This window comes from Sphingobium psychrophilum, from assembly GCF_012927105.1.
GTDB lineage: Bacteria > Pseudomonadota > Alphaproteobacteria > Sphingomonadales > Sphingomonadaceae > Sphingobium > Sphingobium psychrophilum.
Map to the genome: position 1 here is coordinate 1 of NZ_JABBFV010000013.1, position 112819 is coordinate 112819.

General features: G+C 63.5%; 105 protein-coding genes and 1 pseudogene (1 of these 106 cut by a window edge). 42 read left to right on the forward strand and 64 right to left on the reverse strand.

Features of this window, described 5'->3' with window-relative positions:
* Positions 1 to 629 precede the first annotated feature (629 nt).
* The 3 genes from HHL08_RS16495 to HHL08_RS16505 are packed head-to-tail and all read right to left on the reverse strand — an operon-like array spanning position 630 to position 4204.
* Positions 630 to 1811, reverse strand: a complete 1182-nt coding sequence (locus HHL08_RS16495) for a ThuA domain-containing protein (RefSeq protein WP_169574164.1) — start codon at positions 1809 to 1811, stop codon at positions 630 to 632.
* Between the two features lie 55 nt (positions 1812 to 1866).
* The gene (locus HHL08_RS16500) at positions 1867 to 3552 is read right to left on the reverse strand and encodes a GMC oxidoreductase (RefSeq protein WP_169574165.1); all 1686 of its coding nucleotides are present in this window, start codon (positions 3550 to 3552) and stop codon (positions 1867 to 1869) included.
* Between the two features lie 13 nt (positions 3553 to 3565).
* On the reverse strand, positions 3566 to 4204 hold the full coding sequence (locus tag HHL08_RS16505) for a gluconate 2-dehydrogenase subunit 3 family protein (protein ID WP_169574166.1): 639 nt from the start codon (positions 4202 to 4204) through the stop codon (positions 3566 to 3568).
* A gap of 422 nt (positions 4205 to 4626) precedes the next feature.
* Here HHL08_RS16505 and HHL08_RS16510 point away from each other — a divergent pair, with 422 nt between their 5' ends.
* Positions 4627 to 5532 carry a LysR family transcriptional regulator gene (locus tag HHL08_RS16510; RefSeq protein ID WP_169574167.1) on the forward strand — a complete coding sequence of 302 codons (906 nt, stop codon included), beginning with the start codon at positions 4627 to 4629 and terminating at the stop codon, positions 5530 to 5532.
* A 101-nt stretch (positions 5533 to 5633) separates the two neighbouring features.
* Here the strand turns inward: HHL08_RS16510 and HHL08_RS16515 are convergent, their stop codons facing one another.
* The 7 genes from HHL08_RS16515 to HHL08_RS16545 form a co-directional block, all read right to left on the reverse strand.
* Positions 5634 to 6578: an N-carbamoyl-D-amino-acid hydrolase gene (locus HHL08_RS16515; RefSeq protein WP_169574168.1), complete on the reverse strand. Its 945-nt coding sequence runs from the start codon at positions 6576 to 6578 to the stop codon at positions 5634 to 5636.
* Between the two features lie 32 nt (positions 6579 to 6610).
* The gene (hydA, locus tag HHL08_RS16520; protein ID WP_206377930.1) at positions 6611 to 8071 is read right to left on the reverse strand and encodes a dihydropyrimidinase; all 1461 of its coding nucleotides are present in this window, start codon (positions 8069 to 8071) and stop codon (positions 6611 to 6613) included.
* On the reverse strand, positions 8072 to 8824 hold the full coding sequence (gene cuyB, locus HHL08_RS16525; RefSeq protein ID WP_169574169.1) for a cysteate racemase: 753 nt from the start codon (positions 8822 to 8824) through the stop codon (positions 8072 to 8074).
* Complete coding sequence (locus tag HHL08_RS16530; protein WP_169574170.1) at positions 8817 to 9476, reverse strand: aspartate/glutamate racemase family protein; 660 nt, start codon at positions 9474 to 9476, stop codon at positions 8817 to 8819. The genes cuyB and HHL08_RS16530 overlap by 8 nt, the downstream gene beginning before the upstream one ends.
* 64 nt (positions 9477 to 9540) lie before the next feature.
* Positions 9541 to 10803, reverse strand: a complete 1263-nt coding sequence (locus tag HHL08_RS16535) for an MFS transporter (RefSeq protein WP_169574171.1) — start codon at positions 10801 to 10803, stop codon at positions 9541 to 9543.
* A gap of 78 nt (positions 10804 to 10881) precedes the next feature.
* Positions 10882 to 13593 (reverse strand): TonB-dependent receptor plug domain-containing protein, encoded by a 2712-nt coding sequence (locus HHL08_RS16540; protein WP_169574172.1) that lies wholly within the window; start codon positions 13591 to 13593, stop codon positions 10882 to 10884.
* A gap of 252 nt (positions 13594 to 13845) precedes the next feature.
* On the reverse strand, positions 13846 to 14574 hold the full coding sequence (locus HHL08_RS16545) for a class II aldolase/adducin family protein (RefSeq protein WP_169574173.1): 729 nt from the start codon (positions 14572 to 14574) through the stop codon (positions 13846 to 13848).
* A 527-nt stretch (positions 14575 to 15101) separates the two neighbouring features.
* On the opposite strand from HHL08_RS16545, the pseudogene HHL08_RS16550 reads away from it, so the two are divergent.
* Positions 15102 to 15516, forward strand: a pseudogene (locus tag HHL08_RS16550) (transposase); the annotation flags it as partial.
* A 244-nt stretch (positions 15517 to 15760) separates the two neighbouring features.
* Here HHL08_RS16550 and HHL08_RS25665 read toward each other — a convergent pair.
* From HHL08_RS25665 to HHL08_RS16565, 3 genes are all read right to left on the reverse strand, one after another.
* Positions 15761 to 16582 carry a prenyltransferase/squalene oxidase repeat-containing protein gene (locus HHL08_RS25665; protein WP_235955099.1) on the reverse strand — a complete coding sequence of 274 codons (822 nt, stop codon included), beginning with the start codon at positions 16580 to 16582 and terminating at the stop codon, positions 15761 to 15763.
* Between the two features lie 109 nt (positions 16583 to 16691).
* Positions 16692 to 17585, reverse strand: a complete 894-nt coding sequence (locus HHL08_RS16560; RefSeq protein WP_169574174.1) for an FMN-binding negative transcriptional regulator — start codon at positions 17583 to 17585, stop codon at positions 16692 to 16694.
* Between the two features lie 11 nt (positions 17586 to 17596).
* Positions 17597 to 18217 (reverse strand): LysE/ArgO family amino acid transporter, encoded by a 621-nt coding sequence (locus HHL08_RS16565; protein ID WP_169574175.1) that lies wholly within the window; start codon positions 18215 to 18217, stop codon positions 17597 to 17599.
* Between the two features lie 54 nt (positions 18218 to 18271).
* Here HHL08_RS16565 and HHL08_RS16570 point away from each other — a divergent pair, with 54 nt between their 5' ends.
* From HHL08_RS16570 to HHL08_RS16585, 4 genes are all read left to right on the forward strand, one after another.
* Entirely contained in the window at positions 18272 to 19180 is a 909-nt protein-coding gene (locus HHL08_RS16570; RefSeq protein ID WP_235955100.1) for a LysR family transcriptional regulator ArgP, read from the forward strand.
* A 236-nt stretch (positions 19181 to 19416) separates the two neighbouring features.
* Entirely contained in the window at positions 19417 to 19992 is a 576-nt protein-coding gene (locus HHL08_RS16575) for a TetR/AcrR family transcriptional regulator (protein ID WP_169574176.1), read from the forward strand.
* Between the two features lie 66 nt (positions 19993 to 20058).
* Positions 20059 to 20853, forward strand: a complete 795-nt coding sequence (locus tag HHL08_RS16580; protein WP_169574177.1) for an SDR family NAD(P)-dependent oxidoreductase — start codon at positions 20059 to 20061, stop codon at positions 20851 to 20853.
* A 38-nt stretch (positions 20854 to 20891) separates the two neighbouring features.
* Positions 20892 to 21431: a GNAT family N-acetyltransferase gene (locus HHL08_RS16585; RefSeq protein WP_169574178.1), complete on the forward strand. Its 540-nt coding sequence runs from the start codon at positions 20892 to 20894 to the stop codon at positions 21429 to 21431.
* 76 nt (positions 21432 to 21507) lie between these two features.
* Here the strand turns inward: HHL08_RS16585 and HHL08_RS16590 are convergent, their stop codons facing one another.
* Positions 21508 to 22401: an AraC family transcriptional regulator gene (locus HHL08_RS16590; protein ID WP_169574179.1), complete on the reverse strand. Its 894-nt coding sequence runs from the start codon at positions 22399 to 22401 to the stop codon at positions 21508 to 21510.
* 83 nt (positions 22402 to 22484) lie between these two features.
* Here HHL08_RS16590 and HHL08_RS16595 point away from each other — a divergent pair, with 83 nt between their 5' ends.
* Entirely contained in the window at positions 22485 to 23276 is a 792-nt protein-coding gene (locus tag HHL08_RS16595; protein ID WP_328804671.1) for an SDR family oxidoreductase, read from the forward strand.
* Positions 23277 to 23757: 481 nt separating this feature from the next.
* Positions 23758 to 24309 carry an arsenate reductase/protein-tyrosine-phosphatase family protein gene (locus tag HHL08_RS16600; protein WP_169574180.1) on the forward strand — a complete coding sequence of 184 codons (552 nt, stop codon included), beginning with the start codon at positions 23758 to 23760 and terminating at the stop codon, positions 24307 to 24309.
* Here the strand turns inward: HHL08_RS16600 and HHL08_RS16605 are convergent.
* From HHL08_RS16605 to HHL08_RS16620, 4 genes are all read right to left on the reverse strand, one after another.
* Complete coding sequence (locus HHL08_RS16605; RefSeq protein WP_169574181.1) at positions 24278 to 25492, reverse strand: carboxylate--amine ligase; 1215 nt, start codon at positions 25490 to 25492, stop codon at positions 24278 to 24280. The genes HHL08_RS16600 and HHL08_RS16605 overlap by 32 nt on opposite strands.
* Entirely contained in the window at positions 25489 to 26469 is a 981-nt protein-coding gene (locus HHL08_RS16610) for a polysaccharide deacetylase family protein (protein WP_169574182.1), read from the reverse strand. The genes HHL08_RS16605 and HHL08_RS16610 overlap by 4 nt, the downstream gene beginning before the upstream one ends.
* Positions 26470 to 26616: 147 nt before the next feature.
* Complete coding sequence (locus HHL08_RS16615) at positions 26617 to 27111, reverse strand: flavin reductase family protein (protein WP_169574183.1); 495 nt, start codon at positions 27109 to 27111, stop codon at positions 26617 to 26619.
* A 109-nt stretch (positions 27112 to 27220) separates the two neighbouring features.
* On the reverse strand, positions 27221 to 29482 hold the full coding sequence (locus HHL08_RS16620; RefSeq protein ID WP_169574184.1) for an NADP-dependent malic enzyme: 2262 nt from the start codon (positions 29480 to 29482) through the stop codon (positions 27221 to 27223).
* A 136-nt stretch (positions 29483 to 29618) separates the two neighbouring features.
* On the opposite strand from HHL08_RS16620, the gene mutS reads away from it, so the two are divergent.
* Entirely contained in the window at positions 29619 to 32264 is a 2646-nt protein-coding gene (gene mutS / locus HHL08_RS16625) for a DNA mismatch repair protein MutS (protein WP_169574185.1), read from the forward strand.
* Between the two features lie 9 nt (positions 32265 to 32273).
* A complete protein-coding gene (locus tag HHL08_RS16630; RefSeq protein ID WP_169574186.1) occupies positions 32274 to 35036 on the forward strand; it encodes a [protein-PII] uridylyltransferase in 2763 nt (920 codons plus the stop codon).
* A 136-nt stretch (positions 35037 to 35172) separates the two neighbouring features.
* On the opposite strand, the gene HHL08_RS16635 is transcribed toward HHL08_RS16630, so the two are convergent.
* From HHL08_RS16635 to HHL08_RS16690, 12 genes are all read right to left on the reverse strand, one after another.
* Positions 35173 to 35676, reverse strand: a complete 504-nt coding sequence (locus HHL08_RS16635; RefSeq protein ID WP_169574187.1) for a L,D-transpeptidase family protein — start codon at positions 35674 to 35676, stop codon at positions 35173 to 35175.
* 10 nt (positions 35677 to 35686) lie between these two features.
* Entirely contained in the window at positions 35687 to 36772 is a 1086-nt protein-coding gene (gene ribA, locus HHL08_RS16640; RefSeq protein WP_169574188.1) for a GTP cyclohydrolase II, read from the reverse strand.
* Positions 36772 to 37569, reverse strand: a complete 798-nt coding sequence (xth, locus tag HHL08_RS16645; protein WP_169574189.1) for an exodeoxyribonuclease III — start codon at positions 37567 to 37569, stop codon at positions 36772 to 36774. Before xth ends, ribA begins: the two co-directional genes overlap by 1 nt.
* Positions 37570 to 37847: 278 nt before the next feature.
* Positions 37848 to 38498, reverse strand: a complete 651-nt coding sequence (locus tag HHL08_RS16650; protein WP_169574190.1) for a LolA family protein — start codon at positions 38496 to 38498, stop codon at positions 37848 to 37850.
* Positions 38499 to 38907: 409 nt separating this feature from the next.
* Positions 38908 to 41235, reverse strand: a complete 2328-nt coding sequence (locus HHL08_RS16655; protein ID WP_169574191.1) for an FtsK/SpoIIIE family DNA translocase — start codon at positions 41233 to 41235, stop codon at positions 38908 to 38910.
* Positions 41236 to 41333: 98 nt separating this feature from the next.
* On the reverse strand, positions 41334 to 41816 hold the full coding sequence (locus HHL08_RS16660) for a GNAT family N-acetyltransferase (protein WP_169574192.1): 483 nt from the start codon (positions 41814 to 41816) through the stop codon (positions 41334 to 41336).
* Positions 41813 to 42706, reverse strand: a complete 894-nt coding sequence (locus HHL08_RS16665) for a DMT family transporter (RefSeq protein ID WP_169574267.1) — start codon at positions 42704 to 42706, stop codon at positions 41813 to 41815. The genes HHL08_RS16660 and HHL08_RS16665 overlap by 4 nt, the downstream gene beginning before the upstream one ends.
* A gap of 23 nt (positions 42707 to 42729) precedes the next feature.
* Entirely contained in the window at positions 42730 to 43890 is a 1161-nt protein-coding gene (ispG, locus tag HHL08_RS16670; protein ID WP_169574193.1) for a flavodoxin-dependent (E)-4-hydroxy-3-methylbut-2-enyl-diphosphate synthase, read from the reverse strand.
* Between the two features lie 51 nt (positions 43891 to 43941).
* On the reverse strand, positions 43942 to 45246 hold the full coding sequence (locus tag HHL08_RS16675) for an OmpP1/FadL family transporter (protein ID WP_169574194.1): 1305 nt from the start codon (positions 45244 to 45246) through the stop codon (positions 43942 to 43944).
* 425 nt (positions 45247 to 45671) lie between these two features.
* The gene (gene pgmG / locus HHL08_RS16680; protein WP_169574195.1) at positions 45672 to 47048 is read right to left on the reverse strand and encodes a phosphoglucomutase/phosphomannomutase PgmG; all 1377 of its coding nucleotides are present in this window, start codon (positions 47046 to 47048) and stop codon (positions 45672 to 45674) included.
* Entirely contained in the window at positions 47045 to 47479 is a 435-nt protein-coding gene (locus tag HHL08_RS16685) for a J domain-containing protein (protein ID WP_169574196.1), read from the reverse strand. Before HHL08_RS16685 ends, pgmG begins: the two co-directional genes overlap by 4 nt.
* Positions 47479 to 48285 (reverse strand): division plane positioning ATPase MipZ, encoded by an 807-nt coding sequence (locus HHL08_RS16690; protein ID WP_169574197.1) that lies wholly within the window; start codon positions 48283 to 48285, stop codon positions 47479 to 47481. The genes HHL08_RS16685 and HHL08_RS16690 overlap by 1 nt, the downstream gene beginning before the upstream one ends.
* Before the next feature lie 108 nt (positions 48286 to 48393).
* On the opposite strand from HHL08_RS16690, the gene panC reads away from it, so the two are divergent.
* On the forward strand, positions 48394 to 49242 hold the full coding sequence (panC, locus tag HHL08_RS16695) for a pantoate--beta-alanine ligase (protein ID WP_169574198.1): 849 nt from the start codon (positions 48394 to 48396) through the stop codon (positions 49240 to 49242).
* Here the strand turns inward: panC and HHL08_RS25970 are convergent, their stop codons facing one another.
* The 3 genes from HHL08_RS25970 to hemE are packed head-to-tail and all read right to left on the reverse strand — an operon-like array spanning position 49243 to position 50911.
* Positions 49243 to 49371, reverse strand: a complete 129-nt coding sequence (locus HHL08_RS25970; RefSeq protein WP_268932724.1) for a hypothetical protein — start codon at positions 49369 to 49371, stop codon at positions 49243 to 49245.
* A gap of 15 nt (positions 49372 to 49386) precedes the next feature.
* Positions 49387 to 49827, reverse strand: coding sequence for a CopD family protein (locus HHL08_RS16700; RefSeq protein WP_169574199.1), 441 nt, complete (start codon positions 49825 to 49827; stop codon positions 49387 to 49389).
* Between the two features lie 25 nt (positions 49828 to 49852).
* Positions 49853 to 50911, reverse strand: a complete 1059-nt coding sequence (gene hemE / locus HHL08_RS16705) for a uroporphyrinogen decarboxylase (RefSeq protein WP_169574200.1) — start codon at positions 50909 to 50911, stop codon at positions 49853 to 49855.
* Between the two features lie 291 nt (positions 50912 to 51202).
* On the opposite strand from hemE, the gene HHL08_RS16710 reads away from it, so the two are divergent.
* From HHL08_RS16710 to HHL08_RS16760, 11 genes are all read left to right on the forward strand, one after another.
* Entirely contained in the window at positions 51203 to 52030 is an 828-nt protein-coding gene (locus HHL08_RS16710; protein WP_169574201.1) for a pyruvate, water dikinase regulatory protein, read from the forward strand.
* 10 nt (positions 52031 to 52040) lie between these two features.
* A complete protein-coding gene (locus HHL08_RS16715; RefSeq protein ID WP_169574202.1) occupies positions 52041 to 52646 on the forward strand; it encodes a Maf family protein in 606 nt (201 codons plus the stop codon).
* On the forward strand, positions 52643 to 53467 hold the full coding sequence (gene aroE / locus HHL08_RS16720) for a shikimate dehydrogenase (RefSeq protein WP_169574203.1): 825 nt from the start codon (positions 52643 to 52645) through the stop codon (positions 53465 to 53467). Before HHL08_RS16715 ends, aroE begins: the two co-directional genes overlap by 4 nt.
* Positions 53467 to 54060: a dephospho-CoA kinase gene (gene coaE / locus HHL08_RS16725; RefSeq protein WP_169574204.1), complete on the forward strand. Its 594-nt coding sequence runs from the start codon at positions 53467 to 53469 to the stop codon at positions 54058 to 54060. Before aroE ends, coaE begins: the two co-directional genes overlap by 1 nt.
* Positions 54061 to 54093: 33 nt before the next feature.
* On the forward strand, positions 54094 to 54786 hold the full coding sequence (dnaQ, locus tag HHL08_RS16730) for a DNA polymerase III subunit epsilon (protein ID WP_169574205.1): 693 nt from the start codon (positions 54094 to 54096) through the stop codon (positions 54784 to 54786).
* A gap of 86 nt (positions 54787 to 54872) precedes the next feature.
* Positions 54873 to 55469 (forward strand): ribosome hibernation-promoting factor, HPF/YfiA family, encoded by a 597-nt coding sequence (gene hpf, locus HHL08_RS16735; RefSeq protein ID WP_169574206.1) that lies wholly within the window; start codon positions 54873 to 54875, stop codon positions 55467 to 55469.
* A gap of 196 nt (positions 55470 to 55665) precedes the next feature.
* On the forward strand, positions 55666 to 56133 hold the full coding sequence (locus HHL08_RS16740; protein WP_169574207.1) for a PTS sugar transporter subunit IIA: 468 nt from the start codon (positions 55666 to 55668) through the stop codon (positions 56131 to 56133).
* On the forward strand, positions 56093 to 56596 hold the full coding sequence (locus HHL08_RS16745) for a PaaI family thioesterase (protein WP_169574208.1): 504 nt from the start codon (positions 56093 to 56095) through the stop codon (positions 56594 to 56596). Before HHL08_RS16740 ends, HHL08_RS16745 begins: the two co-directional genes overlap by 41 nt.
* Complete coding sequence (locus tag HHL08_RS16750; RefSeq protein WP_169574209.1) at positions 56586 to 56933, forward strand: DUF1491 family protein; 348 nt, start codon at positions 56586 to 56588, stop codon at positions 56931 to 56933. Before HHL08_RS16745 ends, HHL08_RS16750 begins: the two co-directional genes overlap by 11 nt.
* A 168-nt stretch (positions 56934 to 57101) precedes the next feature.
* The gene (locus HHL08_RS16755; RefSeq protein ID WP_169574210.1) at positions 57102 to 57767 is read left to right on the forward strand and encodes a cell wall hydrolase; all 666 of its coding nucleotides are present in this window, start codon (positions 57102 to 57104) and stop codon (positions 57765 to 57767) included.
* 108 nt (positions 57768 to 57875) lie between these two features.
* Positions 57876 to 58370 (forward strand): MmcB family DNA repair protein, encoded by a 495-nt coding sequence (locus HHL08_RS16760; RefSeq protein WP_169574211.1) that lies wholly within the window; start codon positions 57876 to 57878, stop codon positions 58368 to 58370.
* An 18-nt stretch (positions 58371 to 58388) separates the two neighbouring features.
* Here HHL08_RS16760 and HHL08_RS16765 read toward each other — a convergent pair whose 3' ends face one another.
* Complete coding sequence (locus tag HHL08_RS16765; protein WP_169574212.1) at positions 58389 to 59000, reverse strand: ankyrin repeat domain-containing protein; 612 nt, start codon at positions 58998 to 59000, stop codon at positions 58389 to 58391.
* A gap of 42 nt (positions 59001 to 59042) precedes the next feature.
* Between HHL08_RS16765 and HHL08_RS16770 the strand changes: the two genes are divergently transcribed.
* Genes HHL08_RS16770 through HHL08_RS16785 form a run of 4 tightly spaced genes read left to right on the forward strand, consistent with a single transcriptional unit; the run spans position 59043 to position 61108 of the window.
* Positions 59043 to 59723: an SCO family protein gene (locus tag HHL08_RS16770; RefSeq protein ID WP_169574213.1), complete on the forward strand. Its 681-nt coding sequence runs from the start codon at positions 59043 to 59045 to the stop codon at positions 59721 to 59723.
* Complete coding sequence (locus HHL08_RS16775) at positions 59711 to 60148, forward strand: YcgN family cysteine cluster protein (RefSeq protein WP_169574214.1); 438 nt, start codon at positions 59711 to 59713, stop codon at positions 60146 to 60148. The genes HHL08_RS16770 and HHL08_RS16775 overlap by 13 nt, the downstream gene beginning before the upstream one ends.
* The gene (locus HHL08_RS16780; protein WP_206377933.1) at positions 60105 to 60845 is read left to right on the forward strand and encodes a M48 family metallopeptidase; all 741 of its coding nucleotides are present in this window, start codon (positions 60105 to 60107) and stop codon (positions 60843 to 60845) included. Before HHL08_RS16775 ends, HHL08_RS16780 begins: the two co-directional genes overlap by 44 nt.
* Positions 60846 to 60847: 2 nt before the next feature.
* Positions 60848 to 61108: a hypothetical protein gene (locus HHL08_RS16785; RefSeq protein WP_169574216.1), complete on the forward strand. Its 261-nt coding sequence runs from the start codon at positions 60848 to 60850 to the stop codon at positions 61106 to 61108.
* An 89-nt stretch (positions 61109 to 61197) separates the two neighbouring features.
* Here HHL08_RS16785 and trhO read toward each other — a convergent pair whose 3' ends face one another.
* Positions 61198 to 62037 (reverse strand): oxygen-dependent tRNA uridine(34) hydroxylase TrhO, encoded by an 840-nt coding sequence (trhO, locus tag HHL08_RS16790; RefSeq protein ID WP_169574217.1) that lies wholly within the window; start codon positions 62035 to 62037, stop codon positions 61198 to 61200.
* A gap of 66 nt (positions 62038 to 62103) precedes the next feature.
* Here trhO and pdeM point away from each other — a divergent pair, with 66 nt between their 5' ends.
* Both pdeM and HHL08_RS16800 read left to right on the forward strand, forming a co-directional pair.
* A complete protein-coding gene (gene pdeM, locus HHL08_RS16795; RefSeq protein ID WP_169574218.1) occupies positions 62104 to 62763 on the forward strand; it encodes a ligase-associated DNA damage response endonuclease PdeM in 660 nt (219 codons plus the stop codon).
* Between the two features lie 189 nt (positions 62764 to 62952).
* On the forward strand, positions 62953 to 65775 hold the full coding sequence (locus HHL08_RS16800) for a TonB-dependent receptor (protein ID WP_169574219.1): 2823 nt from the start codon (positions 62953 to 62955) through the stop codon (positions 65773 to 65775).
* On the opposite strand, the gene HHL08_RS16805 is transcribed toward HHL08_RS16800, so the two are convergent.
* Positions 65772 to 66506 (reverse strand): YggS family pyridoxal phosphate-dependent enzyme, encoded by a 735-nt coding sequence (locus tag HHL08_RS16805; protein ID WP_169574220.1) that lies wholly within the window; start codon positions 66504 to 66506, stop codon positions 65772 to 65774. The genes HHL08_RS16800 and HHL08_RS16805 overlap by 4 nt on opposite strands.
* A 23-nt stretch (positions 66507 to 66529) precedes the next feature.
* On the opposite strand from HHL08_RS16805, the gene HHL08_RS16810 reads away from it, so the two are divergent.
* Positions 66530 to 67084, forward strand: coding sequence for a thiamine phosphate synthase (locus tag HHL08_RS16810; RefSeq protein WP_169574221.1), 555 nt, complete (start codon positions 66530 to 66532; stop codon positions 67082 to 67084).
* Between the two features lie 103 nt (positions 67085 to 67187).
* Here the strand turns inward: HHL08_RS16810 and HHL08_RS16815 are convergent, their stop codons facing one another.
* Positions 67188 to 67865 (reverse strand): HAD family hydrolase, encoded by a 678-nt coding sequence (locus HHL08_RS16815; protein WP_268932725.1) that lies wholly within the window; start codon positions 67863 to 67865, stop codon positions 67188 to 67190.
* Positions 67866 to 67963: 98 nt separating this feature from the next.
* Between HHL08_RS16815 and HHL08_RS16820 the strand changes: the two genes are divergently transcribed.
* The 4 genes from HHL08_RS16820 to HHL08_RS16835 are packed head-to-tail and all read left to right on the forward strand — an operon-like array spanning position 67964 to position 71570.
* Positions 67964 to 69073 carry an ABC transporter permease gene (locus HHL08_RS16820; protein WP_169574222.1) on the forward strand — a complete coding sequence of 370 codons (1110 nt, stop codon included), beginning with the start codon at positions 67964 to 67966 and terminating at the stop codon, positions 69071 to 69073.
* Complete coding sequence (locus HHL08_RS16825) at positions 69073 to 69957, forward strand: ABC transporter ATP-binding protein (RefSeq protein WP_169574223.1); 885 nt, start codon at positions 69073 to 69075, stop codon at positions 69955 to 69957. Before HHL08_RS16820 ends, HHL08_RS16825 begins: the two co-directional genes overlap by 1 nt.
* 3 nt (positions 69958 to 69960) lie before the next feature.
* Entirely contained in the window at positions 69961 to 70923 is a 963-nt protein-coding gene (locus tag HHL08_RS16830; protein ID WP_169574224.1) for an MlaD family protein, read from the forward strand.
* Between the two features lie 20 nt (positions 70924 to 70943).
* Positions 70944 to 71570, forward strand: a complete 627-nt coding sequence (locus tag HHL08_RS16835) for an ABC-type transport auxiliary lipoprotein family protein (RefSeq protein WP_169574269.1) — start codon at positions 70944 to 70946, stop codon at positions 71568 to 71570.
* A 48-nt stretch (positions 71571 to 71618) separates the two neighbouring features.
* Here HHL08_RS16835 and pepN read toward each other — a convergent pair whose 3' ends face one another.
* From pepN to HHL08_RS16870, 7 genes are all read right to left on the reverse strand, one after another.
* The gene (gene pepN, locus HHL08_RS16840) at positions 71619 to 74219 is read right to left on the reverse strand and encodes an aminopeptidase N (RefSeq protein WP_169574225.1); all 2601 of its coding nucleotides are present in this window, start codon (positions 74217 to 74219) and stop codon (positions 71619 to 71621) included.
* A gap of 117 nt (positions 74220 to 74336) precedes the next feature.
* Positions 74337 to 75263, reverse strand: a complete 927-nt coding sequence (locus HHL08_RS16845) for a ParB/RepB/Spo0J family partition protein (RefSeq protein ID WP_169574226.1) — start codon at positions 75261 to 75263, stop codon at positions 74337 to 74339.
* Positions 75260 to 76042, reverse strand: a complete 783-nt coding sequence (locus HHL08_RS16850) for a ParA family protein (RefSeq protein ID WP_169574227.1) — start codon at positions 76040 to 76042, stop codon at positions 75260 to 75262. The genes HHL08_RS16845 and HHL08_RS16850 overlap by 4 nt, the downstream gene beginning before the upstream one ends.
* Positions 76039 to 76680 (reverse strand): 16S rRNA (guanine(527)-N(7))-methyltransferase RsmG, encoded by a 642-nt coding sequence (gene rsmG / locus HHL08_RS16855; RefSeq protein WP_169574228.1) that lies wholly within the window; start codon positions 76678 to 76680, stop codon positions 76039 to 76041. Before rsmG ends, HHL08_RS16850 begins: the two co-directional genes overlap by 4 nt.
* Positions 76677 to 78527 carry a tRNA uridine-5-carboxymethylaminomethyl(34) synthesis enzyme MnmG gene (gene mnmG, locus HHL08_RS16860; protein WP_169574229.1) on the reverse strand — a complete coding sequence of 617 codons (1851 nt, stop codon included), beginning with the start codon at positions 78525 to 78527 and terminating at the stop codon, positions 76677 to 76679. The genes rsmG and mnmG overlap by 4 nt, the downstream gene beginning before the upstream one ends.
* A 59-nt stretch (positions 78528 to 78586) precedes the next feature.
* Positions 78587 to 79879, reverse strand: coding sequence for a tRNA uridine-5-carboxymethylaminomethyl(34) synthesis GTPase MnmE (mnmE, locus tag HHL08_RS16865; protein WP_169574230.1), 1293 nt, complete (start codon positions 79877 to 79879; stop codon positions 78587 to 78589).
* Positions 79880 to 79883: 4 nt separating this feature from the next.
* Complete coding sequence (locus tag HHL08_RS16870) at positions 79884 to 80132, reverse strand: DUF6489 family protein (protein WP_169574231.1); 249 nt, start codon at positions 80130 to 80132, stop codon at positions 79884 to 79886.
* 153 nt (positions 80133 to 80285) lie between these two features.
* Between HHL08_RS16870 and HHL08_RS16875 the strand changes: the two genes are divergently transcribed.
* Positions 80286 to 80984 carry a dienelactone hydrolase family protein gene (locus HHL08_RS16875; protein ID WP_169574270.1) on the forward strand — a complete coding sequence of 233 codons (699 nt, stop codon included), beginning with the start codon at positions 80286 to 80288 and terminating at the stop codon, positions 80982 to 80984.
* A 17-nt stretch (positions 80985 to 81001) separates the two neighbouring features.
* A complete protein-coding gene (locus HHL08_RS16880; protein ID WP_169574232.1) occupies positions 81002 to 81952 on the forward strand; it encodes a quinone oxidoreductase family protein in 951 nt (316 codons plus the stop codon).
* Positions 81953 to 82028: 76 nt separating this feature from the next.
* On the opposite strand, the gene HHL08_RS16885 is transcribed toward HHL08_RS16880, so the two are convergent.
* Both HHL08_RS16885 and rho read right to left on the reverse strand, forming a co-directional pair.
* Positions 82029 to 82751, reverse strand: a complete 723-nt coding sequence (locus HHL08_RS16885; RefSeq protein WP_169574233.1) for a YjbE family putative metal transport protein — start codon at positions 82749 to 82751, stop codon at positions 82029 to 82031.
* A gap of 22 nt (positions 82752 to 82773) precedes the next feature.
* Positions 82774 to 84030 (reverse strand): transcription termination factor Rho, encoded by a 1257-nt coding sequence (gene rho, locus HHL08_RS16890; protein ID WP_169574234.1) that lies wholly within the window; start codon positions 84028 to 84030, stop codon positions 82774 to 82776.
* A gap of 267 nt (positions 84031 to 84297) precedes the next feature.
* Here rho and HHL08_RS16895 point away from each other — a divergent pair, with 267 nt between their 5' ends.
* On the forward strand, positions 84298 to 85290 hold the full coding sequence (locus HHL08_RS16895; protein WP_169574235.1) for a retroviral-like aspartic protease family protein: 993 nt from the start codon (positions 84298 to 84300) through the stop codon (positions 85288 to 85290).
* A gap of 5 nt (positions 85291 to 85295) precedes the next feature.
* On the opposite strand, the gene HHL08_RS16900 is transcribed toward HHL08_RS16895, so the two are convergent.
* From HHL08_RS16900 to HHL08_RS16925, 6 genes are all read right to left on the reverse strand, one after another.
* On the reverse strand, positions 85296 to 87431 hold the full coding sequence (locus tag HHL08_RS16900; protein WP_169574236.1) for a transglycosylase domain-containing protein: 2136 nt from the start codon (positions 87429 to 87431) through the stop codon (positions 85296 to 85298).
* Positions 87432 to 87641: 210 nt separating this feature from the next.
* A complete protein-coding gene (gene msrB / locus HHL08_RS16905) occupies positions 87642 to 88046 on the reverse strand; it encodes a peptide-methionine (R)-S-oxide reductase MsrB (protein ID WP_169574237.1) in 405 nt (134 codons plus the stop codon).
* 31 nt (positions 88047 to 88077) lie between these two features.
* Entirely contained in the window at positions 88078 to 89106 is a 1029-nt protein-coding gene (gene holA / locus HHL08_RS16910) for a DNA polymerase III subunit delta (RefSeq protein ID WP_169574238.1), read from the reverse strand.
* Positions 89103 to 89603, reverse strand: coding sequence for an LPS assembly lipoprotein LptE (lptE, locus tag HHL08_RS16915; RefSeq protein WP_169574239.1), 501 nt, complete (start codon positions 89601 to 89603; stop codon positions 89103 to 89105). The genes holA and lptE overlap by 4 nt, the downstream gene beginning before the upstream one ends.
* A 100-nt stretch (positions 89604 to 89703) precedes the next feature.
* Positions 89704 to 92232: a leucine--tRNA ligase gene (leuS, locus tag HHL08_RS16920; RefSeq protein WP_169574240.1), complete on the reverse strand. Its 2529-nt coding sequence runs from the start codon at positions 92230 to 92232 to the stop codon at positions 89704 to 89706.
* 100 nt (positions 92233 to 92332) lie between these two features.
* Positions 92333 to 92779: a DUF3576 domain-containing protein gene (locus tag HHL08_RS16925; RefSeq protein ID WP_169574241.1), complete on the reverse strand. Its 447-nt coding sequence runs from the start codon at positions 92777 to 92779 to the stop codon at positions 92333 to 92335.
* A gap of 256 nt (positions 92780 to 93035) precedes the next feature.
* Between HHL08_RS16925 and HHL08_RS16930 the strand changes: the two genes are divergently transcribed.
* Positions 93036 to 93776, forward strand: a complete 741-nt coding sequence (locus tag HHL08_RS16930) for a hypothetical protein (RefSeq protein WP_169574242.1) — start codon at positions 93036 to 93038, stop codon at positions 93774 to 93776.
* 179 nt (positions 93777 to 93955) lie between these two features.
* Here HHL08_RS16930 and HHL08_RS16935 read toward each other — a convergent pair whose 3' ends face one another.
* From HHL08_RS16935 to HHL08_RS16945, 3 genes are all read right to left on the reverse strand, one after another.
* Positions 93956 to 94897, reverse strand: a complete 942-nt coding sequence (locus tag HHL08_RS16935; protein ID WP_169574243.1) for a 2-hydroxyacid dehydrogenase — start codon at positions 94895 to 94897, stop codon at positions 93956 to 93958.
* Positions 94894 to 96234, reverse strand: coding sequence for a cystathionine gamma-synthase family protein (locus tag HHL08_RS16940; RefSeq protein WP_169574244.1), 1341 nt, complete (start codon positions 96232 to 96234; stop codon positions 94894 to 94896). The genes HHL08_RS16935 and HHL08_RS16940 overlap by 4 nt, the downstream gene beginning before the upstream one ends.
* A 141-nt stretch (positions 96235 to 96375) precedes the next feature.
* Positions 96376 to 96573: a hypothetical protein gene (locus HHL08_RS16945; RefSeq protein ID WP_169574245.1), complete on the reverse strand. Its 198-nt coding sequence runs from the start codon at positions 96571 to 96573 to the stop codon at positions 96376 to 96378.
* A gap of 158 nt (positions 96574 to 96731) precedes the next feature.
* Here HHL08_RS16945 and HHL08_RS16950 point away from each other — a divergent pair, with 158 nt between their 5' ends.
* The gene (locus HHL08_RS16950; protein WP_169574271.1) at positions 96732 to 99155 is read left to right on the forward strand and encodes a ligase-associated DNA damage response DEXH box helicase; all 2424 of its coding nucleotides are present in this window, start codon (positions 96732 to 96734) and stop codon (positions 99153 to 99155) included.
* Positions 99156 to 99158: 3 nt separating this feature from the next.
* Here HHL08_RS16950 and HHL08_RS16955 read toward each other — a convergent pair whose 3' ends face one another.
* Genes HHL08_RS16955 through gyrB form a run of 4 tightly spaced genes read right to left on the reverse strand, consistent with a single transcriptional unit; the run spans position 99159 to position 103509 of the window.
* Positions 99159 to 99893, reverse strand: coding sequence for a DJ-1/PfpI family protein (locus tag HHL08_RS16955; RefSeq protein ID WP_169574246.1), 735 nt, complete (start codon positions 99891 to 99893; stop codon positions 99159 to 99161).
* A gap of 40 nt (positions 99894 to 99933) precedes the next feature.
* Positions 99934 to 100437, reverse strand: coding sequence for a membrane-like protein (locus tag HHL08_RS16960; protein WP_328804672.1), 504 nt, complete (start codon positions 100435 to 100437; stop codon positions 99934 to 99936).
* A 5-nt stretch (positions 100438 to 100442) separates the two neighbouring features.
* On the reverse strand, positions 100443 to 101015 hold the full coding sequence (locus HHL08_RS16965) for a DNA-3-methyladenine glycosylase I (RefSeq protein WP_169574247.1): 573 nt from the start codon (positions 101013 to 101015) through the stop codon (positions 100443 to 100445).
* Positions 101008 to 103509: a DNA topoisomerase (ATP-hydrolyzing) subunit B gene (gene gyrB, locus HHL08_RS16970; RefSeq protein ID WP_169574248.1), complete on the reverse strand. Its 2502-nt coding sequence runs from the start codon at positions 103507 to 103509 to the stop codon at positions 101008 to 101010. Before gyrB ends, HHL08_RS16965 begins: the two co-directional genes overlap by 8 nt.
* Before the next feature lie 86 nt (positions 103510 to 103595).
* Between gyrB and HHL08_RS16975 the strand changes: the two genes are divergently transcribed.
* A complete protein-coding gene (locus HHL08_RS16975; protein WP_169574249.1) occupies positions 103596 to 104090 on the forward strand; it encodes a hypothetical protein in 495 nt (164 codons plus the stop codon).
* A gap of 176 nt (positions 104091 to 104266) precedes the next feature.
* Here HHL08_RS16975 and HHL08_RS16980 read toward each other — a convergent pair whose 3' ends face one another.
* The 3 genes from HHL08_RS16980 to yczE form a co-directional block, all read right to left on the reverse strand.
* The gene (locus HHL08_RS16980; RefSeq protein ID WP_169574250.1) at positions 104267 to 104773 is read right to left on the reverse strand and encodes a DUF1993 domain-containing protein; all 507 of its coding nucleotides are present in this window, start codon (positions 104771 to 104773) and stop codon (positions 104267 to 104269) included.
* Positions 104774 to 104787: 14 nt separating this feature from the next.
* Entirely contained in the window at positions 104788 to 105984 is a 1197-nt protein-coding gene (locus HHL08_RS16985; RefSeq protein WP_169574251.1) for an NHL repeat-containing protein, read from the reverse strand.
* 140 nt (positions 105985 to 106124) lie between these two features.
* The gene (gene yczE / locus HHL08_RS16990) at positions 106125 to 106736 is read right to left on the reverse strand and encodes a membrane protein YczE (protein ID WP_169574252.1); all 612 of its coding nucleotides are present in this window, start codon (positions 106734 to 106736) and stop codon (positions 106125 to 106127) included.
* Positions 106737 to 106825: 89 nt separating this feature from the next.
* Between yczE and yczR the strand changes: the two genes are divergently transcribed.
* Positions 106826 to 108289, forward strand: coding sequence for a MocR-like transcription factor YczR (yczR, locus tag HHL08_RS16995; RefSeq protein WP_169574253.1), 1464 nt, complete (start codon positions 106826 to 106828; stop codon positions 108287 to 108289).
* A 70-nt stretch (positions 108290 to 108359) separates the two neighbouring features.
* Here the strand turns inward: yczR and ppa are convergent, their stop codons facing one another.
* Together ppa and HHL08_RS17005 are read right to left on the reverse strand one after the other, a co-directional pair.
* Positions 108360 to 108902 carry an inorganic diphosphatase gene (gene ppa, locus HHL08_RS17000; RefSeq protein ID WP_088181713.1) on the reverse strand — a complete coding sequence of 181 codons (543 nt, stop codon included), beginning with the start codon at positions 108900 to 108902 and terminating at the stop codon, positions 108360 to 108362.
* Between the two features lie 36 nt (positions 108903 to 108938).
* Positions 108939 to 110882, reverse strand: a complete 1944-nt coding sequence (locus HHL08_RS17005; RefSeq protein WP_169574254.1) for a M61 family metallopeptidase — start codon at positions 110880 to 110882, stop codon at positions 108939 to 108941.
* 140 nt (positions 110883 to 111022) lie between these two features.
* Between HHL08_RS17005 and hisS the strand changes: the two genes are divergently transcribed.
* Positions 111023 to 112372, forward strand: a complete 1350-nt coding sequence (hisS, locus tag HHL08_RS17010) for a histidine--tRNA ligase (protein WP_235955101.1) — start codon at positions 111023 to 111025, stop codon at positions 112370 to 112372.
* A protein-coding gene (gene prfA, locus HHL08_RS17015) for a peptide chain release factor 1 (RefSeq protein ID WP_169574255.1) crosses the window boundary here: on the forward strand, positions 112372 to 112819 show its 5' portion. It continues 644 nt past the right edge of the window; the window shows 448 of its 1092 coding nt (coding positions 1-448); it begins with the start codon at positions 112372 to 112374; the stop codon falls past the right edge of the window. The genes hisS and prfA overlap by 1 nt, the downstream gene beginning before the upstream one ends.

The window sequence follows — 112819 nt, forward strand, 5'->3', positions numbered from 1 at the left end:
ATCAATGACGACAACGATATGAAGAGGGCCCCGATCGGGGCCCTCTTCATATCGTCAGGCCCGCATCACAGTGGCCTACTTTTACTCCGCCCCGATGGCCTGGAATCTGACCGCCGTTGACAATCAACACACATTGAGGTCTAAATCACGTTTTGCATTTGCGACTAATGGGACATTTGCGACGGTCAGCTTCAGACGAGGCTGCCGCAGATAGAAGTCGTTGACGGGCTAATAAAGTTCCTTCCAGGGAACGCGATCCGATCAAAATCGGCTGCACTTGCTCGCTGCGATAATTTTTATCCGAGGGGCCGAGCGCTGGTCCGGCTCAGGCCATTGCGTTCTCGATATTTGCCAAGTCGAGCAGCCAGGTTCGCTGGGCGTGCCAACAATCAAACCGCTATTGCCGGTCCGGACCGGCAGATTCTGCCTATAATCCTTGTCAAACAGTTTGCAGGCGAAGAGAGCCACATTCCCAATCTGGGGCGCGATATCAGCCGCCTGAATATGCGGGCGGTTCGCAACATAAAGCGTATAGCTGCATGAAGGCAGCGCCAGGATTGCTATGCTGGAACCGCCAGATCATAGTATTTGGATTGAAAAAGCGAATGACAGCCCAATCATGAACGCAGCTATTTGCCCGCCGTCCGGCTAGCGGTTTGCCGGGGGCGTTCTTTGCCGTGGCGGCACAGGCTGGGTTCCAGCCCCATAGCCCAGCTCATACCATTTTCCATCAGGGTCAGGTTGCTGGCATTGCTGTACGCTTCCAGATGATGGCCAGTAGCGGAATAGAAGACCCGTCCATTCCCGATGCAGCGGCTCCACGCGATGGGATGGTCACCCATTCTGAGGTCGGTGCCCTGATAGCCCACGGGATTATAGCTGCTTTCGTCCAATCGAGCGATGATGCGGGCACCGGATGCGCGCGGGCTGCGGTCAAAGGAATACCATTCCTCCTTCATGGTCCAGCCGTCACCAAGCCCCCGCGCAATAACGCTGGACTTGTCATCGATGATGACCCGCGCTTCCTGAAATTGGGGCGTCATCGGATGGCCGATGAAGCGCGCGCCAAGCAGCTTGTCTGCGTACCAATCCCAAATGTAGGTCGGATCACCGCCCGCCCCATGGATGCCCGCATAACCGCCACCCTTTGCCAGATAGGCCTGGAAAGCCTTTTCCTGCGGCACAGTCAGCACATCGCCGCTAACATTATTCCAAACCACAGCATCGAAGCGTGCCAGATCGCGCCGGTTGAACACCGCGCCTTTATCGCTGAAAATGATCGTCCATTTCTTACGCTGCGCAATCGCTTTCAAGGCGGCGGTCGCGGCATCGACGGACGGACCATCGCGGAACCCGTCAATCTTGTCGAACACCAACAGGGCCGGACGGCTGATTTCGGCCGGCAGGACCGGCGGATCGCGATCATAGCGCGCGCATCGAGCCCGCGCATCGGCATCCGTCACCGGGATCGTCTTCAACCGATTATCCAGCCACGCCTTCGTCGCCGCAACATCGCCACCGCCGATCCGCAGCATAAGCTGATCGATGTTCATGATAGTGGCGAAGGATGGGGTCTGCGTCGACGTGAGGCGGGCCGGCACCTGATCTAGCCGGCCCCCAATCGCCTCGTTCAGGATCGCACGGGTTCTGAGATTGAGCAGCAGGTCAAAGATCGGCGTCTTTGACGAGTATGGCGCATAGGCGAGACGGCAGTCCGCCAGCGGATCAGCCGTCTTTGCGTTCACGCCAGATGCACTAGCCATTGCACCGCCAATGGCGAGCATCGCCAGACTGAATTTGCGAGTCTTCATAAATGATGTCTCATGATGCTGGCTGAAGCGATGTGGAGGGTGAAAATAGCAACGATCAGATCGTGCCTTGCTTCATGAGCTGGGTCGCGTGGTCGGCCGCCCGCGCGCTGAGTGCCATATAGGTCAGCGACGGGTTCTGACAGCCGCCCGACGCCATTGCCGCCCCGTCCGTGATGAACAGATTGGGAATGTCGTGCGCCTGATTGAAACCGTTGAGGACCGACTTTGCCGGATCCTTGCCCATGCAGGCTGTCCCCATTTCATGAATGCCAAGCCCCGGAGGTGCCGGTTCGGAAAATGTCGTCATGATGCGGCCACCAACCGCTTCGACCATCTCCTTGGCATCGGCCATGATATGCGACACCATCTTCTTCTCATTCTGCCCATGGGCGCAGTCGATATGGACGACCGGCATCCCCCACTGATCTTTGCGGGTCGAACTTAGCGTGACGCGATTGTCGGGATTGGGCAGCATTTCGCCAAAGCCCGAAAGGGTGATGACCCACGGGCCTGGTTCGCCCGTGCGATCCTTGAGGGTGGTGCCAATGCCTGGGGTACCGAGCGCCTCCGCCTTCCACCCCATGCGCAATACCGATCCCTGAAAAGCATAGCCGCGCAGGAAGTCGCCCGGTTCCGACACGTTGCGGAAGCGCGGAATGTAGAAACCCGTCGGTCGGCGCCCATGATAGGTGGTGTCGGGACCATCGGTCAGTACGCCCGCGACCCGCAGCGAATAGAGATGGTCGAGCAGATTGCGCCCGACCATGTCGGATGAATTGGCCAAGCCCCGTGGGAAAGCGTCCGATGTCGAGTTCAGCAGGATCTGCGCGGTGGCGATGGCCGATGCACAGACGAAGATCGTCTTTGCCTCATAGGTTCGCTGCTCCTTCGTCACCGAATCGATGACGCGCACTCCTGTTACCCGCCCGGTTTGGGGATCATGGACGATGCTATCGACGATGGCGTCGGTCACGATCGTCAGGTTTCCAGTCAGTTCAGCGGCCGGGAGCGACGAGCTGAGGCTGGAATGATAGGCACCAAAACTGCACCCCCTCTCGCAAAAGGAGCGGTTCTGGCAGCTCATCCGGCCAAGCGCTTCCTGCGCTGGTCCGGCCTTTGACAGGTTGGACGTCCGACCGGGAATGACCTTGCGTCCGGCAAAGCGCTCTTCGATCTCGCGCTTCACATCCAGTTCGGCATCGTTTAGCGCAAACGGTGGCAGGAATTCGCCATCAGGCAACTGCGGCAGATTCTCCGACGATCCCGACACGCCGATAAAGCGTTCGACATGGCTGTACCATGGCGCGATGTCAGCGTAGCGGATCGGCCAGTCCGACCCATGTCCGTCCCTTGCATTGGCGGAGAAATCCATTTCCGACAGGCGATAGGTCTGCCGCCCCCACATGACCGAACGGCCGCCCAGATGATTGCCGCGAATCCAGGAAAAGGGCTTGTCGCCCGGCGTCTCATAAGGATGCTCATGATCCTTGACCCAATATTGCTTGGTTGCTTCATTGATGGCGTAACAGCGGCCCTGAACCGGATAGTCGCGCGCCAGTTCCTCTTCGGGGATCATATTGGCGTTGGGCAAGTCCCATGGCTGCATCCAGTCGGTATAAGATTCCCCGTGGGTGATCTTGCGCCCACGCTCCACCACAAGGGTTTTGAGGCCGCGCTCGCACAATTCCTTGGCGGCGATGCCCCCGCTCATCCCCGAACCGATTACGATAGCGTCAAACATGGATCGGCGTCCTTCAGAATAGACCGGCGCCGCCAGTCTGGCGGGTCGTGGGTGTAAGGGGGATGGAGGGCACCCATTCGCCGGGCACCTGTTCGTAGGTGAGTTCCTGAGTCAGCGCAGGCTCAGAATAATAATAGAGAATGACGATCAACTCCTTGAGCTTGGCATAGGCCGGTTCGGCAACCGGCCCCGCATTCATCAGCGCGCCGAGCGATTTGACCTGCGGCGCGCTATCGATTGCGGTCAATGGAGCGGCGGGCGCCAGGGCCCGGCTGTCGTGAGCCGAGAGAATGTCGTGACGCTGGGCAGAAGACAGGGCGGTGAAGGATCGCCCCGCCACATCCATCGCGCTCTTGTCGATCGCCGCCAGCGCACTGGTTAAAGCCAGCGCCCGTGCGGGCGATGCCCAATTCTTTATCAGCGCATCGAACAGCGCGGGAACGCCGACATCGACAGCACCGGGCGTATCGGTCTGCGGGACGATCGTATCAGCCACGGCGCCGAGCAGCGCGAACATGGGGGCGCTCAAGGCCGTCGGTTCCGCAGTCGCGGCCAGAACCGTCTTGGACGACATGGGCAGCGCCATCGCGCCAGCAAGCAGCAAGGCGCGGCGAAGCAGCACCCGTCTGTTAATTTCTGGAAAAGTCTTCACGATATACCTTCAGAGCGACTGGCAAACGGCCGGAAAATCAGGATCGAACCCGCAAACCTCATATGATCTTTTATGACGCAGCAATGCGGGCCTCTTATCTTCACCACGGGACAATTGGTTCCACCTTGCCCGTGGCCACAAACCTTATCAGCCTGCCAATCCAAGGATAGATCGCACGCTATGATAAAAAGCCTCGGCGCTATTCGATCAGGTAATAGGCTGCAATCGGCGCTTAAGCCCGTCAACGGCGATGCAGAACCACCACGGGAGTGATCCGCAATCATTCGCACAAACGAGGCGGGGGCAAGTTGCAATTGTTCTAAGAGAGTGCGAAAATCCTATTTCTGCTTAGGCTTCGAAAGTCGCAAAGCCATCGATACAAGCGGCCGGATACTGATGCTTGCCAACTGACGGAAAATTAAATGAACCTGCGGCAGTTGGAAATCCTCCACGCGATCATAACCTATAATACCACGGTGGCGGCGGCGAAGGCGCTGGGCATGTCGCAGCCCGCGATCAGCAACGCGCTGCGTCGTATCGAGGATATGGTGGGTTTCCAGCTTTTCCTGCGCGAGAATAACCGGATTTTCCCCACTGCCGAAGCGAAGATGCTGATTGCGGATTCCCGGCCCATTTTCGAAATACACAAGAAAATCGAAACCCGAGTCAAGGACATCCGTAACAATCGGTCGGGGCAGTTGCGGATCGCCGCGACGCCGCCGCTGGCATATAGCGTTGTGACGCGCGCGCTGGAACGCTTTCAAATCCCACGACCGCAGGTTCGCGCCTATTTCGAAGTGCAATATTTCGAGGAGGTCATCGAGAGCGTCGAGATGAACCATTCTGAGCTGGGGTTTCTCGTCAACTATACCGATCATCCCGGCATGATGTCGAAAACCATCTATCGTGGGGCAATGGTGTGCATCATGCCGGCCGCCAACCCGTTGTCGGAAAAGGCGGTCATTACCCCGCAGGACATTCACGATCAGCGCTTGATCGGACTGTTGGCTGATACGCGGATGGGTCAGGCCATTCGTGATGCCTTTGCCAGTGCGGGTGTCCAATATTCAGCCAGTATCGAAGTGCGCTATGCGATGACCGCTTGCCGGATCGTTCAGGAGGGAATGTCGCTGGCGGTTGTCGATCTGATGACCGCGATCCCTTCACTACGTGACGGGCTCGTATTCAGGCCATTCGCGCCGGAGATCAAGGTGTCAGCGTCGGCTATATGGGCGGCCAACCGGGGGCTGACGCGGCTCGGCGATGCCTTTGTCAATGATGTACAACGGGAAGCTGACGCCATGTTCGGGAACATGAACCAAGCCTGAGATGTGAAATCCCGGGACCGGGCGTAAGGGTACCAGTCCCAGGATCGCAATTCTTGCAAAAATCACGACGCCACCGAACAAGCGACGGCGTCAGTCTTGTGTCAGGCCGCAGGCTTCAGCGGTTCGCCTGCGCCGGTGCGCTCGGTGATTAGGCGATAATTTTCCGGGCGGCGATGCTTGGCGAAGTTGAAGACATGGTTGCGGATATTTTCGCCCCAGCTCAGGTTGATGTTGGCGAAGATCACCTCGTCTGCCTCGGTCAGGCTCTGCGCCACGATCTCGGCCGAAGGCGCGACGATCACTGATCCTCCGATCATATGAAAACCATCCTCGAACCCGCATTTGGCGGCAGCGCCGATCCACATGCCGTTCTGATAGGCGGCCGCCTGAAGCGAGACGAGATGGGTGTGCATGCGCAGGTGCGGCGGTTCGTTCCAGTGGATGTTCCATGACGGGGTGTTGTAACCCAAAATACCCAGTTCAGCGCTTTGCAACGCCATGACGCGCCATGTTTCGGGCCAGCGGCGATCATTGCATAGGCACATGCCCACGCGCGTATTGAACGCTTCGAACACCGGAATGCCGAGGTCGCCAACCTCGAAATATTTCTTTTCCAGATGCTGGAAGGGGGCCTCGACCTTGTGATCAGAATGACCGGGCAGATGGATCTTGCGATATTTGCCGACAATCTTACCCGATCGATCGACCAGGATGGCGGTGTTGAAGCGGCGGCCCTCGGGCGTTGCTTCGGCATAGCCAAGATAGAAGCCGACGCTGAGTTGCCGCGCAACATCGAACAAGGGCTGGGTGGCCGCGCTAGGCATCGAGGTTTCGAAGAAGCGCTCGGTCGCTTCCTCGTCGCTCATCCAGTAGCGGGGGAAGAAAGTGGTCAGCGCGGTTTCCGGAAACACAACCAGCTCGGCGCCGCGTGAAGCCCCTTCGCGCAGCATTTCCACCAGCCTTGCCACTACGCTCTTGCGCGTATCGGCTAGATTTACCGGCCCCATTTGGGCGACGGCCAGGCCCAGTCGGCGGTCATTTGTCATGTCATTCTCACACTTGTTATGCGTTGTTGTTGTCAGATTTTGGTGATGGTGCGCAGGAACTGCGCCTGTTCGCTCACGGCGCACTCTTCGGTGCAGGGGCCCGGCGTGCCGCGCGCGATGAAGCGGCCGCGACCAGCCTGTGCGTACATCGTGCCATTTTCGATGATTATGTCGCCCGCGCTGATGACGGTCTGGGGCCAGCCCTTTACCACCATCCCCTCATAAGGAGTGTAGCCGACCCGATCGTGCAGCATGTCGGTCGACAGCACGACCTCCACATCAGGATTCCAGATCGCGATGTCTGCGTCCGATCCTTCGGCTATCACGCCTTTGCGCGGGTACATGCCGTACAATCGGGCATGGTTAGTGATACCTAGTGCGACAAATTCCGGCAGGCTCAGTCGCCCCTTGCCCACACCTTCGGAAAAGAGCAGCGGCAGGCGTGCTTCGATACCCGGAACGCCATTGGCGACCTTTGCAAATGTGGTCTTGTCGCCATGGGGCAGCTTGCCTTTGGCATCGAAAGTATAGGGCGCATGGTCGGAAGAGACGACCTGCAACACACCGTCAGAGAGAGCCGACCACAGCGCTTCCTGCGCCTGACCATCGCGCAGCGGCGGGCTACAGCAATATTTGGCGCCCTCCATATCGGGCTTTTCCATCTTGTCGCCGGTCAGCGTCAGATAATGTGGGCAGGTTTCCGCATAGATGGGGGCGCCACGCCGGCGCGCAGCCGCGATGGTGGTCAGCGCATCCTGCGCCGACACATGTACGATCAGGATAGGGACATCGAGAACACGCGACAGAGCGATGGCGCGGTTTGTCGCCTCACTTTCGGCGAGATGGCTGTGCGACACGCCATGAAAATGCGGCGCGACATGGCCAGACGAGAGTAGCTTTTCGCTGATCCAGCGGATGACGTCGTTATTTTCGGCATGAACCATGACCAGCGCCTGTTCGCGCGCGGCGACCGACAAGACGTCCAATATTTGATAGTCGTCGAGCTTGAGCTGCTCATAGGTCATGTAGATTTTGAAGGAGGTGATGCCCTCCTTGATCAACTGGGGCAGATCCTGCTCCAGCGTCTTGCTATCGGTGCCAGTCACGATCAGGTGATAGCTGTAATCGATGACGGATTTGGCCGCAGCCAGAGCGGCATAATCATCGGCCACCTGGCGCAGATCCGCGCCCTTATGTTGCGCGGCGAAGGGAACGATCGTGGTCGTGCCGCCGAACGCCGCGGAGACGCTGGCGGAATACCAATCGTCGGCCGACATGCGGCCCATGCCCGACAATTGTTCGACATGGCAGTGAGTGTCGACGCCGCCGGGCATGACCAGTTGGCCACTCGCATCAATCTCCCGCTTGCCGGCGGGCAGGTTTGGGCCGACCGCCACGATGCGCCCATCGGAAACCGCGACATCGGCCTCGAACACATCCGTATCGCTGACGACCCGGCCGCCACGGATCACCAGATCATTGATCGACATCATTCACACTCCTTCACATTCACGCTGCCGAACCGGCGCATATCGATTGGCCCACCAGTCGACGCAGCTTTGTGCCAGCTCCGCCGTCGGATCGATCGCCGCGGCGTCGAAGCAGACCCCCTCCAGCGCGATGGGGATCTCCGTGCAGGCCATGACGACGGCATCGGCACCCTGCGCGATCAGTCCCCTGGCCGCCGCCGTCAGCCGGTCGCGTGCGGCGGCGATCTGCCCGGCTTTCACCAGACGGATGCCGGTCATGACATCGGTTTCCTGCATTTCCGGCTGCGGCTCGACGACAGTCATGCCGGCCCATTCCAGTTCATTATGATAGATGCGCGCGCGCAAGGTGGCATCGGTCGCCAGCACGCCCACGCGAGCGCCCATGCCTGTTGCTGCCAGGACAGCCGTCGTCGTCACTCTGCCAATATGCGCGACCTCGACATCGGCCTTGGCCGAAAGGCGCGCATGCCAGACATGGGCGGTGTTGCACGGAATGGCGATCAGCCGTGCGCCGGCGCTCTGAAGCGTGTAAAGGCCCGAAAGCAGATAAGACCATGGCGCATCGGACGCATTCAGGAACGCGGTGGAGCGATCGGGTATCTGCGGCACGCTATGCACCATCACCGGGATATGATCCTGATCGACTTGTCCTGGTGTGCGTTCGATGATCTTGCGCAGAAAATCGACGGTCGCGAGCGGCCCCATGCCGCCCAATATACCGAGCTTCTCGCCGGCCTGACGGCTGGGATCAAACATGGGCGGCATTGGTGAGGCGCTCCGCCGCCACCGCGAGGCCCGCCGCGACGGGATCGACGACCGGCAGGCCGACCGACGACTCGATCTCAGCGCGCAGGGCGGACATCCCCGCGCATCCCAGAATGATGACTTCGGCCCCGTCACGGTCGCGCAAGGCAGTCGCGACCTCTATCACCCGTGCGCGGGCGACGTCATTGCCGGACTGATCGACAGCCAAATCGATCGCGCGTTCGCCGACCACTAGCGACCGCAGACCAACGGCGGCATAATGACGGAAATGGCGGGCGATGGCATGGCGGCTGATGGCGACCACGCCGACGCGCGATCCGAAGGCTGCTGCCGCGGCCAGCGACGCCTGACCGATGCCGATGACCGGGCTGGAGGTGATCTCCCGCGCAGCATATAGGCCCGGATCGCTAAAACAGGCGATCAGAAAAGCGCCAGCATAGGCATCCGCATGACGGACATGATCGGCCAGCAGCACGGCGGCGCGGTCGCTATGTCCCTGATTGACGATGCCGGCGGGTGCATCCGCCAGCGTCGCGAACACCATCCGATCAGCAAGATCAGGCAACAGGCCGACCGCGGTTGCGCGGATGGTGTCCGTCACCGGCTGCGACGAGTTGGGATTGATGATGTGGAGCTTCTTCATAAGTGTTCTCACGCCTTTTCGACGTTGTTGTGCGACCTGAAGGCCCGCTGGTCCTGATGATGGATCATGCGGCCGTTGCTTCCTCCACATCGAAGGTGGAGGCAGACGGCAGCATCCAGGCGGTGACAGCCATGTCGATGAGGTAGGTCAGAGACAAAAGCGCCAGCGCTATCTGGAACGAGCCATGGGCGACGATGGCACCGATGACGACAGGGCCAAGTCCCCCCAGCGCGCGCCCTACGCTCCACAGCACATTCTGCGCGGTGGAACGGGCATGGGTGGGGTAGAGCGATGTGATCAGCACACCATAGCCGCCCATCATGCCGTTAACGAAGATGCCGGCCAGGAACCCGACGATCAGCAGCATCGCCGAAGTCTCCGTGAACGCATAGAGCATCACCATCACGCAGGCGAGCAACTGATAGACGATGAAGGTGCGCTTGAGGCCCAGCTTTTCCGACAGGCGGCCGAACATGAAGACGCCTAGGATCATCCCCATCACCGACGCTGCGGTCCACAGGCCCGATGCGGGTGCAGACATGCCATGTTTCGACATAAGGTACGACGGTAGCCAGATGATCAGGCCGTAATAGCCGAAATTCTGGATGGTCGCCATGACCAGCACCGCGATGCTGCGGATCAAGGTCGCTCGGTCGGCGAACAGGGTGCGTAACGGAAACTCCGGCATGCCGGCCTTTCTTACAGCCTCGAAATCATCGGATTCCTTGACGCCGCGACGGATGAAATAGGAGGCGAGAGCAGGCAGGCCGCCGATCAGGAACATGCCGCGCCAGCCCACGTAGGGCAGCAGCAGCGGGGTCAGCAGCGCCGCGCCCAGTACGCCCAACTGCCAGCTCATGCCGACATAGGCCGATATGCGCTTGCGCATCGCCTTGGGGAAGGCTTCCGTTGCGAGCGTGACACCGACCCCGAACTCGCAACCCAGGCCGATGCCAGCGAGGATGCGGTAGATGAACAGGTCGGTATAGCTGGTCGCGAATGCGCACAGGAAGGTGAAACCTGAGAAGATGAGGATGGAAATGCTCAGGATGCGGGCACGACCGAAATAATCGGCAAGAATGCCGAACACTGACCCGCCGATGGCCCCGCCCACCAATGTCCATGTGACAAGACCGCCAGCTTGGGTCTGCGACAATTGAAGATCCGCCGCAAGCGGCACCATCATGAAACCGAGGATGAGTAGATCGAAACCGTCGAGCGCATAGCCCGACATCGCGGCGAACAATGCGCGGCGTGCCCCCTTACGGTCATAGGAAGCTTCATCAAGCTCGGTCTGAACAACCCGATCGTCAATGGCAATCTGCATGGTTCTGGCCCTGGATAAACATGAGGATGTAGATGGTGTCGGCGGCATGGCGCGCCGCCGACATCCGTGTCGTCCAGATCAGAAGTTCACGCCGGCCTGGATCCACATATAACGGCCAACCATCTGTGCGCCGTACAGACCGCCGGCTGTATTGAAGACACCGGTAGGAATGTAAGGCGGCTGGCGGTCGAACAGGTTGGTAACCCCGGCCTGAAACTTAATGCGATCAAGGTTCAGTTCCACCTGAATATCGTGCGACACCACCGAGCCGGTCTTATAATATTGGTTGGTGGCCGCCGTCAGTTCGCGGGTGCCGTTATTGTAATTCAGGCTGGACGTGTAATTCAGCATATAGGTGATGCCGAAATTATTATGAGTCCAAGTAACGGTCGCGTAATCCTTCACATCAGGATAGCCAAAGCCCGACGAGTAGAGGACGTCGCCCGTGTAATCGAGCCACGGTCCATTGGGGCGGTTCTGCTGCCGATAGGCCATCTGCCACTGAAGCGTGTTGTCCAAGGTTATGCGGTCGCTGCTGGTCAGGTCGATCGAATATTTCAGATCGAAGTCGATGCCCCGCGCCTTTACGGTGCCCAAATTCTGGTAACGGGCCGCAATCTGGGTCAACTGCCCCGAAGAGCTACGCGGTGACACATAGCTGCAGGAGCTGGTATTCGCGCCCGTATAGCACTGGTCCAGAATATATTGTGTTGGCAGCGTGCCGATCGTGTTGCTGATCTTGTAGTTCCAATATTCAACCGAGAAGCTGAGGTTCGGAATCCAGTGCGGGGTCAGGACCGTGCCGAGCGTGAAGGTACGGCCGCTTTCGGGGCGCAGATCGCTGTTGCCACCCGATAGGGTAGGCAACTGACCCGAATAGGCCGAAGTAAAGGTGGCTGTATTGACACCATTGTTGGCGCAGGTCGCCGCAACGGTTGCCGCTGAAGCGCCATAGGTCGCCGCCTGTGCGCAGGGATCGATCGCCGACACCAACGACAGGGTGCTGCCGCCATATAGCTCAAAGATGCTGGGCTGGCGGTAGGAGGTGCCATAGGTGCCGCGGAAGCGGATGTCGCGGACAGGTGCCCAGTTCGCGCCGACTTTCCAGTTTTCGTTACTACCCGACGTGCTGTAGTGCGACCAGCGGCCCTGAAGGTCGACTGAAAGGTCGCGGGCGAAGGTAACATTTTCAAGGAAAGGTACGCGCACTTCGCCATAGGCTTCGGTTACGGAGAAGCCGCCGGACGTGGCGGCCGTGCTGATGCCGGCGACATCGCCGTTTACCACTCGGCTATCCGGGGTATAGCGGCCATGTTCCCAGCGATGTTCGACGCCGAACGCGATGCCTACATCGCCACCGCCCGCATAAGGCATGGAAAAGAGGCGATCATTGTTCACCCGCAGGTTGAGGTCGACCATCTCATATTTGGAGCGGTCGGTCGTATCGATCGCGATATAGTCGGCGGCAGCGCCGCTCCAGGGCAGGAATGGATTGACCAGTACGCAACCGGCCTGGCTAGTGCAGACGGTTGGGTCATACACCACAGCGCTGGACGAGCTGCTCGGATCGAGCTGACGCACGCCCAGTTGCTGTAACAGGTGGCGATAGTTGACATTGTTGCCGGTGACGAGCTTCGACTTGCTGGTTGCATAAGTGGCCGACGCATCATAATTCCAGTCGCCAAGGATATTGCCCTTGAAACCGGCCATCCCCTGCAGGCTGTTGATGGTGTTGTCGAGCGGGTGATCGCCCAGATCGGCGAACCGTTTGTACAAGTTAACGTTGCGGCCCCAGATGTTATAGGGATTGTTGGCCGGCAGGATCAATGTGCTGGGGAGGGTCGACGTGGTGACGCCGCTGCCCTGAACGCCGACGCCGCCCGAATTATTGTGGAACTCGCGATGGGCATAGGAGCCGCTGGCGTAGAAGGTCGCGGCATCCGACAGGTCGTAATGAGCATCGAACGACAGGGACAGGTCGCGCGTCCGACCGGTGATCATCTGATCCTTGCCAAAGTTGTAATTGTCGGCGGTAGTGTAGCGCGAGAAGGTGCCGTCATTATTGCTGATGAGGTTCAGCCCAGACGTGTCGACGCGAGTGCGGTCGGTCAGGCCCGAACCAAAGACATAGCTGCCGCCCGGTGCCGGATTGTTGCTGGACGCGAGGCGCGAGAAGGCGCGATCACGCTGATAAATGCCTTCCTGCGCGCGATACTGGCCGAAGACGGTGATGTTGCCGCGGCCTTCGTCGAAGTTGAAGCCCTTGTAACCCGACACCATCAGCGTGCCATTGTCGCCACGCGATGTCACGCCGCTGCGGAAGGTCAGGTTGCCATCGTCAATATCGTGACGCAGCTTCAGGTTGATGACGCCGGATACGGCGTCGGCACCGTATAGTTCTGAGCCGCCGTCCTTTAGGATTTCAACCGACGCAATCTGTCCGACCGGAATCTGATTGAGGTCGACGCACATTAGGCCGGGCGCCATCGTCTGGACCTGACGCTTGCCATCGACCAGAACCAGAACGCGCGCCTGACCAAGGTTACGGATGTCGGCGCAGTTCAGGCCGGCGCCGCTATTGGCGCGGGTGTTGTTGGATGCGGTCGAGCCGATCGAAGGCAGGCGCTGAAGATAGTCGCCGATATTGGTCGCCGATGTCTTTGAAATGGCTTCGGCCGTCACCGTTTGAACAGGATTGGCGTCATTGTTGCGCGAACGCAGAAACGAGCCGGTGACGACGATTTCGGCTGGCGGCTGCGCCTCATCGGCCGCCGATCTCTGCTGAGCCAATGCCAGATGCGGAATGCACAAAGCAGCTATCGCCGTAGAAAATGAGACGCCGCACTTCAGTCCCAGCTTGATTTTATTGCCGTAAATCATCGATCACCCCTAGAAAAATGTCGCCTCGTTCCTGCTGCTGATTTTATCTTTTGGTTGCATTTTTATTCTTGTTGACGAGATCACGGACAGGGCACGCCAAGCGTCGCACGACGCTGACCCTTCCACGACCTCAATTTTGTTTTTATGGTTCCCGACCGGACCTTATGTCCGGTAGTCGGCTCCCTGGCCTTCGATCAGTCGAAGGCTGGCATTCCATGCCATTTTCTCAATCTGCAGCTGGCGTTCTGATTGCGCCTGTTGCCCCATCAATTCCTGTACTTCCTTGGCAGGCAGGACGAGTTCGGCCCCGCCAGACATCGCCGCGATCTGGATTTCGCAGGCGCGTTCCAGGTTCCACAGGCGGTTATAGGTTTCATAGGCGTTGGCACCGACCACGATCAGGCCGTGGTTACGCAGGATCAATGCCTTGTTGCCCGCAAGGTCGCGTGCCAGCGAAACACGCTCTTCCTTGCTCAGCACGAAACCTTCAAAATCATGGTAACCGATCGCGCCACCGAACATCAGCGCTTGCTGGCTAATGGGCAGCAGACCATTGGCTTGCGCTGATACGGCGGCACCCGCGCGCGTGTGGGTATGAACGACGAAACCGATCTCCGGAAAGGCTTCGTGGATCGCGCTATGGATGTTGCAACCGGCGTTGTTGACCTCCGCATCTTCATAGCCCGGCATCAGGGCACCGGACTCATCGATCTCAACGAGGCTAGATGCAGTGATTTCCTCAAACATAAGATCGTAACGGTTTATAAGAAGCGTGTGGTCGGATTGACGTGCGGAAGCATGCGTGTGGATCAGGTCGGTCATTCTGTAATGAGCAAGAAGCCGAAATATTGCCGCCAATTCTTGCCTGACAGAAATTTCATTAGAAGACATGATATGCAGCCTCGATAATTATAATACTCATTTATGGAAATATACTTATATTTATCTTTTTAACTGTGCCGTCACATTTCATAGCCAATTCGCATGGCCAGCGACAGGTGACGGTTCCATGATAAAACGAACAGCCCTATAATTTCCCGTGATAGGGTAGGACTGCCAAAAATGCAGAAAGGATACCGCGCGCATCAGTATCTCTGAAGTATCTCAGACTGTTGTCCAGCAGCGGGGCTATTCCGCACCGATGGGTTGCGGTTCGCACACGCCTCCCGCTCACGGACTTCGACTTGGTGTCGGGACAAAGTTGCACGGATGGTCGACATTTGGCGTCAGATGCATTGACCAGGGTGTTGCCCCAGACCCGCAAGCTGCGCTGCTCGGTGTCGACCATGGATCCGACCCGTCGTCATCGGGTGCCTTAGTGTCTGATCTGAAATTAAGGTGATTGGTATGAGCAGGTTAGCTTGACGGCTATGCCTGTCGTTGATTCAGGGGTTTTGCGAAACTACCAAGGATCAACGATGTGGACCGATTCCACTCGCGAGCTTCATGCGCGACGCGGGCTGATTTTGCCAAGCAATGTGACGGATGCCGTGGTCGGTGCTCGAACCGCTGTTGCCACCGGCATCGCATGTGGGACGCCCCCGCAATTGGCCGATGCGGCGCATTGTCGAAGCGATGTTATACCTGCTGCATGGCTGCTTGCCATGGGGGATGTTGCCCCCATGCTTTCCGCCGGTCTCGACGGTGCGGCGCTGGTTTTACCTCTGGCGCGACAACGGCCTGTGGCTGACGATGAACCACATTCTGCTTATGGCGTCGCGCGAGATGGCTGGCCGCGAGGCCTCGCCATCGGCGGGAGTGATCGACAGTCAGAGCGTCAAAACCACGGAAAGCGGCGGTCCGTGTGACTATGACGCTGGCAAGCCACTCAAAACCTGATGAACGACGGATTTTTTGTGCCCTGTTAGCAGGCGAGGATGTCGGGAAAGAGCGCTCCGTCCTGCCGTCTAACTGCAAACTGGAGAATAGCCGGCTCTGGTGCAAGCTTACATTCCTCGCACCACATCGGAGCAACCTAACTTGATCGGCAGCGCCCGAGATAACTGACAGTCCGCACCTGGGGAGCTTAAATTGGCCGCCGGGTGCCCGGAAAGGGTCGACCTATGCCTGCCGATCTCTAACGGCGCATGGCAAGCGCAGCCATGCCGGTCGCCTCGTCTGTCATGAAAAGATAGGCGCCCGTCCCAGGCTTGCGATCTTTGTTGATCGACTTTGCCGTGACGGAGCCGTCCTTGTCCTGATGAGCAGCCAGCCAAGTCTGCGCCTTCATGAGCGCGGCCGCGCTGGTCACGCCTCCTGCTTCACGCAGAATGACCGCAACAATGGCGGTAGCATATCCATCGCTCTCCTGCGGCAGGGCGGAGCCGTCGATCCTCTGCCAGGTCGACAGGCTTGGTAAATTCCATCCGCCGTCTGCTTGCTGGGATGCGACAAGTTCCGATACGATCTTGTCCCGTTGATCTGGTGCTAATACGCCGCCAAGCTGGCTGTCAGCCCACAGGATGAGGGCGCGGGAATACAGCGAGCCGCCGATGCCGGTTCGTAGATAGGCACGCAGCGCTGCAATCTGCGGAGCAATTACCGGATCGGCGGCGTACCCGTCCGGCGCACGCGCGACAGCCAGCGCGGCCAAAGTAGCTCCCCAATAGGTCGCAGTCGGAGATTCGAAGGGTTCCAGCCGGAAATTGAGCCAGGTAAAGCCGCCCTTCTGATCGCCCGTTTTCATCTGCACGCCCCACATATTGGCGAAGGCCTGTTGCGTGTCGGGTCCAAGATGGCCGCGTTCCTGATCCCGCGTCGCCAGTATCAGCGCGTTGAGAACGGCTTCGACGCCGCGCGATTCCGCCGACTTGGGGACGCCGCGTGTCTGGTCGGGGTAGAATGGCTCCACCTCATCCCAGAGATAGACGCGCTTCACCACATCATCAAACATTGCCATCTCGTCGACGCTTCGCCGTTGCTTGCCTGACTGGCTGCGGAGCGATGGCATGGCAAGGACATGGGGCAGGGATGTGTGGCAGGATACACAGCGTGTGCCATGATCCCGCTCAGCCTTGGGCCATTGACGCCACCAGGTGAGGCGATTGTCCAGATAGGCTGCTGCTGCGGCGCCATTCCAGGCCGACTTCTTTGTTGGCACGGCGTCTCCGCGCGCGACCATCACCACAGCGAGTAGAACGGCGGAAGAAATGAGCGGCCAGCGGATCATGCAGCATTCCTGACAATGAGAGGAAAAGGATAGCGATGAGGTGCATTGGCACCATGGGTCGTTCGACGTAATTCGCCTGAAAGGGTGAGGATTTCCATGCCCTGCTATCGGCAAGGCTGTGCATGATCAAAGCCATCGGAGAGAGCGGGTTTTGAGCCATCAATCCATCAACCACACCGGCTTTGTTGGCGGATGGGTGGTTTTGGCTTGCCTTCCACTTGCCCTCGATCCGTTCGATCGCGATTTCGATGCCGGTGATGCCTTTAAGCTGGCCATCGATATAGGCTGCCGGCGCATCAGCGACGAACCATGGCTCGGGTTGATATCGCTCCTGCTGCCTGGTGAGAGCGTCGATCTGCCTCCTGAGCCAGTCGGGATCGTCGATGACGATCGGCCGCCCCCTCGCCTGCACCATGACATAGTTCCAGGTAGGAACGACTTTGCCATCCAGCCGCTTGGTGGGATACCAGGACAGCGAAACATAGGCCTGTGGTCCCTGAAAGATCACTAGCGCCTCGGCGCCCGCGCGAAGGTCCGCAAGCTGCGAATTTGCCTTCGCCAGATGTGCATGTAGTATCCCTCTTTCGCCAGCGTCGGACTGCAGCGTGAAAGGAACGAGGTTGGCGCTTATGCCGCAGGCTCCCGATGTCACGAGCATAGCGAGCGGATAGGCGACGATCGCTTGATGGAGGATTTCGATGCGATCTTCGCGGGAAGCGGGAGGCCGATACATGGCGCGACCCGTCAGGCGAAGCTGCGCATCAGCAACGATGCCGCAAGGGAAAGCATGGTGATCCCGACGATGGCATCCAGCACGCGCCAGGCCATGGGACGGGCGAACAGCGGTACAAGCAGACGGGCACCGTAGCCCAGCGCAGCGAACCATGTGAAACTGGCTGAAACGGCCCCTGCGACAAAGATCGGTCGCAAGGCAGCGGGCTGAGCCGACCCCGCCGCGCCCATCAGCAAGACCGTATCGAGATAGACATGCGGATTGAGAAAGGTGAAGCCAGCCGTCGCAGCAATCGCCCCGCCAAGGCTGATGCTGCCGTTTGAGGCTACTGCCATAGCCTCGGGTGCGGCCATGCGTCGTAATGCCTTGACGCCGTACCAGCCCAGAAAGGCTGCGCCGCCGATCGTTAAAAAGAGCGTCAATTGCGGGACAGCTGTAAGGAAGGCGCCGACGCCTACAACGCCCGCCGCTATCAGCAAAGCGTCTGCGCTGCCGCAGAACAGGACGACCGGCCCGACATGCCCGCGCTTGAGTCCCTGTCGGAGCACAAAGAGATTCTGGGCACCGATCGCCATGATCAATGCGGCGGACAGCAGGAAGCCAGAGAGAAAGGGAGCGAATATGTCGGTCATTCTCTCCATATTCAGCACGTTCATGATTTAGCATAACTTGTTATTCTAATCCTGATGAAGCAATACTTCATCATGCTAGATTACCCCTCCCTTGCGGCCATCTCCGCCGTTGTGCGCGAAGGCAGCTTCGAAAAAGCCGCCGCTCTGCTCAAGATCACGCCCTCGGCGGTTTCGCAGCGGGTCAGAGGATTTGAAGAACGGCTGGGGGTCGCCCTCGTCATTCGCGGCCAACCTTGCATCGCGACAGAGCAAGGCCGCGAGTTATGCGCGCATTTCGACAAGGTGCGGCTGCTTGAAGCAGACCTGACGGTGATTTCCGCCAGTGGAGGCTCTCGTCCGTCTCTGAGCATTGCGGTCAATGCCGACAGCCTTGCGACATGGTTCCCACACGCAGTCGCTGACTTTGCCCGAACGACAGGCATGCTCGTCGAATTGACGTTGGAGGATGAAGGCCACACGGCAGATCGGCTGCGGACCGGCGAAGTGCTGGCTGTTGTCACATCCGACCCGGAACCCGTCGCAGGATGCAGGACGATTGCGCTCGGGCCACTGAGCTATGTGGCTTGCGCCAGCCCTGATTTCGTCAACCGATACTTCCCGACCGGGGTCGACAGGCACAGTCTGAACACAGCGCCCGTCATGCGCTTCAACAGAAAAGACCAGCTACAGGGAAGGTGGGCCAAGGCTACTTTCGAGGCGGACCTGAACGCACCAACGCACTGGATTCCATCGACGCAGGGATTTCTCGATCTCGCATGCGCCGGGCTTGCATGGGGGCTTCAACCGAAGACATTGGCAAAACCACATATCAATGCGGGTACTCTGGTCGAATTGGTGCCGGGAGACACAATGGATGTGCCCCTATTCTGGACCGTATCCCGTCTCCATGCACAAGCCCTTCAGGTCATGACCGACGCTGTGAAGAATGTAGCGCGGCAGCACCTCCAACCCGTGCCAATGTGAAGAAGCGGACTGACTGGAATCGGGATCGAGAAATTCGGTCATGAATGTCTCAGAAGGGTCGACATCGGTAGGCGGCAGCTGGGACATTCCGGTCCTTCATGCCGGCCTAAAGGCGGCTTCGTCGAGAAACTGTCATTCAAGGCGAAGCCCATGTCTGCCCGTTCCCGCCAACCTGACCGTTGACTTCCTTGGGAAGTAAACTAATAAATGCGTATGCACTCACTCAAGATTCTTTGATGGCTCGCCCCCTGAGCGATGAGAAGCGCGATTCGCTGCTCGATTCTACAGCCGCCGCCGTCGCATCCTCGGGCATAGCCGCCTCTACCCTGAGCATCGCGACGGCCGCTGGCGTCGCGGAGGGCACGCTCTTTCGATATTTCCCAACCAAGGACGATCTGCTGAATGCGTTGTACGTAGAGCTGAAGTCAGACCTAATTAGCTTCCTAATCGAAGATTTGCCGAGGGCACATACGCAGACGCAATTTCGTCATCTATGGGACCGTTATATAGATTGGGGAACGAATTTCCCTAAAAAACATGAGGCGCTGCGACAGCTCGAGGTGTCGCACAAGATTTCCGATGCGGCGCTGAATGCGAGCCAAGCCATGTCGCGCGAACTCCAAAGCCTGGTCGAGGCAGGCTTTGCGTCTGGGACGCTCCGTATCCAACCAGTACTATTCCTCTGGGGGGTCATCCAAAGCATTGCCAGTCTTGTTCTCGAAACGTTCGCGCGCGACGAGAGCACGATCGGCGAATGTAAGGACTTGGGTTGGGAAACCCTTTGGGGTGCCATTGCGGTTCACAAACCGTGATCGCGCTCTGCTCGCATAATGAGTGAGCACTCAGGTGTTTTAACCCAATGAGAAGGGTCAAATTTTATGCCGAACCAAGGTCACGATACCTCTGTTGGCTGGGCGATTATAACCGGGGCATCCAGCGGACTGGGCGTATCATTCGCGACGGCGTTGGCGCGGCGGGGGTACGATCTAATTCTGATCGCTCGGCGCGAAAGCCCCATGCGCGAACTCGCCGACAAGCTCCAACGGGAGCACCGGATCAAGGTAATCGTGCAATCGCTGGATTTGGGCAAACCAAACGCCACCGCAAGATTGAAGCAGATGCTCGACGTCGACGGGATCGCCGTCGACATTCTGGTCAATAATGCAGCCTTCGCTATCAGCGGTCCGTTCCTTGACCAAGACCCGGAGCGCTTGCGGGCAATGCTCCAGCTGAACATCATGGCGTTGACAGAGCTGACGCAGGCGTTTGGACGATCGATGGCGCAGCGTGGGAGAGGTCTCATCCTTCTTGTGGCAAGCGTCGGTGCCTATACGCCATCTCCACTCGCCGCCGCCTATAGTGCCGCTAAATCCTATGTGCTCTCGTTAGGCGTAGCCCTGAACGTCGAGCTGGGTCCGAACGTGGGCGTGACGGTCATGTCGCCCGGCTTGATGGAAACGGAGTTTCACGACGTTGCGGGTTTCACGATGAAGGCCTCGATGCGACGCTCGGTTCTATCGACAGGCAAGGTCGCGGCAATCGGACTCGATGCGATGTTCGCCCATCGGTCAAGCGTGATAGCCGGACGCATCAACACACTGGGCGCCTTCGTCAGTCGTCTGTTGCCGCGCTCGCTCCTAGCGCGCATGGCTTACCAGGTATCCCGGACCTGACGATCGCTCCGGCGAGACATCGGACGCATCGAGGCAACATGAACCGAGAAATTTCAATCCGATCGGAGAGACCAGATGACGGTCCGGCGATCACAAACGCCGTGCGTCGCGCTTACGCCAATGTCGCGTATAGCGACCATCGCGAGCATCTGATGATCGAACGCCTGCGCAAGTTGGAGGACTATGATCCACGGCTATCGCTTCTGGCGGAAATCGATAACGAGATGGTCGGCCACATTCTGCTTACACAAGCAGAAATACGCGACACGCGCTCATCGGTGGCGACGCTGGCGCTCGCTCCCTTATCGGTCGTCCCCGGGCATCAGTCCTGCGGCGTAGGTAAGCGGCTCGTAGGCGAAGCCCATCGGCGAGCGGCCGATCTCGGCTTTGTGAGCGTCCTGCTCGTTGGGATCCCATCCTATTACCCGCAGTTCGGCTACGAACCACTGAGCCGTTATCCGATCACGCTGCCGTTCGAAGTGCCTGCCGAGAACTGCATGATTCTCTCGCTGACGCCGCACGCGCTCGATGGCGTCAGCGGGTTGGTGCATTACACAGATGGATGGCTCGAGCATTGAGCGGCCTCGCTCGTAGGTGTCAGAATAGGTTGGGGCGGCCGATGAGAACGATAGGTCTGCGACAATGCTCAAGCCTTCAGCTAACGCTATCCTGCCAATCCATTCGACCCGTCCGAACTTCTCGCATGGGCGGCGTGCCGAACATTCGCCTATATTCCCGACTAAACTGAGACCCGCTTTGATAACCGACCGAAAAGGCGGCAGACGTCGCGCTCAACGGTTCGGTCAGAAGCAATCGCCGCGCCTCGTATAGCCGAAGGGTTTTTTGATACTGAAGCGGAGCCATGCCTGTGGCAGCCTTGAACCGCCGGTGAAAGGCCGAAGGGCTCATACCAACCGCCCGCGCGAGATCCTCTACTTTGAACGGGCTCGCGTAGTTTTCCCCGATCAAAGCCAGCGCATTTCGAATCTGCGATATCGTCGAACCGGCCGCAGCGACCTGCTTCAGAACGACGCCCTGCGGCCCGAGCAGCAAGCGATATACAATCTCTCGTTCCAGCAGCGGAGCCATAATCCGCATCTCAGCGGGCCGGTCGATCAGCCGTAGCATCCGGCTCCAGGCATCGAGCAGGTCGCGCCCCGCAGGATTGACTGCGAACCCCTTTCGATAGGCTTCGCCAGTGGGATCGGGCATATTCAGAACCAGATCGGAGACTATCCCAGGATCTATGGCCAGACTAATCGCTAGATAGGGTCGATCCGCACTCGCCTGCGTGATTTTGCCCAAAACCGGAAGTTCAAGGGCCGCGGTGAAGGTGTCGCCGGCGCGATAGGTCAGAACCTCATCGCCGATTAACAACCGTTTTTCGCCCTGGAGTATCAGGCTGACAACCGGCCGATAGGTTTCCGGCAGAAGTTCGATGCACCGGCTGACTTTGTACAACCCAACATTCGGCATGGCGGTCTGCGTCAGGCCTTCCTGGCCCTTTTTTGCAACCTTAGAAGCCAAGTCCGCAATAGTCTCATCCATCTGCGCGCCTATCCCATGCCGATCACTTGGAATCAATGAATGGGCAGGATTAGGCAAAAGTTGGACAGGATCAGGCGCGCGAAGTGAGCGGCAATTGCCTACGTGCAGTTCATACGAATGGAGGCGACATGAACCGCGCAGGAAACACTATTTTTATCACCGGCGGGAGTTCCGGCATCGGCCGGGCACTGGCGCATCGCTGGCACGATTGGGGTAATAAGGTGATCGTCGCAGGCCGTCGGCGCGACGCGCTTGAGGAAACGGTCGAAGGGCGACCGGGTATGATGTTTTACGAACTGAACGTCGATGACTCCGACGCGATCACGAGAGTGACGCGACGGTTGATCGCCGAGCATCCAGACCTCAACATTCTGGTCAATTGCGCCGGGATTTCGGGCGCGGAAGATCCGACGACTGCCCGTAATCTTTCGCGCGCGGAAAAGATGGTCGAAACCAATTTTCTTGGCCCCGTACGCATGATCGACGCGCTCGTGGATCATTTGAAGAGCCGCCCCGCCGCGGCCATCGTCGTTGTCTCCTCCGGCACTGGCTTCGTACCGTATCCGGCCGCGCCGACTTATTCGGCGAGCAAGGCGGCGCTACACTCCTATACGGTGTCATTGCGCGCTCTGCTGCGAGATGACCTTCAGGTCATCGAGATCATCCCGCCGCAGGTGGCGACCGATCTGATGGAGGGCCTGAAGGAATCGCCCTACAGCGTGCCGCTCGAGAAATTCGCCGACGACGTATTGGCGCTACTCGTCGCCCAGCCATCGGCGGACGAGATCATCGTCGACGAGGTAACGCCGTTCCGCTTCGCTGAACGGGATGGCAAAGTAAGAGAGATCGTGAATGCTATGGTGGCGAATGGCTGAGCCGATCGCGTGAAAGCCTCCTGCAGCGCGAATGGCGGCTCCTGTCCGGAGCCGCCATTCGCTCAGCCACCGGGAACGGCCGGGTCTAGTCGACAGGCGACCTTGCAAACTAGCAGCTATCCCAGAATCTGAACTGCAAACCTCACATTCCGTAGTCGGCAAAACATGGCATGACGAAGGCCCTCTTACGCACCAATGCGATAACTGCAAAACCGCAAGCCAAAGCTGTGAGATCCGACTGAAGTGGTGATTCCAGTGCGAGGCTCGGGGATAACAACCAAGCCCGATATTCCAGACTGGACAACCAAAATATATCTCCTCAATGTACCTGGACGTCGGTGGACACTTATGGAAACTGGATGATTGTGGTATCGAATGTGGGAAGCAACCATTTGGCATAATGAATTGATTTTAATATCAAATTCTTAGGTGTGGACCTTCTAAGTCCTCCGTCTCCGCCAATTTTTACAGGTCCCGTGCATTGATCCGATCCCGCTTCGGCACCTTTCGCGGACTTGTCCGCCTCGCCCTTTCCTATCCACAGCTGATGCTCGGTCAGTCGGCCAGCCGGGCGCCTGACCCGGCGCAGGTGCGGCGGCTGGTGTTCGTGTGCCAGGGCAATATCTGCCGCAGCGCCTTTGCCGATGTCGCAGGCCGGCGGGCGGGGCTGAATACGGCGTCCTTCGGCCTGTCCACCACCACCGGGCGTGCGGCGCATGACGCCGCGATCGTGGCGGCGCGGGCGCTGGGCCATGACCTGTCGGACCATCAGGCGATCGACCTGAAGGATTATGTCCCGCAGGAAGGCGACCTGCTGCTGGCGATGGAGGTGCGGCAATTGCACCGGCTGGCCGCCGATTCGCGCTTGGCCGGCCTGCCGCGGGTGTTGCTGGGGCGCTGGACGCGGCCGATGCTGCCGCATCTGCACGATCCCTATGAGCTGGACGACCGCTATATGGCGACCTGCCTGCGCCGCATCGACCGGGCGATCGGCGGGCTGGTCAGTGCCTTTCCCGGCGCACGGCTTTCCTGACCATCTGCACCATGTCGCGCAGCCAGGGCCGCATGTCCGAGGCGCTGAAGACATAATAGCGCGCGCGCGGATCGACAAAGGCGAGCAGGTAGCTGGCGAGATCCACCAGCGGGCGACGGCGGAAGAAGGGATCGCCGATGCGGCCGGGCGCGAGCAGGATGCGCGCCAGTCGCTTGGTTTCCGGCACCATGTAGCGCGCGCGCAGATCGTCACGCGGCGCCGGGGCGACGTCAATGTGGCCCAGCACCTTGCGGCGGTAGGCTTCCCAGGCGAAATCGGCGCCGCAATGGCGCGCCAGCGGCAGGCTGCCCCAGAAGCGGCCATTGACCTCCATCAGCCAATAGCGATCATTGTCCGGTTCATAGCGATATTCGACCATCGCCTGCCCTTCCCAGTCGAGCGCGCGCAGCAGCTTTTCGGAGAGCGCCATCTGCGCGCCATGCGCATCTGTGGGTTCGGCGCGGCACAGGGTCGATACGCCGCCTTCGGGCGGCCATTCGTGCAGGCGGCGATGCTGGAAGCGCAATGTGGCCTGGCCATCCTGCATATAGAGCATCTGGCCGAGGCCAACGCCGCGGCAATATTGCTGGATCAGCGGCCAGCGTCCGACCGGGGCATAGCGGTCCAGCAGCGCGACCAGCTGGTCGGGCGTGCGGACATACTCGGTCTTGATCCACTCCAACCCCGCCTGTTCCAGCACCGCCATGATGTCCGGCGGATTGGCCCATTTGGCGACTAGCGGGTAGCGCATCTGGGCGGCGCGGGCGGCGAAATCCTCGCCAGCGCGCGGTTGCCAGGTCTGTGGCACGCGCAGCCCGGCGGCGGCGGCGGCGTGGAGCGTCTGCAGCTTGTCGAGCACCCGGCCCAGCGGTTCGGGCCGAGGGACGAGGAGATGGCAGTCGCCAATCATGGACGGCAGGCCGGCCAGTTCGATCAGGTCGGATTCGGAGATGGCCAGCACCGCCCGCGCGCCGGTGCGGGCGATCAGGCCGGGCAGCCAGTCGGCGATCGGGCCAGCCGGGCGCAGGGTCCAGTCGGCGCAATGGCGCGATGCCGTCCCGATCGATGCGGCGCTGCGGGCGATGCCATGGACCGGCACGCCATGGCCGCCCAGTTCGCGCACGACCGTCAGGGCGATCGCATTTTCCATACCCAAAAGCAGCACATGCGGTAACGCCTTCACGCAGGCACCAGCCGATGTTCGTAGCGCCAGGTCGCCCAGCCCTGCTCCGCCATGCGCAGGGCGGTGCGCCACTGGCTAGGCGCGGCGCGGCTGAGGCGGCGCACCGGCCGGTCGGCAAGGTCGGCGGGCAGATCGTTGAACCCTGCGCCGTGCATATCGGGCAGGCGGGCGGCTTGCCGACACAGCGCCTCGAACCGGGCCATCACGGCGCGGTTGGGGCGCTGGCGATCGCGCGAGAGCATTTCGAAACTATGGGTGACGACGACGAAGGCGTCATGCCCTTCGCCCACGGCATGGCGCATCCCGGCGCGCATTTCGGCGGCCGACATGGCGCAGATCTGGGCCGGGCGGAAACCGCCGGGGCGGTCGGCGATGCCCGAGACGGGCAGTTCGATGACCCCTAGATGGCGGGTTGCACTAATTTGGGCCGGATCAGCGGTGATGCCGCATTCGCGGCCCAGATAGGCGGGATTGACGCTGCTGTCCCAAGCGACGCCCAGGGTCGCCAGCGCGCGCAACGTGTCGTCATTGGCGCCGAAATTCCCGGCGCGGAAAGCGGTGATGGCGGGGGCGCCGGCCTCTTCCAACCATTGTTTGGCGAGACCGAGCAGGACGATCTGGTCGGCCAGGGAGAAGTCGCCGATATTGCGACCCTGCCGGCCGCCGACGGGCGAATCCTTCGCCCAGGCGAGCCATTCGCTGTGGATGTGCATCTGCACTTCATGCCCGCGCCCGACGATGGCACCCACGATCGGTGCCAGGAAATCAGCCCCATGGACCAAAGCGGGCATCGGATCGAGGAAGAAGACCCCCTTTAGGCCATGGCGTTCGAGCAGGTCCATCTGCCAGCCGATGCCATAGGGCCTGCCCTGCGCTTGGCCCCAGATCGATCGATCCACATTGTCCGCCAGACCGACGCCCCGCTGGTGCAGCGAAGAGGAGAGTTCGGTATCGACGGTGATGAGCAGCGCAGTCATGGGGGCGGTCCGGTCAGGGGGCGACAAGCCTGAGTAGATAAAGGGAGTTAAGGAGGGGTAATGGTTGCGCCTATGTCCTATCGGACAACGGCTTGCCGCCTCTTTCGATCCCCATGCCCCTTAGACGACGCGGCGCGCGCGCTTCCTTCATTCAAGCAGAGAAAATTCCCCATAATTGCCCTGGAAGAAAAGCAGCGGGCTGCCCGGACGGTCCACTTCCAGTGCGACCACACGGCCGAGCACGATATCATGGTCGCCCGCTTCATGCACCGCATCGAGCGTGCAGTCGATCCAGGCGACGACATCGTCGAGGATCGGTGAGCCGTTGGCCGAGACGCGATGGGCGATGCCGGCGAACTTGTCGGGACCGGGACCGGCGATCTGACGGCACAGCGGCTTCTGGTCGCTGGCGAGGACATTGACGCAGAATTTGCCGACCGCCTGGATGCGCGGCCAACTGGTCGAGCTTTTGGCGGGGAAGAAGGCGACCAGCGGCGGATCGAGCGAGACCGAGGTGAAGGAGCCGACCACCATCGCGGCCGGCGTCCCATCCGCCTCGACCGCGGTGACGACGCACACGCCGGTCGGATAATGGCCCAGCACCCGCCGGAAGGTCGCACTGTCGAAACTGGCCATGCTCATATCTTGCTCCCGAAAGGGTCCTTAATCTCTTCGCGTGCGCAACATGCAAATTGCAAGTGCAAAGCACACATATCCGACGGGGGGTAAACCGCAGACGACGCCCCCCGGATCAGAGCGCAACCCCGCCCGCCGCCAGCACCGCCAGGGTCAGCAGTTCGGATGCATTGGAGGACATGGTCGCGATCTGCACCGATTTTTCCATGCCGACCAGCACCGGCCCGATCATCGACGTGCCGCCCAGTTCGCGCAGCAGCTTCGCCGAGATATTGGCCGATTGCAGCCCCGGCATGACCAGGACGTTGGCCGGACCGGACAGGCGGCTGAACGGATAGTTTTTCATGACGGCAGGGTTGAGCGCGACGTCGGCGGTCATTTCGCCTTCATATTCGAAATCGACGTCGCGCTCATCGAGCAGCTTCACCGCGCCGCGCACATTTTCCAGAAAGGCGCCGGGCGGGTTGCCGAAATTGGAATAGGAGAGGAAGGCGACGCGCGGATCGACCCCCATGCGGCGGGCGACCGCCACGGTGCCTTCGGCGATATCGGCCAGTTCGTTGGCGGTGGGGCGTTCGTTGACCGTCGTGTCGGCCAGGAACACGGTCTTGTCCTTGGCCACAATCACATGGATGCCGAAGGGGGTGCGGCCGACCGCCGGGTCCATCACCCGCTTCACTTCGCGCAGCGTCTGCGCATAGGGGCGGGTCATGCCGGTGATCATCGCGTCGGCCACGCCCATCTTGACCAGCAACGTGCCAAAAATGTTGCGATCGCGATTGACCATCCGCTCGCAATCGCGGCGCAGATAGCCGCGGCGCTGGAGCCGGGCGTAAAGCAGGTCGACCATGTCGGGCACCAGCGGCGAATTGACGCTGTTGTGCAGTTCGAAGCTTTCGGGATCGCGGACGCCCAGTGCTTTCAGTTTTTCCACCACGTCGCCGCGGCCGACCAGCACCGGGATGCCATAGCCGAGGTCACGGAACTGGATCGCCGCGCGCAACACCACTTCCTCCTCCGCTTCGGCGAAGACGACCCGCTTGGGATTGGCCTTGGCCACTTCATAGGCGGTGGTGAGAACGGTGGTGGTCGGGTTGAGCCGGGCCTTCAAGGACTGACGATAGGCCGCCATGTCGGGAATCGGCTTTTGCGCAACGCCGCTTTCCATCGCCGCTTGCGCGACGGCGGCGGGCACCACCTCCATCAGGCGCGGGTCGAAGGGGGCGGGGATGATATAGTCCGGGCCGAAACTGTGCGAGCGGCCATAGGCCTTGGCCACTTCCTCCGGCACCTGTTCGCGCGCCAGATTGGCGATGGCGTGGGCGGCGGCCAGCTTCATCGCTTCGTTGATGCCGGTCGCCCGCACGTCGAGCGCGCCGCGGAAGATGAAGGGGAAGCCCAGGACATTGTTGACCTGGTTGGGGAAGTCCGACCGGCCGGTGGCGACGATCACGTCGGGACGCACGGCATGGGCGTCGGGCGGCAGGATTTCGGGATCGGGATTGGCCATGGCGAAGATGATCGGCTTTGGCCCCATCGATTTCACCATATCCTGCGTCATCGCGCCAGCGACCGAGAGGCCCAGGAACACGTCGGCGCCCTTGACCGCTTCGGCAAGGGTGCGGGCGTCGGTGCGAACGGCATGGGCGGACTTCCACTGGTTCATGCCCTCGGTGCGGCCCTGGTAGATCACGCCCTTGCTGTCGCACATGATGACATTTTCATGGGGGACGCCCAGCGCCTTGATCAGTTCGGTGCAACTGATGGAGGCGGCGCCCGCGCCGTTCACCACCACCTTCAAGTCCTTCATCTCGCGCCCGGTCAGCAGCGCGGCGTTGATGACGCCTGCGGCCGCGATGATTGCGGTGCCATGCTGGTCGTCATGGAACACCGGGATGTTCATCCGCTCTTTCAGAGTCTGTTCGATGATGAAGCATTCAGGCGCCTTGATATCCTCAAGGTTGATGCCGCCGAAGGTCGGCTCCATCAGTTCGACCGCGTCGATGAAGCGATCGACATCCTCGGTCTTCAGCTCGATATCGATGCTGTCCACGTCGGCGAAGCGCTTGAAGAGGACCGCCTTGCCCTCCATCACCGGCTTGGACGCCAATGCGCCAAGATTGCCCAGCCCCAGGATCGCCGTGCCATTGGTGATCACCGCGACCAGATTGCCCTTGGCGGTGTAATCATAGGCCTTGGCAGGATCTTTCGCGATCGCCAGCACCGGCACCGCGACGCCGGGCGAATAAGCGAGGCTCAGGTCGCGCTGGGTCGCCATCGGTTTCGACGCGATGATCTCGATCTTGCCGGGGCGTCCGGTCGAGTGGAAGAACAGCGCCTCGCGCTCGGAAAATTCCACATTCGATCTGTCGGACATCGTGGCACCCATATATTGGAACAACAGGGCGGCCCTAGCGGTATCGTTATCCTGTGGGCAAGTGCGAGAAGCGCAATTTTACTGCGTTTGGGCGAAGCGCTGGTTTCGATGGGAGGATCACGCTATCGGCTTGGCCATGGCCCTTTCGACCGATACCGCCGCGCCGACACCGATGATGGCGCAATATATGGCGCTCAAGCGCCAAGCGCAGGACTGCCTGCTCTTCTACCGGATGGGCGATTTTTTCGAACTCTTCTTCGACGACGCCAAAATGGCGGCGGCGACGCTCGACATCGCGCTCACCAGCAGGGGCGAACATGGCGGCGCGCCAATCCCGATGTGCGGCGTGCCGGTGCATAGCGCCGAGGGCTATCTGGCGCGGCTGATCAAGGGCGGGCATCGCGTCGCCATCGCCGAACAGACCGAGACGCCGGCGCAGGCCAAGGCGAGGGGCGGCAAGACGCTCGTGGCGCGCGCGATCGTGCGCTACGTCACCGCCGGCACGCTGACTGAGGAGACTTTGCTCGACAGTCGACGCGACAATATGCTGGTCGCGTTGGCGCAGGTCGGCGGAGACGGAGCGGGCGAGATCGGCATCGCTGCCGCCGATATTTCCACCGGCCGGTTCGAGACGATGACCTGTCCGATCGGCGACCTGCCCGCCGAACTGGCCCGGCTGCGGCCGAGCGAGGTGGTGATGGCTGAGGGATCGACGTTGGACGTGGCGGATTGCCACCCCTTCGACCGCGCGGCTTTTTCCAGTGCGCGGGCGGAGGATGCGTTGAAGCGCCTGTTCGGGGTCGCGACGCTGGACGGGTTCGGCCAGTTCGGTCGTGCGGAACTGGCGGCGATGGGCGGGCTGATCGCCTATCTCGACCATGCGGGCAAGGGCACCCTGCCCTTCCTCGCGCCGCCGCTGCGCAAGACCAGCGGCGGCCATGTGGCGATCGACGCAGCGACGCGCGAAAGCCTGGAGATCGTAGCGACCATGGCGGGCGCGCGGGCGGGCAGCCTGCTGGGAGCGATCGACCGGACGGTGACGGGCGCGGGCGCGCGGCTTTTGGGGCAGGATCTGTCTGCGCCGCTGATGGATATGGCCACGATCGAGGCGCGGCTGGGGCTGGTGCAGCTCTTCCATGACGATGCGACGCTGCGCGACCAACTGCGCGGCGCGCTGCGGGCGTTGCCGGACATCGGCCGGGCGCTGGGGCGCGTGGCGGTAGGGCGCGGGTCGCCGCGTGATCTGGGGCAGTTGCGTGATGGGCTGGGCGAAGCCCGGTTACTGCGCGAGCGGCTGGGGCGGATCGCCGAGCCGCCGCTGTTGCTGGTGCGGATATTACCCGCGCTGGACGGGCATGGCGCGCTGGTCGATGCCTTGGCGCGTGCGCTGGTGCCTGCGCCGCCGACCGAGACGGCGAGCGGCGGCTATATCGCCGACGGCTATGATCCGGCGCTGGATGAGCTGCGCCGCATGGCCGGCGACGGCCGCCGCGCGATCGCCGCGCTGGAGGCGAAATATCGCGCGCAGACCGGCATTTCCGCGCTCAAGATCCGGCATAATGGCGTGCTGGGCTATCATGTCGAGGTGCCGGCGCGCGCCGCCGATACGCTGATGGCGCCCGACAGCGGCTTTACCCATCGCCAGACGCTGGCCGGCGTGGTGCGGTTCAATTCGATCGACCTGCATGAGGAAGCCGGGCGCGTGGCGCAGGCAGGCGCTCATGCGCTGGTCGCCGAAGCCGCGCATCTGGAGGAGCTGATCGCCGCGGTGCTGGACCGCAAGGCCGACATCGCCCGCGCGGCCGAGGCGCTGGCGCGGCTGGACGTCGCCGCGTCGCTGGCGGAACGGGCGGCCGAGGGCGGGTGGCAGCGTCCGCATTTCGTGGCCGAGGACGGCGCAGGTCCGTGCCTGGACATCGTCGGCGGGCGGCATCCGGTGGTGGAGGATGCGTTGCGGCGTGACGGCCAGCCCTTCGTCGCCAATGACTGCCGCTTGAGCGAGAGCGACCGGCTTTGGCTGGTCACCGGCCCGAATATGGGCGGTAAATCCACCTTCCTGCGCCAAAATGCGCTGATCGTCATATTGGCGCAGGCAGGCGGCTATGTCCCCGCGCAATCGGCGACGCTGACGTTGGTGGATCGGCTGTTCAGCCGGGTCGGCGCGTCGGATAACCTCGCCAAGGGGCGATCGACCTTCATGGTCGAGATGGTCGAGACGGCCGCAATCCTGGCGCAGGCGACGCCGCGCAGCTTCGTCATCCTGGACGAGGTTGGGCGCGGCACATCCACCTATGACGGGTTGGCGCTCGCCTGGGCGGTGGTGGAGGCGGTGCATGAGGTCAATCGCTGCCGCTGCCTGTTCGCGACCCACTATCATGAGCTGACGCGGCTGGCCGAGACGCTGCCGTCGCTGTCGCTGCATCATGTCCGGGCGCGCGAGTGGAAGGGCGACCTTGTCCTGCTGCACGAACTGAGCGACGGACCGGCCGACCGCAGCTATGGCCTGGCGGTGGCGCGGCTGGCGGGGCTGCCCCAGCCGGTGTTGAAGCGCGCCAAGGACGTGCTGGCGCGGCTGGAGGCGGGCAAGGCGAAGACCGGCGGAATTGCCGCGGGACTGGACGACCTGCCGCTGTTCGCGGCGGTGGCGATGCAGGAGGAAGCCGCGCCCGACCCGCTGCTGGCGGCGATCGACGCGATCGACGCGGATGCGCTGTCCCCGCGTGAGGCGCTCGATCACATATATCGATTGAAACAACTGGCCGCTGAGCGGCGGCCCGACTAGAGACAGCAGATGGTCATGCAGTTCCCCGCGCTGGGATCGCGCCGCGCGATTATCGACCGGCGCGCGATTTCCGACACGATCAACGCCCTGGCGATAGAGCATCGGGGCGATAGCACCCGGCTGCGCGCGGCCATCGTCAAGGAATTGAAGGCAGCGCTGGACGAAGGCCGGGCCGAAGTCGCCCGGCGGCTGGAGGCGAAGCCAACGCGCGGGCGCGAATCCGTGACCGCCTTCGCCTTCCTGATCGACCAGATTTTACGCCTGCTCTATGACGCGACGACGCATCACCTCTATCCGGCGGGCAATCGCAGCACCGGCGAGCGGATCGCGCTGATCGCGGTGGGCGGCTATGGCCGGGGCGAAATGGCGCCGCACAGCGACGTCGATATCGGCTTCATCACCCCCTGGAAGCCGACCGGATGGACCGAGCAGGTGATCGAATCCATGCTCTATTCGCTGTGGGATCTGGGGCTGAAGGTCGGCCATAGCAGCCGGTCGATCGACGAGACGATGCGCATGGCCAAGGCCGACCTGACGGTGCGCACGGCTTTGCTGGAGGCGCGCTATGTCTGGGGCGACAGGGCGCTGTATGAGGAAACGTCGGTCCGTTTCGACGCAGAGGTGATGCAGGGCAACGCCCGCGCCTTCGTGACCGAGAAACTGGTCGAGCGCGACGAGCGGCACAAGCGGATGGGCGACAGCCGCTATGTCGTGGAACCCAATGTGAAGGAAGGCAAAGGGGGTCTGCGCGACCTGCACACGCTCTTCTGGATCGGCAAATATGTGAACCGGGTGCGGTCGGTGGCCGAGCTGGTCGATGTCGGCTTGCTGACGCAACTGGAACTGCGCCAGTTCCAGAAGGCCGAGGATTTCCTGTGGGCGGTGCGATGCCACCTGCACACCATTACCGGGCGTGCCGAGGACCGGCTGACTTTCGACCTGCAACTGGAAACCGCGACGCGGATGCGCTTCACCGGGCGGGCCGGCCAGTCCGGGGTCGAACGGTTCATGCGCTATTATTTCCTCAACGCGAAGATCGTGGGTGACCTGACCGCCGTGTTCCTGGCGCATCTGGATGATCAGATGGCGGAAAAGGGGCGGCGCTATATCCCGGCGATTTTCCGCCGGCCCAAGAAACTGGACGGCTTCGTGCTGGAGCGCGGGCGGCTGAGCCTGCCGAGCGACGATTTTTTCCAGGCGGACCCGGTGCGGCTGCTGGAGATATTCGCCGTCGCGGACAAGCATGGGTTGCAGATCCACCCCAGCGCCATTCGCGCGGCCAGCCGGGACGCTGGGCTGATCAATGCGAAGATCCGCAAGGATCCGCGCGCCAACGCCGCCTTTCTGGAGGTGCTGACGTCCCCGCGCGACCCCGAAACGGTGCTGCGCTGGATGAACGAATCATCGGTGTTCGGGCGTTTCGTGCCCGATTTCCGCCGCGTCGTGGCGCAGATGCAATTCGACATGTATCATCATTATACGGTCGATGAGCATACCATCCGCGCCGTCGGCCTGCTGTCGCGGATAGAGAAGGGCGAGCTGCCGCAGGATCATCCGCTGGCGACCGACCTGATGGGCAAGATTTTGTCGCGGCGCGTCCTTTACGTGTCGGTGCTGCTGCACGACATCGCCAAGGGGCGTGGCGGCGACCATAGCCTGCTGGGCGCGGAAGTGGCGGAGCATCTTTGCCCGCGGCTGGGGCTGACCCCGGCGGAGACGGAGACGGTCGCCTGGCTGGTGCGCTATCATCTGCTGATGTCGGCCACCGCCTTCAAACGCGACCTGTCCGACTATAAGACGATCCTCGATTTCGTCGATGTGGTGCAGAGCCCGGAGCGGCTGCGGCTGCTTCTGTGCCTGACGGTGGTGGACATTCGCGCGGTGGGACCGGGGGTGTGGAACAGCTGGAAACGCCAGTTGCTGGGCGACCTGTATGACAGCGCCGAAGAATTGCTGCGGCTGGGCCACAAGCAGAAGGGGCGGAGCGAGCGGGTCATCGTGAAGCAGGAAACGCTGCAACGGGCGCTGGGCATTGATGACGCGGCCTTCGCTGCGTTCAGCAAGCGGCTACCCGAATCCTACTGGATCGCCGAGCCGGACGACATCCTGTTCCACAATGCGCAGCATATATTGGCGGCGGGCGAATCGCCGCTGTCGATAGCCGCGCAATATTATCCGCAGCGCGGCGCGACGTTGGTGACGGTCTATGCCGCGGACCATCCGGGCCTCTTTTATCGTATCGCGGGCGCCATCCATCTGGCCGGCGGCAACATCATCGACGCGCGCATCCACACGACGCGCGATGGCGTGGCGATCGACAATTTCCTGGTGCAAGACCCGCTGGGCGGCGCGTTCCACAGCCCCGACCAGTTGCAGCGCATCCGCAACGCCATCGAAGATTCGCTGTCCAACCGCCACCGGATGATCACCAAGCTGGCGGCGCGCCCCCTGCCCCGCACCCGCGCCGAAGCGTTCCGCATCGAACCCAATGTGCTGATCGATAACAAGGCGTCGAACCGCTTTACCGTCGTGGAGGTCAATGCGCGCGACCGGCCCGCACTCCTGTTCAGCCTGGCCAATGCGCTGTTCCAGTCGAAGGTCACGGTCCACAGCGCCCATGTCGCCACCTATGGCGAGCGCGCGGTGGATACATTCTATGTCACCGACCTGTTCGGCGGGAAGATCGAGAGCAAGGCGCGGTTGCAGACGTTGGAGCGGCGCTTGCTAGAAGCAGCCGGCGGCGAAGTGGGTGAGGCGCTGGAGCGGGCGTGAGCGGCTCCGGCTCCAAAGGTCAGGCCTATCTCCGTTCGGGCTGAGCCTGTCGAAGCCCTGTTCCTCTTTGCGAGGCCGAAAAAAAGGCCCTTCGACAGGCTCAGGGCGAACGGCTTTATATTATGTTGCCGTGGCTTTAGCGCACGATGTCCATCGCATCGCCCGGCGACAGCAGCGGGAGTAGGCGGAGCATATCCGCCCGATCCACCGCGACGCAGCCGGCGGTGGGGCGGCCTTCGGACAGATGGAGGAAGATGGCGCTCCCCTGCCCCGATACCGGCGGCGCGTCATTATGACCCAGGACGATTATGACGTCATAGGCATCGTCGCTGCGAATCAGGCTTTCGGCGGAAAAGGCGCGCGGCAGGCGAACCGGGCGGTTATAGGCGGGATCGGCGATATCGTCCGACCAGCCGTCCTGCGCCCGTACCCAGCGCCAGGGGAGCCTTACGCCGCTCGCCACGACCTTGCCGGGGCGCAGCAGGACGCCGCGGATCGGCCAGAGACCCAAGGGCGTGCACCCGTCGCCTTCCTGCTTGTCGGCGGCCGGGCAGGCACCGCCGCGGCCGATGGTGCAGGGCATTTCAAGATCGCCGAAGATCAGGCGGCCCGCGCCGCAATCGACGCGGAGAATATTCATGCCTCCGGGTTCACAGCTGATGGCCGGTGCGGTCGCGCTTGGTGGCGAGATAGCGTTCGTTGTGCGGATTGGTCGGCAGGATGATCGGCAGGCGCTCCGTCACCGCGATCCCCGCCGATTCGAGTCCGGCGACCTTGTTCGGGTTGTTGGTGAGCAGGCGCACCGCGCCCACGCCGAGCAGGTCGAGCATCCGCGCCGCGACCGAAAAATCGCGCGCATCGATGGCAAAGCCGAGCCGGACATTGGCGTCGACCGTATCAAATCCCTGATCCTGCATCGCATAGGCGCGCAATTTGTTGACCAGGCCGATGCCGCGCCCTTCCTGGCGGAGATAGAGAAGGATGCCCCAAGGCGCGTCCGCGATCTGGTGCAACGCTTCATGCAGTTGCGGGCCGCAATCGCATTTCAGGCTGCCCAACACGTCACCGGTCAGACATTCGCTGTGCAGGCGGACGACCGGCGGCGAGGCATCGCGCTTGCCCACCACCAGCGCGACATGTTCGCGCGGTTCGTCCGGGCTGCGGAAGGCGATGATCTCGCCGCTCTCGCTGGCCGACACCGGCAGGCGCGCGCGGGTGGCGATGGCGAGGCGGGTAGCGTCGTCATAGGCCGCGATAGAGTCGGCGCTCACTGTCGCTTCGACCGAAGTATCGCCTTCCGTCAAGAAATAGGCGGGCAGGATGCCAGCGAGGCGAGCGAGGCGCAGCGCCGCCTTGGCGGCTTGCGGCGCGGCCAGTGACCGCGCGCGAAACGGTCCCTTAAGGGGCGACGCCAGGTCGAGCACCGGGTCGGAAATGGCGGTGGCGACATCGGCGTCAATCCAAGGCGCCCGTTCGACGAGCACCGGCAGGTCGGGGTCTGCGGCGGCCAGCTGGTTGGCGAGTTTCAAGGTTTCGGCGCGTGCGGCGGAGATGAGGATATCGGCCTGGCCGTGCGGGTCGAAGTCCACCAGCGTGACCGCGTCCGCGCCCTCGATCGCCATCAGCCGGATCGCGCCGTCGGGCGCGGTCAGGCGGATCGCCCAGCCGCGGCGCAGCGCGTCGATCGCGCGCGCGGCATCGCGGCCATTGGCCCGTCCATTGCCTGTCCCCGGCATCAGAAGGCGAATTCGGTGATAATCGGGATATGGTCGGATGGCTTGATCCAGCTGCGCGCGGGTTCGACAACGCGGTGGCTGACCGCCTTGTCCGCGACATCCTTCGTCATCCACATATGGTCGAGGCGACGGCCGCGATCCGATTCCGCCCAGTCCTTCGCGCGATAGCTCCACCAGGTATAGAGGCGCGCAGGCGCAGGATGGAAATGGCGGCCGATATCTACCCAGTCGTTCGACGCCTGCAACCGCGCGAGAATGTCACATTCCCCCGGCGTGTGGCTGACGACGTTGAGCAACTGCTTGTGGCTCCAGACATCGCATTCCAGCGGCGCGATGTTGAAGTCGCCGGTCAGGATCGCGGGTTGCTTGTCGAGCGCCGACGACCACTCGATCATCCGTTCGAGGAAATCCATCTTCTGGCCGAATTTGGGATTCACCTCCCGATCGGGAATATCGCCGCCCGCGGGGACATAGACATTTTCGATCCGCACGCCATTGTCGAGCCGCACGCCGACATGGCGCGCTTCGCCATTGGCCTGCCAGTCGAACCGGTCATCCTCATGCACCGGCACCTTGCTCATTATCGCGACGCCATGATGCATCCGCTGGCCGTTCAGCACCTGATGGACATAGCCCATGCGGCGGAACATTTCGGTGGGAAACGTCTCGTTCACCACCTTGGTTTCCTGCAGGCACAATATGTCGGGCGCTTCGAGCCGCAGCAGCTGTTCGACGATGTCGATACGCGCGCGGACGGAGTTGATGTTCCAGGAGCAGATGGAGAGGGTGTCGGCCATGGCATTCCACCTAGGAGGCCACAGGCGGTCACGCAAGCGGCTGAAAGGGGGCCGCATAAAGTAAGACCCCCGCTCCGGGGGCGTGGAACGGGGGTCTCGATCGCGCCCTTGAAGCGCTTCGCGGCGAGAGAGTGGACCGGATAACAGGGGGGAAATCCCGGTTTGTCTCTCGCCTTGAGTTGTAATTAGCGCCCGCCATATGAGCGGCAGATGAACAAAGCGCCAAGTTTTTCCATCTGTCCTGCAAGGCGCTCGGGCCGCCTTGCGGAGCCTAGAAGTCAGCCGCCGGCCGACCGTCCCCTGGGTCGCGGATCGGTCCAGCGGAAGGCGGAATCGGCCACCGGCGCACCATAGACATGGTTGCTCAGTCGCACCGCAGTACGGTTATTCTGCGAATCGAGCGCCACCCAGCCATAGAGTTGCAGGCCCGCGGGACCGGACGGGTTGCGTTTGAAGATCATGGTGATGGTGCCATATTCGAGCCGCTTGGGATCGCGCGCCTCGACGCTCAGGATCGATGGATCGCCGGTCGGCACGACCTTCCCATATTTGGAGAGATCCTTGCTGGGATCGAGCAGCGCGCCCAGCGGCGAGTTGCCGATCGGCCAGCGTTGCACTTGTCGCACTTCATAATCGATCATGGTCAGCGCCTTGCCGTCGCCTACGATCAGCAGCGGCACCCCCTTTTGATATTGGAAGCGGATCTTGCCCGGCTGTTTGAGGGTCAATTTACCGGTCAGGGTCTGGCCGCTGCGGTCGGTCTGGGTGAAATCGGCGGTCAGGGTGGTGACCCCGCGAATATAGGCATTGACCTGGGTCAGGTCGGACGAGGCCTGCTGCGCGGCGACGGGCGCGGTCGGCACGATGACCGACAGGGCGGCCGGCGCGGCGGCAAGGGCCAGGATCAGGGGCGCAAGGCTGCGCTGCATGGCGTTCAACTCCGGTTGTTCAGGAATATGTGGGGTAGAAGGTCGGGCTTGAACCCGCTGTGAACCCGGCTGTTCCGAAATAGCAAGCTTTGGAAGCGTGATGGGGGAGAGCATGTCGCAGACGGTCGGGACAGCTCTATCCCCCATGCTCCCGCCTCGCCCTGCCGGTCTGACCGGCGGCACCGCTCCAATTATGTTATCGGCGCGGCAGCAGCGTGATTCGCTTAGCCCTATTCGCGGACAAAAAAAAGGGCCGATCCGAAGATCAGCCCGAAAAGTTTTAGGAGAGGATGCCTGAAAGGCCTGATCCTATTGCCCGCTCCAGCTTCATGCTGCAAATGCGAAGGGCGTAAGAGCAATTGCACGATACGCAATCGTAACCATTTTAGTCGGATCAGAGCGGCCAGCCTCAGAGCGGATTGCCATTTTCGTCGCGCAGCACTTCGCGGCGGCCGACATGGTTGGGCGGGCCGACCAAGCCTTCCTCCTCCATCTTCTCGATCAGGCGCGCCGCGCTGTTGTAGCCGACGCGGAGTTGGCGTTGCAGCCAGCTGGTCGAGGCCTTCTGATTTTCGAACACCAGTTGGCACGCCTTGCGGAACAGCTGCGCGTCCGGGCTGTCGTCGCCCAGATCGACGCCGTCGAGCGCGAAGCTGCCCTCCTCCGGCTCCTCGGTGACGGCCTGGATATAGTCGGGCTGGCCCTGCGCGCGCCAATGGTCGGCGACCATCCGCACTTCATCGTCGGACACGAAAGGACCGTGAACGCGGGTCAGCCCCTTGCCGCCATGCATGTAGAGCATGTCGCCCTTGCCCAATAATTGTTCGGCACCCTGTTCGCCCAATATGGTGCGGCTGTCGATCTTGCTGGTGACGAAGAAGCTGATGCGGGTCGGCAGGTTTGCCTTTATGACGCCGGTGATGACGTCGACCGAGGGGCGCTGGGTAGCGAGGATCAGGTGGATGCCAGCCGCGCGCGCCTTTTGCGCCAGCCGCTGGATCAGAAATTCGACTTCCTTGCCCGCGGTCATCATCAGGTCGGCCAGTTCGTCCACCACCACCACGATCTGCGGCAGCGGCTGGAAATCCAACTGCTCCTCCTCATAGATCGGCTTGCCGTTTTCGGGGTCGTAGCCGGTCTGGACCCGCCTGCCGAGCGGCTTGCCCTTCGCCTTCGCCGCGCGGACCTTCTCATTATAATTGGCCAGGTTGCGGACGGAGATGGACGCCATCATGCGATAGCGATCCTCCATCTGCTCCACCGCCCATTTCAGCGCGCGGATCGCCTTGGCCGGTTCAGTGACGACCGGGGACAGGAGATGCGGGATATCGTCATAGGTCGATAGTTCCAGCATCTTGGGATCGATCATGATGAGCCGCAACTGGTCGGGCGTCATGCGGTAGAGCAAAGACAGGATCATGGCATTGAGGCCGACCGACTTGCCCGACCCGGTGGTGCCCGCGATCAGCAGATGGGGCATGGGGGCCAAGTCGGCGATGATCGGTTCGCCCGAGATATTCTTGCCCAGGATGATCGGCAGGGTCGCTTCCTGCATGAATTGTTCGGATGTGATGAGTTCGCGGAAGGACACCCCTTCGCGATGGGCGTTGGGCAGTTCGATGCCGATCACGGTGCGGCCGGGAATCGTCGCGACGCGGGCCGACAGGGCCGACATGTTGCGGGCGATATCGTCGGCCAGCGCGATCACGCGGCTCGCCTTGATGCCGGGCGCGGGTTCCAGTTCATACATGGTGACGACCGGGCCGGGGCGGACTTCGGTGATGTTGCCCTTCACATGGAAATCGTCGAGCACCGATTCGAGCAGGCGGGCGTTCCGTTCCAGCGCGGCCTTGTCGATCTTGCCGCCCTGGTTCGCGGGGACGGGGTTGAGCAGGTCGGGCGAGGGCAGCGAGCTATGCCCGAACAGGTCGTCCTGGCTGATCGGCGCCATGGGGCGCTGCACCGGCGCGGGCTTGGGCGACTGGATGGTGATAGGCGGTTTGGGTTCGTGCGATACCTGCTTGCGCGGGGCGATGACGCGCCCGGCCAGTTCGTCATCGCCATCATCGTCGGCATCGACCACGGCGGCGGAACCGGCAAAACCGAGCGTCGGCCGCGGCAGGTTGAGTTTGGGCAATGAGGGCCGGCGCAGCGCGATGATCGGCTTTTCCAGCGCCAGGCTGCGATAGCAGGCGAACAGTCCCGCAATCAGCGCGCCAACGATGAGGATTCCCGTGATCCATGACGCGGCGGCGGGCGCCTGCGCTGTCAGGCTGGCAATGCCCTTGGCGACGACCAGGCCGATCACCCCGCCCCAGCCCGCGGGCAGGCCGACCAGCGGCGCGCTTTGGAACAAGGCGAGCGCAATGCCGATCAGGGCGATGCCGAACAGGCATTTGCCGAACTGGCCCTTCCATTCGCGCATATCCTGGTCGCCCCACATACGACGGGCGGTGACCGCCATCAGCGGCAGGATGAGGGCGACGGGCACGCCCAGCAGCCAGAGCAGGAAATCGGCGGTCCAGGCACCAGGCGACTGCATGATATTGGCGACATGATCGCCCGCGACGGTGTTCATCGACGGGTCGCTGGGCGTATAGCTGAGCAGCGCCAGGGCCAGGAACAGAGTCGCCAGGACGAGCGTGATCGCGCCGATCAGCGCGCCGCTGCGCATCAGGCTGCGCTTCAACATTTCGCGCCATTCCGGCGTGCGTTTCACGGTGCGGCCGACGGCCATAATCCTGCTTGTCCCCCAAATGTTCCGTTTCGGCACAATGCGCCAAGCGGGGAGTCCCGGTCAAGAGCGCGGCCGATCGGCTCGTCCCGCGCGCTCGATCAGAGCGCGGCGAGCGCCGTCAATGTGTCGCCATCGACCCGCTGCACCGTCCATTCGTCCATCGCCGTCGCGCCCAGCGACTGGTAGAAGGCGATGGCAGGGGCGTTCCAGTCGAGCACCGACCATTCGAGCCGGGCGCAATTGCGCTCGATCGCCAGTTGCGCGAGACGGGCGAGCAGCGCTTGGCCCGCGCCCAGGCCGCGCGCGTCCGGCAGGACGAACAGATCCTCCAGATAGACGCCCGGCCGCGCTTCGAAGGTGGAGAAATTGTGGAAGAAGAGGGCAAAGCCAACCGCTCTGCCGGCATGCTCCGCGATCAGCACCTCAGCCATCGGCCGCGGGCCGAACAGATAGCGGGCGAGCGTGGCGCGGTCCGCCTTCACCGCATGGGCGAGCCGTTCATAGTCGGCCAGCGCCAGGATGAAGTCATGGATGATGCCGATATCGTCGGCCTGCGCGTCGCGAATGATGATGTCGGTCATGCCGTTCCCGCTTCCACATGGGCTACATTGGCCCCTTTACTGCGCGCGGCGATAAGGCAGCCGGCGACGATGAGCAATGCGCCCGCCACCGTCGTCAGGGTCAACCGCTCACCAAAGGCCAGCCAGCCCATCAGCGCCGCCCAGAAAAAAGCGCTATATTCGATCGGGATCAGCCGCTGCGCCTCCGCCCGCGCATAGGCCCAGGCGAGCGCGGCGAGCGAGGTGAAGGCGAGGCCGGCGGCGAGCAGCACCAGCGGAATCGCAGAACGATCGGGCAGCACAGCCCAGACCGGCGCGCCCAGCACAAAGACGCCGAGCATGACGATATGCTGGAAGAAGGCGACCTCGATCGGCGAGGCGCGCTGCGCCTGCTGCCGCTGGAGGATGAGGTTCCAGGCGAAGAGGACGGCCGATCCCAGCACCGCGCCCGCGCCCAGCAGCGCGTCGGCGTCATAGCGCCCCTGCAACCGCCCCGACAGGATCACGCCCACGCCGACCAGTCCCAGCAGCGAGGCCCCGATCGCCTGCCGCCCGACCGTCTCGCCCAGCAGCAGCGCGGCGAGATAGAGGGCGATCAGCGGGGCGATGAAGGACAGCGCGATCGCTTCGGCAAGCGGCATCCGCATCAGCGCCCAAAAGAAGAGCGACGCCATCAGCGCCACGACCGAACCGCGGAGCAGGTGCAGGCGCAGCACGGCTCGATCCGGCCAACGCTGGCGAGTGAGCAGCATCAGCGTCAGGCCAAGCAAGCTGCCCGCGACGGCGCGCCAGAGGAGAGCGTTATAAAGGCCGATAGCAAGGCTCAGCCCCTTCATCGCGGCGTCCATCACCGAAAACAGCGCGACGCCGACGCAGCAGACGGCAAAGGGAATGGCGAATCCGCCGGGCATGGTGCGCAACGGAATCGCTCCGCCTATTCCGCCGCCTCGGCCTTGCCCGCGTCGGTCATGTCGGCTTCGGCCTTGGCCGCCTCGATCTCCGCCGCCTTGGCTTCTACCAGGCGAACGATATGGTCGACCATGCCTTCGTCCTGAATCACATGGTCGGTGATGCCCGACAGATAGACCATATGCTTGCCAGCCCCACCGCCGGTCAGGCCGATATCGGTTTCGCGTGCTTCGCCGGGGCCGTTGACGACGCAGCCCAGTACGGAGAGCGAAAGCGGTGTATGGATATGCTGGAGCCGTTCTTCCAGCGCCTGCACGGTGCGGATGACGTCGAAGCCCTGGCGCGCGCAGGACGGGCAGGAAATGACCTTCACCCCGCGGGTGCGGATGCCGAGCGATTTGAGGATTTCATAGCCGACCCGCACTTCCTCTTCGGGTTCGGCGGAGAGGGAAACGCGGATCGTGTCGCCGATTCCGGCCCAGAGCAGGTTGCCGATGCCGATCGCGCTTTTCACCGTGCCGCCGATCAAGCCGCCCGCTTCGGTAATGCCCAGATGCAGCGGGCAATCGACCGCGTCAGCAAGCTGCATATAGGCCGCGACGGCGAGGAAGACGTCGCTGGCCTTCACCGCGACTTTATATTCGTGGAAATCCTGGTCCTGCAGCAGCTTGATATGGTCGAGCGCGGATTCGACCAGCGCTTCGGGGCAAGGCTCGCCATATTTTTCCAGCAAATCCTTCTCAAGCGACCCCGCATTGACGCCAATGCGGATCGAGCAGCCATTGGCCTTGGCCGCATCGACCACTTCCTTGACCCGCTTTTCCGACCCGATATTACCAGGGTTGATGCGCAGACAGGCGGCGCCCGCATCGGCCGCTTCCAGCGCGCGCTTATAATGGAAATGGATGTCGGCGACGATCGGGACGCGGACGGCGCGGACGATCTGTTTCAGGGCCGCGGTCGATTCCTCGTCGGGGCAGGACACGCGGATGATATCGACGCCCGCTTCCTCGCAACGGCGGATCTGGTCGATCGTGCCCTTGATATCGTGAGTCAGCGTGTTGGTCATGGTCTGAACTGTGACCGGTGCGCCGCCACCCACGGGGACATTGCCGACCATGATCTGACGCGACTGCCGCCGCGCTATGTCACGCCAGGGGCGCAGGCCGGGATTATGATCGGACATGTATAGAGGCTCCGTAAGCTACAAAGCCTCTATAGGGATGTTTGGTGACGGTTAGAAGCGCAGCGTCGCGGATGCCGCAACCTGATCCGCATTGCCGCTGGTTTGCGCCAGCGTCGTCGCTGTGACGGTGGCGGGCGAGGGGAAATAGCTGTCCGGGCGGATGATATTCGCCTTTTCCACGAAGGTATGGGCGTAGCTGAGGTTCAGCGCGAAGGCGTCCGACATGTTCCAGGTCGCGCCGCCGGTCAGCCAGACGCGGTCGCCATCGGGGACACGGGTGGTCAGATGCTGCGGATTGGTCGGCGAACGGTCGAACATAGTGCCGGCGCGCACGGTGAAGGCCGGGCTGACATCATATTCGCCGCCGACGCTGACCGAATAGCTATCCCGGTAGTCCAGTTCCTTGTTCGTCGTGCCCGCGGCGGAAGTGACGGCAATTCCCTTGAACTTCGACCAATTATACCATTTGCCGGTAACCATCGCGCGCAGTTGCGGCGTCAGCTTGTGCATCATGGAGACGGTGACGATATCGGGCAATTCCAGCGGCGCGGTGGCAGCAAATTCGCCATTGCCCGCGGCGACCGGCCCGACCAGGCCCGACACGATCTGCGTGCCGGCCAGCGTGTGGCTGACGCCGGAGCGATAATGGACGCCCCAATTGGTGTCACCGGTGGTGTAGAACAGGCCCGCATTCCAGCCGATCGACCAGTCGTCGCCCTTCAGGCTGGCGAAGCCATCCGTCGTGACCAAGGGCGAGAGCTGCGGCAGGGCGTTGGTCAGCGTCGCCTTCACATATTGCACGTCGACGCCGCCGCCGATCGACAGATTGTCGCTCAGCTTATAGGCGGCCGAAGGCTGGATATTATAGGTTTTGAGGTCGGTGTAGAGCGAGTCATAGCGGCCGAAGAAGCCGTCATCATATTCCAGCTTCAGGCCGAAGGGCGCATTGACGCCCAGGCCGACCCAGAGCCGGTCGCTGACCTGCGCGCTGGCGTAGAAGCTGGGGATGGGGATGACGCTTTCGAACGGATTGCCGCCGTCATTGCCGCCGACAGGGACCGACAGGGTCGAGCCGGGGATGCTGCGGCGCGAACCGCGATTGGTCTGGTGCGCCGACGCCATCAGCGCGACGCCGCCGACCGAGGTCTGGATGCCCGACAACTGCGTCATCGCGGCTGGATTGAAATAGATTGTGGACGGATCATCCCCGGCTGCCGCGCCGCCGGACAGGGCGCGTCCGGTTTCCTTGGGCGATTGTTCCTGCAGGTAGAAGCCGCCGGCAAAGGCCGGGGTCGCGGACGCCAATATGGCGCCGGTCAGGAAAAGAGCGGAGAAATGGCGACCGCGAAGCAACATGGCAGATCCTCTACTGGACATGATATTGGCCTTGATCGGTGGCGTTCGAACGCCCGACCGGCTGTTTGGACGCAGCCCGATTATCAGGATTGTGGTTAAATTCCAGTGAGCGGATCGCCCGATTCATCGCATTTCCGCGGCTATAGGCGCATGCAGCATGGCAAAACGCTACGGCAACAGGGCAGGACGGCGACCGGATCAAGACGAAAAAAAAGCCGCCCCGAAGGACGGCCTTGAAGTTTTAGGAGAGGATGCCTGAAAGGCGAGTTCCTTTTGCGGTGCAGCGCAGAGTGTCGCAAATGCGAAACATGGAGGGACGATTGCGTTTCCTGCAATCGTTATCTGGAGCTATGCTTTCCGTAAGGGAAAGTAGCGAGAGAAAACGGATTAACGATACCAAAGTATAAGAGGGATACAGGCGTTTTTCAGGCCGATACTACCCGGATGATGCCCGAATCGGCCAGTTGCGCATCCATTTGCGCAATTAGGCGCGCCAGTCCCGCCTCGTCGGCCGATTCGGCGCGCGCCACCAACGCCGCCTCGGTATTGGACGCTCGCAGCAACCACCAGCCATCGACGGTTCGCACCCGCGCGCCATCGATGGCGCTTATATCGGCGCCCGCGGCCTGCAACCGGGCGAGGATATCTGCAATCACCGCGAACTTGCGGGCTTCGGCCACCGGGAAGCGCCATTCGGGGGTGATGATGCTGGTCGGCATCGCGTCATGCAGCGCGGTCAGGCTCGTTCCCAGCGACCCCACCGCACGGATCAGCCGGACGGCGGCGTAAAGACCGTCGTCATAGCCGGGATAATCGTCGGCGAAGAAGAGATGCCCGGTGGTTTCGCCGCCCAGCGGGCTGCCAATCTGCTTCATTCTGGACTTGATATGGCTATGGCCAGTCTTCCACATCTCGGGTCGTCCGCCCAGCATCGCGATGCGATCGAAGACGGTCTGGCTGGCCTTCACATCCGCGACGATTCGCGCGCCAGGCCGCTTTTCAAGCACGACCTGCGCGAAGAGTCCGAGCAGCTGATCGCCCGCGATCGTCCGGCCCAGCCCGTCGATCACGCCGATCCGGTCGCCGTCGCCATCGAAAGCCACACCGAAATCGAGTTGCTTGGCGAGGACGAGCGCGCGCAGGTCGGCCAGATTCCGTTCCTGGGAAGGATCGGGATGATGGTTGGGAAAATGGCCGTCTATATCGGTGAAGAGCAGATGATGCTCACCGGGGAGCAGTTGCGTCAGGCGCTCCACCACAGGTCCAGCGGCACCATTGCCCGCATCCCAGCCGATGCGACAGGCCGGGCCGTCGAACCCATGCATCAGGCGCGCGACATAGGCGGCCATGACATCGGCCGTTTCGGCCGCGCCCGTGCCCTGTTCCCAGTCGCCCGCCGCGGCCATGACGCCCAGACGCTGGATATCGTCCCCGAAAAAGGGGGCATGACGGTGGACCAGCTTGAAGCCATTCTGGTCGCCGGGATTGTGGCTGCCGGTTATCTGGATGCCGCCATCCACATCGCCGGTCGCTTCGGCATGATATAGCATCGGCGTCGGGCCAAGGCCGACGCGCAGCACATCGATCCCGGTGGCGGTCAATCCATCGACCAGCGCGCTTTCCAGCATCGGCGAACTCAGCCGACCGTCATAGCCGACCGCGATACGTCGGCCCCCGGCGCGGGCGACGATCGTGCCGAAGCTGCGCCCCAGCGCCCAGGCGTCAGCCGCGTGTAGCGTATCGCCCACCCTGCCGCGCAGATCATAGTCGCGCAGCAGCGTGGGATCGAACCGGTGGGTCAAAGCTGCGTCTGGTCGTCGAGCAGCAGGTCGCGCGCGGCGTTGATCTGGGCGGCGAGCGCCTCCGTCCCGCCCTTGTCGGGATGGACCGAGGCGATCAGGCGACGATGGGCGGCGCGGATGGTGCCGGCGTCGGCATCGGGCGCTACGCCCAGCAGCGCGCGCGCCCTGGCGACGTCATCGGCAGGCGGCGGCGCAACAGGAGCGGTGGGGCGCTTGCGACCTTTTGCTTTCCTATTGCCCTGTTTGGCGAAGAACAGGGCCGCGCCGATCAACAGCGGCGCGCCGATCACCGGCTTGCCCTTGGCCGCCAGCACCGCGCCCACCAGCGCCACGCCCAATGCCATGCCATCTTTTGCCGTCATGCGTTGCAGCTTTCCCGTCCAGATCAGCCAGATCGCAAGCGCTGCGATGAGGAGTGACAGCACGCCCATCAGGCCGCGCCGAGCATGTCCATCGACGCCACGCCATCGCGCGTCGGCAGGGCCAGGCCCGACACCATCTCGCGCAATTCCTGGCGCGCGGCGATATGGCTGACCCCCAATTCACCCAGATGCCCCTTGTCGAGCAGGGTGAGGCCGGAGGGGAAGAGTTCGCGGAAGATCACGCGCTCCGACAGGCCGGGTATCACGCGGAAGCCGACCCGGCGGGACAGTTCCATCAGCGCGTCGCCGACCCGCTTCTTGTTGCGCGCGTCATGATGCTGGACGCGGTTGCGCAGCACCACCCAATCGATCGCCACGCCATCGACCTTCGCCCGCGTCTTGCGCGCTTCGAAGATGAGTTCGGAATAGAAGGACAGGCGGCGCACCTTGAAGGTTTCCGGGTCGACCTGACCGATCAGGTCGAAATCGACGAAACTGTCGTTCATCGGCGTGACCAGCGTGTTGGCATGGGGCGCCAGATGGCGGGCAAAGACATCGTCGCGGCCCGGCGTATCCACGACCAGAAAATCCTTGTCCGCCGCCAGGGTCACGACCTGATCGTCCAGCGCGGCGATGCTGTCGCCGGTAAAGACGGCGAAATCAGGCGTGGGCAATTCGATACTGCGCCGACGCGCGGTATCGAGCCGGTTTTCCATATAGCGGGTGACGGTGCGCTGGCGCGGATCGAGGTCGATCATGCCGACGCGATGACCCAGCGCGCTCAAGGCGATGGCGGTATGGACCGCCGTGGTCGACTTGCCGGTGCCGCCCTTTTCATTGGCGAAGACGATGAGATGCGGCTGCGGATTCGCCATTGGCCCCAGATAACCCCGTTGATTGTCGCAATGTGTGTTGACGGTCGCGCCGGCGCGAGCCTAGCAGGACACCCCTATCCTGTCGCCCTTATCGGAGCCGTTCCTTCCGTGCAAACGCTGCGTGACCTGCCCGCCCTTCGTGCCGCCGTCGATGCGCTGAAAAGCGATGGAAAGCCGCTGGTATTGGTGCCCACCATGGGCGCGCTGCATGACGGGCATATGGCGTTGGTGGAAGAAGCGCGGCGGCACGGGCGGCATGTGGTCGTATCGATCTTCGTCAATCCCCGTCAGTTTGGTCCCAACGAGGATCTGGACGCCTATCCGCGGCGCGAGGCGAAGGATACGCAGATGCTGGCCGCGGCCGGCGTGGATATCCTCTGGATGCCGCCGGTCGATGTCATGTATCCGGCCGGCTATGCCACCAATATCGGCGTGTCGGGCGTGAGCGAAGGGCTGGACGGCGCAGCCCGGCCGGGGCATTTCGACGGGGTATCGACCGTCGTCGCCAAGCTGTTCAACCAGGTGCGGCCCGATATCGCGATCTTTGGTGAAAAGGATTATCAACAACTGGCGGTGATCCGTCGCATGGTGATCGACCTTAATCTGGGCATCGAGATCATCGGGATGCCGACCCAGCGGGCCGAGGACGGCCTCGCCCTCTCTTCCCGCAACGCATATCTCAGCGAAGAGGAGCGCAAGGCGGCATTGGCCCTGCCCCGCGCCTTGGGTGAAGCGAAGCGGCAGATCGAGAAGGGCGAGCCGGTCGAAGGGGCGCTGGCCAAGGCGATTGCGACGCTGGCAGCGCATGGCTTCGACCCGATCGATTATGTCACGCTGTGCGACGCAGCGACGCTCGCACCGATGACGGTGCTGGATCGGCCGGCGCGGCTGCTGGGCGCGGCAAAACTGGGCAAGACCCGTCTGATCGACAATATCGCGGTCGATCCGGCCGGATAGTCAGACCAGTCGTCGCCAAAGGATGCAGGCGGCGATAAACAGGCCGATCACCGCCCAGCCCTCCCACGTCCGCGGGCCATAGCCCCAGCCGATACGCTTCTTGCCGAACCAGAGTTTGGGCGGATTCATCGTCCTACATCCTCGTCAAAAAGGCTTCACGATCACCGCGATGACGATGACAGCGGCGGCGATTCCGGGGATTTCGTTCATCATCCGCAACTGCTTGTCGCCAAGCGGGCGAAGGCCCCGCGCCAGCTTCTTCGTATAGCCCGCAATCCAGCCATGATAGCCCGACAGGGCGAGGACGAAGAGGAGTTTCAGGTGAAACCAGCCGAAGCTCCACGCACCGATCTCCACCATCAGCATCAGGCCGAATAGCCAGACCAGGACCAGCGAGGGATTGAGGATGATCTTGAGCAGCCGCGCTTCCCGCTCGATCCATTTGCGATCCTCAGGCGATCCTGGGGCGGTTTCCTGATGATAGACGAAGAAGCGCGGCATCATGAACAGCCCCGCCATCAGGAAGATGACGAAGATGACATGGGCGGCCTTCACCCAGAGATAGGCAGCGCCAAGATAGGCCATCAGACGGAAACTCCCTTAAGCGGATTCATGCTCCTCGCACATAGCTAATGAGCGCTTCGACATGCGCAATGGGGGTATCGGGCAAAATGCCATGGCCCAGATTCATGATATGCGGCCGATCAGCGAAGGCGGCACGGATCTTGTCGACCGCCTCCTCCACCGCGCGGCCGCCCGCGATCAGCGCCAGTGGATCGAGATTGCCCTGGACCGGCATACCTTGCGGCAACGCCTGGTTCGCCCAGTGTGGATCGATGGTTTCATCGACGCCGACCGCATCGACGCCGGTCTGCGCGGCATAGTCGGCGAGCTTCGCGCCCGCGCCCTTGGGGAAACCGATGATGGGAATGGCGGGGTGCAGCGCCTTCAAGCGCGCGACGATCCGCTTATTGGGTTCGATCACCCAGCGCTGGAATTGCAGCGGCGACAGGCTGCCGGCCCAGCTGTCGAACAGTTGGACGGCTTCGACGCCGGCGTCGATCTGGCCGCAAAGGTAAGTGACGGTTGCATCGACGATGGCGTCGATCAGCGCGGCGAAGCGATCGGGCTCGTTATAGGCCATGCGGCGGGCAAGGCCATGGTCCTTGCTGCCCTGCCCCGCCACCATATAGGTCGCAACGGTCCAGGGACTGCCCGCAAAGCCCAGGAAGGTGACCGAAGGGTCCAGCGCCGCCTTCACCTGCCGCACCGTCTCGTAGACCGCCTCGAAGCGGCTAAAATCGGGTGTCAGCGCCGACAGGTCGGTCTCGGCCAGGATCGGGGCGAGGCGCGGGCCTTCTCCAGCTTCGAACCATAAATCCTGCCCCATGGCATAGGGGACGATTAGAATATCGGAAAAGAGGATCGCGCCATCGAAGCCGAAGCGGCGAAGCGGCTGGAGCGTCACTTCAGCGGCGGCAGGGCTGTCATAGACGAGTTCGAGGAACCCGCCCTTGTCCGCCCGCAGCGCGCGATATTCGGGCAGATAGCGGCCCGCCTGGCGCATCAGCCACAGCGGCGGGACGGCGGGACGTTCGCCCTTGAGGACGGCCATGAGCGGCTTGAGGAGCGACTGGTCGGGACGGTCGCTCGGCGCGTCGGGGCTCATCTATAGTCTCTCTTATATTAAGATTCAAAAGGGATGATGGAGATAGTAGGGCGGTTGGCAGCGGGGTTTATGCGTTGCGCCCGGATTTGCCAACAGCTTGACTCAGGGACGCCGCGCTTTGCCGTCCGAGTCACCATGGTCATCCACGCTATCCACAGGCTGTGGATGAAATTATGGGTCTGTTGGGGGCATGTGGATAAGATTCCCGGCTCCGGGGATGGCGGAAAGGCGGGTTTTTATCCCCTATTTCATCCCTTGCTTTATCCACAGCCTGCCCACAGAGATATGCCCATGGCGCGCATCCATCTCCATCTCCTGTCTGACTCCACCGGCGAAACGCTGGAGAATATCGCCAAGGCGGCGATCGGCCTGTTTGAAAATGTGGAGGCGATCCGGCATTTCTGGCCGATGGTGCGGTCCGATGTCCATCTCGACCGGATCATGGAGGAGATCAGCGCCAATCCCGGCCTCGTCCTCTTCACCCTGACCAATCACCCCTTGCGCAAGCGACTGGAGACGCGCTGCCGCGCGCTCGGCCTGCCCCATGTCGCGGCGCTCGACAGCGTGGCGGACGCCCTGTCCAACATATTGGGGCAGGAAACGCGTACCCGGCCTGGGCGCAAACATATATTGGACGAAGCCTATTTCGCCCGGATCGAGGCGATCCAGTTCACCATCGCGCATGACGATGGCGTGGGGCATGAAAATTGGGAGGAGGCCGACATCGTGCTGGCGGGCGTGTCGCGCGCGTCCAAGACGCCGACGTCGATCTATCTCGCCAATCGCGGCTACAAGACCGCCAATATCCCGCTCGTTCCTGAATCCCCGCCACCGCGCAATCTCTATAGCCTCAAGCATCCCATGGTCGTGGGCCTGACCGTCAGCCCCGAACGGTTGATCCAGATCCGCCGCAACCGGCTGCTCTCGCTCAACCAGGCACCCGAAACCGCCTATGTCGATAATGAGAAGGTGCAGGAGGAACTGGCCTTCGCGCGGCGCATGTTCGCTGACAATGGCTGGCCGGTGATCGACATGACAAGGCGGTCGATCGAGGAGGCCGCCGCGGCGATCATCAACCTGTTCAACGACCGCGAACTGGCGGAGGGCGACGCTTTATGAGGTTTTGGGCATGATCGTCCTCGCGTCGCAGAGCGCGAGCCGCAAGGCGATGCTGTCGGCGGCGCAGGTGCCGTTCGAAACCCTCTCGCCCGGCGTCGATGAGGAGGCCGCCAAGGACGCGCTACGCGCCGACGGGCTGGACGCGCGCGCGCTGGCCGATGCGCTGGCGGAGTTGAAGGCGCTCAAAGTGTCGCGCCGGGTGCCGGGCGCGCTGGTGCTGGGCTGCGATCAAACGCTGAGTATCGGCGATGGCGACGATCGCGGGGAGATGGTCGACAAGGCGGTCGATCGCGCCGATGCGGCACGGATATTGAAGCTGTTGTCCGGCCGGGTGCATCATCTTCATAGCGCGGCGGTGATCGTGCTGAACGGCGAGCCGATCTGGCGCCATGTCGAACGGGTGCGGATGACGGTGCGGCCCTTGTCCGACGCCTTCATCGCCGCCTATCTCGATGCGGACTGGGACAACCTTCGCTGGTGCGTGGGCTGCTACCGGATCGAGGGGCCGGGCGCGCAATTGTTCAGCAAGGTCGAGGGCAGTCAATTTGCGATTCAGGGTCTGCCGCTGCTGCCGCTGCTTGACTTTCTGCGCGTGCGCGGCGTTTTGGCGGCATGAGCGACGCCCTCCCCTATGCCGAAGTGATCGGTGATCCGATCGACCACAGCAAATCGCCCCTGATCCATAATTTCTGGCTGAACGCGCTGGATATCGAGGCGGAATATAAGAAGACCCATGTGACGCCGCAGGGGCTGGCCGCCTATTTCCTGATGCGGCGGAGCGATCCCGACTGGCTGGGCTGCAATGTCACCATTCCGCACAAGATCGCGGTGATGGACTATGTTGACGATCCGGGCGGCGTGCGCGAGCGGATTGGTGCGGTCAACACCATCGCCAGCGAAACCGGCGGGCCGCTGATCGGCACCAATACCGATGCGGGCGGCTTCCTTCAGCCGCTGCTGCGCGACAAGTGGAAGGGGCAGAGCGCCGTCATCGTCGGATCGGGCGGCGCGGCGCGCGCCATCCTGTTCGCGCTGTCCAGCCTGGGCGTGCCCGACATCACCATCATGGCGCGCGACGTGGCCAAGGCGCAGGCGCTGCTGAACCGCAGCGGCACGCCCGGCCGGGCGATCGGGCTGGGCGACGCGCTGCCGGCCGCCGACCTTCTGGTCAATTCGACATCGCTCGGCATGATCGCTCAGCCGGTGCTGGACCTGGACCTTGCCCCGTTGGCGGACAATGCGACCGTCTATGACATCGTCTATGCGCCGCTCGACACCGGACTGCTCAAGGCTGCGAAGGCGCGGGGCCTCAAGACGCTCGATGGCCTGGAAATGCTGATCGGCCAGGCGGCGCTGGCGTTCGACATTTTCTTCGACGCGCAAGCGCCGCGCGACCTGGACGCGGAATTGCGCGCGCTGCTGCTCGCCGCCGACTGATGAAAGTCTATGGCCTGACCGGATCGATCGGCATGGGCAAGTCGGCGGTCGCGGCGATGCTGCGGCGTGAGGGCGTGCCTGTGTTCGACGCCGACGCGCAGGTGCATCACTTGCAGGGACCGGGCGGCGCGCTGCTCCCCGCGATCGAGGCGCGCTTTCCCGGCACCACCGGGCCAAAGGGCGTGGACCGGGCGAAGCTGGGTGCGGCGGTGTTCGGCCATCCGCAGGAACGCCGGGCGCTGGAAGCGATCGTCCATCCGGCGGTGCAGTCGGCGCGGCGGCTGTTCCTGCGTCGGCACCGGTCGCGCAACTTCGTGATCCTCGACATTCCTTTATTGTTCGAAACCCATGGCCACAGGCGGCTGGACGGTGTGATCGTCGTCACCGCCCCAGCGTGGAAACAGCGCAAGCGCGTGCTGGCCCGACCCGGCATGACCGCGGCGAAATTCCGCCAGATCGTCCATCTGCAAACCCCCGATGCGCAAAAGCGACTTCGGGCGGACCACATCATCCACACCGGCACAACCTTTACCGACACCCGCGCGCAGGTGCGCCGTCTGGTCGCTTGCCTTGGCGCGCAGACAGGTCGATAAGGGTTGGCCCACAGAGTCGAAACGAAGAGGGCGATGCGCGAGATCATTTTCGATACCGAAACGACAGGATTCGATCCGGCATCCGGCGACAGGATGGTCGAGATCGGCTGCATCGAACTGATCAACCGGGTGCCATCCGGTCGCACTTTCCACGCTTATTATAATCCGCAGCGCGACATGCCCAGCGCTGCTGAGGCGGTGCATGGCCTGTCGACCCATTTCCTGTCGGACAAACCGCTGTTCCACACGGGCGCAGCGGACCTGCTCGCCTTTCTGGAGGATAGCCCACTGGTCGCGCATAATGCGCGGTTCGACTTCGGATTCCTCAATCATGAATTGCGGCGGTGCGGCCATCCCGACGTATCGCTCGACCGGATGATCGACACGGTGGCGATCGCCCGCACGTTGCATCCTGGTGCCAAGCATAGCCTGGACGCGCTCTGCACCCGATACGGCATCGATCGCAGCCATCGCGTCAAGCATGGCGCGCTGCTCGACGCTGAATTGCTGGCGCAGCTTTATATCGAACTGACCGGCGGCCGTCAGATCGGCCTGGGTCTTGCACAGGAGGAGGATAAAGAGATCGTCGGGGTGGAACTGTCGGCTGGCGCCGTGGTTCGCCCTGTTCGTCCTGCGCGCGTCTTTACAGCCAGCGCGCAGGAGCTGGAGCGGCATGGCGCGTTCATCGCAACGCTTACCAAGCCGCTCTGGCTGGAGGAGGCCTGAGACAAGCCGGTCGTTGACCGGTCCCCATGGCTCCAGACCAACCGGACCGTCGTCCTGGCGATCCGGCAAGAACAAGGAGAAGATATATGGACATTCGCATTTCCGGGCATCAGGTCGAGACGGGTGAGGCACTTAAGAGCCATGTCACCGACCGTTTGGAGGCCATGGCCGAGAAATATTTCTCCCGCACGATTTCCGCCCAGGTGACTTTTCGCAAGGCGCCCCATGGCGCGTTCCACTGCGATATCGTGTGCCATGTCATGACCGGCCTGATCCTGAAGGGGGCCGGCGAAGCGCAGGAGGCGCACCCCGCTTTCGATCAGGCTTCCGAACGGATCGAAAAGCAGCTGCGCCGCTACATGCGCCGCCTCAAGGACCGCAGCAGCCAGGCGGCCGCCGCGGAAGCGCAGCGGACCAACGGCTATAGCGTCGATGATATCGACGGCGCTGGCTACACCATCTTTGCCAGCAACATGGAGGATGAGGAAGACGCCGCCGACGCGCCGCTGATCGTGGCGGAAACCCGTGTCGACATTCCAGAAGCCAGCGTGTCGGACGCGGTGATGATGCTGGATCTGCGCAATACCAATGCGCTGCTGTTCCTCAATGCCGGGACATCGGCCTATAATATGGTCTATCGTCGGCATGACGGCACCATTGGTTGGGTAGAACCCCGTGGCTGATGCCACGGGTGGTGGTTGGGTAGAACCCCGTGGCTGACGCCACGGGTGGTGGCTGGGTCGATCCACGCGGTTGATCCTGCGCCCGGCCCCGGCCGCCTGTTGACCTGATGGTGCGGGCGGCTTATGGGGCCGGGCTTTCATTGTCCGAGGAAAGCGCGAAGACTGTGCCGCGCGGCTCGGCCGTTTCGGATTGACCATGGTTCATTTCAACGACATCGTTTCGGCCGAAGCGCTCGCGACGGGCCTTTCGGCCAACGGCAAGAAGCAATTATTCCAGAAGATCGCCGCGCTGGCGGCCTGCGCCTATGATCTGGACGCCGATGAGGTCGGTGATGCCTTGTTCGAGCGGGAGCGGCTGGGGTCGACCGGCTTTGGCGGCGGCGTCGCCATTCCCCATGCCAAGATTGCGGGCCTGTCGAAAATGTGCGGCGTGGTCGTGCTGCTTGACCCGGCGGTGCCGTTCGACGCAGTGGACGACGCGCCGGTGGATGTCGTCTTCGCCCTGCTGTCGCCGGTCGATAGCGGCGCGGAGCATTTGAAGACATTGGCGCGGGTGTCCCGCTATCTGCGCGATGAAGGTCAGGTCACCCGGCTGCGCGGCGCACAGTCGACCGGTGCGCTCCATGCGCTGCTGGCGGGCGGCGAGGCGCGTGACGCTGCCTGAGACGACGCCCGGTGCCGGCGCGAGCGGCGAAACCGCGCATTTCCGCGCGCTGGAGAATCTCTACCGCTCCGCGCCGATCAATCGGCTGTTCCGGTCCGACCTGACGATCAGTGAACCGGGCCGGTCGGTGATCGACTTCGATGTCGATGAAAGCCAGTTCCACGCCGCGGGCGCGGTGCATGGCACGGTCTATTTCAAGATGCTGGACGATGCGGCCTTCTATGCCGCCAACAGCCTGGTCAGCGATCGCTTCCTGCTGACCACCGCCTTCAACCTGCTCTTCACCCGGCCGATCGCGCCGGGCCGGATTCGCGCCGAGGGCCGCTGGATCAGCGGCAAGCGCCGGGTCTATGTCGCCGAAGCGAGCCTGATCGATGCGGACGGCGAAGAGGTTGGGCGTGGCACCGGCACCTTCATGCGATCGCAATTTCCGCTCTCTTCGCTGCCCGGCTATGGCCGCTGAGGCCCGGCTCACCAGCGCGATGCTGGTGGGCGCGTTGCGGCGGCGGGTCGCGGCGGCTGGCGGTTTTGCCACGATCCTGGTCAAGGGCGACGAGATCAGCGGTGTGATTCTGGTCCAGACGCAAAAAAAAGGACGCGAATCAGGTCTTTTCGAGCGCGTGTCGAACTTTGCCGGGGGTCATGCGTTAATGCGCTGTGGTCCTTCGGTCGAAGAGGGGCCAGAAGCGCTTGCCAACTATGTGGCGCGCCGGCGCAGGTCGGACCCTGACCTGTGGATAATCGAACTCGACATCGCGGAAGCGGAACGGTTTGCCGTGGAAACACTCTGCGATCGTTGACTCATCGCAATGGTTTCGGCACAGGCCCCCCACGCCAACGCGCAGGTTGCCGAATTCGCCCATTGGGGGGCGGGGCCGGTAAACACGCAGACGGGGGGCGGCCGAACGTCATAGAATATGCGTTGAAAACGACGTTTCTGGCCAATAACCGCATGTTTTTGAGTAATAATGAGTTTTCGTCTAAAAGCTGCCATCGCCGCAGCCTTTGCCCTGTCCGCCGCTGCTGCGGTCACGGCGTCCGACATGTCGATCGCAGGCGAATCGATCGCCACAGCCACCTCTCTCCCCCAGACGTTTCCGCAAACGTCCCCGACTGGCGCGCAATCCGCCGTCATTTTCGCCGCGCCGCGTGAAATTACGCAGCCGCTGGCATCGGCCAATAAGGCCGACCCCGATTTTTCTTCTGATTCCGACGCGCAGGCAACCAGCCTCGCTGCTCTGGTCGACGCCCAAGGCGCGCCTGAGGAGCTGGACGGCGACATGCATTGCCTGGCCGGTGCGGTCTATTTCGAATCCAAGGGCGAAAGCCTGGAAGGCCAGCTGGCCGTCGCGCGCGTCATCATCAACCGCGCCAAGTCCGGCCGCTTCGCCGACAGCCTGTGCGGCGTCGTCTACCAGCCGAGCCAGTTCAGCTTCGTGCGCGGCCATGCGATCCCGGCCGTGCGCGCCGACAGCCGCAGCTGGCGCGAAGCCGTCGCCATCGCCCAGATCGCGATGAACGATAGCTGGGACAGCCGCGCAGAAGGCGCGCTCTTCTTCCACGCTCGCCGCGTATCGCCGGGCTGGGGCAAGGCCAAGCTGGCGATGATCGACAATCATATCTTCTATCGTTGAGGTCGGGCGCGGGGAACGCGCCGGTTCGCTTTGGCGAGACTTTCAGGCCGGTTTGGTTCATCCGAATCGGCCTTTTCATTTGTTCCTGTCTTGTTCTAAGATGACAGGATGAGTAGCGCCCCTATCGATACCTGTTCGCCGCTGACCGACGGCACCGCTTTGGCGGTGGCGCGGGGCACGCTGCGCTTGTTCTTCCGCCACGACATGAGCGGGATATTGGAAGTGCCGCTGCCCAATGGACGCCGCGCCGACATCATGGCGATCGACTGCGCCGGGCGGCTGACCATCGTGGAGATCAAGTGCAGCCGGGCGGATTTGCTGGGCGACATGAAATGGCCCGACTATTTCGATTATTGCGACCGCTTCTTCTGGGCGGTGCCGGCCGGGTTCGACCTTAGCCCGTTCGAGAGCGAAGCGTTGTGGCCGACGCGCACCGGCCTGATCGTCGCGGACCAATATGACGCTGAACTGGTGCGTCCCGCCCCGGTGGAGCCGCTGGCGGCGGCGCGGCGCAAGGCGGAAACGCTCCGCTTCGCCCGCCGCGCCGCCCGGCGGTTGACGGCGCTCAGCGACCCGGACCATGTTACGGAACTGGGTTGGTAAGTCGTCAAGCAGCGTTGATTAAAACACCGGTCCCTGCACCGGACCCTTGGGCGCGGCGGCGGGCTTGGCGGCGTCGAGCGCTTCGGTGAGGCCCGGCGTGCGGCCGTCGCGCTTGGCATAGTCGCGGGCGGACATGCCGGCCATGGTGTCACGCTTTTCGGGATTCGCGCCCTGCGCCACCAGCAGGCGGACCAGACCGACGTCGCGCAGCTGCACGGCGCGGATTAGCGGAGTTTCACCGCTGTCGTTCACCTTGTCGACCTGCGCCTTGTAAGCGAGCAGCGTGCGCGCGCCTTCCTCGAACCGGCCCTGCACCGCATCCATCAGCGGGGTGTTGCCGTCATTGTCGGTCAGGTTCGGATTGGCGCCCTTGGCCAGCAGGAAAGTCAGCCAGGTCGCATCGCGCCGGGCAACGATGATATGCAGCGCATTTTCGCCGGTGGACACGTCGCGGCTGTTGATGACGGTGGAGCCGGGCTTCTGGATCAGGTCGGTGACCTTCTCCCCATCCTTGTCCTTCACCGCCTTCAGGAAGTTGTAACTGTCCGAAAATTGCGCCTGCGCGGGGCCGGGTGCCAGCAGCGCCAGCGCCATCGAACCCAGTAGTACGGAAATAAGCTTCGTCTTCATCTTGGCGCCCCGTTGCATTTGCAAATCGCGTCCTAGCAGGGCATGGCTGGCCATGCCATGAACAAAGACGTCGCGCCCCCACTCCTGCAGTCCATCGCCTTGCCCTTCCTCGCCCTGCTGGCTGCCTGCAATATGGGGGCGGGCGGTAACGCATCAAGCGGCGACAGCGAACAGGGCGAATTGATCGGCGCGCGGATCGGCGCGCCCTTCACTTTGACCAATCAGGACGGCAAGCCGACCCGTTGGGACGATTATAAAGGCCAGTATCGACTGGTCTATTTCGGCTATACCTATTGCCCGGATGTGTGCCCGGTAGACCTGCAAAAGATCATGCAGGGGTTCGCGAAGTTCGAAAAGACCAGGCCGGCGCTGGCCGCCAAGGTACAGCCGATGCTGATCAGCGTCGATCCGCAGCGTGATACGCCCGCGGTACTGAAACCCTATGTCGCCGCCTTCCACCCCCGGCTGATCGGCCTCACTGGCACGAAAGACCAGATCGCCAAGGTCGCTAAGGATTTCGTGGTGATCTACAATGCTGAAGAGGGGTCTGGAAAGGCTGGGGGAGCGAGCGACTATATGGTCAGTCACAGCCGCACCCCCTATCTGTTCGACGGCGAGGGCAAGCCGGTGGCACTGGTGCCGGTGGACGATCCCGCCACGGCGGACGTGGACGAAGGCGCGCCGGACAAGGTGCTGGCGTTCCTGGAAAAATGGGTCAAGTGACGAACTTTTGGGAAAAGCCGCTCGACAAGCTCGACAAGGTCGAGTGGGAAGCGCTGTGCGACGGCTGCGGCAAATGCTGCCTGCACAAGGCCGAGGATGAGGAGACGGGGCGGATCTATCCGACCAACGTCGCCTGCCGCCTGCTCGACCGGCAGAGCGGACAATGCAGCAATTACAAGGATCGGCGCAAATTCGTGCCCGATTGCGTGCGGCTGACCCCGGCGAAGGTCAGGCAGATCGGCTGGCTGCCCAGGACATGCGCCTATCGGCTGCGCGAAGAGGGGCTGCCGCTGCCCGATTGGCATTATCTGATCTGCGGCGACCGGGAAGCGGTGCATCGCGCGCAGGAATCGGTGCGCGGCTGGACCATTGCGGAGGCCGATGCGGGCGATTGGGAAAATCATCTTGTCGACCGCGAACTCTGATCCAGACGCGGCGATCCTGATCGACGGCGTGGCGATGCCGGTGCTGGTGCGCCGGTCGGCGCGAGCGCGGGCCTATCGGCTGACGATCGACAGTGCGCGCGGCGCGCTGCGCCTGTCGCTGCCGACGCGCGCGAACCTGAAAAAGGCGCTGGGCTGGGCGCAGGATCATGAAGGCTGGGTGCGCGCCCAAATGGCGAAGCAGCCCGCCATCACGCGGCTGGACCATGGCGCGGTCTTCCCGCTGGAGGGGCGCGAGGTGACGATCCACTGGGTCGCGGGCGCGACCCGCACGATCCGGCTGGAAGGCGACCGACTGCTGTTGGGCGGCGCGGCGGAATCGGTGGGCGCGCGGGTGCAGCGCTGGCTCGTCAACCGCGCCAAAGCGGTGCTGGAAACCGAAAGCCAGCTCCTGGCGCGCGAGCATGGCCTGATCGTCGCGTCGGTCGGCGTGGGCGATACCCGCAGCCGCTGGGGTAGTTGCGCGTCGTCCGGGGCCATCCGCTATAGCTGGCGGCTGATCCTGGCCCCGCCGGAGGTGCGCCGCGCCACCGTGGCGCATGAACTGGCGCATCTGCTGCACATGGACCACAGCCCCGCCTTTCATGCCGCCCATGCGCGCATCTATGGCGCGGACCCGCGTCCCGCGCGGGCGTGGCTGCGGGCGCATGGCGCGGGCCTGCATCGCTATCGGGCCTGACCATGGCCCGCCGGAAACGCACTCTGACCGCCACGATGGCGGACGGCTATGTCAAGACGATCGGGCCGACGGCTGATCCCTTCACCCATTATTGGCGGATCGTCGCGGTGCTGGACAATGGCAAGACCGAGGTGTTCTGGGGCCATGTCCGATCGCTGGCCGAAGCGAAGAAAAAGCGTGCCGCCGCCGCAGACGGGGCGAAGATGCGCGGGTGGAAACGCTATGATTTCGAGATAGCGGAACTGGTGGAGACTGACGGTTGAAGCATCAATCCAGCGTGTTCCCGCGCAGGCGGGAACCCAGTCCCACCGTCTGAACTGGGTTCCCGCCTGCGCGGGAACACGCTGAGATTCTACCCCCGGTGCGGCCAAACACCGGTCTCGTCACCGGCGCAATCATGCGCGCCATCGCGCAAATATGGCAGGCCACAGTCCTTGCAGGTGACATAGTCGCCGACCTTTAGCCCATGGCCGACGGCAACCCGTTCGTCGAACACATAACAGTCGCCCTGCCAGCGGCTGTCGGCCTCCGGCATTTCCTCAAGATAGCGCAATATCCCGCCCTTGAGATGATAGACGTCGTCAAAGCCGCGCGCTTTGACCAGGGCGGTGGATTTTTCGCAGCGTATGCCGCCGGTGCAGAACATCGCAATTTTGGGTGCGCGGCCCTGTGCTTTCAGGTCGGCGGCGAAGGCGTCGAACCAGTCGGGAAATTCGCGGAAGGACCGGGTTTCCGGGTCGATTGCGCCCTCGAACGTGCCGACCGCCACCTCATAGGCGTTGCGCGTGTCGATGACGACCGTGTCGGGATCGGCGATCAGCGCGTTCCATTCGACAGGGTCGAGATGGGTGCCAGCCTGGCTCGCCGGGTCGAGATCGCCCACGCCCAGCGTCACGATTTCCGCCTTCACCTTCACCTTCATCCGGGCGAAGGGCGCGGCGTCGGCCCAGGAATATTTGACATCGACGTCGGCGCAGCCCGGCAGGGCGCGGATATGGGCGACCAGCGCGGCGACGGCATTGGCATCACCCGCGACGGTGCCATTGATCCCCTCCCCCGCCAGGATCAGCGTGCCGCGCGTGCCCAGATCGGCGCAGCGGGCGCGCAGGTCGACGGCGATCGCATCCGGGTCGGGAAAGCGGGCGAAACAATAGAGGGCGGCGACGGTATAAGCGGGCGGGGTAGCGGACATGGCCAGGGCCTATAGGCGTTTGCGCGCCCTCTTGAAAGCCGGGGCGTTGAGGCGCATAGCCGGGCGATGGTTCCCCTTTCGTTCGCAGGTCATGCCTTCATGGCCCTGCCCGAGGCCGCGCTTTACTGGCCGGCGCAGCGGGCGCTGCTGGTAGCCGACCTGCATTTCGAAAAGGCGAGCTGGTATGCCCGCTTCGGCCAGTTCTTGCCGCCGCATGACAGCGAAGCAACGCTGGACGTGATCGAGGCGCTGGTGGCGCGCACCGGGGCGCAGGCGGTCTGGTCGCTGGGCGACAGCTTCCATGACGCCGATGGCGCCACCCGGCTGGACCCGCGGGCCAGGGATCGATTATTTTCCCTTACGGAAAGGCTGGACTGGACCTGGATTACCGGCAATCATGACGTCGGTGTCGCGACCATGCCCGGCGGAAAACGGGTGGCAGAGGCGCAGGTCGAGGGGATCTGGTTGCGGCATGAGGCGGAGGCGGACGATCCGCGCCCCGAAATATCCGGCCACTTCCACCCCAAGCTACGCCTCTCGCTGCGCGGTCGGCATGTGTCGCGGCGATGCTTCGTGGGGTCGGCGACCAAGCTGATCCTGCCTGCGCTGGGCGCGCTGACAGGGGGACTGGATGCCGGTCATGGAGAGATTCGCCGCGCCGTGGGGCCGGGAGCGGCCGCTCTGGTGCCGGTCGCGGACCGATTATTGCGCTTTCCCTTATCGTAAGGCGACGTTACGGAAAGCAGATGTTAAGCCGTTGCCTATAGGCAACAGAGCCGGATCATTCGGCCGTCAGCTGTGCCAAAAGGCGCAGAAAAGCTGGGCTCTATTGCCTTCGCCCTGCTGTGGCCGCATAATCACCCACAGTTCCGACGCGGCGAAAAGTCGCGCGGACCAGGAGAGGATTAGCCAATCATGACAGACAAGAGTCTCTGGGCATCTGCCGCCATCGTCGCGCTGGCCATGAGTGCGGTCGCGGGCGTATCCGCCGCGCAAGCACAGGATGGAACGCAGGACGGCGTAGCGCCGCAACCAGTCGCCGACGATATGGGCGCCAACATCATCGTTACCGCCACCCGCCGTGCCAGCCCCTTGTCCGACGTGCCGATCGCGGTGTCGGCCGTGGGCGCGGCCGCCATGCAGAATAGCGGCGCGAGCGATATCCGCACGCTGAACCAGTTGGCCCCTTCCCTGCTCGTGTCCTCCACCGGGTCCGAAGCCAATGCGTCGGCGCGTATCCGCGGCATTGGTACGGTGGGCGATAATCCGGGGCTGGAAAGCTCGGTCGCGGTGTTCATCGACGGCGTCTATCGCTCGCGCACCGGGTCGGGCCTCAACGAACTGGGCGAGATCGAGCGGGTCGAGGTGCTGCGCGGGCCGCAGGGCACGCTGTTCGGCCGCAATGCGTCGGCGGGCCTCATCAATATCATCAGCAAGGCGCCGGAAAACACCTTCCATGCCAAGGGTGAGATCACCTATGGCAATTATGATTATTGGCGCTTGTCGGGCCGCGTCACCGGGCCGATCGCCGATGGCATCGCGCTCAGCCTGGATGGCGTCTGGTCCAAGCGCGACGGCTTTTACAAGCTGGTCGATGGCACGGGCGCAACCGTCGGCGACACCAATGACCGTGACCGCTATTTCGTGCGCGGCCAGGCGCTGATCGAACCCAATGACGCGCTCTCCATCCGGCTGATCGGCGATTACACCAATCGCGACGAAAGCTGCTGCGGCGCGGCCTATATCGAATCGCGCGAGCGGCGACCCGCAGCCGGCGGCGGCTATACCGACGCGCCGTTCAATCGCATCGCCGCGATCCTGGCCGGCCAGGGCAGCGTCATTCCGGCTGATCCCTATGATCGCGAACTCGCCACCACGCCGGGCCGCGACTATGTCAGCAAGCTCAAGGATTGGGGCGTTTCGGGCGAGATCAATTATGATTTCGGCGGCGCCAAGCTGACCAGCATCACCGCCTATCGCGATTATAAATCCCGCGACTATGGCGATTATGACTATAATCGCGCCGATCTTCTCTACCGCGATCCCAACACCTATCGCCAGTTCAAGACCTTCACGCAGGAATTGCGGCTGCAAGGGTCGGCCTTCGCCGATAAGCTCGACTGGCTGGTCGGCGGCTATTACGCCAATGAACGGCTGACGTTGCAGGACAATATCCGCTTCGGCGCGGACTATGGGCGCTTTGCGGCCTGTCGCCTGATGGCGGGGGCGAGCGTGAACAGCAATTTCACCGCGCCGCAACTCGCCGCCTGTGGCAGCGGCCTCGCCACCCAGCCGCTCATCAGCGGGACGCAGGCGAACCTGAACGCCGGGCTGACCGCCGCGCTGATCGCGCGTGGCGTGCCGGCAGCGATCGCGGCGGCGCAGGCCGGGGCGATCTCCACCGGGCTGGGCAACGGCCTGCGCGCGCTGTCGGCGATCCCGTCCGGCACCGGCGACGTCGCGTCGCTGTATCGCCAGAAGAGCGAGAATTGGGCACTCTTTACGCATAATATCGTCCACATCACCAATCGGCTCGATCTGACCCTGGGCCTGCGCTACACCCATGAAAGCAAGCGCTTCTCGTCCGATTTCAACAACAACAACGCGACCTGCGCGGCGTTGCAGGCGTCCGGCCTGCCCGGCATCGCCACCAATCCGGCGCTGGGCAGCGCATCGACGCTGGCGGGCGGCATCCTGACGCTGGGCTGCCTCGGCAATGCGTCCACCGGACTCAATGCGCTCGACCTGAATGACAAGATCAGCGATGGCGAATTTTCCGGTACGGCGGTGTTGTCGTGGAAGCCGATCGACGAACTGCTGCTCTATGGCAGCTATTCGAAGGGTTATAAGGCGGGCGGCTATAATCTGGATCGTTTCCAGTTGGGATCGACGGGCCTGAACGCCATTCCCGCCGTCTTTTCGCCGCGCACCAATGCCGACGTCGCCAGCCTGCGCTTCGCCGCGGAAAAGGTGGATTCGTTCGAGGTCGGCCTGAAATTTGCGCAGCCCAAATGGAGCGTGAACATCGCCGCCTTCCGGCAGGAGTTCAAAAATTTCCAGCTGAACACGTTCAACGGCACCAGCTTCGTCGTGCAGAATATCAATGGCTGCGACAGCGCGCTCAGCGCTGCGCGGACCTGTGACAGCGGCGACGTTGGCCCCGGCCTGATCAGCCAGGGCGTGGAGCTGGAAGCATCGGTCACCCCGGCGCGCAATTTCCGCGTGTCGGGCGGCGCGACCTATGCCCGTGCCAAATTCGCCAACCGGCTGGTGGGCAGCGGGAACGGCGCTGTGCCGCTCGACCCCGCGCTGTTCCTGTTGCCCGGATCGATCAACAGCAATGCGCCCCAACTGGTCACGACCGCCAGCATGGCCTGGACCCCGGACATCGGCGCATCGGGCCTGTCGGCGCTCTTTTACGTCGATGGCCGCCTGACCAGCGACTATAATACCGGGTCCGACCTGTTCCCCGAAAAGCGGCAGGATGGTTATGCCATCGTCAACGCCCGCGTCGGTATTCGTGGGCCGGACCAGCGCTGGGCGGTGGAGTTCTGGGGCCAGAATATCTTCAACCAGAATTATACCCAGGTCGCCTTCTCCAGCCCGCTCCAGTCGAGCAGCCCCGGCACGTCGACCACCGGCCAGTTCGGCCAAGGCGCGCCGATGGCCAACCAGCTGATCTCCGCCTATCTGGCCGAACCGCGCACCTATGGCATCACCCTGCGCGGGAGTTTCTAGGCGCGGGAGTTTCTAAGCATCCCTCTCCCGCTCGCCGGAACCGGACGGGCGGGAGAGGGCCTTTGCCCGAAGAGCGCGGTGCCAACGCGAATATCCGTCGCACCCAGCATGATCGCGGTTTCATAATCGCCCGACATGCCCATGGAGAGGCGTTCCAGCCCCTCCTCCCGCGCGATCTTGGCCAATAGCGCAAAGAAGGGCGCCGCCTCGATATCGGCGGGGGGCACGCACATCAGGCCGGGGACTGGGATGTCGGCGGCGCGCGCCGCGGCGATCAGCGCCGGCAGATCGGCAATGGCGCAGCCGCCCTTCTGCTCTTCCGCGCCGATATTGACCTGAATGAAGCAGGGGACGCGCCTGTTCGCGCCGTCCATCGCCTTGGCCAGCGCGGTCAGCAGCGACGAGCGGTCGAGGCTGTGGATGACGTCGAACAGCGCGACCGCATCGGCCGCCTTGTTCGATTGAAGCTGGCCGACGAGATGCAGTTTGACGGCGGAAAATTCTTCGCGCAGCGCGGGCCATTTCTCCTGCGCTTCCTGCACCCGATTTTCGCCGAACGCACGTTGCCCGGCATGGAGTAGCGGGCGGATCGTGTCGGCGTCGTGCGTCTTCGATACCGCGATCAGGTTGATGTCGTCCGCGGTCCGCTGCGTCAGGCGCGCGGCGCGGTCGATGCTGTCGCGCAGGGTGGCTAGGCGCTGGGCGGCTTCGATTAGGCTGTCTGTGGTCATGCGCGCTGCTATAGGCGAAGGCCATGGATCGTCGCCACCGCAAAAAACTGCCTGCCCTGTGGCTGATGACCGACGAGCGGGTCGATGCGGCCGCGTTGCTGGCGGCGGCCGCGCGCCTGCCCAAGGGGCGCGGCGGCATCGTCTTTCGCCATTACCGGACTGAACCGGCGCAGCGGCGCGCGCTGTTCGCGGCGCTGCGGTCGATCGCGCGGCGGCGACGGCTTATGCTGCTGCTGGCCGGGGCGGCGCGTGATGCGGCGGCGTGGCGGGCCGATGGCGCGCATGGGCGGGACGGGCGTCGTACGGTCCGGCCGCTAGTACGCAGCCGCGCCGTGCATGATGCGCGCGAGGCCGTAGCGGCGCGGCGGGCCGGCGCAGACATATGTTTCGTTTCGCCCCTCTTCCCGACCCGATCGCATCCGGGTGCTGGCGCATTGGGGCGGGTGCGCTTTGCAGCATTGGCGCGGCAGGTGGATGCCCCGGTGCTGGCGTTGGGCGGGGTGCGCGGATTGCATAGCGTGATGCTCAGCATGATCGGTGCGAATGGCTGGGCTGCGATCGACGGGCTGACCGATTGAAGCTGCGTGCGCCCGCGAGGGCGGGAGCCCAGCTCTGACGAAGCGCCGATGTGTTACGGTAGGACTGGGTTCCCGCCTGCGCGGGAAAACATATTCATCTACTCTAATTCCAGTCCACCCGCGTCCAGCCGCGTTCCGCCGCCAGTCGGGCCAGCGGCTGGTGCGGGTTGGAGGCGAAGGGGATATCCGCAAACTCCAGCATCGGCGCGTCGGACACATGGTCGGAATAGGCCCGGATATGCGCCTGGGCGCGGTCGATCGCCTGCGACGCCATCCACGCCTTGATCATCCGCAGCTTGCCGGTGTCGTAGCAATTTTCGCCGGCGATTCTGGCGCGGACATATCGCAGGTCCTGGCTCAGATGATCGGTGGCGATCACCGCGTCAAAGCCCAGCCGCCGCGCGATCGGCTCGACATAGAGGCGGTAGGAGGCGGTGGCGAGCACCAGCGTATAGCCATTGGCCCGGTCCTGCGCGATCTGCGCCACCGCGCCTGCGCGCAGGTTGCGCGCCATCACCCGGTCGGCATAGCTTTCGACATGCGGCATCAGTTTCGCGCGTTCGACGTTGAAGCCGATCATCAGCGCCTGATTATATTCCTTGAGCCGCTGGCGGCTGATCAGCTTCACCACATAGGCCAGCATCAGCAGGATGACGCAGGGGAAAAGCACCAGCCGCCACGGCGCCATATGCCCCGCCACATGGATCAGGAAGCCGGTATAGGTGCCGCTGAAGGTCACCGTGCGGTCCATATCGTAGATGGCCAACTTGTGCGTCGTCATGCCGTATCCGAAACTTTTACCCGTGCCCGTCGTTCTGGCTTGCGGATGGGCCGTTTCGGCTTGCCGTGCAACCGATAATGGACCAGTAATCCCATCGCATGAACAAAGCCGCGGAACTAGTCGAGGAACAGCGCGACGGCAGCAATGTGGTCCGGCTTTCCGGATCGCTGGCGATCGCCTGTCTGGGTGATCTGCCGGGCCGGCTGGACGCCGTGCAGGGTCCGGTCGGCGCGATCGACCTGTCCGCTGTCGACCATATGGACACGATCGGCGCTTGGACCGTGCATCGCACGACCAAGCGTTTGGGCTGTGCGGTCACCGGTGCCAGCGACGATGCCCGCCGCCTCATCGATGCCGTCGGCGAACTGGATGAGCCGGTGCCGATCCGGCCCGACCATATCCATCCATTGCGCCGCGTCGTCGGCCAGATCGGCGAGGCGGTGATCGCTTCGGGCGCGACCCTGATGGGGCTGCTCGGCTTCTTCGGTGCTACGCTAATCGCGACATGGAGCGTCATCCGCCATCCGCATCGTTTCCGCATCAATGCCGTGGTCCAGCGGTTCGAGGTGGTCGGCGTTTCCGCTCTGGGCATTATCGGCCTGATGAGTTTCCTGATCGGCATCGTCATCGCCCAGCAGGGATCGGTGCAGCTGCGCCAGTTCGGCATGGAGATGCTGACGATCAACCTGGTCGGCCGCTTGACGTTTCGCGAGCTGGGCGTGCTGATGACTGCGATCATGGTCGCGGGCCGCTCCGGCTCCGCCTTCGCCGCGCAATTGGGCACGATGAAGCTGACCGAAGAGGTCGACGCGATGCGCACCATTGGCGTGTCGCCGATGGAGGCGCTGGTGCTGCCCCGCACCCTCGCCGTCGTCATCATGATGCCGCTACTGGGATTTTATGCATCGGTCATGGCGGTGATCGGCGGCGGGTTCTTGTGCGCGATCGCGCTGGAAATTCCGCCCATCACCTTCGTCCAGCGGCTGCGCGAAGTCGTGCCGATCACCGACCTGTGGGTCGGCCTGATCAAGGCACCGGTGTTCGGCGTCATCATTGCGCTGTCGGGCTGCTACCAGGGGATGCAGGTCAAGGGCAATGCCGAGGAAGTCGGCCTGCGCACCACCGCGGCCGTGGTGCAGGCGATCTTCATGGTCATCGTGATCGACGCCTTCTTCGCGGTCTTCTTTACGTGGGTGGGCTGGAACTGATGAGCGAGCAGGACATCGCCCAAGCCGAGGAACGGCGTATCGACGAAGCGGTCCAGACCGCCGACATCGCGATTTCGGTGCGCGGTCTGCGCAACAGTTTCGGCGACCAACTGATCCATGACGGGCTGGACCTGGACGTGCGCAAGGGCGAGATATTGGGCGTTGTCGGCGGGTCCGGCACCGGCAAGTCGGTCCTGATGCGCTCGATCATCGGCCTCCAGACGCCTGATGAGGGGGAAATTCACGTCTTTGGCGAGTCCATGGTCGGACGGTCGGATGATGAGGCCCTGGCGATCCGCAAGCGCTGGGGCGTGTTGTTTCAGGGCGGCGCGTTGTTTTCGACGCTGACCGTGGCCGAAAATGTCGAAGTGCCGATCCGCGAATATTATCCCAATATCGGGCCGCAGCTGCGCGACGAGATTGCCGCTTACAAGATCCGCATGACCGGCCTGCCGACCGAGGCCGGCCCCAAATATCCTTCCGAACTGTCTGGCGGCATGAAGAAGCGCGCTGGCCTGGCCCGCGCGCTGGCGCTGGACCCGGACCTGCTGTTTCTGGATGAACCGACCGCCGGCCTGGACCCCATCGGTGCCGCCGCGTTCGACGACCAGACCCGCAAGCTACAGCAGACGCTGGGCCTCACCGTCTTCCTCATCACCCACGATCTCGATACGCTCTATTCGATCTGTGACCGGGTGGCGGTGCTGGCGGACAAAAAGGTGACGGCGGTCGGCACGATCGACGAATTGCTGGCGACCGATCATCCCTGGATACAGGAATATTTCAACGGTCCGCGCGGCCGGGCCGCGACCGCGGCCGTGTCGCGCCACAAGGACCGCGAACAGACACAGGCGGCGCAGAGGCCGTCGGACGGAAGGCGATAGGATATGGAAACCCGCTCCAATCATGTGCTGGTCGGTGCAGTCACGCTGCTGCTGCTGGCTGCGATCATGGCCGCCGCTTTCTGGTTTTCGCGCATTTCCGATGGCGAGAACAGGGAGTTCGACATCTTCTTCAAACAGTCGGTCAGCGGCCTCGCCAAGGGGTCCAGCGTCAATTATGCGGGCGTCCCATCGGGCAAGGTCGAAAATATCGAACTGTGGAAACAAGACCCCAGTTTCGTGAAGGTCCGCATTTCGGTGAAGGATGGCACCCCGGTCCTGCAAGGCACGACCGCGACCATCGCGGGCGTCGGCTTTACCGGCGTTAGCGAAGTGGTGCTGGACGGCGCGGTCAAGGGCGCGCCGCCGATCGCCTGCCCGGCCAATAATGTCCGGGCCACCTGTCCCGACGGTGTGCCGGTGATCCCGACCAAGCCCGGCGCGCTGGGCGAACTGCTCAATAATGCGCCGCAGTTGCTGGAGCGGATTTCGACGCTGACGGAGCGCCTGACCGAATTGCTGAACGACAAGAATCAGCAGTCGATCGCGGGCATCCTGGCCAATGTCGAGCGCGTGTCGGGCGCTTTGGCCGATCGCAGCCCCGAAATCGCCGCTACCTTGGCCGAAGCGCGGATCGCGGTGCAGCGCACCGGCGTTGCGATCGAACAGATCGGCAAGCTGGCCGCGACGACCGATTCGATGCTGACCGAGGAAGGCAAGCCGCTAATGAGCGACCTGCGCAAGAGCGTGCAGGCCGCCACCCGCAGCATCGAGACGCTGGACAAGACCATCGGTGAGGCGCAGCCGGGCGTGAAGGCGTTCAGCACCCAAACCATGCCGGAGGTCAACCAGCTGGTCCGTGACCTGCGCGAAATGTCGCGCTCCTTCCGCGGCGTCGCGGAAAAGCTCGACCAGCAGGGTGCCGGGTCGCTGGTCGGATCGCCCAAGCTGCCGGACTATAAGCCATGATGATGAGAGAGATGCGGACCATGTTCCATGTGAAACACCCTGGCGTGTCGCGCAAAGGCGCGCTGACCGCGCTGACCGCCGCGGTCCTGCTGTCGGGCTGCGTATCCTTCGGCGCCAAGCCGCCAGCGCAATTGTTGACGCTCGATGCGGCGCAAAAGGTGCCGTCGGGTGCTGCGCGGGTCGCGGGTGGCGGGCGCACGCTGATCGTGACCGATCCAGACGCGCCCAAGATGCTGGATACGGTACGGGTGCCGGTGCAACTGGGTCCGACCTCCGTCGCCTATGTGACCAAGGTGCAGTGGGCCGACACGCCCCGCCATCTGTTCCGTGGCCTGCTGGCCGAAACCATTTCCGCGACGACCGATCGGGTGGTGCTGGATTCGGGGCAGTTTTCCGGTGATGGCGGCCAACGACTGAGTGGCGAACTGGTCGCCTTCGGTATCGATGCGGCGAGCAACAGCGCCGTCGTCACCTATGACGCGGTGCTGACCACCCCCAATGGCGTCGCGATGGCGCGGCAGCGGTTCACCGCCAGCCAGCCGGTGGGCGGTAAGATCGAAGCCGGGACGATCGGTTTGCCGATCAATGTCGCGGCGAACAAGGTGGCGGCTGACGTAGCCGCCTGGGCCGCGGCGGTGAAGAACTGACGCACTAAAGGTTCGCTTCGCGACGCGAAGCGAACCGCTATGGGCTGCTTATTCCAGGCTCTTACCCGCCTGTTCGGTCACATCCTTGGACAATCCCGGTTGCGTCAGGATGCGTTGTAGTTCCGCCCGCATCAGCGCCGCGCGCCCTTCCTCAAACCGCTTCCAGCGCCCCAGCGGCGGCACCAGCTTCGCCGCCGTCTGCGGATTGAGCCTGTCGAGCGCGATGATGCAATCGGCGAGCAGGCGATAGCCCTTGCCGGACTTGTGGTGGAAACCCCACTGATTGCCCGCGAACGCGCCAAACAGCGACCGCACCCGATTGGGATTGGCAAGTGTGAAATCCTTGTGCTGGCTCAGTCGCGCGACCAGTTCCACTGTATCGGGATGCAGCGCGAACGCCTGGGTCTGAAACCATTTGTCGAGCGTCAGCGCATCGGCGGCATAGCGATTGTAAAAGATATCGAGCGCCGCCTCGCGCTCCGCGCTGGCCCCATTGGCCAGCGCCCCCAGCGCCGCCTGACGCTCGGTCATATTGTCGGCCTCGCTGAACTGGGCGAAAGCGATGGCCGGTCCATCCTGCGCGTCCGACGCCACCAGATAATGAAGCGCCGCGTTACGCAGCTTGCGGGCACCCTTGGCGGCCGGGGATAGGGAGAAGGCGTTCGCCTTTGTCCGGGCATGGATATCGCGCCACAGCGGCTCCAGCGCCGTCCCGATCTGCTGTTGCAGCGCATCGCGCGCGGCATGGATCGCGTCGGGATCGACCAGGCGCATCTGGTCGCCCAGATAGGCTTCGCTGGGCAGGCGGATCACTTCCGCAACGAAGGCAGGGTCCAGCAGCGGATCGGTGATGATATTGCGCACCGCATCGACCACGGCCGCGTCGTCGGTGGCGTGGCCCGCGATGCGGCCGACCAGCACATTGACCATCAACTGTTGCATCGCTTCGTAACGGGCGAAGGGATCGTCATCATGCGCCGACAGGAAGGCGAGATCATCCTGGCTGCGGTTGGTTTCCACGATCACCGGGGCGGAAAAACCGCGGTTGATCGACAGGATGGGCGCGGCGGGAAAACCGGCGAAGGTGAAGCTCTGCTTGTCCTCCGTCAGCATCAGCAGTTCATCACCGCGATGCTGCCCGGTGATGGGATCGAACAGGGCGGTGCGCAGCGGGATCGCCATCGGCTGTTTGTCGGTCTGGCCCGGCGTCGGCGGCATCGTCTGCTCCAGCGTCAGTGTGACGCTCTGGCTGACCGTGTCATGGCTGATAAGGGCGCGGACATGGGGCGTGCCGGCCTGCTCATACCAGCGGCGGAACTGGGTGAGGTCGATGCCCCCACCCTCCTCCATCGCCAGCACGAAATCCTCGCAAGTGGCGGCCTGCCCGTCATGCCGGTCGAAATAGAGATCGGTGCCGGCGCGAAACCGCTCCGCGCCCAGCATCAGCGCCATCATGCGGATCAACTCCGCACCCTTATTATAGATGGTGGCCGTGTAGAAGTTACTGATTTCCATATAGGATTCGGGTCGAACCGGATGGGCGAGCGGGCCGCTATCCTCCGGGAACTGACCAGCGCGCAGGATGCGCACATCCTCGATCCGCTTGACTGCATGGCTGCCCATGTCAGCGGAGAAATTCTGGTCGCGAAAGACGGTGAAGCCTTCCTTGAGGCTCAATTGGAACCAGTCGCGGCAGGTGACCCGATTACCTGACCAGTTGTGGAAATATTCATGCGCAACAACGCCTTCGACCCCGTCATAATCGATGTCGGTCGCGGTTTCGGGATCAGCCAAAATATAGCGCGAATTGAAGATGTTGAGGCCCTTATTCTCCATCGCGCCAAAATTGAAGTCGGCGACGGCGACGATGTTGAACACGTCCAGATCATATTCGCGGCCATAGACGCGCTCGTCCCAGGCCATGCTGTTCTTGAGCGCCTGCATCGCATGGTCGGTTCGGGCAAGATCGGCTTCGCGCACCCAGATACCGAGTTGCACCTCGCGTCCGCTCATCGTCACGAAACGATCGGCGTTGCAGGCCAAATCGCCCGCGACCAGCGCGAAGAGATAACAGGGTTTAGGGAAGGGATCGTTCCAACGCGCCCAGTGGCGACCTTCGGCCAAGTCGCCCTGTTCGATCGGGTCGCCATTGGCGAGCAGGATCGGGAAGCGCGCCTTGTCCGCTTCCATCCGCACGCTGTAGCGCGACAATATGTCGGGGCGGTCGGGGAAGAAAGTGATGCGGCGAAAGCCCTCCGCTTCGCATTGGGTGCAGAGCAGACCGCCGCTGGCATAAAGACCCATCAGCTTGCTGTTGCCCTCCGGCGACAGCTCCACCAGCGTTTCAACGCTGTGCGCGCCGTCGGGCAGCGCGATGATGAGCGCGCCGGCCTCCAGATGCCATTCGTCCTGCGCCAGCGGCCGACCATCGACACACACGGCCAGCGGCACGATGCCTTCGCCGTCGAGGCGCAGAGGCCGGTCATGATCGCCGTTGCGCGTGACCGACAATGTCGCGCGTACCCTGGTCAGCGCGGAATCGAGATCGAAGTCGAGCGTGACGTCGGGCACCAGCCAGTCGGGCGGACGATAGTCCACCCGGCGAATGATGGTGGGCGCAGCGGCGTGGGTGGATATCATGTCGGCCATCCCTGCAATCTAAGGAGCGGGGGATGAAAAGACCAGCGGGCTTTACGGCCACACAGCCCAGACCCCCTCGAACGTCGCCGTTATGCGGCGCGACGAATGGGGTTCGCGGGCTATGCCTTAAATGCGCTCGCCCGACAGACGCTGGCACAGCATGTCCAGCTGGTCGAGGTTGGAATAGCGCAACGCCAAGGTGCCACCGGTCGATGCGCCTTCATGCGCGATTTCGACCTTCAGGCCCAATATGTCGGCCAGATGCTGCTCCAGCGCCGCAATGTCCGGATCTTTGTCGCCCGTGCCGACGCTGCGCCGGACAGCGGGCGCTTCTGCGCCTGTTTTGACCCGGCGCACCAGCTTCTCGGTATCGCGGACCGACAGGCCTTTTTCCTCGATTTGCCGCGCTAGCGCCTCGCAATCGGGCAGGCCGATCAGCGCGCGGGCATGGCCCATGCTGATCCGGCTTTCCATTACCTGCTGTTGTACCGTCTGCGGCAGTTCGAGCAGGCGCATCAGGTTGGCGACATGGCTGCGCGATTTGCCGACGATGCGGCCCAGCGCGTCCTGGCTGTGATGAAATTCAGCGATCAGCTTGCGATAGGCCTCCGCCTCTTCAATCGGGTTTAGATCCTCGCGCTGGATATTTTCGATCAGCGCGATTTCAAGCGTTTCCTGCTCGTCGAAATCGCGCACGATCGCGGGAATGCGATGCATCTGCGCCCGCTGCGCCGCGCGCCAGCGGCGTTCGCCGGCGATGATCTGGAAACCACCGCCATGGGGACGCACGATGATCGGCTGGATCACGCCGCGCTTGGCAATGCTCTCGGCCAGTTCCTGCATCGCGCCTTCGTCGAAATGGCGACGCGGCTGTTCGGGATGCGGCTGGATCAGCGACACTTCGATGCTCTGCACCGCCTTGCCGTTGGCGGGTATGGCGCTGGGCGACACCGGCTCTTCGCGCGCGACATCGCCGAGCAGGGCAGACAGCCCGCGGCCCAGACCATGGGGGCGCTTGGCGATCTTGGGCTTTTCGGTCGTTTCGTCGCTCAAGCGGCAACCTCCTGTCGGGGCAGGCGGGCGATCAGTTCGCGCGCCAGACGCATATAGGCTTCCGACCCCGAACAGCGGAAGTCGTAGATAAGGGCGGGCACGCCGTGGCTGGGCGCTTCGGACAGGCGGACATTGCGCGGGATGACGGTGGAGAAGACGAGATCACCCAGGCACGCGCGCACATCGTCGGCCACCTGGTCGGTCAGCCTATTGCGGCGATCATACATGGTCAGCGCCACGCCCATGATCGACAGGCCGGGGTTGAAGCGGCCGCGGATACGCTCGACCGTCTGGAGCAGTTGCGACAGGCCTTCGAGCGCGAAAAATTCGCATTGCAGTGGCACCAGCAGATATTGCGCGCCGACCATCGCGTTGATGGTCAGCAGGCCCAAGGAAGGCGGGCAATCGATCAGGCAGATGTCCCAACGACCCGGCTGCGCTTCGGCCAACACGCGCTCCAGCCTGTGTGTGCGCTGCTCATATTCGATTAGTTCGATTTCGCAGCCCGACAGATCCTGCGTCGCGGGAACCAGATCCAGCTTAGGAACGCGGGTGGCGACAACGGCGTCGTCCAGGGCGCAATTGCCGACCAGAAGGTCGTAGCTGGATTGGGCGCGATCGGCATGGCCGACCCCCAGCCCGGTGGACGCATTGCCCTGCGGATCGAGATCGACCAGCAATACGCGCAGCCCCGTGGCGGCCAGACCGGTCGCGAGATTGATCGCGGTGGTGGTCTTGCCCACGCCGCCCTTCTGATTGGCGATGGCGATGCGGATCATCCTCGGCCTTTCCTTTTGGCGGGCTTTACGGCGTGGGCAACGATGATGGCGCTATCGCCATCCGTTACGCTGGGTTCCACGTGAAACACACCTTGCCATGCCGGACGCGCCGCCTCCAGTTCATTTTGCGCATTTCGTCCCTTGGGCAGCACCCAGAGGCTCTTTTTATCCGAAAGGTGCAGCGCGGATTCGAACAGCTTGGGCAGCGGGGCATAGGCACGCGCGCTGATGACGGCGGCCTGCGCGGGCGGCACCATTTCGACGCGACCGCCAAAGACGCGGGCGTGGGCCAGGCCCAGTTCGGCGATTACGCTGTTCAGAAAATCGATCCGCTTGCGCCGGGATTCGACCATCAGTATCGGCCGGTCGGACAGGCAGGCCAACACGATGCCGGGCAGACCGGCACCCGATCCGAGGTCGATCCAATCCCCCTCGCCCGCTTCCTTGGTGTGAAGAAGCAACTGCGCGGAATCGACGATATGGCGCGCCCAGACATGAGGACGGGTCGATTCCGCGATCAGATTCTGTTCGTCCATAGCAGACAGCAGGATGGCGACATAGCGCTCCAGCCTGCTCCATGTTTCACGTGAAACATCGCAATGCGCCGTCAGCCAGGCGCGGGCTTCCTCTTCGGTCACGCAGCCACCCGGCGGACATGGACCAGGATCGCCGCCAGCGCTGCCGGGGTGATGCCGCGGATGCGACCGGCGGCGGCCAGCGTGTCGGGACGGGCGGCGTCAAGGCGTTCGATCATCTCGGTAGAAAGGCCGCCGATGGTGCGGAAATCGAAATCGGCCGGGATGATGACTCGTTCGTTGCGGCGCAGTTCGGCAATCTCGCTATCCTGTCGTTGCAGATAGGGGGCGTAATGGGCGTCCTCCAATATTTCGTCACGCAGGTCGGCGGGCGCGTCGCGCAATGCTGGGGCAAGTGCGCACAGCAACGCCCGATCGACTTCGGGGAAGCGCGCCCAGTCGAACAGGCTACGCCGTGCGCCGTCCTGTCGGACCATGGCACCAGCACGCGCCATCTCACTGGCGGTCCTGGGCTGGGCCAGGTCCGCCTCGATCGCGGCGCGCTGAGTCTCACGCTCCGCCAATCGGGCAGCGCGATCCGCACCGATCACGCCATGGGCAAGACCGATTGGACCCAGCCGCGTCTCCGCATTGTCGGCACGCAGCCGCAGCCGATATTCGGCGCGGGCGGTAAGCATCCGATAGGGTTCGGTCACACCCTGCAAAACGAGGTCGTCGATCATGACGCCGATATAGGAACTAGCCCGGTCGAGGATCATCGGCGCTTCACCACGCGCGCGCGCAGCGGCATTGATTCCGGCGACCAGCCCTTGCGCCGCCGCCTCTTCATAGCCTGTCGTCCCGTTGATCTGACCAGCGCAGAAGAGGCCGGTCAGTTGTCGGACTTCCAGCGTGGAAGCGAGCGCGCGCGGATCGACATGGTCATATTCGACCGCATAGCCCGGCACGGCGATCTCGACCTGCTCCAGCCCCGGCATCGATCGCACCATGGCGATCTGCACGTCGGTCGGCAGTGAGGTGCTGATCCCGTTGGGATAGACGAGCGGATCGTCCAGCCCTTCCGGCTCCAGAAAGATCTGATGGCCGTCGCGATCGCCAAAGCGCAGCACCTTGTCCTCGATCGACGGGCAATAGCGCGGCCCCCGCCCTTCGATCGCCCCGCTGAACAACGGCGACCGGTCCATGCCACCGCGAATGATCGCATGGGTGGCGTCATTGGTGCGGGTAATGGCGCAGGCGAGTTGTGGCAGGACGCGGCCCGACGACAGCGGGGACATGGTCCACCTCTCCCCGTCCGATGGCTGCGTTTCCAGACGCGCCCAATCGATGGTGCGGCCATCGAGGCGGGGTGGCGTTCCGGTCTTAAGCCGTGCGATGGGCAGGCCCAGGTCGCGGAGCTGGACGCCTAATGCGCTGGCGGCGCGTTCGCCGATCCGCCCGCCGGTTTCGCGCTCATCGCCGCGGAACAGTTTGCCGCCAAGGAAGGTGCCGGTCGCCAGCACCACCGTCGGCGCAGCGATGGTCCGGCCGTCGGCCAGTGCGATGCCTGCGATCGCATCTCCGTCGATCAGCAATGCGTTCGCTTCGCCCTCGAGGATCTCCAGACCCGCCTGCGCATCGAGCATCTGGTGGATCGCGGCGCGATAGCGCTTGCGATCGGCCTGCACGCGCGGCCCCTGCACGGCGGCACCCTTGCTGCTGTTGAGCATCCGATAATGGATGGCGGCGGCGTCGGCGGCGCGGGCAATCAGCCCATCGAGCGCGTCAACTTCGCGCACCAGATGGCCTTTGCCCAGCCCGCCGATTGCCGGGTTGCAGGACATGGCGCCCACGGTGTCGCGGGCGAAGGTGAGCAGCGCGACTGACGCGCCCTTGCGCGCCGCCGCAGCGGCGGCCTCACAGCCGGCATGGCCGCCGCCGACCACGATCACATCATAGCGTATTTGCATGGCCGCCCCTTATCAGAATGAGGGGGGGTGGGTCAAAAGCGTTCCACGTGGAACATGCATCATTTGCCGATACAGAAACCCGAAAAGAGGCGGTCGAGCATATCTTCGGTACCCGCCTGCCCTGTCAGCGCATCAATGGTGCGGCGGGCCTGGCGCAAATCTTCAGCCATGACGAGCAAATCAGCGGTCGCGCCAGCCGCTGCAAGATGCGCGTACAACTGTCCAACTTGCTGTCTCTGTCGCGCGTGCAGGGCATAGTCGCCCTCCCCCGGCAGCAGCGCCGCCGCCCGGTCTTGAAGCGTAGCAACCAACCTATCCATGCCTTCGCCGGTGCGGACGGACAGGCGCAGGCCGGGACGATCAGGATCGCTACGGTCGGACTGGGCGGCAATCAACAGGGCATCGGCGTGGGGCAGTTCAGCCGCGTCGCCCAGCCACAGGATGATGTCGGCCGCGTCCAGCGCGGCGCGGGCGCGATCGATGCCGATCGCCTCGATCGCATCATCCGTCTCGCCGCGCAGGCCAGCGGTGTCGGTGAAGAGGAAGGCGGTGCCGCCGATCGCGGCTGGCACTTCGATCCGGTCGCGGGTGGTGCCGGCGATATCGGATACGATCGCTGCCTCGCGCCCGACCAGCGCATTGAGCAGGGTCGATTTGCCGGCATTGGGTGGCCCTGCCAGCACGACGCGGATGCCGTCACGCAACCGCTCTGCCGAGGGCGCGGCGAGAATGGCGGCGACGTCCTGCGCCAGTGCGGCGATCCCCGCGCCGATCCGCGTTTCGATCGCCGCGTCGGGCACATCATCCTCGTCGGAGAAATCGAGCGCCGCTTCGGCCATGGCGGACAGGTCGAGCAAGCTGAGCCGCCAGCCATCGATGCGGCGGGAAAAATGCCCCTCTGCCATCAACAAGGCGGCGCGGCGCTGGCCCTGGGTTTCGGCGGCGAGCAGGTCGGACAGGCCCTCCACCGCGTTCAGGTCCATGCGGCCACGGGCGAAGGCACGGCGGGTGAACTCCCCAGCCTCCGCCCGGCGTAATCCGGGCATCGCGCGCAGGGCATCTTCGACGGCGGCCACCACGGCGCGACCGCCATGGCAATGGAGTTCGGCCATATCCTCGCCCGTGACGGTTGAGGGACCGGGCATCCACAGCAGCAGCGCACGGTCGAGCGGCGCATCGTCGCGTGGGTCTTTCAGCAGGGCGAGGCTGGCGGTGCGTGGCGGCGGCAGGCGGCGTGCCAGAGCGTTAAGCGCCGACCTCGCCTGCGCCCCGCTTATCCGTATGACCGCAATCCCCGCCGGCGGCGCACCGCTCGACAGGGCGAAGATCGTGTCGCCGTCGGAACAGGGCACAGGCCTATTTCTTGTCGCCGCCGGCCATGCCCGCCAAGCCCATATTCATCATCTGCTGGAACAGGCGCATACCCGCATCGCCCATGGGCGAGAAGCTTTTGAACATCGTCTCCATCTGCTCGACATTGGCGACGCCGTCGAACCCGTCGAGCATCGTCTTGATATATTTGTCGTGGATGGGGGTGACATCGGGCAGGCCCAGAAAAGAGCGCGCTTCGGCCGGTGTGCAGTCCACGTCGACGGTAACCTTCATGTCGCTGCCCTTTCCTTCGGCCTTTGCATGCTACGCACGCTGTCATGCCGCAATTGCCTGCATCAAGGCAAATTTTTTAGCGTGACACACGGTTGCGCCCCGGTCTGGTTCGGCCAATATGCGCTCCATTCTCATAGCGGCAAGGATATCGGCATGGGCGACTTCACTTCTATCACGACCTTGGACGGCGACGGGCAGTTCGACGCCTATGTGGCGAAACCCGAAGAGGCGGCAAGCGCGGCGATCATCGTCATTCAGGAGATTTTCGGCGTGAATGAGGGCATTCGCGGCAAATGCGACAGCTGGGCCAAGGCCGGTTATGTCACCTATGCGCCCGACCTCTTCTGGCGGCAGGAGCCGCATGTTGAACTGGACGCCGACGTGCCGGAGGACTTTCAGACCGCGATCGGCCTGATGCAGAAGCTCAACCAGGATCAGGCCATTCGCGATATCGAGGCGACGATCAAGGCCGCGCGCGCGGCGGCGGGCGGCGGCAAGGTCGGTCTGGTCGGCTATTGCCTGGGCGGGCGGCTGGCTTTCATGAGCGCCTGCCGCACCGATGGCGATGCGTTCGTCGGCTATTATGGCGTCGGCATCGACGGCCTGCTGGGCGAACAACATGCGATCGGCAAGCCGGTGCTGCTGCATGTGCCGACCGCCGACCATTTCGTCCTGCCCGACGCGCAGAAGGCGATGCATCAGGGTCTAGCCGACAACCGCCATGTTACACTGTATGACTATGAGGGGCTGGATCATGGCTTCGCGGCGGAGATGGGCCAGCGTCGCGACGACGCCGGCGCGGAACTGGCGGACGGCCGCACCGCCGATTTCTTCGCCGAGCATCTCGCCTGATGGGCGGCGCATGGCGCATGGTCGCCCGCAGCCATGGCGGGCCGGAGGTGATCGCGCGCGAGGATTTCGATCCCGGCACGCCGGGTGAGACTGAGATACTGATCGCGCAGGATGCAGTTGGCCTCAATTTCATCGACACCTATTATCGCACCGGCCTCTACCCCGCCCCCTTGCCCACCCCCTTGGGGTCGGAAGGTGCTGGCCGGGTCGCGGCGGTCGGGCCGGGCGTCACTGGCTTTGCGGTCGGCGATGTTGTGGGCTGCGCCAGCGGGCTGGGGTCTTACGCCACCCACCGGATCGTGCCGGCGGACAAGGTGGTGCGGATTCCCGATGGCGTATCGACGCAGGAAGCGGCGGCGATGATGCTCAAGGGCATGACCGCCTGCTATCTGGCCGAAGACACGATCGCGCTACAGGCGGGACAGGTCGCGCTGGTCCATGCCGCAGCCGGGGGCGTCGGCTCCGTCCTCGTCCACTGGCTGCGCGACAAGGGCGTGATCGTCATCGCCCATTGCGGATCGGCGGAAAAAGCGGCGCGCGTCGAGGCGGACCACAGCCTGCACGGTTCGTTCGATGATCTGGCAGCGACGGTGCGTCACCTCACTAGCGGCCAGGGTGTGGACGTGGTCTATGACGGGGTCGGCAAAGATAGCTGGACCGCCTCGCTCGCCAGCCTCAAGCGGCGCGGGCTGATGGTCAGCTATGGCAATGCATCGGGCGCTGTGCCGCCGGTCAGCCTGCTGGACCTCAGCCGGGGCGGTTCGCTCTACGTCACCCGCCCGACCCTGTTTGATTATATCGCGACGCCAGAGTCACTGGCGCATACCGCCGATCGCCTGTTTGATCGGATGCGGGGCGGCGTGGTCAAGGCGGTGATCGGCCAGCGCTTCGCCTTGGCGGACGCGGCGGAGGCGCATCGCGCGCTGGAGGCGCGGCAGACGACTGGGGCGACGATCCTCATCCCTTGAGGCTCTACTGATGCACCAAAAAGGGGGCGGAACCAGCATGGCTCCGCCCCCTTTTTGTCGCGTTGCCGCGTGCGGATCAGCCGAACAGCGTCAGCAACCCAACATTCTGGTCGACAAAGCCTTCATAGATCATCTTGACCGCGACATAGACGATGACCGCGAGGCCGATATAGGCGATCCAGCGGAACCGCTCGATATATTTGGCGATGATGTTCGCGGCGATGCCCATAAGCGCGACCGACAGGATCAGCCCTATGATGAGAATGCCCGGATGATCCTTCGCAGCGCCCGCGACGGCCAGCACATTGTCCAGGCTCATGCTGACATCGGCGACCGCAACCGCCCAGGCGGCGGCTGCGAAGCTCTTGGCCGGGCGCAGGCCCGACACATCGTCGTCGCTGGTGTCGCCCGGCGTATCCCCGCCCCGCTTGGGGTGCAGTTCGCGCCACATCTTGAAGCTGACCCACAGCAGCAGTAGGCCACCGGCCAGGATCAGGCCGACAATCTGCATCAACTGGCTGACCACCAGCGCAAAGGCGATGCGCAGCACCAGCGCGGCGATGATGCCGATCAGGATCACCTTCTGGCGCTGTGCGGCCGGAAGCCCCGCCGCCAGCGCGCCGACGACGATCGCATTGTCGCCGGCCAGAAGAATATCGATCATCAGCACCTGGCCAAAGGCAGCCAGCGCGCTGGGCGATGTTATATTGCTGAAATCATTGACGATATGACCCCAGATATCGGCGGGCGAACCCAGCCCCTGGGCCGCAGCGGCGGCGGTGGCGAAAAGGTCGAACATGACGGCCTGATAATCCTTCCGCTTACTGGTTCATCGAATCGAAGAAATCTTCGTTGGTCTTGCTGTCCTTCATCTTGTCCAGCAGGAACTCCATGGCGTCGATCGTGCCCATCTGCATCAGGATGCGGCGCAGCACCCACATCTTGCTGAGCTTGGCCTTGTCGACCAGCAATTCTTCCTTGCGGGTGCCGGACTTGCCGACGTCCAGCGCAGGGAAGATGCGCTTGTCCGCAACCTTGCGGTCCAGCACAATTTCCGAGTTGCCGGTGCCCTTGAACTCTTCGAAAATAACTTCGTCCATGCGGCTGCCCGTGTCGATCAGCGCCGTCGCGATGATGGAAAGCGAACCGCCTTCCTCGATGTTACGCGCCGCGCCGAAGAAACGCTTGGGCCGTTGGAGCGCATTGGCGTCCACGCCGCCGGTCAGAACCTTGCCCGAAGACGGGACGACGGTGTTGTAGGCGCGGCCCAGGCGCGTGATCGAATCGAGCAGGATGACGACATCCTTCTTATGCTCGACCAGCCGCTTGGCCTTTTCGATCACCATTTCGGCGACCGCGACGTGGCGGGTGGCAGGCTCGTCGAAGGTGGAGGAGACGACCTCTCCCTTCACGCTGCGCTGCATGTCGGTAACTTCTTCCGGCCGCTCGTCGATCAGCAGCACGATCAGGAAGACTTCGGGATGGTTGTCGGTGATGGCCTTGGCCATATTCTGTAGCATCACCGTCTTGCCGACGCGGGGCGGCGCGACGATCAGCGTACGCTGGCCCTTGCCCTGCGGCGACACGATGTCGATGACGCGGGCCGACTTGTCCTTCTGGGTAGGGTCATAAGGGTCGAGCGTCAGCTTGGATTCGGGATAGAGCGGCGTCAGATTGTCGAAGTTCACGCGATGGCGGACCACATCGGGATCGTCGAAATTGACGGTGTTGAGCTTCACCAGCGCGAAATAGCGCTCGCCATCCTTGGGCGCGCGGATTTCGCCATCCACCGTGTCGCCGGTGCGCAGGCCGAAGCGGCGGACCTGGTTCGGCGAGACATAGATGTCGTCGGGACCGGCCAGGAAGTTCGCTTCGGGGCTGCGCAGAAAGCCGAAGCCGTCGGGCAGCACCTCGATCGTGCCCTCGCCCATGATCTGCTCACCATTTTCCGCCTCGGCCTTCAGGATCGCGAACATCAAATCCTGCTTGCGCAGCGTCGATGCGCTTTCGACGCCCAACTCTTCGGCCATGGTGACCAAATCTGCGGGCGCTGTTTTTTTGAGGTCCTTGAGATGCATTGCGAATCGGTCCGATGGCGAGAGGGTGAATTGGGGCGGAAATTGGGAAGGATTAATAACCGAGCAGGACGCCGGTCGAGTCCCGTTCTGGACGAACGGGAGGGATCATCAGGCGTTTAGCGATCCAGATGCGGTCAAGTCAAGGCATGACAGCAAGCCGCAGCGGCGGAAAATCGCCTTTCCGCCCCAATCTGCGCCGGGTGGTGGCGCTGGTGCGACCATGGCCTTCCATGGTATAAGCACCGCATAAAATGGAAGGATGAGGATATGGGACGGCTCCCTCTCTGTGTGAGGGCGTTGCTGGGGTTTGCACTGGCGATTGGCGGCCCTGCGCTGGCGGTCCAGGATGCGCCGCTGCCCGCCTCCGCGATCCTCGATCCTGATGTGCCGCCGGCGGTGGTCCAAACCGGTCCCGCGCTGGACGAGCGGGTGACCATCCCGATCTCGATCGACGGCAAGGGGCCGTGGAACTTCATCATCGACACCGGGTCGCAGCGCACCGTCATCGCGCGCGACCTGGCGGAAAAGCTGGCGCTGTCGCCGCGCGCCAATGTCACGATCATCAGCATGACCGGCCGGTCGGAGGCCGGGACGGTCGCGGTGCCGCGGCTGGGCTTTGGCGGCGGGACGATCGACGATATTGAGGCGCCGGTGCTGGAGGGCGTGGATCTGGGCGCGCCGGGCCTGCTGGGACTGGACAGTTTGCACGCCAAGCGGCTGACGCTGAATTTCCGCACCGGGCGGATGGAAATCAGCAGCAGCAACCCCCGCCGCCGCCTGTCGGCCGATCCCGATACCATCGTGGTAGAGGCGCGGCGCAAGCGTGGCCAGCTGATCCTGCTCGATTCCGACGTCAACGGGATGCGGGTCAACATCATGCTCGATACCGGCACCAATTTCAGCATCGGCAATATCGCGTTGCGCGACAAGCTGGTGGCGAAGAAGCGCGCGCCGGCGATGCTGACGGCGGCGCTGACCAGCGTCACCGGCGGCACGCTGACGGGACAGGTCGGACGGATCAAGTCGGTGCGCATGGGGCGCGTCAACCTGACCGAGGTGCCGGTGCTGTTCGCCGACGCCAGCCCCTTTGCCGAACTGGGGATGCAGGACAAGCCGGCGCTGCTGCTGGGCATCAGCGCGCTGCGGATTTTCGACCGGGTGGCGATCGATTTCGGCCGGGGGAAGGTCGACTTCCTGCTGCCCGACGGCAGCGCGCTGGAAAAGACCCACTTTGCCGCGAATGACGAGGTTAAGGGTTAGGGCGGCTAAGGATTGGGCGTCGGTCGGTTCGCAGGCTGTTGCTGGCGCTGGCGGTCGCGGCCCAGCACATTGTCGATCCATTGCTGGTCGATGCGCGGCGGCTGCGGCCGGTCCTGCTGGGGCCGGTCTTCGGGATCGACTTCCATCTGCGGATCGTCGCTGTCGAGGTCCGAAGACCGCGTGCGGGGACGCTCGATGGGCAGGCCGTTTTCGTCGACCAGCATGCCGCCGCCCGTGCCGCCATCCATGCCCCCGCCCATCCCATTGTCGGGGCTGCCATAATAGGCCTCCTCGTCCGGCTCCAGCTGCCATTCGGGCAGCGTCACCTGGGTTTCGAACTCCTCCACCGGGCGCTTGGACACGGCCACCTTCATATAATCGGCGAAGGCATGGGCCGGCGCACGGCCGCCTTGCAGGCCACCCACGGACTTGGCGTCGTCGCGGCCCATCCATACACCGGTCGTAATGCCGCTGGAAAAGCCCAGAAAATAGCCATCCTTGTTGCTGGTCGTGGTGCCGGTCTTGCCCGCCACCGGGCGGCCGATCTGCGCCGCCTTGCCAGTGCCGGTGCTGACCGCGGTCTGCATCAGGTCGGTCATGCCGGCGGCCACCCAGGGGGCGACCAGCACGCGGCTGGTGTCGTCCTGATGGCTGTAGAGCAGCCGGCCGTCGGCGGTCGTGACCTTGGTTATACCATAGGGCGTCACCGCAATGCCCTTGCGCGCGATCGAGGCGGCGGCGCGGGTCATGTCGATCAGGCGGACGTCGGACGTGCCCAGCACCATCGAAGGGTGGGTATTGACCGGCGTCGTAACGCCAAAGCGGCGCGCCATGTCGGCGACGGTCGGGAAGCCGACCTCTACGCCCAGCTTCGCCGCGACCGTGTTGATCGAGTAGGCGAAGGCGGTGCGGATATCGATATCGCCGGAAAAGCGCCCGGAACTGTTGCGCGGGCTCCACCCGTTGATCGTCACCGGTTCGTCGGTCACGCCGGTATCGGGCGTGTAGCCCGACTCCAGCGCCGCCATATAGACGAAGATCTTCCAGGCAGACCCTGGTTGGCGCGTCGCGGTGGTGGCGCGATTATAGTTGGACGTCACATAATCCAGGCCGCCGACCATCGCGCGCACCGCGCCGTCACGGTCCAGGCTGACCAGCGCGCCCTGCGTGCCCGACGGCACATTGGCCTGGATGGCCGCGGTCGCCGCTTTCTGCATGCCAAGGTCGATGGTGGTATAGACTTCCAGCGGCTCGTTCGGCTCGTCGATCAGCAGGTCGAGTTGGGGCAGCGCCCAGTCGGTGAAATAACGCACGCTGTTCTGCGGCGCTTGCGGAGCCAGCTTGACGCTCTGGATATCGGCGTCCGCCCGCTGCGAAGCGGAAATCACGCCATTTTCCTGCATCAGGTCCAGCACTACGCCGGCGCGGCCGATCGCGGCGTCTGCGTCAGCGGTGGGGGAATAGCTGGACGGGGCCTTGACCAGCCCGGCGACGATCGCGGCTTCGGGCAGGCTGAGCGTCACGGCGGGATGGCCGAAAAATTTGCGGCTGGCCGCGTCGATGCCGTATGCGCCGCCGCCGAAATAGACCTTGTTCAGATAGAGTTCGAGGATCTGCCGCTTGGAGAATTTCCGCTCCAGCGCCAGCGCCAACACCATTTCGCGGATCTTGCGGCCGAAACTATAGCTGTTGTTGAGGAAGATGTTGCGCGTCACCTGCTGGGTGATGGTCGATGCGCCCTGCCAGCGGCGGCCCTTGCCGCGATTTTCCACCGCGACCCAGGCGGCGCGCGCCATGCCGATCGGATCGACGCCGGGGTGAAGGTAAAAGCGCTTGTCCTCGGTCGAAACCATGGCGTCGACCATGACCTGCGGAATCCGGTCATAATCCATCCACTGGCCGAAACTCGGCCCCAAGGACACGATGACGCTGCCGTCGGCGGCATGGACGCGGATCATCTGGCCGTTGGGGGAGGATTTCAGGCTGTCATAACTGGGCAGCGATTGCATCGCGATCACCACCGCGATCACCACGGCCAGCAAGCCCGCCACCGCCGTCGCGAGGCCGATCTTCAGCCCGCGCAGCATCCATGTCTTCGCGCGGCCACGCGGCGCGCCCTTGCTCTTGCCTGATCCTGCCATCTGTGCCGCCCCGGATACGCGCTAATCCCGGCCCCTGCCAGCGCAAATCATGCGCCTGGCGTGGAAAAAGACCGTCGCGCCTTCCATGGGGATCGGCGCTTTACCGGGGATGAATAAGAGAAACCCCGTTTGCATCGAGCGGAGTCGAGAAGCGTCTAACGCCGCGCTCGTGTTTCTCGACTTCGTTCAAAACGGACGGAGTAAAGGGGCTTACGCCTCGTCGTCGCGCGGCTTGAAGTCCAGGCTGGCGCTGTTCATGCAGTAACGCAGACCGTTGACGCCGGGACCATCGGGAAACACATGGCCCAGATGCCCTTCGCAGGTGGCGCAGCGGACTTCAGTGCGGACCATGCCATGGCTGGCGTCGCGAATTTCCTCGACCGCGTCGCCATCGACCGGCGCGGTGAAGCTGGGCCAGCCAGACCCGCTGTCATATTTCTCACCGGCGTCGAACAGTTCGGCACCGCAGCCGGCGCAATAATAGACGCCGTCGGCCTTGTTGCCATTATAGGGGCCGGTAAAGGCCCGCTCCGTGCCCGCTTCGCGCAGCACATGATATTGTTCGGGGGAAAGGCGGTCGCGCCATTCGGCGTCGCTCAGGTTCAGCTTGTCCATGGCGACAATATGGCCTTGCCGGACACTGGGTTCAAGTCCGCTCGCGCGCCGCCTGCCGCGCGATCGTCAGCAATTCGTGGCGGACCATCAGGTCGCCCAGCCCCCGCCCCGACCGGGTCGCGCGTTCCGCCTCCAGCAGCCGTTGCAGCACACGGGCGATGCCGGGCGAGTCCCATTGCCGCACCTGACGCGACACCAGCCCCTTTTCCTTCCAGAACACCGCCTTGCCCGCCGCCTCGACCGCGCCGTCCAGCCGGCCGCTCGCGTCGAAATCGGTGCGGATATTGGCGATCAGCATCGCCCGGTTCAGCAGCGGCCGGATGACCGAGGCCATGGCCGTGCCGGTTTCGCTCAGGCTGGTCAGTTCCCGGTGCATGGCCTTCAAATCGCCGCCCAGCACGGCGTTGACCAGCGGGCCGACCTCCGTATCGGGATTGTCGGCGGACAGGGCGTCGAGCGCTTCCGCCGTCGCCTCGCGCGGGCGATCGGGGGCGGCGTCGAGATAGAGGATCAGCTTTTCGATCTCACCGGTCATCAGCGCGCGGTCGCCATTGGCCAGGTCGACGATGCGGCGAGCCAGATCGGACGGCAGGCGCAGCCCGCCGTCGCGCGCGATGCCAACGGCGATCTGTTCCGATTCGCGCGCATCGGGCTGGTAGGATATGCACGCCATCACCGCCTTGTGATCCAGCGCCAGCTTGACCAGCTTCGACGTCGCTTTCAGCGCGCCTGCGACAGCGATCACCGGGTTGCCGGCGGCCTGCGCCTCCAGCAGGGCGGTCAGCGCCGGCACCGATTCCTCGCCCATGCCGCTGACCCGAATCCAGCGCTTGTCGCCGAACATGGAAAAGGACGCCGCTTCATCGGACAGCCGGGCGGGATCGTCCTTCAGCGTCGCCCCGTCCAGGTCGATGCGTTCGGCCTGCGGCCCCATGGCGCGCTCCAGTCGTTTGGCCAGCGACTGGCTGCCCGCTTCGTCCGGGCCGTAGAGCAGGAAGAAGCGGATATCCTGCGGCGGCGCGTCCAGCGCCCGTTCGATCTGGCCGCGATTGGCCTTCAAGGATTGGCGGCCTTGCGCGAATAAAGCGCCAGCCGGGTGACGATCTGGTCCGCCACCGTCTGCGACAGCCGTTCCAGCGCCGTGTCTTCGGCCGCGATCGTGGCATATTCGCTCGACGTGACGTCGATGCCCGCGTCCGACCCGGCGGTATCGTCCAGCAATTGCGCGCCGGTGGTTTCATCAACGAGTTGATACCGGGCACGTAAACTGCGGCGCTCGCGCGTGATCGCGGCGTCGGATCGCAGGCCAAAGCCGCTGATATCATCGTCCAGCTTCACCACCAGCTTGTAGCGTGGGCCGCTACCGCTGCGCATCGCCGACAGCCGGTCGTTGAGCGCATTGCGCACCAGCCAGCCGCCCTTGCCCTCGATCGGTTCGACCGTGACATTGCCCAGTGCCTGCGCCACCGCGCCCTGCCCGCCCCCGCCATAGACGGGGCGTAATCCGCAGGCGGTGAGGGAGGCAAGGGCGATCAAGAGCAGGGGCCAAGGTTTCATGCGAACCTCCATAACCGTTCGCCCTGAGCCTGTCGAAGGGCTTTCCTTCCTTTTCAGGAAGAAGCGGGCCTTCGACAGGCTCAGGCCGAGCGGCGTTTTGTTAGATGACTAGGTTCACGAGCCGATCGGGTACGACGATGATTTTCTTCGGTGTCGCGCCGTCCAGCGTGCGGATGACATTGGGAGCGGCCAGGGCCAGCCGCTCCAGTTCGTCCTTCGCCGTCCCCTTGGGCACGGTGATGGTGTCGCGCAGCTTGCCCATCACCTGACAGGCGATGGTCACTTCATCGTCCACCAACAACGCCGGATCGACCGGCGGCCAGGCAGCGTCGGCGATCAGGCCTTCTCCGTTCATCTCCGCCCAGCCCTCTTCGGCCAGATGCGGCGTCATCGGCGCGACTAGCAGGGCAAGCCCGCGGATCGCGGCGGTGCGCGATGCGGACGGCTTGGCTTTTTCGATCGCGTTTACCAGCTCGTATATCTTGGCAACCGCCTTGTTGAAGCCCAGCGCCTCGATATCCCTGGCGATGCCATCGACGGTCTGGTGCAGCTTGCGGTCCAGCGCCTTGTCCTGACCCTCGGCGGCGGTGTCATAGTCGCCGAACAGCCGCCAGACGCGGTTGACGAAGCGCCACGATCCTTCGATCCCTGCCTCGGTCCAGGGCAGGTCGCGTTCCGGCGGGCTATCGGACAGCATGAACCAGCGCACCGCATCCGCGCCATATTGGGCAATGATATCGTCGGGATCGACGACATTCTTCTTGGACTTGGACATTTTGATGACCCGGCCGACCTCCACCGGCGCAGCGTCGGCGATCAGCGTCGCGCCCTCGGACGTCCGGTCGATCTCGCCGGGCGCGAAATAGACAGGGGGCAGCCCCTCGCCCTGTTCGCGGCTGTACGTTTCATGCGTCACCATGCCCTGCGTGAACAGGCCGGTGAACGGCTCGGCAAAGCCCAATTGCCCCATATGCTGGAGCGCGCGGGTCCAGAAGCGGGCGTAGAGCAGATGCAGAATCGCATGTTCCACGCCGCCGATATATTGGCCCACCGGCAGCCATTTTTCGACGGTTTCGCGGTCGAACGGCTTTTCCGACGGTTGGCTGGCGAAGCGGATGAAATACCAGCTCGAATCGGCGAACGTGTCCAACGTGTCGGTTTCGCGCACCGCCGGCTTGCCGCAGGACGGGCATGTCACATGCTTCCAGGTCGGATGGCGATCCAGCGGATTGCCGGGAATGTCGAAGGTCACGTCTTCGGGCAGCACGACCGGCAACTGGTCCTTGGGCACGCCCACCGGCCCGCACGTCGCGCAATGGATCACCGGGATCGGCGTGCCCCAGTAACGCTGGCGCGACACGCCCCAGTCGCGCAGGCGGAACACGGTCTTACCTGCGCCCCAGCCTTCGGATTCGGCCCGCGCGATGACGGCGGCCTTCGCCTCATCCACGCTCATGCCGTCGAGGAAGCGGGAGTTCACCAACTTGCCGGGGCCGGTATAGGCCTCGTCATGGATCGGCTTATCGGCTTCGCCTTCCGGGGCGACCACGCGCTCGACCGGCAGCATATATTTGCGCGCGAAGTCCAGGTCGCGCTGGTCATGCGCAGGCACGCCCATGACCGCGCCGGTGCCGTAATCCATCAGCACGAAATTGGCGATGAACACGGGCAGGTGCCAGTCGGGATCGAACGGATGCGCGACGCTGAGGCCGGTGTCGAAGCCCAGCTTCTCCGCCGTTTCCAGTTCGGCCGCCGTGGTGCCGCCCGCCTTGCACGTCTCGATGAAGGCGACGGCGTCCGGGTTGTTTGCGGCCACAGCCTGCGCGATCGGATGGTCGGCCGCGATGGCGACGAAGCTTGCCCCGAAAATTGTGTCCGGCCGGGTCGAATAGACGTCGATCCGGCTGTCGAAAGGGGCCACCGGCTCGAAATGGAATTGCAGGCCGACCGACTTGCCGATCCAGTTTTCCTGCATCAGCTTCACCTTGTCGGGCCACTGGTCCAGCGTGGCCAGCCCTGCGACCAGATCGTCGGCGAACTGGGTGATCTTGAGGAACCACTGGGACAGCTTGCGCTTCTCGACCAATGCGCCCGAACGCCAGCCGCGCCCGTCGATCACCTGCTCATTGGCCAGCACGGTCATATCGACCGGGTCCCAATTGACCGCCGACTCCTTGCGATAGACCAGGCCCGCTTCCAGCATGTCCAGAAACAGCGCCTGTTCATGGCCATAATAGTCCGGCTCGCAGGTGGCGAGTTCGCGGCTCCAGTCGATCGCGAAACCCAGCTTTTTAAGCTGCGCACGCATATTGGCGATGTTGGACCGGGTCCATGTCCCAGGATGGACCTTCTTTTCCATCGCGGCATTTTCGGCCGGCATGCCAAAGGCGTCCCAGCCCATCGGATGCAACACTTCATGCCCCGTCATCCGGCGGAATCGCGCCAGCACGTCGCCCATCGAATAATTGCGGACATGACCGATATGGATGCGCCCCGACGGATAGGGGAACATCTCCAGCACATAGCTGCGCGGCTTGGGCGATGCGTCGTCGGCCTTGAAACTCTGCCGTTCGTCCCAGGTCGCCTGCCAGCGGGCGTCGGCCTCAAGCGGGTTGAAGCGCCTCTGCATGTCATGTCCTTACAAATGCGATCGGGCTGGGCCTTTCCAAGCCCAGCCCCGATAGATCAGAAAATACGGGCGTCGCGCCAGCGCCGCCCAAAGCGCGGTGTCAGCCGATCGCCGTGCGGCGCAGGTCGCGCGCCTTGGTCAGGATCACTTCCTCCAGCTTCTGCACGGTAGCCGCAGCGACCGGGGCATCGACCCACTGGCCGCCCTGATTCACCTGGCGGCTGGCCGCGACGCGCAGGGCGTCGGCGCGCAGATCCTGGTCCAGAATCGACACGGTCAGCTTCATCCGTTCATTGGGGCTGTTGGGATTGGAATACCAGTCGGTGACGATCACGCCGCCGTTCGAATCGGTCTGCACCATCGGCATGAAGGACAGCGTGTCCAGCGATGCGCGCCACAGATAGGCGTTGACGCCGATCGTCGTGACCTTCGATGCGGCAAGGTCGGCCTTGGGCCGGTCCTTGGCACCGCCGCCACAGGCAGCCAGCGGAAGGAGCACGGCCAGCAGCAGGCCGGCGGTTGCAGAGGCGGGAAGGCGGCGGACCATCAGGCATGTCCTAGCATGAAAAAGACGAAAAACTGACCGCTTCTATAGTGGCCGTGCGGCGTGGGGCAAGGGGGCGTGACGGTGCGCGCGACGGACGGCGCGGTGACGGACGATGGTAACGCTCCCGTTCCAGGGACTCCGGCCTGTGTGTTCCATGCAACAGCTCAGACAAAAAGGCGTTCTGCCCCTAGTCAGTGGAGGCTTTGCGAGTGTAGAGCGTTACGCAAGATATATGAACGGGGACAAGAATCGGGTCATGCGTGTGAACAGGGGATATTTGGCAGGAACGGGCGCGGCGCTGGCCGTCGCTGGCTTCATGCTGTCTCCCGCGTTCGGTGCGGCGACTGATTTCATGCGGTTGCGCACGCAAGCGCCTGTCTCGCTTGGCGGGCTGGGCAGCATTTCCTCCTTCACCCCCACGATCAAGGATCCGCGCCTCGCCGCGGCCTATGCCAAGATGGTGGCCTCGGCCAGTCGACAGGGTTTCCGTTTCACGCCGACCAGTGGTTCGCTGAGCGGCCAGCGTTCGGTGACCGTGATGGTCCGGGCCGCTGGCGGTGCCGATCAGGTGGCCGTGAACCGCACCATCGATGCGATCGATATCAAGCCTGTCGCCTTCAGCCTGAACGGCGCGCACAACTGGCGCAAATTCGCCCTGCCCGATTCGGTTGGCCGCAAGACGCTGGACCCGGTGCCGGTCGAAACGATGGTGGACGCCAAGAATTTCTCGCTGGATGACGGCAAGAAGGATCGGTTCAGCACCAAGATGATGCTGGAAAATCGTCGCGAATCCGGCGTGGCGGCAGCGACCGTGCGCAATCCGTCGGCGGACAAGGATTATTCGCTGGATCTGGCGGGTTCCTATTCGTTGACCCGCAACCTCAACGTCACTGCCGGTGTGCGCTATAATAATAGCGTAGCGGGTCGCACGACGCCGATGACCGACGAACGTCAGGACAGCCAGGCCGTCTATCTGGGCACTATCTTCAAATTCTGATGCCTTGATGGCGTAGCCGTCGGCCAATCGCGAATCCTACGACAGCGCATAGTCATGTGTGCTGCCCAGATGGCTGTTCCACCGTAAATACGCGCGATGAAAAACGCCGTGCTCCCGCGCAGGCGGCAGCCCAGTTCCGCCGTTTCAATGAAACGCCCGCCTACGGGAAGGATTCCGCCCTAAACCGAATCGGGCACGGGCGACGGCAGCGCCGCCCCGCTGAAATAAGCGCGCAGGTTGGCCAGCAACATCGCCGCCATCCGCGCCACCGCCGCATCGGTCGCGCCGCCGGTGTGCGGGGTCAGCACGCAGTTGGGCACATCGGCCCAGCGCGAGGCATCGGTCGGTTCCTGTGCGAACACATCCAGCGCTGCGCCACCCAGCCGGCCATCCTGCAACGCGGCGATCAGCGCATCTTCGTCCACCAATTGCCCGCGCGCCACATTGACCAGCAGGCCGCCCGGCCCCAGCGCATCGATCACCACCGAATCGATCATCCCGCGATTCGTCTCATCCGCCCTGGCCGCGACGATCAGCATGTCGCTGTCCTGCGCCAGCGCGATCAGGCTGTCGGCGCGCGGCCATGCCAGGGCGGGCTTGGGGCGCGGCCCCCACCAGCGGACCGGCATCCGCATCACCTCCGCCCGCCGCGCCGCGGCGATGCCGATCGCGCCCATGCCTGCTATCCCCACCCGCGCGCCGGCCAGCGACCGGGTGATGGTCTTGGCCCCCGCCACCCACGCGCCTGCGCGCACCTGCCGGTCGCCGGAAACGATCTGCCGCCGATGCGCCAGGATCAGGCCAATCGCATGGTCGGCGACATCCTCCGCATTGGCGTCGCCCGCATGGGTCACGGCGATGCCCCGCGCCCGCGCCCGCGCAAGGTCAATCCCGTCATAACCGACGGTGAAGCAGGCGATCAGGCCAAGCTGCGGCATCGCCTCCAGCAACGCGGGGTCGAGTTGGAACTCGCCCGCCGTCACGATCGCCCGTGCCTCGGCAATCCGCGCGCGCCCGGCCGCCTCCCACAAAGGCAGCGCCGCATAGTCCGTCGCCAGCAAGCCCAGCAACGGCGCCAGATGCGGCTGGGCGATGAGAATGACCGGGCGCGCGTCGCTCATCCGATTTGCCGCAGCGCCTGGGCGAAATCGGCGATCAGATCGTCAGCATCTTCGCAGCCGATCGAAATGCGCACCATATTGTCGCCGATGCCCAGCGCCTTCTTGCGCTCGGCCGGCACGGACAGGTGGGTCATCGCGGCGGGATGGCTGGCCAGCGTCTCGGTCCCGCCCAGGCTGACCGCCAGCTTGGCGATCTTCAGCGCGTCGAGGAACGCGAAGGCTTCCGCCTCGCCACCCTTCAGATAGAGCGAGAAGGTCGATCCCGCGCCGGTGCAATGGCGGCGATAGATATCGGCCTGCCGCTCGGTTTCGGGAAAGCCCAGATAGACCACCTTCTCCACCTGCGGCTGGTCCTTGAGCCAGGTGCAGACCGTCTCCGCATTCTCGCCCGCCCGGCTCATCCGCAACTCCAGCGTTTCCAGCGACCGTAGCAGCATCCAGGCGCTATGAGGGTCGAGGATCGTGCCGATCGTGTTACGCATCAGCCGGATGGTGGTGATCAGCGCATTGGACCCCAACACCCCGCCCGCGACCAGATCGCTATGGCCGCCGGCATATTTGGTCAGGCTGTAGATGACGAGGTCTGCGCCATGGGCCAAGGGCTTCAGCCACAATGGTCCCAGGAATGTATTGTCGATGGCGATCGGCGGGACATGCGCCTCACCCACGAACAGCGAGTCGCGCTGCGCAACCACCGCCTCCACATCGACGAGCACGTTGGTCGGGTTGGCCGGGCTTTCAAGATAGAGCAGGGCGACGCGGCCCAGACCCTTGGCCTTTTCGATCACCGCGCCAATCTCCTCCTCGGTGGCACCAGCCGGGAAATCGACCCATTGCACCCCGAACTTTCCAAGGATGCGGCCGATCAGCGATTCGGTCGCGGCATAGAGCGGCGCTGAATGGACGATCACGTCGCCCGGCTGCACCAGCGCCAGCAATGTGGTGGCGATCGCCGACATGCCGCTGGAAAAGAGCAAGGCATCTTCCGCCTCCTCCCACACCGAAAGCCGATCCTCGCAAATCTCCTGATTGGGGCCGTTGAAGCGGGAATAGACCAGCCCTTCCGATCCGCCGGGCCGGATGCCAGTCACGCCTTCGAAATGGCGCTTGCCCGCGGCGGCGCTTTCGAAGGCGAAGGTGGAGGTGAGGAAGATGGGCGGCTTGAGCGAGCCTTCCGACAGGGTCGGGTCATAACCATGGCCCATCATCAGTGTGGCGGGCTTCAGCTTACGGCCGTCAATCTCCATGATCGGGGCCTTGGGGCGGCGGCGGTTGCCAGGGGCTTCCACGCCGGTCAGGTCGGCTTCGGACAGTTTAGGGGGCGTTTCGCCAGTCATATCGTTTCTCCTGCTGCGGCGGCGTCTGATGCGCCGCTGTCATGGGCAGGAGTGTAACGCAGGGCGGCAGCCGAGGGCCAGAGGCGCGCGTAAGATTATTTCTCGCCGCTATATGATTATTCCGACGGCTGGCGGCAAAGGTCAGGCGACCAGCCCTTCCTCGACCTCCACATCGACCGGTGCCTGATCCTGCTCCACCGGCTTGTGCGGGATGCAAAAACGGCCGACCTGCAAAGTCTCGGCATAAAAGCCCCACCATTGCGTCCAGAACATGGCCGGCATGAACCAGATGTCGAAAAAGACGTCCGGCATAGGCTGGGGGGTGATTTTCTCGGTCATGGCCACTCTCCATGCGCTGTGCCGCGCGACACCCTATACGCACGATCCCCTATGGAGTTGCGCGGTTCGGAAGGAAGATGCCTATGTCTATCATGGCCGCAACGCCATGGCAAAGCGCAGACGGTGACAGCGGCACGATGGCCCCCTACATCTCCACTATGCCGCTTGCCCTTCCCGCCATTATCGAAAGCTGGTTTGCGTCGCGCGGCTGGCGGCCGCGACGGCACCAGATGGATATGCTGGCGGCGGCGGCGCGGGGCGATCATGCCTTGCTGGTCGCGCCGACCGGAGCGGGCAAGACGCTGGCGGGTTTCCTGCCGACCCTCTCCGATCTGATCGCCCATCCGACCGACCGGTTGCACACCCTGTATGTCTCGCCCCTGAAGGCGCTGGCGGTCGATGTCCGCCGCAACCTGCTGACCCCGATCGAGGAAATGGGTTTGGCCGTCAGCGTGGAGACGCGCACTGGCGACACCCCGTCCGATCGCAAGGCGCGCCAGCGGGTGCGTCCGCCGCACATCCTGCTGACCACGCCCGAATCGCTGTCGCTGCTGCTCAGCTATCCCGACGCCGCTTTGCTCTTCTCGGACCTGCGGACCGTGATTGTCGATGAGGTCCACGCCTTCGCCACGCAGAAGCGCGGCGACCTGCTCAACCTGTCCATGGCGCGCTTGCAGGCGATCAATCCCGCGCTGCGGCGTGTCGCCCTGTCCGCGACGGTCGCCGATATCGATGCCTATCGCGCCTGGCTCGCGCCCGATGGCGACATCGACACCGTGATCCCGGTGCTGGGCGAAGCGGGGGCGGAGCCGAATGTCGCCATCCTGATCCCCGAAGGCCGCGTCCCCTGGTCCGGCCATTCGGGCAAATATGCTGCGAAACAGGTGATGGCGGAGATTGAGGCGCGGCAGACCACGCTGGTCTTTTGCAACACCCGCGGCCTGGCTGAACTCATCTTTCAGGAACTCTGGTCCGCCAACGATGCGAACCTGCCGATCGCCATCCACCATGGCAGCCTGTCGATCGAGGCGCGGCGGAAGGTCGAATCGGCGATGGCGGCGGGCAAATTGCGCGCGCTGGTCGCGACCGCCAGCCTCGACCTTGGCGTCGATTGGGGCAATGTCGATTGCGTGATCCAGATGGGCGCGCCCAAGGGCAGCTCGCGCCTGCTCCAGCGTATCGGCCGCGCCAATCACCGGCTGGATCAAGCCAGCGAGGCGATAGTGATCCCCGGCAACCGCTTCGAATATCTGGAGGCGCGCGCCGCTCTCGACGCCGTCGAGGCGAGGGAGCGCGACGCCGATGATTTCCGCGTCGGCAGCCTGGACGTGCTGGCCCAGCATGTCATGGGCCTGGCCTGCGCCGGGCCGTTCCGGGCGGAGGAACTGCTGGAGGAAGTGCGATCCGCCACGCCCTATAGTGGCCTGACCGCCGAAGCATTCGACCATGTGCTGCACTTTATCGAGGGCGGCGGCTATGCCCTGCGCGCCTATGACCGGTTCAAACGGCTGACGCAGGACGTTGATGGCCAAGGCAATGTGCTTTGGCGCGTCTCCCACCCCCGGTTCATCCAGCAGCATCGCCTGAACGCCGGCATCATCGTCGATCAACCGGCGCTGGCCGTGCGCTTCGCCAATGGGCGTAAGCTGGGCACGGTGGAGGAAGGCTTCGCCGCGCAGCTCCGCCCCGGCGACAGTTTCTTCTTTTCCGGCATGGCGCTGGAAGTGGTGCGGATGGACACATCCGACCTCACCGTCCGGGCGACATCGAAACAGGCGCGCATCCCCAGTTGGGGCGGATCACGCATGGCCATGTCCACCCGTCTCGCGGACCGGGTGCGGCATTTCCTGGCCGAACCGCAGGAGTGGCACCGCTTCCCGCCCGATGTGCGCGAATGGCTGGAGATGCAGAAACTGCGCTCCGCTTTGCCCCAGCCCGGCCAACTGCTGATCGAGACCTTCCCGCATGAAGGGCGCCATTATCTCGTCTGTTATAGTTTCGAGGGCTGGAACGCGCATCAGTCGCTCGGCATGTTGCTCACCCGCCGCATGGAGAGCCAGGGGCTGATGCCTTTGGGCTTCGTCGCCAACGACTATGCGCTGGCGGTCTATGGCCTGAAACCGATCACCGACCCGCAAAGCCTGTTTTCCGCCGATATTCTCGATCATGAATTTGTCGACTGGGTCGAACAGTCGAGCCTCCTGAAGCGCGCTTTCCGCGACGTCGCGGTGATTGCCGGCCTGATCGAGCGCCAGCATCCCGGCAAGCGCAAGACCGGGCGGCAGGTCACCTTCTCCACCGACCTGATCTACGACGTGCTGCGCAAATATCAGCCCGATCATCTGCTGCTGAAGGCTGCCTGGGCCGATGCGCGCGCGCGGATGACCGATGTCGGGCGGCTGGGCGACCTGATCGATCGGGCTGCGACGACGATGCTGCATGTCACGCTGGAGCGGGTCAGTCCGCTCGCCGTGCCGGTGCTGATCCTGATTGGCCGCGAGCATGTGGCGCAGACGGCGGCTGAAGATGCGCTTTTGATCGAGGCCGAAGCGCTGGTCGCCGAAGCGATGCGCGCCGACTGATCCTCAGCTGCCCAGGCCGTTCATCGCCGCAAACGGATCGTCGGTCGCATCCTCGTTCCAGCGATATTCGGCGCGATGTGCGACCCAATGCGCCATGTCCTTGCCATAGAGTTTGGCGATCAGGGCCAGCGCCATGTCGGTCCCGGCCGAAATGCCAGAAGAGGAGATATATTTCCCATCCTCCACCCACCGCGCTTGCGGCACCCACATGACCTTTGCACCCTGCGCCGTGGCCCATTTCCAGGCCATTTTGTTGCTGGTGGCCTTCACCCCGCCGATCAGGCCGGTCTTGGCCAGCAGCCCCGATCCGGTACAGATGGTGGCGACCTGCGGCGTGGCCTGTGCGATATCCTTGATCGCGGCCATGAAGGCGGGGTTATGCACCTCCCGCCGCGTACCCATGCCGCCGGGAATCATCAGGATGTCGAGCTTGGGCGCATCGGCAAAGCCGAAATCAGCGATCGTGGCCGGCCCTGCGCCGCTCTTAACTGGCCCGGCTTTCTGCGCGATCATCACGATCTCGATCCGGTCTTTCAGCATCCCGAACATTTCCAGCGGACCGAAAACGTCCAGCAGTTCGAAGCCGTCGAACACTACCATGCCCAGGATTGTCTTCGGCCCGCTGGGCGGGACGGGCGGTTTCAGGGATAGCTGCGCCGCCGCGCCGCTGGACACAGTCAGCGTGGACAGGGCGGCGGCGGCAATCAGCAGGGCGCGGCGGGACGTATCAGTGGTCATCGTAATTCCCTTCAAAGGGGCGGGCGAACTGGGATAACGATCAGGGCACCTCTTCCCGCATGGCGTCCCGCTCGCCGCCACAGCCTTTTAACGTCCCTTCGCCAAACGCCACCTGCACCCGGTCGGACCAGATCGCATCGCTCATCCCGTCGCTGCATGGCCCCGGCGTCAGCGTCATCGCGAAACCCTCGCCCTGATAGCGCACGGCCTTGTCGTCCCCGTCAGCGCGCACGGCAAAGCGCAGCGGCACCTGGTCCGGCCGCTCCAGCGTGGCCGTCGATCCCCGGATGGTCACCGCCCAGAAAGGTTCGGTGCCGATCGCGCGATAATCGGGGGGCGCTGGGCGCGGCGGAGGTGTTTCACGTGAAACCAAAGGCTTGGGCGGCGTCGGGTACGGCGGCGCCGCCGCTACCGCTGCGTTGGCGGTGCTGTTCGTATCGACCGGCGTGGCGATCGCGGTCGTCGGCGCAGGCTGCGTCTGATTCGCGGCCGTTTCCCCGTCCCCGCAACCATAGAGCAGGGCGACGGGGATAAGCAGGCGCACCGCTTTCACGGCCGCAGCGCGTCACGGCGGAAGCAGGCGGCGGCGTGGTCGTTGACCAGGCCGGTTGCCTGCATCCAGGCATAGGCGATGGTCGGGCCGACGAATTTGAAACCGCGCGCCTTCAAATCCTTCGAGATGGCGACCGACAGCGGTGTCTGTGCCGGAAAAGTCACCCCGTCGCCCTGCAACGGCACGCCATCGACGAAGGACCAGGCATAGGCCGAGAAATCCTCACCCGCGTCGCGCATCGCGCAGAAAATCCGCGCGCCTGCAATGGTCGCGACGATCTTCGCCCGCGCCCGGACGATACCCGGATCGCCCATCAGCCGCTCGATATCGCTATCAGTAAAGGCCGCCACCTTGTCGGGATCGAATCCGGCGAAGGCCGCCCGGAATGTCTCGCGCTTGCGCAATATGGTGATCCAGGACAGGCCCGCCTGGAACCCCTCCAGCATCAACATCTCCCAGAGCATCCGCGAATCGCGCTCCGGCACGCCCCATTCCGCGTCATGATAGGCGCAATAGAACGGGTCCGTGCCGCACCAGCCGCACCGGACCTGTTCTTTGCGATCAGACATCCAGATTGGCGACGTTCAGCGCATTGTCCTGAATGAACTCGCGCCGCGGCTCTACCACGTCGCCCATCAGGCGGGTGAAGATTTCGTCGGCGACGTCCGCTTGCTCCACCTCGACCCGCAGCATCGAACGATTATCCGGGTCCAGTGTGGTTTCCCACAGCTGTTCCGCGTTCATCTCGCCCAGCCCCTTGTAGCGCTGGATCGCCAGCCCCTTGCGCCCGGCGGTCAGGATCGCGTCGAGCAGTTCGCTCGGCCGCGTCACCATCGCGCCCTTGGTCGGCGCGACGGGCAGGTCGTCGTCATTGGCTTCGGCGGCCAGCGCCTTGACCGTGATCAGGCGGCTGGGGGTCAGGTAGCTGCCGGCATCCTCGGCGGCGATGCTGTGCAGCTTGCGCGCCTCGGCCGACCCGATGAATCCGCCCTCGATCACATGATGGTCGGTGACGCCGCGCCAGGCGCGCTGGAAGTGGAACCCGCCCTCTTCCGCGACGCTGCCGGTCCATCGGCCTTCGACATCCTGCGCGCCCATCCAGGTGACGGTCGCGGCCAGCCGTTCGGCTTGCGCGGCCTGGTCCAGTTCGGGATCGAGCGCGCCATTCAGGCTCAGCGCCTCGATGATCGCGGGATTGTAGCGGCGCGGCACATAGCGCATCACCGCGCGCATCCGGCGGGCATGTTCGATCAGGCTGCGCAGATCCTCGCCGGTGCGCGGACCCTTGCCGGTTTCCAGCGCCATCGATTCGACGCCATTATCGACCAGATATTGCTCCAGCGCGGCCTCGTTCTTGAGGTAAACTTCGGACCGGCCGCGCGTCGCCTTATAGAGCGGCGGCTGGGCGATATAGAGATGCCCGCCATCGATGATCTGGGGCATCTGGCGATAGAAGAAGGTCAGCAGCAGCGTGCGGATATGCGCGCCGTCGACGTCTGCGTCGGTCATGATGACGATCTTGTGGTAGCGCAGCTTTTCCAGGTTGAAGTCATCGCGGATGCCGGTGCCCATCGCCTGGATCAGCGTGCCGACTTCCTTGGACGATAGCATCTTGTCGAACCGCGCGCGCTCGACGTTCAGGATCTTGCCCTTCAATGGCAAAATCGCCTGATTATGCCGGTTGCGGCCCTGCTTGGCCGAACCGCCCGCCGAATCGCCTTCGACCAGGAACAGTTCGGACTTGGCGGGGTCGCGTTCCTGGCAGTCGGCCAGCTTGCCGGGCAGCGACGCGATGTCCAGCACGCCCTTGCGCCGCGTCAGTTCGCGCGCCTTCTTGGCCGCTTCGCGCGCGGCGGCGGCGTCGATCACCTTCTGGACGATCATCTTGCCGAACGCCGGATTTTCTTCCAGCCACTCGGCCATCTTGTCGGCCATCAGGCTTTCCAATGGCTGGCGCACTTCGGAACTGACCAGCTTGTCCTTGGTCTGCGACGAGAATTTGGGATCGGGCAGCTTGACGGAGACGATGGCGGTCAGGCCCTCGCGCATGTCCTCACCGGTCAGCGACACCTTTTCCTTCTTCAGCGCGCCCGACTTTTCCGCATAATTGTTGAGCGTGCGCGTCAGCGCCGCCCGGAACGCGGCCAGATGGGTGCCGCCGTCGCGCTGCGGAATGTTGTTGGTGAAGCAAAGGACGTTTTCATAATAAGAGTCGTTCCACTCCAGCGCGACGTCGATGGTGACGTCGTCGCGGGTGCCCGAAATCGCGATCGGCTCCGGCATCATCGCCGATTTGTTGCGATCGAGATATTTCACGAAGGCCGCGATGCCGCCCTCGTAGAACAGCTCGATCTCCTTCTTCTCCTCATGCCGCGCATCGACCAGGAACAGGCGCACGCCGCTGTTGAGGAAAGCCAGCTCGCGATAGCGATGCTCCAGCTTCTCGAAATCATATTCCGTATGATTCTTGAACGTCGCGCCGTCGCCCGGCGCCTTCTCCATATTGGCCAGGAAGGTGACGCGCGTCCCCTTCTTGCCCGCTGGCGCATCGCCGATGACCTCCAGCGGCGCGGTCGCATCGCCAAAGGCGAAGCGCATATAATGTTCCTTGCCGTCCCGCCAGATATTGAGGTCCAGCCATTCCGACAGCGCGTTGACCACCGACACGCCCACGCCATGCAGGCCGCCCGATACCTTATAGGCATTGTCGTCGCTGGTATTCTCGAACTTCCCGCCCGCGTGCAACTGGGTCATGATGACCTCGGCCGCCGACACGCCTTCTTCCTTATGGATGCCGGTCGGGATGCCGCGGCCGTTATCCTCCACACTGACCGACCCGTCGGGGTTCAGCGTGATGACGATCTTGTCGCAATGGCCCGCCAGCGCCTCGTCGATCGCATTGTCGCTGACCTCGAACACCATATGGTGCAGGCCGCTGCCATCGTCCGTGTCGCCGATATACATGCCGGGGCGTTTCCGCACGGCGTCCAGGCCTTTGAGCACCTTGATGCTGTCGGCGCCATATTCGTTATTATTGGGGGTGTTTACGGGTTCATCGCTCATGCCGAGCATATAGGGACAGCGGCCCCAAAACTAAAGCAAAACATGGCGGCTTCCGCTTGGGTCCGCCGGGGTCTATCACGGCTTTCATGCGCATCGTCCCTCTCCTCCTGCTGCCCTTGCTGTTGCCGCTTGGCGCCTGCTCGAAAAGCAACGACGTCTATGAAGAATTACCCAACAGTTCGCTCGCCGGTGCCCCCCGCGCGGAGGTGCCCGAAACCCGCATGGACGCGCCCGTCGCGCGCCCGGTGACGATCGGCGAGGATGGCCCGCGGATGGATGCCTGCGGTGGGTTGGGACGGGTGACGCGCAGCGGGGCAAGCGGTCTTCCTGTACTCGCCGCGCCCTTTAACGACGCAAAGACATTGGGGCCACTTTACGACGGGCAGCGCGTCTATATCTGCGCCCGCACCCTCGACCAAAAATGGCTGGGCGTGGTGGTGCTGCCTGTGCCAGCGACCGGCGAAGCGCCGCCGACGGCCGATTGCGGCGTCGCGTCCCCTGTGGAACGCAAGCAACCCTATGTCGGCCCCTGCGCCAGCGGCTGGGTCGCCAGCGCCTATGTCCAGCTGATCGCGGGTTAGGGTGCAGGCCCATAAATTACGAGGATCGAGACAATCCTGCCCCAAAGGGGTGGGACGAAAATGGCCGGTGGAGCGGTCGAACGCTTGCAAGATAGTCCCGCTATCTCGCGGCGCGCTCTCCCTCCCACCAGCCATTTTCGTCTCCATCTCGACCTCGTAATTTATGGGCCTGCACCCTAAACTCCGCCCAGAAAATCCATCTTGCCCACCGGCACGCCCGCCTGGCGCAGCAGCGCATAAGTGATCGTCAGGTGGAAATAGAAATTGGGCAAGGAAAAGGTCTGCACATGGCTGCGGCCGGTGAAGGGAATCTCGCCGCCAGGTATCTTGAGCACCACGGTCGCATCCTCGCGCCCGTCGATTGTCTCGCGCGGCACCGCTTCCAGCAGGGCGATCGTCTTGGCGATGCGCGCCTGCAACTGCGCGAACGTCTGTTCATCGTCCGGCATTGCCACCGGCTCCAGCTCGCCCAGTCGCGTAACCGTGCCCTTGGCGGTGTCGCAGGCGAACTGCACCTGCGCCGTCAGCGGCTTCATGTCCGCGATCAGTTGCGCGCCGGTCAGCGTCGCCGGATCGATGCCCTGTTCGGCGGCATAAGCGGCACCCTTGTCGAGCAGGCCCGACAGCGCGGTCAACCCGCGGACGAACACGGGTATGGTCAGGTCGTATAATGTGGTCGCCATCGGGCGTCCCCCTCTCATTGGATGCCGGTGAACACCAGCTTCTGTACGCGCCGGCCGGTATTGACCTCGGTCGCATAGATATTGCCGTCGCTGTCGGTATCAATGCTGTGCAGCCAGGTAAATTGTCCCGCCTGCCGGCCGACCCGGCCAATCGCGCCCAGCACCTCATGCGTCTTGCGCAAGACTATCCAGATGCGCCCGTTCATCATGTCCGCGACATAAAGATAGGTCTGGTCGGGATCGGGCGAAAACGCGATGTCGGTCACCGTATGCGTGCCACCCGTCTCCGGCGCGATGGCGAGGTCGCGTATGAAGGTCAGGCCGCCATCCTTCTCTCGCTTGAACAACTGCGCGCGGTTGTTGTTGCGGTCGCAGACATAGACATGGCCGTCCCGTGTCGGCGCCACGCAATGCACGATGTCGGCGAAGGTCTGCGCCTTGGGATCGGCGATTTTGCTGGGGTCGACGGCATGGCTCTGGTCGAAATCGCCGCTCCGGGTGGGCGCGATCGGCGGCTTGCCATAGGCACCCCAGCGACCCTTATAGGCATTGCTCTGCGCGTCGAAGCCGATCACCCGGCGGTTCACATAGCCGTCGGATACCAGCACCATGCCGTCGGAATGATTGACGTCGGACGGGTTGCCCAACTGGTCGGTCGCATCATTGCCGCCGGTTTTCTCGCGCTGGCCGAAGCGGCGGATATATTGGCCGTCCGCGCTATAATTCATGACGACATGGTCGCCCTTGCCATTGCCGCCGAACCAGACGGTGCCCGCCTTGTCGACGAAGATGCCGTGCAAGCTGGCTGGCCATTGGTTGACGCCATCGACCGTGGGCCCGCTCGCCGTGCCGCCCCAGCCGCCGATATAGCGGCCATCCTTGGCAAAGCGCACCACCGGCGGCGCGGGCTTGCAGCAGGCGGCGATCGGCGGGCTTTGCGCCAAGCCAGTATCGGTGTTGGTCAAGCTATGGGGCCGGTGCACGACCCAGACCGAATCGTCCGGTCCCACCGCCACGCCGCTCACCTGCCCCAGCAGCAGGTCGTCGGGCATGGCGGGCCAGGCGGCATCGACCTTGAACCGCGGCATTTTCGTGCCGACGGGCGCCACCTGTTCGAAGGCCAGCGGCGCGAGGGCCGATTCGGGCGCGGGTTGCGACGGGACTGCAGCGGTCAACGGCAGGAGCAGGGCGACGGCGAGGAAGGGGCGCATGGGGGGATGCTCCTTGATCGGGGGAGAAAGGCGCGGCGGATCATGCCTGTCTGCCTGGCCCGGTCAATGACTATGCGCCTTATTTTCAACGGAAAAAGGACCGGCCGATGCTTGGCGCATCGACCAGTCAGGGGCCTCTGTCACGCTTGCGCCGGGCGCTCCACCTCGGCGATGCGGAAAAAGGGCAGCGCATGGTGGACGATCCAGCCGATCGTCGCGGCATAGAGGATGGTGCCCACGCCCACCGTGCCGCCCAGCAGCCAGCCGATCGCCAGCACGCCGATCTCGATCCCGGTGCGCACCCATTTGACCGACCAGCCGGTCCGGCGGCACAGCCCCGTCATCAAACCGTCGCGCGGCCCCGGTCCCATCCCCGCGCCGATATAGGCGCCGCCGGCGATACCGTTCAGGATGATCCCCGCGACCAGCCACGTCGCGCGCACCCACAAGCCTTCGGGCGTCGGCAGCAGCATCAGCGACAGGTCCACCGCGGTCCCGATCACCAGGATGTTGGCGATCGTGCCGATCCCCGGCCGTTGCCGCAGCGGCCACCACAGCAGCAGCACGAGCGCGCCGATCAGGTTGACGGTCATGCCGAAACTGAGGCCCATTTTCGGCGCAAGCCCCTGGTGCAGCACATCCCAGGGATCGAGCCCCAGATTGGCGCGCAGCATCAGCGCCATGGAAAAACCGTAGAGGCACAGGCCCCAAAAGAGCTGCCAAAAACGGAGGGCGTAACGGTGGTTGGTCATGCCATGCTAATTCGACGCAACTGGCCTTTTCAAAAAGGACCAGTCTGGCATAAATGGCCTTGATCCATGGTCAGATTGGAATGTGCCCCATGTCCACTTCGCTTCTTCGTCCCCCGTCCCTGCTCCGCCTGCTCGGTGCCTGGCGCGCGCAGGACAGCGCTGAACCGGCCTATCGCCAACTGGCGCAGGCGCTGCGGATGCTGGTGCTGGACGGGCGGGTGGGCCTCAACGTCCGGCTACCCGGCGAACGCGAACTGGCAGCAGCGCTGGGCTTGTCCCGGACGACCGTCGCCGCCGCCTTCGACCGGTTGCGTGACGAAGGCTATCTGGAAAGCCGGCAGGGGTCGGGCAGCGTCACCCGGATTCCGCCGGGCCGGGCCGAAACCGCGCCGGGCGATATCGACACGACGACCGGCGGCAACCTGCTTAACTGGACCCATGCCGCCCTGCCCGCCGCGCCCGGCGTCGCGCGCGCTTATGCTCATGCGGTGGAGGCGCTGCCCGCCTATCTCGGCGACCTTGGCTATGATCCCCTGGGCATCATGGTGCTGCGCCGTGCGATCGCGGCCCATTATGATCGGCGCGGCTGTCCCACCTCCCCCGACCAGATCATGGTCACCAACGGCGCTCAGCAGGGCTTTTCGCTGCTTCTGCAATGGCTGGCGGGACCGGGCGACCGGGTGGTGATCGACCACCCGACCTATCATAACGCCATCCAGGCGTTGCAGCGCGCCCATGTCGTGCCAGTGCCGGTCGGCCTGCCGCGCCAGGGGTGGGACGTCGACGCGATGGAGGCCGCTTTCCGCCAGACCAGCCCCCGCTTCGCCTATGTCATCGCCGATTTCCACAATCCTACCGGCCGCAGCATGGACCCGGCCACCCGCCGCGCGCTGGTCGCCGCCGCGACGCGCACCCACACCCCGCTGATCGTCGACGAAACGATGGTGGCGATGGGCCTCGACTTCGCGCCACCCCCACCCGTGGCGATGCACGATCCGTCGGGGCGGCAGGTGATCACCCTAGGGTCGGCCAGCAAGATTTTCTGGGGCGGCCTCCGCGTCGGCTGGATTCGCGCCGACCCTCAGACGGTCGCTGCGCTCGGCCGCCTGCGAACGACGATGGACATGGCCAGCCCGGTGGTCGAACAGATCGCGGTCGCGCAACTCATCGACGCCGATGTCGGCTTGGGCGAGCGGGCCGGCCAACTGCGCGGACGGCGCGACCATCTGCTGGGCCTGATCGCGGATCGCCTGCCCCATTGGCGGGTGGAATCGCCCGCGGGCGGCCTGTCGCTCTGGGCCGAACTGCCCCGTGCGGAGGCGACCGCGCTGGCGGCCTTGGCCGAAAGTCTTGGCGTCCGCATCGCCGCCGGCCCGCGCTTCGGGGTAAGTGGCGCGTTCGAACGCTTCCTGCGCCTGCCCTTCACCCTGCCCGAAGAGCAACTCGACATCGGCATCGAGCGGCTGGTCGAGGCCGACGCCCGGCTTCACGCCCGCCTGCCCAAGGGCCGCGATTCGCTGGCCATGGCGCTGGATGCGGACCGGCTCATATAGCGAACGAAGAAATGAAAAGGCCGCGCGGATCGATCCACACGGCCTTTTCAACTCTCGAAAGAAACCGGCCTTACGCCGTCTTCTTGCTCGCCTGATAGCGCGCGATCGCTTCCAGCGTGATCTGCTTGGCGTCGTCCGCCCCGCCCCAGGTGCCGATGCGCACCCACTTGGTCTTTTCCAGATCCTTATAGTGGGTGAAGAAATGCTCGATCTGCTCCATCACGATACCGGGCAGGTCGTCCTTCTCGCTGATGTCGGCATAATAAGGGAAGGTCTTGTTGTCAGGCACGCAGACCAGTTTCTCGTCGCCGCCGGCTTCGTCTTCCAGGTTCAGCACCGCGATCGGGCGCGCACGCACGACGGAGCCGGGAACGAAGGGCGAACGGGCGATGACCAGCGCGTCCAGCGGATCGCCATCGGGTGACAGCGTGTGCGGCACGAAGCCATAGTTCGCAGGATAGCGCATCGGCGTGTGCAAAATGCGGTCCACGAACAGCGCGCCACTGGCCTTGTCGAATTCATATTTCACCGGCTCGCCGCCGACTGGCACTTCGATGATGACGTTCAGGCTGTTGGGCGGATCGTCGCCGACCGGGATCAGTTCGATATTCATGGAAACGCCTTTTGCTACACGTTACGCTACGGGTGATTATGTTCGGGCTTTAAGCAACCTGTCGAGGCTGCCTTCACCCTCTCCTGTCTTGTCGAGGCGCGGATAGCGCAGCCCGCCCGAATAATCGAGTGTCAAAGTGCGATAGTATTTATCCTGCTTTAGGATGATCTGGATCGGCGTCTTGGCCTTGATCGCCGCTTTCCATGTGTCGCCCGAATATTCGTCGCCATTGACCGCCAATATCTTCGCGCCCGTCACCAGCCCCGCCTTGAACGCCGCGCTGTCCCACACGACGCCGCTCACCTCGCCGTCATTCTTGACGATCGCGCCGATCCCGAAACTCTGGTCGACCATCTTGTTTGCGCCCTCGGCCGCCTTGGTGATCGCGCCCGGCTCCTCGCCATAGACAAGGGTGTAGCCGCCCAGGATGAAGCCGCCCTTGGGCGTTTCCTTGGTCGGACTATCGACATTTTTCTGGAAGAAGCCCGCCCAGTCATAAGGCGCGATATCGTTCAGCGTCTTGATGACGTCGCCGCGATTATAGACGACCTGGCCCCAGTCGCCCGGCTTGATGCCGAAGAACGCCTTGGCGAAATCGTCTAGCCCCTTCTTGCCGCGGGTCGCCTTGGCGATGATCGCGTCGGCCTCCAGCCAGATCATCAGCCCTTCATTATAATAATCCTCGGACCGCTGCCAGCTTGCCCACCCCTTGGGCCGGCGGGCGGAGATGATCGGATCATGGGTGGTGTCCTCCATCGCGCGCCACTGGCGGCCGACCGCCGTGTCCAGCTTCGCCGCGATCTGCGCATAGGCATCCAGCGTCTCGGCCTTGGAAAACATCCCCGACCGCGCGCCCAGCACATAGCCCCAGAATTGCGTCTGCCCTTCATAGACCCACAGCAGGTTATCCTGCATCGGCACGTTGAAATCGGGTGTCCACAGCAGGTCTGGGCGGCGGAACTTACCGTCCCAGCTATGGGTGAATTCATGCGGCAACAGGTTGCGGTCCAGCAACGCCTCGCCCTTGTCCCAGCTTTTGAAATAGCCTGGCTCGACCTGATTTTCGGAACTGCGATGATGTTCCAGGCCAATGCCGCCCATTTCGTCGGTGATGGCGAGCAGGAAATCATAATGGTTGAAATGATAGGCGCCGAACAGCGCGCCCGCTTCGGCCACCAGCTTCTTATGCTTGGCCATCTGCTCGGGCTTATAGTTCAGCTCGTCCGCATCGTCGGCGACGATATTGAGCGTGACATTGCTGCCAAGGTCCACCGCCTTGAAATGCGTCCCCGCAAACACCGGCGAATCCTGCAACGCTTCATAATCGATCGTCTCATAGGCGACGGCATTGCCGGTCTTGGTCCCGCGCAGCGCGGTCGCGGCCTGCCATCCTGCGGGATAGGTCACGGTCGGCTGGATCGGGATTTGCCGCGTATAATAGCCCGCCGGATAGAGCGATACGCTTTCCCATTGGATATTGAGCATCTTGGGCGTCACGACGACGCGGCCCTGCGCGGGCTGGGTCGCGGACAGGAACTGGAACTGCGCCACCACCTGCGTCACACCCTGCGGCACGTCGATCTGGAAGGCGAAGACGTTCAGCGGATCGCGCTTCCACGCCAGGCTCTGGCCATTGGCGGTGAAGGTCAGGCCGGTCAGCTTCTCGATCTGCCCGCGCGGCGCATGATTGCCCGGCAGCCAGGCTGGCATCATCAGCGTCATAGGACCGGCCGCAGCGACAGGGATCGTCTCCTTCACGCGGAAGATGCGCTGCACCGTATCGGTCGCATCGACCTCTAGGCGGATGGTGCCGCCGGGATAGGGAATGTCCTTTGGTGCAGGCGCGGCGCTGTCTACGGGCAGGGCGGTCGGCTTGGACCGGATCGCGTCCTGCGCGAAAAGCGGGCTGGCGATGGCGCTCGAAAGGCCCGTTGTCAGGCCCGTCGTCAGGCATAGGGCGGCAGCAAGGCTGCGGATCATGGATGTCTCCAGAAAGATATGGGGCCGGACGGCCCGATTGCCTTTAGCATGGCAAGGCGTCGCGGCGGCGTCCACCCCTGATGGACGCCTGCAAAAAGCGCGTTTCCTTGGGGGTGATTTGCCGTTAAAGGCCCGGCCCCATGGCGAAGATCGAAACACCGCGTCCGGTACGCGGCACGCAGGATATGTTGGGCGGCACGGCGGAGGCGTTTGCGGAACGCTTCGCCCATGTGGTCGCGACGTTCGACCGGGTGCGCAAACTCTACGGTTTTCAGCGCGTCGAAGTGCCGGTGTTCGAATCCACCGCCGTCTTCGCCCGCTCGTTGGGCGAAAGCACCGACGTCGTCTCGAAGGAGATGTACACGTTCGAAGATCGCGGCGGCGACAGCATCACCTTGCGCCCCGAATTTACCGCCGGCATCAGCCGCGCCTATATCACCGAAGGCTGGCAGCAATATGCGCCTCTCAAGGTCGCGACCCACGGGCCTTTGTTCCGCTACGAACGCCCGCAAAAGGGCCGCTTCCGCCAGTTTCACCAGCTCGACGCCGAAATCATCGGCGCGGCCGAACCGGGCGCGGACGTGGAACTGCTGGTCATGGCCGACCAGCTATTGAAGGAACTGGGCATCGCCGATGGCGTGACCCTCACCCTCAACACGCTGGGCGACGGGCCGAGCCGCGACGCCTGGCGCGCGGCGCTGATCGCCCATTTCGAGGCGCATAAGGATCAGTTGTCGGAAGACAGCGTCGAACGGCTGGCCAAAAACCCGCTCCGCATCCTCGACAGCAAAGACCCCCGCGACCGCCCGGTCGCCGACAGCGCGCCGGGGATCGATGCTTATCTCACTGATGAGGCGCATCTGTTTTTCGACAAGGTAACTAGCGGGCTTAAGGCGGCTGGCGTTGACTATCAACGTAACGACAGGCTGGTACGCGGCCTCGACTATTATCGCCACACCGCCTTTGAGTTTGTGACGGACCGCCTGGGCGCGCAGGGCACCGTGCTGGGCGGCGGACGTTATGACGGCCTGATCGAAAATCTGGGCGGCCCCGCGACCCCGGCGGTCGGCTGGGCGGCGGGGATCGAGCGGCTGGCGATGCTGGTGGATATGCCAGAAGCGGCAAAGATTGACGTTGCGGTGATTCCGATGGGCGAAGCAGCCGAAGCGGTCGCCATCGGTATCGTCGCCAATTTGCGCCGATCGGGTGTCGTCACCGACATGGGTTTTCGTGGGAACATGAAAAAGCGGATGCAGCGTGCCAATGCCGCGGGTGCCAAATGGGTAGTCATTCTTGGTGACGATGAACTTGCTGAGAATGTCGCAATAGTGCGCAACCTGGAAACAGGCACGCAGGCAAAACAGCCTATCGAACATATCAGCCATCTTCCGCTATCGTTGTTGGACGCCATGCCCTTGGGGCGTGAGAGCGAAGCGACGGGCCATGTTGCCGATTTGCTGAAAGGCTTCGGCGGGGAACCTCAAGCCTAATGCAGATCTCCGCCGAACGCATCGCGCAGATCGAGGCGCGCCGGGACGAGGTGCAGGCGTCGATGACGCGCGCCGACCTCGCGCCCGATGCGTTCGTGAAGCTGTCGAAGGAATATGCGGAGATCGAGCCGGTCGCCCGCGCCGCGCATGAAGTGCGCCGTCTGCGGCAGGAACTCGCCGCGCTCGATTATATGGCGGGCGGGGTCGATGCCGATGCCGACCCGCTGATGCGCGAAATGGCGCAGGAGGAAATGCAGCTGCTCAAGAGCCAGCTGCCCGCCGCCGAACGCGCGTTGGCGCTGCAATTGCTGCCCCGCGACGCGGCCGACGCGCGCCCCGCCATGATCGAAATCCGCGCCGGCACTGGCGGCGACGAAGCCGCCCTGTTCGCGGGCGACCTGTTCCGCATGTATCAGCGCTATGCCGATACTCAGGGCTGGAAGATGG

Excerpts from the sequence above, each read along its gene's own strand:
- pdeM (WP_169574218.1), top strand. The coding sequence starts at position 62,104 with ATGGTTCCCCTTTCGTTCGCAGGTCATGCCTTCATGGCCCTGCCCGAG.
- HHL08_RS16745 (WP_169574208.1), top strand. The coding sequence starts at position 56,093 with ATGCGCTGCTGGCGGGCGGCGAGGCGCGTGACGCTGCCTGAGACGACG.
- HHL08_RS16515 (WP_169574168.1), bottom strand. The coding sequence starts at position 6,578 with ATGACAAATGACCGCCGACTGGGCCTGGCCGTCGCCCAAATGGGGCCG.
- HHL08_RS16750 (WP_169574209.1), top strand. The coding sequence starts at position 56,586 with ATGGCCGCTGAGGCCCGGCTCACCAGCGCGATGCTGGTGGGCGCGTTG.
- HHL08_RS16575 (WP_169574176.1), top strand. The coding sequence starts at position 19,417 with ATGGCTCGCCCCCTGAGCGATGAGAAGCGCGATTCGCTGCTCGATTCT.
- HHL08_RS16800 (WP_169574219.1), top strand. The coding sequence starts at position 62,953 with ATGACAGACAAGAGTCTCTGGGCATCTGCCGCCATCGTCGCGCTGGCC.
- HHL08_RS16835 (WP_169574269.1), top strand. The coding sequence starts at position 70,944 with ATGTTCCATGTGAAACACCCTGGCGTGTCGCGCAAAGGCGCGCTGACC.
- HHL08_RS16715 (WP_169574202.1), top strand. The coding sequence starts at position 52,041 with ATGATCGTCCTCGCGTCGCAGAGCGCGAGCCGCAAGGCGATGCTGTCG.
- yczE (WP_169574252.1), bottom strand. The coding sequence starts at position 106,736 with ATGACCAACCACCGTTACGCCCTCCGTTTTTGGCAGCTCTTTTGGGGC.
- HHL08_RS16975 (WP_169574249.1), top strand. The coding sequence starts at position 103,596 with ATGCGCATCGTCCCTCTCCTCCTGCTGCCCTTGCTGTTGCCGCTTGGC.
- HHL08_RS16585 (WP_169574178.1), top strand. The coding sequence starts at position 20,892 with ATGAACCGAGAAATTTCAATCCGATCGGAGAGACCAGATGACGGTCCG.
- HHL08_RS16740 (WP_169574207.1), top strand. The coding sequence starts at position 55,666 with ATGGTTCATTTCAACGACATCGTTTCGGCCGAAGCGCTCGCGACGGGC.
- HHL08_RS16780 (WP_206377933.1), top strand. The coding sequence starts at position 60,105 with ATGCGGGCGATTGGGAAAATCATCTTGTCGACCGCGAACTCTGATCCA.
- HHL08_RS16825 (WP_169574223.1), top strand. The coding sequence starts at position 69,073 with ATGAGCGAGCAGGACATCGCCCAAGCCGAGGAACGGCGTATCGACGAA.
- HHL08_RS16755 (WP_169574210.1), top strand. The coding sequence starts at position 57,102 with ATGAGTTTTCGTCTAAAAGCTGCCATCGCCGCAGCCTTTGCCCTGTCC.
- xth (WP_169574189.1), bottom strand. The coding sequence starts at position 37,569 with ATGGCCGACACCCTCTCCATCTGCTCCTGGAACATCAACTCCGTCCGC.
- rho (WP_169574234.1), bottom strand. The coding sequence starts at position 84,030 with ATGCATCTCAAGGACCTCAAAAAAACAGCGCCCGCAGATTTGGTCACC.
- hisS (WP_235955101.1), top strand. The coding sequence starts at position 111,023 with ATGGCGAAGATCGAAACACCGCGTCCGGTACGCGGCACGCAGGATATG.
- HHL08_RS16925 (WP_169574241.1), bottom strand. The coding sequence starts at position 92,779 with ATGGTCCGCCGCCTTCCCGCCTCTGCAACCGCCGGCCTGCTGCTGGCC.
- coaE (WP_169574204.1), top strand. The coding sequence starts at position 53,467 with ATGAAAGTCTATGGCCTGACCGGATCGATCGGCATGGGCAAGTCGGCG.
- HHL08_RS16950 (WP_169574271.1), top strand. The coding sequence starts at position 96,732 with ATGCCGCTTGCCCTTCCCGCCATTATCGAAAGCTGGTTTGCGTCGCGC.
- HHL08_RS16955 (WP_169574246.1), bottom strand. The coding sequence starts at position 99,893 with ATGACCACTGATACGTCCCGCCGCGCCCTGCTGATTGCCGCCGCCGCC.
- ribA (WP_169574188.1), bottom strand. The coding sequence starts at position 36,772 with ATGCCGGGGACAGGCAATGGACGGGCCAATGGCCGCGATGCCGCGCGC.
- HHL08_RS16870 (WP_169574231.1), bottom strand. The coding sequence starts at position 80,132 with ATGAAGGTTACCGTCGACGTGGACTGCACACCGGCCGAAGCGCGCTCT.
- pepN (WP_169574225.1), bottom strand. The coding sequence starts at position 74,219 with ATGGCCGACATGATATCCACCCACGCCGCTGCGCCCACCATCATTCGC.
- HHL08_RS16940 (WP_169574244.1), bottom strand. The coding sequence starts at position 96,234 with ATGACTGGCGAAACGCCCCCTAAACTGTCCGAAGCCGACCTGACCGGC.
- HHL08_RS16895 (WP_169574235.1), top strand. The coding sequence starts at position 84,298 with ATGGGACGGCTCCCTCTCTGTGTGAGGGCGTTGCTGGGGTTTGCACTG.
- HHL08_RS16980 (WP_169574250.1), bottom strand. The coding sequence starts at position 104,773 with ATGGCGACCACATTATACGACCTGACCATACCCGTGTTCGTCCGCGGG.
- HHL08_RS16690 (WP_169574197.1), bottom strand. The coding sequence starts at position 48,285 with ATGGCGAATCCGCAGCCGCATCTCATCGTCTTCGCCAATGAAAAGGGC.
- HHL08_RS16700 (WP_169574199.1), bottom strand. The coding sequence starts at position 49,827 with ATGGCCTATCTTGGCGCTGCCTATCTCTGGGTGAAGGCCGCCCATGTC.
- HHL08_RS16885 (WP_169574233.1), bottom strand. The coding sequence starts at position 82,751 with ATGTTCGACCTTTTCGCCACCGCCGCCGCTGCGGCCCAGGGGCTGGGT.
- HHL08_RS16675 (WP_169574194.1), bottom strand. The coding sequence starts at position 45,246 with ATGTTGCTTCGCGGTCGCCATTTCTCCGCTCTTTTCCTGACCGGCGCC.
- cuyB (WP_169574169.1), bottom strand. The coding sequence starts at position 8,824 with ATGTTTGATCCCAGCCGTCAGGCCGGCGAGAAGCTCGGTATATTGGGC.
- mutS (WP_169574185.1), top strand. The coding sequence starts at position 29,619 with ATGGCCCTTTCGACCGATACCGCCGCGCCGACACCGATGATGGCGCAA.
- HHL08_RS16765 (WP_169574212.1), bottom strand. The coding sequence starts at position 59,000 with ATGAAGACGAAGCTTATTTCCGTACTACTGGGTTCGATGGCGCTGGCG.
- HHL08_RS16655 (WP_169574191.1), bottom strand. The coding sequence starts at position 41,235 with ATGGCCGTCGGCCGCACCGTGAAACGCACGCCGGAATGGCGCGAAATG.
- HHL08_RS16770 (WP_169574213.1), top strand. The coding sequence starts at position 59,043 with ATGGCTGGCCATGCCATGAACAAAGACGTCGCGCCCCCACTCCTGCAG.
- HHL08_RS16935 (WP_169574243.1), bottom strand. The coding sequence starts at position 94,897 with ATGAGCGACGCGCGCCCGGTCATTCTCATCGCCCAGCCGCATCTGGCG.
- HHL08_RS16620 (WP_169574184.1), bottom strand. The coding sequence starts at position 29,482 with ATGTCCGACAGATCGAATGTGGAATTTTCCGAGCGCGAGGCGCTGTTC.
- lptE (WP_169574239.1), bottom strand. The coding sequence starts at position 89,603 with ATGAAACCTTGGCCCCTGCTCTTGATCGCCCTTGCCTCCCTCACCGCC.
- HHL08_RS16900 (WP_169574236.1), bottom strand. The coding sequence starts at position 87,431 with ATGGCAGGATCAGGCAAGAGCAAGGGCGCGCCGCGTGGCCGCGCGAAG.
- hpf (WP_169574206.1), top strand. The coding sequence starts at position 54,873 with ATGGACATTCGCATTTCCGGGCATCAGGTCGAGACGGGTGAGGCACTT.
- aroE (WP_169574203.1), top strand. The coding sequence starts at position 52,643 with ATGAGCGACGCCCTCCCCTATGCCGAAGTGATCGGTGATCCGATCGAC.
- mnmG (WP_169574229.1), bottom strand. The coding sequence starts at position 78,527 with ATGCAAATACGCTATGATGTGATCGTGGTCGGCGGCGGCCATGCCGGC.
- HHL08_RS16815 (WP_268932725.1), bottom strand. The coding sequence starts at position 67,865 with ATGACGACGCACAAGTTGGCCATCTACGATATGGACCGCACGGTGACC.
- msrB (WP_169574237.1), bottom strand. The coding sequence starts at position 88,046 with ATGGACAAGCTGAACCTGAGCGACGCCGAATGGCGCGACCGCCTTTCC.
- HHL08_RS16820 (WP_169574222.1), top strand. The coding sequence starts at position 67,964 with ATGAACAAAGCCGCGGAACTAGTCGAGGAACAGCGCGACGGCAGCAAT.
- HHL08_RS16875 (WP_169574270.1), top strand. The coding sequence starts at position 80,286 with ATGGGCGACTTCACTTCTATCACGACCTTGGACGGCGACGGGCAGTTC.
- HHL08_RS25970 (WP_268932724.1), bottom strand. The coding sequence starts at position 49,371 with ATGAATCCGCCCAAACTCTGGTTCGGCAAGAAGCGTATCGGCTGGGGC.
- gyrB (WP_169574248.1), bottom strand. The coding sequence starts at position 103,509 with ATGAGCGATGAACCCGTAAACACCCCCAATAATAACGAATATGGCGCC.
- HHL08_RS16530 (WP_169574170.1), bottom strand. The coding sequence starts at position 9,476 with ATGAAGAAGCTCCACATCATCAATCCCAACTCGTCGCAGCCGGTGACG.
- HHL08_RS16685 (WP_169574196.1), bottom strand. The coding sequence starts at position 47,479 with ATGGGCGTGCTGTCACTCCTCATCGCAGCGCTTGCGATCTGGCTGATC.
- HHL08_RS16930 (WP_169574242.1), top strand. The coding sequence starts at position 93,036 with ATGCGTGTGAACAGGGGATATTTGGCAGGAACGGGCGCGGCGCTGGCC.
- HHL08_RS16570 (WP_235955100.1), top strand. The coding sequence starts at position 18,272 with ATGAAGCAATACTTCATCATGCTAGATTACCCCTCCCTTGCGGCCATC.
- ppa (WP_088181713.1), bottom strand. The coding sequence starts at position 108,902 with ATGAATATCGAACTGATCCCGGTCGGCGACGATCCGCCCAACAGCCTG.
- HHL08_RS16785 (WP_169574216.1), top strand. The coding sequence starts at position 60,848 with ATGGCCCGCCGGAAACGCACTCTGACCGCCACGATGGCGGACGGCTAT.
- leuS (WP_169574240.1), bottom strand. The coding sequence starts at position 92,232 with ATGCAGAGGCGCTTCAACCCGCTTGAGGCCGACGCCCGCTGGCAGGCG.
- HHL08_RS16510 (WP_169574167.1), top strand. The coding sequence starts at position 4,627 with ATGAACCTGCGGCAGTTGGAAATCCTCCACGCGATCATAACCTATAAT.
- yczR (WP_169574253.1), top strand. The coding sequence starts at position 106,826 with ATGTCCACTTCGCTTCTTCGTCCCCCGTCCCTGCTCCGCCTGCTCGGT.
- HHL08_RS16880 (WP_169574232.1), top strand. The coding sequence starts at position 81,002 with ATGGTCGCCCGCAGCCATGGCGGGCCGGAGGTGATCGCGCGCGAGGAT.
- HHL08_RS16635 (WP_169574187.1), bottom strand. The coding sequence starts at position 35,676 with ATGAATATTCTCCGCGTCGATTGCGGCGCGGGCCGCCTGATCTTCGGC.
- HHL08_RS16830 (WP_169574224.1), top strand. The coding sequence starts at position 69,961 with ATGGAAACCCGCTCCAATCATGTGCTGGTCGGTGCAGTCACGCTGCTG.
- trhO (WP_169574217.1), bottom strand. The coding sequence starts at position 62,037 with ATGTCCGCTACCCCGCCCGCTTATACCGTCGCCGCCCTCTATTGTTTC.
- HHL08_RS16495 (WP_169574164.1), bottom strand. The coding sequence starts at position 1,811 with ATGAAGACTCGCAAATTCAGTCTGGCGATGCTCGCCATTGGCGGTGCA.
- HHL08_RS16545 (WP_169574173.1), bottom strand. The coding sequence starts at position 14,574 with ATGTCTTCTAATGAAATTTCTGTCAGGCAAGAATTGGCGGCAATATTT.
- ispG (WP_169574193.1), bottom strand. The coding sequence starts at position 43,890 with ATGTCCGATCATAATCCCGGCCTGCGCCCCTGGCGTGACATAGCGCGG.
- HHL08_RS16850 (WP_169574227.1), bottom strand. The coding sequence starts at position 76,042 with ATGATCCGCATCGCCATCGCCAATCAGAAGGGCGGCGTGGGCAAGACC.
- HHL08_RS16580 (WP_169574177.1), top strand. The coding sequence starts at position 20,059 with ATGCCGAACCAAGGTCACGATACCTCTGTTGGCTGGGCGATTATAACC.
- HHL08_RS16760 (WP_169574211.1), top strand. The coding sequence starts at position 57,876 with ATGAGTAGCGCCCCTATCGATACCTGTTCGCCGCTGACCGACGGCACC.
- HHL08_RS16810 (WP_169574221.1), top strand. The coding sequence starts at position 66,530 with ATGGATCGTCGCCACCGCAAAAAACTGCCTGCCCTGTGGCTGATGACC.
- HHL08_RS16590 (WP_169574179.1), bottom strand. The coding sequence starts at position 22,401 with ATGGATGAGACTATTGCGGACTTGGCTTCTAAGGTTGCAAAAAAGGGC.
- HHL08_RS16965 (WP_169574247.1), bottom strand. The coding sequence starts at position 101,015 with ATGTCTGATCGCAAAGAACAGGTCCGGTGCGGCTGGTGCGGCACGGAC.
- HHL08_RS16535 (WP_169574171.1), bottom strand. The coding sequence starts at position 10,803 with ATGCAGATTGCCATTGACGATCGGGTTGTTCAGACCGAGCTTGATGAA.
- HHL08_RS16560 (WP_169574174.1), bottom strand. The coding sequence starts at position 17,585 with ATGTATCGGCCTCCCGCTTCCCGCGAAGATCGCATCGAAATCCTCCAT.
- HHL08_RS16945 (WP_169574245.1), bottom strand. The coding sequence starts at position 96,573 with ATGACCGAGAAAATCACCCCCCAGCCTATGCCGGACGTCTTTTTCGAC.
- HHL08_RS16985 (WP_169574251.1), bottom strand. The coding sequence starts at position 105,984 with ATGCGCCCCTTCCTCGCCGTCGCCCTGCTCCTGCCGTTGACCGCTGCA.
- HHL08_RS16500 (WP_169574165.1), bottom strand. The coding sequence starts at position 3,552 with ATGTTTGACGCTATCGTAATCGGTTCGGGGATGAGCGGGGGCATCGCC.
- HHL08_RS16775 (WP_169574214.1), top strand. The coding sequence starts at position 59,711 with ATGGGTCAAGTGACGAACTTTTGGGAAAAGCCGCTCGACAAGCTCGAC.
- HHL08_RS17005 (WP_169574254.1), bottom strand. The coding sequence starts at position 110,882 with ATGATCCGCAGCCTTGCTGCCGCCCTATGCCTGACGACGGGCCTGACA.
- hydA (WP_206377930.1), bottom strand. The coding sequence starts at position 8,071 with ATGATGTCGATCAATGATCTGGTGATCCGTGGCGGCCGGGTCGTCAGC.
- HHL08_RS16630 (WP_169574186.1), top strand. The coding sequence starts at position 32,274 with ATGGTCATGCAGTTCCCCGCGCTGGGATCGCGCCGCGCGATTATCGAC.
- HHL08_RS16710 (WP_169574201.1), top strand. The coding sequence starts at position 51,203 with ATGGCGCGCATCCATCTCCATCTCCTGTCTGACTCCACCGGCGAAACG.
- HHL08_RS16660 (WP_169574192.1), bottom strand. The coding sequence starts at position 41,816 with ATGACCGACATCATCATTCGCGACGCGCAGGCCGACGATATCGGCATC.
- dnaQ (WP_169574205.1), top strand. The coding sequence starts at position 54,094 with ATGCGCGAGATCATTTTCGATACCGAAACGACAGGATTCGATCCGGCA.
- HHL08_RS16610 (WP_169574182.1), bottom strand. The coding sequence starts at position 26,469 with ATGACTGCGCTGCTCATCACCGTCGATACCGAACTCTCCTCTTCGCTG.
- hemE (WP_169574200.1), bottom strand. The coding sequence starts at position 50,911 with ATGAGCCCCGACGCGCCGAGCGACCGTCCCGACCAGTCGCTCCTCAAG.
- HHL08_RS16565 (WP_169574175.1), bottom strand. The coding sequence starts at position 18,217 with ATGACCGACATATTCGCTCCCTTTCTCTCTGGCTTCCTGCTGTCCGCC.
- HHL08_RS25665 (WP_235955099.1), bottom strand. The coding sequence starts at position 16,582 with ATGGCAATGTTTGATGATGTGGTGAAGCGCGTCTATCTCTGGGATGAG.
- HHL08_RS16665 (WP_169574267.1), bottom strand. The coding sequence starts at position 42,706 with ATGCCCGGCGGATTCGCCATTCCCTTTGCCGTCTGCTGCGTCGGCGTC.
- HHL08_RS16615 (WP_169574183.1), bottom strand. The coding sequence starts at position 27,111 with ATGAGCATGGCCAGTTTCGACAGTGCGACCTTCCGGCGGGTGCTGGGC.
- HHL08_RS16805 (WP_169574220.1), bottom strand. The coding sequence starts at position 66,506 with ATGACCACAGACAGCCTAATCGAAGCCGCCCAGCGCCTAGCCACCCTG.
- HHL08_RS16650 (WP_169574190.1), bottom strand. The coding sequence starts at position 38,498 with ATGCAGCGCAGCCTTGCGCCCCTGATCCTGGCCCTTGCCGCCGCGCCG.